This window comes from Pseudomonas sp. SAS7, assembly GCF_052112345.1.
GTDB classification, from domain to species: Bacteria; Pseudomonadota; Gammaproteobacteria; order Pseudomonadales; family Pseudomonadaceae; genus Aquipseudomonas; species Aquipseudomonas putida_Q.
The window spans coordinates 1-113,854 of the sequence record NZ_JBEGGO010000004.1; the positions used below are offsets into that span (position 1 = coordinate 1).

Here is a 113,854-nt window from a genome sequence, read left to right on the forward strand (position 1 = left end):
TTTCCTCATGTGCTGTCAAGCGTTTATTTTGAAGTTTTTTACAACCGCTTTCTTTCGAAAGCTAACAACTTCAAACACTTACCGCTTGCCCCGAAGCGTTTGTCGCTGCGAGGAGGCGAATAATACGCGCTTTGAAATTAGAGTCAACACCTTGATCTAAAAAACTTTCCCAAGGTGTTTCGCTGCCACCTGGCAACTAATGAAAGCGCAGCGGATCTGTAATGAAACACCCACACGGAGCGGAGCGGCCATGAGCGATGCGCAAAGCGAGAAAACCCCGGGCCTGTCTGCAGATGAAGAGCAGGAAGTCAGCCACAACCAGCCGCCGCGGGCGGCAGTGCTGCACGAAATCATTCGCTACCAGGGTGACCAGGAGCTGGAGCGTACGCTCGCCGCGCTGTGGTGGTCGGCACTGGCCGCCGGCTTGTCCATGGGGCTGTCACTGATGGCCATGGGGCTGTTCTACGCCCGCCTGCCGGACGGTGACAGTGCCCAGGTGGTTGCCAGCATCGGCTACAGCGCAGGCTTTCTTGCCGTTATCCTGGCACGCCAGCAACTGTTTACCGAGAACACCCTCACCGCCGTGCTGCCCGTCATGACCTCCCCTACCCTGGCCAACTTCGGCCGCCTGTTGCGCCTGTGGGGCGTGGTGCTGCTCGGCAACCTGGCCGGTACCCTGCTGGTGGCCTGGGTCATGCTGGAGCTGCCGATATTCGACAGCAAGACCGATGTGGCCTTTTTGGAGATCGGCCGCAAGGTCATGAAGAACGACATCAGCCAGATGTTTGCCAAGGGCATCGTCTCGGGCTGGATGATCGCCACCATGGTCTGGATGATTCCGTCCATGGAGCACGCCAAGATCTGGATCATCCTGATGATCACCTACCTGATGGCCCTTGGTGACTTTACCCATATAGTAGTGGGCTCGGTCGAAGTGTCTTATCTGGTCTGGGCCGGCGATGAGACCTGGCGCAGCTTCTGGCTGGAGTTCGCCTTGCCGACCCTGGCGGGCAACATCATTGGCGGCAGCTTTATCTTCGGCCTGATCAGCCATGCCCAGGTACGCAGTGACAGCGGCAAGCCACCCTCGCAACTATTGAAAGACGACCAGGACCGACCCTCACGCAGCAAGGAGCACAAACAATGAAGTTCAGCGTGCCGCCATTGTGCGTTCATTCGCCTGGCCCCGCTGACGCAAGGGCCGCGGTTGCCACCAGTTCTGCCCGGCATGCGGAGAGTCGAGGCTGACACGCTCGCCCATCTGCGGTGTGGTCAAGCGCACCTGAGCCTGGTTGGCCAGCGTGAGGATGCGATCGAAGGGTTCCTGCCAAGTGTGGGTGGACAGGTCGAAGGTGCCGTTGTGAATCGGCAGCATCCAGCGCCCGCGCAAATCCAGGTGGGCCTGCAGGCTCTGCTCTGGCTGCATGTGCACATCGGGCCAGGCGACGTTGTAGGCGCCGGTCTCAATCATGGTCAGGTCGAACGGCCCGAAACGCTCGCCTATCTGGTTGAAACCGTCGAAGTACCCGGTATCGCCACTGAAGAACACCCGCACATCCTCATCCACAATCACCCAGGACGCCCACAACGTCCGATTGCTGTCCAGCAGCCCGCGCCCGGAAAAGTGCTGTGCCGGGGTAGCGACGAAGCGCACGCCTTCCACCACGCTTTCCTGCCACCAATCCAGCTGTCGCACTTTCTCCGGGGCCACGCCCCAGCGCATCAGCAGGTCGCCCACACCCAGTGGCGCCAGAAACACCCCGGTGTGCGGCGCCAGCTGGCGAATCGCCTGCTCGTCGAGGTGGTCGAAGTGATCGTGCGACAGCACCACCGCAGCCAGAGGTGGCAACTGCTCCAGCGTCAGCGGCGGCGCATGGAAGCGCAGCGGGCCGGCCCACCGTACGGGGGAGGCGCGCTCGGCGAACACCGGGTCGGTAATGAAGAAGCGCCCGCGCAGCTTCAGCAATACTGTGGAATGGCCCAGGCGCCACAAGCTGTGGTCCGGAGCATCGAGCACCTGCTGGCGCGTCATGGGCTGAAGGCTGATGGGCGCGGCTGGTCGGGTTTGCGGCGGTTTGCGCAGGAACAGGTACTTGAGCCCGATGCGCAGTTTTTTCAGCACGCCATCCTCTGGCCGCGCGGCCTGGTTGTAAAAACGGCCGTCCCGCTGTGGTGCCGGCTCGCCGGCGTGGTTGGCCAAAGGAACCATCAGCAACACTCCAAGCAACAGGAAAGCCTTCATGTTACCCCACAGTGATCGGATCAACCGTGAATTGGCTTGTAAGGTCATTTTTCGCCGATGAAGCAGTGTTCAACAATATTCACGTGCGTTATGCGATAAACGGTACCCCGGCAGAAGAACGATGACCATGATGGACAACCGCAGCGGCAAAGGCCTTTCATTCGTCAAACGCATCTACCTGCCGCGCGTGATCGGCCTGGGTATCGGCCTGCTCAGCGTCATGGCTGGCATGGCACCGCTGGCGCCGCCTGCCTGGGTATGGGGGCTGCTGCTGTTCAACGGGCTACTGTGGCCGCACGTGGCCTACTTTTGGGCTACCCGTTCGGCCACCCCTTACCAGGCCGAACAGCGCAATTTGCTGCTCGATTCACTGATGGGCGGGTTCTGGACCGCCGCCATGCACTTCAACCCGTTGCCCAGCGTGACCGTGCTGTCGATGATGACCATGAACAACGTGTCTGCCGGCGGCAAGCGGCTGGTTGTTCGCGGGGCACTGGCCCAGCTGGCCGGCATGCTCGTCGCCGCTCTGGCGCTGGGCCCCGGGCTGCAGCTGAACGCCACGCCCCTGCAAGTTTATGCCTGCCTGCCAATGCTGACGCTATACCCGCTGGCCCTGGGCTGGGTGTGCTACCAGCTGGCGATCAAGCTGGCCGACCACAAGCGCCGGCTGAGCGCCCTGAGCCTCACCGACAGCCTGACCGGGCTGCTTAACCATGGCGCCTGGAAAGACCTGCTGCTGTTGAAGTTCCAGGCCTGCGGGCTGCAACAGGGGGACGCGGTCATTGCCCTGATCGACATCGACCATTTCAAGACCATCAACGACACCTTCGGCCACGTGGTCGGCGATTGTGTACTGCGCCAGCTCAGTGCAGAGCTAGGCCGCAACCTGCGCGAAGGCGACCAGGCCGGGCGGTACGGCGGCGACGAGTTTTGCGTGATCCTGCCGGACACCAGCGAGGCCCAGGCCTGCCACGCCATGGAGCGCCTGCGCGAACGGGTCGCCAACTACCGTAACCCGCAGTTGCCGCACCTGCGCATCAGCCTCAGCATCGGCCTGTCAGCATTCGAGGCTGGCCTTGAGTCCCCGGAACACTGGCTGGAACAGGCAGACAAGGCGCTTTACACCGCCAAGCACGCGGGCCGTGACCGAGTCAATTTTGCCCGCAGCGAGGCTGCGACGCTCAAGCTGGCCTATCCTGATTGAACCTCCTGCCTGATTGCCCGGTGGGGGCTGCTTGAAGGAGCCGCTCGCGCATGGCCAGGACCGCCAACCTTCCACCCGCAAGCCCGACGCCGCGCTTTCAGGTACGCTACCTGATTGCCGGTTTCAGCACAGTGTTCGGCCTGGCCTGCCTGGTCATCCTCGGCGCCTTGTTCAATATCGCGACCACGCTCGACCAGCAGGAGCGCCAGCGTAGCGCCTTCCATGCGACCCAGGCGCTGGAACAACGGCTGCTGGCCTCGCGCCAGTTTCTGTCCAGCTATGCCGTATGGGATGCGGCCTTCGAGCACCTGGCGGGCCACGCCGACTGGCAATGGGCCTACGAGGAAAAGAACGTAGGCGAGTCGCTGTACAGCGCCAGCGGCTACGAAGGGGTGTTCGTGGTGGAAAACGACCGCACCACCTACGCCCTGTTCAAAGGCCAGCCCAGCCAGGCAGGCGCCAACACTTATATAGACGCACCGCTCCAGCCGATTATCGACCTGGCCCGTGCGGCAGCCATTCCCCGCGAGCAGATCACCCGTTTCGTGCTGTTCAATGGCTGGCCGGCCATCCTCAGTGCCGCAGCCATACGCCCGGACCGCGATGTCACCGACGGCGAGGTAAGCCAGGCGCCGGTGATGCTGTTCGTCGATCAGCTTACCGAAGAAAAACTGGCGCAGTTGGGCAAGGGTGCTGGCTTGGCTGGCATGCACGTGGAAAAGGAAGACATGCAGCAGCATGACCACCTGCGAATCGACCTGGGTGACACCGGCTATCACCTGTCCTGGAGCAGCCCGCTGCCTGGGCAACAATTGCTGTGGGGGGTAATGCCAGCCCTGTTGAGCGCACTGCTTATACTTGGCCTGATCATGCTGTACCTGTTCCGCCTCACCCTGCGCAGCTCGCGGGCAATCGGCCTCACGCTTTCGCACTTGCATCAGAGCAACAAGGCCCTGGAGGCCAGCGAACAGCGCTTTCGCGCAGTGGCCGAGTCAGCATCAGACTGGATCTGGGAAACTGACCGACAACAACGCCTGACGTACCTGTCGCAGCGCTTTGCCAATGTCACCGGCTACCCGGTGGACGACTGGCTGGGCCACCCGCTCAACCAGTTGCTCGCCTGCGATACCACGCCGCTCTCACCTTGGCTGGACGCCCTCGCCAACGCAGACCCGCAACAGTTGGCCAACCTGCGCTGTACTTACCGCGACCAGAATGGCCAGAACCGCTACTGCAGGATTTCGGCCCGCGCCATCTGGCATGACGACAAACCCATCGGTTTTCGTGGCACCGCCAGTGACATCACCGACGAAGTCGACGCCCATGCCCGCATCCAGCACCTGTCGCTACACGACCCACTCACCGGCCTGGCGAACCGCAACAAGCTCGCCAGGCACCTGGAACAAGCCCTGCTGCGCGGCAATGAATCGCCGCCACTGACCTTGTTGCTGCTGGATCTGGACAACTTCAAACCGATCAACGACTCACTCGGCCATGCCGCCGGGGATGCGGTGCTGCAGGAAGTGGCGACGCGCCTGCGCGACACTACCCGCGATGGCGACCTGGTCGCACGCCTGGGCGGCGATGAGTTCATTGTGGTGCTCAGCGGCATGGACAACCGCAGCGAAGTGGACCGCTTCTGCGCACGGCTGATCGGCCTGCTGCAGCAACCCATCAGCTTTGACAGCCAACCGCTGCACGTCGGGGTCAGTATCGGCGTGGCACAGACCCGCACACAAGGCTTCGATGCCGGCGAACTGATCCGTTGCGCCGACATTGCCCTCTACCAGGCCAAGGCCGATGGCAAGAATACCTGGCGCTACTTTGCCGCTGAAATGAACCAGCAGATCCAGTACCGCCGCCAGTTGGAAAACGACTTGCGCCGGGCCCTGCGCAACCAGGAGTTCGTGCTGCACTACCAGCCACGCTACCGCCTCAGCGACCTGCGCATCGTCGCGGTCGAAGCCTTGCTGCGCTGGCAGCACCCACAGGAAGGGTTGCTGGGGCCGGACACTTTCATCCCGCTGGCCGAGCAGAGCGACATCATCGTCGCCTTGGGGCGCTGGGTGCTTCGCGAAGCCTGCCGCACTGCCCACGACTGGCCCGCCGACATTCTGGTTTCGGTGAACCTGTCGCCTGCGCAGTTCCTGCGTAGCGATGTGGTCGCCGACGTGCGCGAGATCCTGCTGGACACCAGCTTCCCGGCCCAGCGCCTCGAGCTGGAGATTACTGAAAACGTGATGCTCAACGACATCGAGGGCGCGCTGGGCACCATGCTGTCACTCAAGGAACTGGGCGTGCGCCTGAACATGGATGATTTCGGCACCGGCTACTCATCGCTGGGCTACCTGCGTACCTACCCGTTCGACAGCATCAAGATCGACAAGCGCTTCATCAGTGGCCTGAACAGCAACGGCGGCAGCGACCGCGCCGTGGTCCAGGCCATCATCAACCTGGGTGAGGCGATGGGGTTGACGGTGACGGCCGAAGGCGTGGAGAGCGAACAGCAGCTCAAGGCACTGGAGAAAGACCGCTGCCATGAGGTGCAGGGCTTTTACATGAGCCGGCCGCTGGACAGCGCCGGGGTGGCGGCGCTGCTGCTGCACCCCTCTCAAAGCACTGCACAGCCCTTGTAGGAGCAGTCTTGTACTGCGAAGAGGCCGGTAAAAGCTGCACAGTAGATGGTGGCTTCACCGGCCTCTTCGCAGCACAAGGCTGCCCCTACAAGGGCCGTTTTTATTGCTGCATGCTCCGTTCGGCCACGATCTCTGGCAGATCCCGGCGGCGCAGGTAGGCGCGCAGTGGCTCAGCAATGTTCAGCCGGTCATCCACATGCTGCTCCAGCAGCAGCCCCAGCCGCTCACGGCAAAGCGCCATACGCTGCCCTTGCTCGGCACGCCAGACAAACTCGCTGCAGGGGGTAATGCTGTCGTCGGCCACGTCCATGCCGAACGAGTCCTCGGAAAAACGCACGATATGAACGTCGCGCTTACCATGAAAACCGACAAAGCCCTTGAGCTGGTCGGCGGCGTTGCAGATGTCCTGGGAAGTGATGGCCATGACGTAACCTCGCAATGAAATCGGAAGATACGCACGCCTGGCGGGGATCGGTTGCCTCTACCGGGCAACTCGCAAACTGGAGCCTAACGCAAGTGGCAGGCCGTTCGCCACGGGTTTTGGTGCTTGCCCCGCACGTCTGCACCTGCGCCCGGCACCCTGTTCAGCGTTCACTTGGCGCTGGGTCGACCTGCGATGCCAGCACCGCCGCCAGCCACTGCATGAACGCCTGAACCCGGCGCGGCACGTGCCGTTGCCGGGCATACAGCAGTGACACCGGCATGGCCGGGGGCTGCCAGTCTTCCAACAGCGAAACCAGCTCGCCTCGCTGCAGATGCTCGGCCACACCCACCGCCGGTACCTGGATCAACCCCAGCCCGGCCAGGCAGGCCGCCGAGTAGGCCTCGGCGTTGTTGACCGTGACCACACCGGCCATGGCCTGGTAATGCAGCTCACCACCTTGCAGGTATTCGAACCCGGCGCTGCGCCCACCCAGGGTACGCACGTAGTGCACCAGCTGGTGCCCGGCCAGCTCCTGCGGCGTCTGCGGTACCCCGTAGCGGGCCAGGTAGGCGGGGCTGGCACAGTTGCGCATGCTCAGTTGCCCGACCGGCCGCGCCACCACATCCAGGTCATGCAGGGCACCTATGCGCATCACGCAGTCAAACCCTTCGCGCAGCAGATCCACCTGGCGGTCTGTACAACTGAGCTCCACCTCCAGCCGCGGAAAGCGCTGCAGAAACTGCGGCAACGCCGGGATGATGACCCGACGGGCCATCATGGTCGGCAGGTCGATGCGCAGGCGCCCGGCCAGCTCGGCACCGTCGGCGCTGAACAGGCTCTCGATCTCGTCCATGCCTGACAGCAGGTCTTTGCTGCGCTCGTACAGCAAGGCGCCATCCTGGGTCGCCTGTACCCGGCGGGTAGTACGGTTGAACAACTGCGTGCCCAACAATTTTTCCAGCGCCCTGACCTGCTCTGACACAGTCGAGCGGGGCAGCCTCAGGCTCTCGGCAGCCAAGGTGAAACTGCGGACCTCACTGACCCGCACGAAGGTGCGCAACAACTCAAGCTTGTTCATTCGGGCCTCGACTCTCCGGATTTACCGAACAGTATTTCCATTTCCGCAGGATTTAACAGCGTCACGCCGACCAATAACCTGCGCTCATCTACCCACATTGAGGTTTCCACCATGACCCGCAAAATTGCCCTGATCACTGGCGCCAGCCGCGGCCTTGGCCGCAATGCTGCCGAACACCTGGCCGCACGCGGTATGGATGTCATCGGCACTTACCACAGCAAGGCCGACGAAGCCCAAGCCGTAGTTGCCCGACTGGAACAGGCCGGGGCCAAGGCGGCCATGCTGCAACTGGACGTGGGGGACAGCAGCAGTTTTGCCAGCTTCGCCGAGCGCCTGGGCACCACACTGCAGCAGCACTTTGGCCGCGAGCGTTTTGACTTTCTGGTGAACAATGCCGGGATCGGACTGAACGTGCCGTACATAGAAACCAGCGAGGCGCAGTTTGACCAGTTACTGAATATTCAGCTCAAAGGGCCGTTCTTCCTTACTCAGCGCCTGCTGCCGCTGTTGGTCGACAATGGCCGAATCGTCAACATTTCCACCGGCCTGGCGCGCTTTGCGCTGCCGGGGTATGCCGCCTATGCCGCGATGAAGGGCGCAATGGAGGTGCTGACCCGCTACCAGGCCAAGGAACTAGGCGCGCATGGCATTCGCGTGAACATTCTGGCGCCGGGGGCGATCGAGACCGATTTTGGCGGCGGTGTGGTGCGGGATAACCAGCAGGTGAATGAGTACATTGCGGGCAATACGGCGCTGGGCCGCGTGGGCTTGCCGGATGATATCGGGGCCGCGATTGCGCTGTTGCTGGAAGACGGCAATGGCTGGATTACCGGGCAACGGCTGGAAGTGTCGGGCGGCATGTTCCTCTGAGGCTCACGGCACGCCAGGCGATGCGCCGTACGTGTAGGAGCAGCCTTGCGCTGCGAAGAGGCCGGCATGACCAACACAACTACATTGCCTGTACTGGCCTCTTCGCAGCACAAGGCTGCTCCTACAAGTTAACAAGGCAGCACCATCAGTGCTCGCCCCGGTCCTCATGCACCTGCACGCTCGCGGTCATGCCTGCACTCAGGGTCACCCCTTCCGGCACCTGGTCCAGGCGAATCCTTACCGGTATGCGCTGGGCCAGCCGCACCCAGTTGAAGGTAGGCTCCACCTCCGGCAGCAACTGGCTGTCAGGGTTACTGTTGCGGTCGGTGATGCCGCGGCTGATGCTTTCCACATGCCCTTGCATCGGTTCGCCGGCGCCCATCAGCCAGACTTTCACCGTGTCCCCCACACGAATACGCGGCAGCTTGGTTTCCTCGAAATAGGCCTGGATATAAAAGGTTGAATCATCCACCAGGGCCATTACCGATTGCCCGGTGTTCACATAGTTGCCCTCGGCCAGACGCAGGTTGGTGATATGCCCGCTGCGCGGCGCCCGCACTTCACTGCGCGCCAGGTTGATCTTGGCCACCTGCAACTGCGCTTCAGCTTCATGCAGTTCGCCGCGGGCGATAGCGGCATTGATCTGGGCGTTTTCACGCAGCTCGGCACTGATCGCCTCTGGCCCCAAGGCGGTACGCCGGGCTGCCTCGCGCTCGCGCAAGCGCAGTTGCTGGGCGCGGGTCTCTGTTACCGCACTGGCCTGGTCGAAGGCCGCCTGGAAGCGCTCGCGGTCGATGCTCATCAACAGGTCGCCAGCCTTGACCTGCTGGTTATCGCGGGCCTTGAGCTCACGTACCCAGCCGGACACGTCAGGGGCGATCACCACCACATCGGCGCGCACACGGGCGTCGCGGGTCCAGGGCGTAAGCATGTAGTACTGCCACAGCTGGTAGCCGGCCCACACGGCCAGAGCCACCACACACAGCGTCACCAGGGTACGTACGGCCGCACGCATTGAAACACTCCTTTATAAAGCTCCCAGCAGCCTCACCACCAGGAACAACACACAAACGAACAGCGCTGCATCGAACAACGCTTCATGCCAGATCCAGCGCCCCAACGGCGTCGCCTGCACCACCAGGCGCAACACGCCTGTGATCACCAGCGCCAGCAACACATAAAGCAGAAACGGGCTGAGCAGCACGCCGCCCACTTCCCATTCACGCAACCCCATGGGCTTCCTCCTGCCAACGGCACCATTTGCCCCAGCTTTTCTGCAATTGCAGCACCGCACCTTCGGCCAGCCGCAGCGGATCACTCGCAGGCAGCCGACGCAAAGCGGCAATAAACTGTTCACTGGCGGCGTCCAGGCGCTGCCCACGCCCGGCGGCCGGCCCCTTGGCGAGTACCGCCTCAACCTGCTGCAAGTACTCGCGCTCGGCCCGCCCCAGGGGGGCTTGGGCGACGGCCAGGCACATGCGCAGGTGCACCAGTTCATCGCCAATATCCAGCCCATGCAGGCCGTCATCCCAGCGCTTGCGCTCGCTTTCGGGCAGCTCGCCAGCATGCCGCGCCAGTTGCATCAGGCGGTCGGCCATGCGCCCGCCAAACCAGCTGTCGGCGCCGCGCAGGTCGCGCCGGGTCAGGCGCACCAGGTCGCTCTGGGTGGCTGCCCGCAGGCGCCGCCCCAGCCAGGCCGGATGGCGAAACACCAGTAAACGGAAGGCCATTACCGCTGCCGACACCCCCACCAGCATGGCCAGTGCACTGTTGAGCATTGTCGCCACACCAAACTGCATGGCGTTGAGCGGGGACACCAGCACGATGAAGTGCAGGCAATAGGAAGTGGCGGTGGCCCCGGTGCGTGGGTGGGCCATGCCCAATGCGCCGAAAAACAACGGCACCCCCATGCCCAGGCAAAGCATGGCGAAGCTGCTCCATTGTGGCAGCAGGATCTGCCCGACCAGAAACGCCGCAGGTATCGCCAGGAAGATCCCGCGCAGGAAGCTCAGGCCAATCTGCGCGCCGTTCTCGCGGCTGGCGAACAGGCTGCAGACTACGCAAGTCAACACCAGGCCACCCGGCGCCGAAGGCCACGCTGTCGCCAGCCAGAAGCCGCTCATCACCAGAAAAGCCAGTGCGCTGCGTGAGCCGAACAGCAAGGCCAGCGACCAGTCGCGGTGCACGGCCAGGCCTTGCGACACATCCTTGGGCGCCCTGCCCGCCTCCACATCCTCCAGCGCCACGCTGGCGGCCATGGCGTAATCCAGTAACAAGGCCATGCGCGCCAGGCAGTAGTGCTCCGTCGAACTGATCTGCTCATCATGGGCGGCATCCCAGATGCGCTGACGCAGCAGCAACAGGCTGGGCTGGTCGGGTTTGGCCAGAAGCGCGCGAACCTCTGCCAGCCAGTGTGCCAAGTGTGCTGCCTCACGCTCATCGAGTTGCCGCCACTGCCGGCGCACCGAGCGCGAGATGCGCAACAGCACCATCAGCTTCTGGCTGAGACCACGAATGGCGCGGGCACGCTGGCGCCCGCGGTTGCCCTCGAACCAGGCATGTTCACGCTGGCTGTCGATGGCAACGATACGCCCCAGGCTCTCCAGCAAGCCTTTGCGCGCCTCATCCTCGCCGCCCAGCATGGCACTGGCAGCCTGCAGGCCGTTCTGCCAGGCCAGCCGGGCCTGCCCGCCCAATTGCTGTTCCACCCGCATTGGCCAGAGCAAGGCACTGGTGGCGGTGGCGCAAAAAATGCCCAGGCAGATCTCGGTACAGCGCGCCACGGCCTGGTCGAACACCTGCAACGGGTGGTCGATGGCCGGCAAGGCAATAATCGCCGCGGTGTAGCCAGCCAATACAAAGGCATAGGCCCAGGCGCTGCGCAGTTGGGTCGAGGCAGCAGTGCACAGCGCCAGCCATAGCGCCAAGGTAATGAGGAACAAGCCCGGGGTCTGGGCAAACAGGCCGATGAACACCACTGACATGACCGTGCCGACCAAGGTACCGGCCAGCCGTGCCAGGCCTTTCTGCACCACCATCCCTGACAGTGGCTGGGCGACGATGAAGGCCGTCATCAGTGCCCAGGACGGCTGCTCCAGGCCCCAGCGCATCGCCAGCCACAACGCCAGGCCGCCACCGAGCAGGGTCTTGATGGCGAACTTGAAGGCGAGGCTGGTGGGGGCGAACAGGGCCTGAAGGGTGATGGGCACTAGGCGGACCTTGCGGGGAATGGTCGTACTGAAAAGATAGACAACGGAGAGAAGGATAATGCGGAAACGATTAATTAGCTAGCTAATCATCTTTATTGGAACATCGGTAAGCCTGTGCTGGCCCTTTCGCAGCACAAGGCTGCTCCTACACAGATCCCATGGACTCAGGCACCGCGCTCAACCTGTAGGAGCAGCCTTGTGCTGCGAAAGAGCCGGCACAGGCCACTTGAATCCCAGGCAAAAAAAATGGGCGACCGAAGTCGCCCTAAATGCCTTGCGTGCTCGTATACCCGAAAGGTCAGCGCGGCTTGCGCTTGTTCGAGTCCTTCCAGATGAAAATGCCCAGACCGGCAAAGAAAGCGACCATCAACCCGACCGTTACCACACCAGCGATAACCACGTTGTCGAAGAACATGCTGGCCTCCCATTCGTCTGCCGTTGTCCGATGGGTGAACGTTAACCAATCTGAGGGGGGAGAAAATTGATCAGGGTCAATGGTGCCCGGGGCCGGGCACGCGAGGCGGGTGCAGGGTTGACCTGCGTCAAGATTCAGCGCTTCTTCGGTTTGCCCTTGGGCTTCTTTTTCTTGCTGGTACTCAACGGCAGGGCCTGCTCGAACGCGTTGCGCATTTCGTTCAGGCGCTTTTCCTTGAGGTCGTGAACACGCTTGGCGCGTTCGGCATCAAAATCGATGAGGTTGTCTTGGCTCATGAGTGGCTCGACGATCAACTGAGGCTTGCATGATGAAGCCCGGCGCAGGCGCTGACCAGCCCCGCGTCAGACTTCGATGTCCACCAGTAGCCCCTGGCGTACGTGCTCGTCCATCAACGGCACCACCGGTACGGTATTGTCGGCGTTGACCTCATCACCTGGCACGGCACTGTAGCGGTCCTGGCCACCCTGCTTGCGACGTTGCTGCTGGCGACGCTGCTCATCACGCAGCAACAATGCCTGCTCCTGTGGGTCGCGCTGCTGCTTGAGGTCGATGGCACTTTCGCCGGACGCAGGCTGCGTCGGCACCACCGGCTTGATGTCGGGGGTCGGCTTGACCGGGTCCTGTTGCGAGGTCACCGGGGCGGCGCTGAGCGGGATGATTGGCGGCAGCATGGACGTTCTCCTATGCCCCCTGTATCGGCAGGCGCGGGTTTACCTTGATGTCATGGACAACAATTACTCGGCTTCGTCGTCAGGGTCGTCGTCGCTTGGCGGGCTGGCTTCGCTCCAGGGCCGCTTGTAAACCTGCTGCCAGACCGCATCCATGTGGTCGCGCAGCACCTGCGGCGCGGCTTTGAGCGAGGCACTGTCATCCCGGTCACCGCCGATCGGCTCCTCACCCGCTGGGCTGATCAGCGACTGGCCGGTGATGGTGTAGCTGGCCTGCCCTTCACGCATTTCAATGGCTATATCGTGGGGGTCGATGCCGCCGCCGCAGAAGGCATGGCTGGCCACCGTAACCTCGGCGACGCCGTCCTTGTTCAGGTCGCTGACATCACTGACGTCGGTATAGAAGTCCACGTCCAGGTCCAGCCCCGGGCAGGTGGTTTCCTGCTCGATCTGCCAGCGTGCCTTGAATGCATCGCTTTCGGCAGTGCGCCCGTACAGGGTGGCCTTGAGCACCACCTTGTCCACTTCCTGTTCGCTTTCCGGGTCGCTGGCCTGGCCATCGCTGCGGCTCAATACCAACAGGCCTTCACCGTCGCGGTCACGAAAGTGCACGCTCTTGATCGGCGTCTGCACGCCCAGTACCTCAAGCTGCTCCATCGGGATGGCGGGCAAGGCCTCGAAGTTTTTCTGCTCGCAGGCAGTCAGCAGCAACAGGCTGCCCACGGCCATGGAAGCGCTGATCCAGCGGTGCTTGGCAGACATGTTGATCCGGGGCCCTCGTCAGCTGCGCGGTGCGAGGCGATGAAACGGCTAGACTGACTAACTTCCTGTTGTCGATCGGCACCTTTCGGTGCGTTCGCACTTTGGTCTGACCGGCCGATCCGTTAACATAATCGGCTTTTTCATCGCGGGAGTTCAGGCAGTATGGCGCAGCAGTATCAACCGGGGCAACGCTGGATCAGCGACAGCGAAGCAGAGCTCGGCCTGGGTACCATCCTGGCGCAGGATGGCCGCCTGTTGACCGTGCTCTACCCGGCCACTGGCGACACCCGCCAGTATTCCCTGCGCAACGCGCCGCTGACCCGCGTGCGCTTCTCGCCAGGTGACCAGATCACCCACTTCGAGGGCTGGAAGCTGACCGTGCGCGAAGTCGATGACATCGACGGGCTGATGGTCTACCACGGCCTGGACGGGCAGAACCAGCCGCGTACCCTGCCAGAAACCCAGCTGTCGAACTTCATCCAGTTCCGCCTGGCCAGCGACCGGCTGTTCGCCGGGCAGATCGACCCGCTGTCGTGGTTCAGCCTGCGCTACAACACCCTGCAGCACACCAGCAAGCAGATGCAGTCTGCGCTGTGGGGCCTGGGTGGCTGCCGTGCGCAACCGATCGCCCACCAGTTGCACATCGCTCGCGAAGTCGCCGACCGCAGCGCCCCGCGGGTACTGCTGGCCGACGAAGTAGGCCTGGGTAAAACCATCGAGGCCGGCCTGGTGATTCATCGCCAGCTGCTGTCGGGGCGCGCCAGCCGCGTGCTGATCCTGGTGCCGGAAAACCTCCAGCACCAGTGGCTGGTGGAAATGCGCCGCCGCTTCAACCTGCAGGTAGCCCTGTTCGATGCCGAGCGCTTTATCGAAAGCGACGCCAGCAACCCGTTCGAGGATGCCCAACTGGCGCTGGTTGCGCTGGAATGGCTGGTCGACGACGAAAAGGCCCAGGACGCCCTGTTTGCCGCTGGCTGGGACCTGATGGTCGTCGACGAGGCCCACCATCTGGTCTGGCACGAAGACCAGGTCAGCGCCGAATACGGCCTGGTCGAGCAGCTGGCCCAGGTGATCCCGGGCGTGCTGCTGCTCACCGCCACCCCTGAGCAGCTTGGCCAGGACAGCCACTTCGCCCGCCTGCGCCTGCTCGACCCCAACCGCTTCCATGACCTGGCGGCCTTCCGCGCCGAGAGCGAGCACTATCGCCCGGTGGCTGAAGCCGTGCAGGAACTGCTCGACGAAGGCCGCCTGTCGCCCAAGGCCCACGCCACCATCCAGGGTTTCCTGGGTGCCGAAGGCGAAGCCCTGCTGGCTGCAGTCAGCGACGGCGACAGCCAGGCCAGCGCACGCCTGATCCGCGAGCTGCTGGACCGCCACGGCACCGGCCGCGTCCTGTTCCGTAACACCCGTGCGGCGATCCAGGGCTTCCCCGAGCGCCAGCTGCACCATTACCCGCTGGCCACACCCGAGCAATACCGCGACCTGCCAGCCGGCGAGCACGCCGAGCTGTACCCGGAAGTCGCCTTCCAGGCCCAGGGTGATGTGGCTGACGACGAGCGCTGGTGGCGGTTCGACCCACGCGTCGACTGGCTGATCGACACCCTGAAGATGCTCAAGCGCACCAAGGTGCTGGTGATCTGCGCGCACGCCGAAACCGCCATGGACCTGGAAGACGCCCTGCGCGTGCGCTCCGGCATCCCGGCCTCGGTGTTCCATGAAGGCATGAACATTCTCGAGCGCGACCGCGCCGCCGCCTACTTCGCCGACGAAGAATTCGGTGCGCAAGTGCTGATCTGCTCCGAGATCGGCAGCGAAGGCCGCAACTTCCAGTTCGCCCACCACCTGGTGATGTTCGACCTGCCAGCACACCCGGACCTGCTCGAACAGCGCATCGGCCGCCTTGACCGGATCGGCCAGAAGCACACCATCCAGTTGCACATCCCGTACCTGCTGGGCAGCCCGCAAGAGCGCCTGTTCCAATGGTACCACGAGGGCCTTAACGCCTTCCTCAACACCTGCCCCACCGGCAACGCCCTTCAGCACCGGTTCGGCCCACGCCTGCTGCCGTTGCTTGAAGGTGGCGAGAGCAAGGCCTGGGATACCCTGGTGGCCGACGCCCGCAGCGAGCGCGAGCGCCTGGAAGCCGAACTGCACACTGGCCGCGACCGCCTGCTGGAGCTCAACTCCGGCGGTGCCGGCGAAGGCCAGGCGCTGGTCGAGGCCATTCTCGAACAGGACGACCAGTTTGCCCTGCCGATCTACATGGAAACCCTGTTCGACGCCTTCGGCATCGACAGCGAAGACCATTCCGAGAACGCCCTGATCCTCAAGCCGAGCGAAAAGATGCTCGATGCCAGCTTCCCGCTGGGCGACGACGAAGGCGTGACCATCACCTACGACCGTGCCCAGGCGCTGTCGCGTGAGGACATGCAGTTCCTCACCTGGGAGCACCCGATGGTGCAGGGCGGCATGGACCTGGTGCTGTCCGGCTCTATGGGCAACACCGCCGTGGCACTGATCAAGAACAAGGCACTCAAGCCGGGCACCGTCCTGCTCGAATTGCTGTTCGTCAGCGAGGTGGTGGCACCACGCAGCCTGCAGCTGGGCCGCTACCTGCCGCCGGCGGCACTGCGCTGCCTGCTCGACGCCAACGGCAACGACCTGGCCTCCCGCGTGGCTTTCGAAACCCTCAACGAGCAGCTTGAAAGCGTGCCGCGTGCCAGCGCCAACAAGTTTGTCCAGGCCCAGCGGGACGTGCTCGCCAAGCGCATCAGTGGCGGTGAAGAGAAGATCATGCCGACGCACGTCGAGCGCGTAGCCGAAGCCCAGCGCCGTCTGGCAGCCGAGGCCGACGAAGAGCTCGCCCGCCTGGTGGCACTGCAAGCGGTCAACCCGAGCGTGCGCGACAGCGAAATCGACGCCCTGCGCAAGCAGCGTGAAGAGGGCCTGGCGATGCTGGACAAGGCGGCCCTGCGCCTGGAAGCCATTCGCGTTCTGGTGGCTGGCTGATCTGACACGCCTCTGGTGGCCTGACCACCATCTGTAGGAGCAGCCTTGTGCTGCGAAGAGGCCGTATGCCCCACAAGAATATTGTGAGGCATGCGGCCTCTTCGCAGCACAAGGCTGCTCCTACACCTATATGCCCCTCTTTATGCATGCTGGCGATTGGGTTGATAACCAAATCGTAGAAATCAATATGCCATTATTCAGGAAGGCTTAAACACCTCTTCCTATACTGCCTCTGGACAGTCTGCACAGGGTTGTAGCGCAGACGAGTGAAAACTCGATCATGGGGCACTCAATGGAATGGCTGGGGCTGCAACTGTTCGCCGACCTTCCGGCAACCGGGCGCATCGTTATCGATTGCCGCCATGAGCCGTTCCTGGTTCTGCTCGCCTACTTCGTTGCCAGCGCGGCTTGCTTCGCGACCCTGGACATGGCTGAGCGCCAGTCCCACAGCGAAGACCCCACTGCCCATCGACAATGGCACATGCTGGGCGCCTGCTGCCTGGCCGGTGGTATCTGGGCCATGCACTTCATCAGCATGCTGGCCTTCCAGGCGCCGGTGGAGGTGCACTACGACGTTTCCCTGACCATTCTTTCGCTGCTCATCGCCCTGGCTGTCGCCTGGGTGACCATGCGCAGCCTCGACCGCAGCCAGATGCGCGCGCAGCATTTTCTGCTGAGTGCGGTACTGATCGGCCTGGGCATTGTCCTGATGCACTTTGTCGGCATGGCTGCGCTGGAAACCGGCGCCCGTCAGTATTACCAGACGGGCCTGTTGCTGGCCTCTGCCGCCATTGCCCTGCTGACCAGCCTGGCTGCGTTAGGCCTGGCCCGATACTTCAGCAATGGCAGCGGCACCCTGCACATGGCCATGAAGTACGGCGCCAGCCTGCTGATGGCCGGTGGTATCGTCGCCACCCATTTCACTGCAATGTCGGCCATGACCCTGGTGATCCCGGCCGACACCGCACTGCGCCTGCCGTCTGCCGACAACAGCCTGCAACTGGCACTGGGCATCGGCTTCATCACCCTGCTGATCAGTGGCGCCAGCATCAGCGCCGCACTGGCCGACAAGAAGCTGCAGAGCAAGGAGCATGACCTGCGCCGGGTCAGCATACTGCTCAGCCAACTGGACCAGGCCCGCGCCTCGCTGCAGCAGGCCGCGCACTACGATGCACTGACCAACCTGGTCAACCGCCGTGGCTTCAACCAGGTGTTCGCGGAGCGCCTGGCCGAACACCACGCCACTGAAAACCGCCTGGCAGTGATGATCCTCGACATCGACCACTTCAAGCGCATCAACGATAGCCTTGGCCACGACGCCGGAGACGAACTGCTCAAGGTGATTGCCAACCACATCAAGGCCGCCACCCGCCATCAAGACCTGGTCGCACGCCTGGGCGGCGACGAGTTCTGCGTGGTCACCAGCCTTGACAACTGCGACGAAGCCCGCCACCTGGCACAACGCATCATGCAACGAATGAAAGAGCCCATCGACCTGGGTGGACGGCGCATGGTCATGACCACCAGCATTGGTATCAGCATCTTCCCCGACGACGGCACCAGCGCCGAAGAACTGCTCAAGCATGCCGACCTGGCCCTTTACCAGTGCAAGGATAGTGGGCGCAACAGCCTGCACTTTTTCAACGAGAGCCTGAAAACCCAGGCCTCCCTCGCCTTGCAACTGGAAGAAGAACTGCGCCTGGCCCTGCTCGAAGAGCATGGGCTATGCGTGCATTACCAACCCATCTTCGACATGCGCAGCGGGCATGTGGCCAAGCTCGAAGCCCTGGTGCGCTGGCATCACCCGCAGCACGGCCTGCTGGGGCCCGACCGCTTCATCGGTATTGCCGAAGCCAATGGCCTGATCATCGACCTGGACCTATGGGTAATGCGCCACGCCTGCACAGACCTGGCGCACCTGCAACGCCATGGTCATGGCGACATCAAGGTGACGGTCAACTGCTCGGCAGTAACCCTCAGCCACGACGAACTGCCCAACGAAGTGGAGAAAGCGCTATTCCGCGCAGGGCTCGCGCCACGGCAGCTGGAGCTGGAAGTGACCGAGAACGCCCTGATGGGCGATATTCAGCGTACCGTCAACCTGCTCAAGCGCATTCGTGCGCTGGGCGTGGCGCTTTCGATCGACGACTTCGGCACTGGCTACTCGTCACTGGCCTACCTCAAGCGCCTGCCGCTGGACGTATTAAAGATCGACCGCACCTTCCTGCAGGATGTGCCCGGCAGTCAGAAAGACCGCGAGATCGTCCAGGCGATAATCGTCATGGCGCATACCCTGCACCTGCAGGTCGTTAGCGAAGGCGTGGAAACCGTCGAACAGCAGGCATTTCTTCAGACCCATGGCTGCGACTATCTGCAGGGCTACCTGCTGGGCCGACCGATACCGCTGGCCGAGCTACGGCCGCTACTGGAGCGGCTGCAGCGCCAAAGCGAGGAACTCAGCCCTTGTTGCGGTACAGCTCTACAAGGGTCGCCGGATCTTTTTGCAAGTAACCCTGGCTACCATGCAGGCGCATCAATTGCGCGGCGAGGCCACTGAGCGGCGTCGCCGCCCCCTGCTCACGGGAAAACTTCACTGCGCCATCGAGGTCCTTGAGCAGCGTGCGCACGTGCCACTTGATCGGTTCGAAGCGGCTTTCGGCCATTTGCGGCGCAAGAATCTGCAGTGGCTTGGAATCGGCAAAACCACCGGCCAGCGCTTCGGCGATCAGCGTCGCGTCCACCCCGGACTGCTCGGCCAGCGCCACCACTTCGGCAATCACCAGGGCATTGCAGGCCACGATCATCTGGTTGCAGGCTTTGGTCACCTGCCCCGCCCCTACCGCGCCCATGTGCGTCACCCGCTGACCAAGCACCTCCAGCAATGGCCTTGCACGCTCCAGGTCGGCCGCTTCACCGCCTACCATGATCGCCAAGGTACCGGCCTCGGCACCGGGTGTGCCGCCGGACACCGGGGCATCCAGCCAGGCCATGCCGCACAGTACCGCGAGTTCGGCGGCCATTTCACGGGTGGCGGTGGGTTCCAGGCTGGAGAAATCGATCAGCAACTGGCCACTGCGCCCACCCTGGGCAATGCCGTGCTCGCCGAACACCACCTCGCGGACCACGGCCGTGTCGGCCAGGCACAGCATTACCATGTCGCTGCCCTTGCACAATTCGGCGGGGCTGCTGGCCAGGCGCGCGCCGGCAGCGACCAGCGCAGCACACTTGTCCGGGCTGCGGTTCCACACGGTCAGCGGGTACCCCGCCGCCAGCAGGCGTCGGCACATGGGCAGGCCCATCAGGCCAATGCCGGCGAATCCAAGCGAAGGTAGTGCAGTGCTCATCAATGACTCCTGGCTATTCGAATTGTTTTCCAGGCTGGCCGGAACGGTGGACACATTACGCATCCCGTAAACTGTTACCGCCACGCCGAATTGTTACTTACCTCTACCCGCCCTGAACGCCTTCAAGCACCAAAACGGGGCTGCTGCGCATTTTTGCGCACCAAAAAAGATCATGCCTCAGTCGGGCGCTTCGCCTGAATCACGATGAACGGCGAAACCACCACGGCCCAGATCTCTGGATCGCGGCTTTGCAGGTCCAGTGCCTGCTCGGCCGACACGGGCCCAACAGTGCCATCACTACGCCACTTGGCGAAGATCTCGCTGCGATTCTCGGCCATCGCCTCGGCAACGGTGATCAGGTCGAGGCTGGGGTCGACCCAAATCAGGTCACCCTTGGCCCAGAAACGCTCCAGGGCTTTCCACTCGATGATTGCCGTCTCGCCAAGCAATTTGGCATAGAGGGTGCTTGTTTGATCAGTCATGGGTGGTATCCGCAAAAAATCGGCCAATAAAAATGGTCGGCATTTTTGCAGAAAAACCCGGGTACAAATATGTAATTTGGTCGATTGACCCCGATCTTGTGGGGCGGGGTCGCAGATACAGGCCATTTGATGGCGCCTTTTTGTATCTTTCTGTCGAGCAAGCGACAACCCAAGAAACAGGCACTTTTTGACCGCTTTTCAAGCGCTCAAACAGCGCTCTACACTGTACCGGTACAGTTCCGGGACATGTTCCGGGGGAAGGTGGGCTTGCGCGTTGGCATGGCCACGCCGCAAATCCCGCCCGGTCTGTAGCCCTGGCCGCCAGGACTATAAGAATTACAACAGAATGAGTGGAGCACTATGATCAAGATTTCCAAGCTGTTCGCCGCAATGGTACTGGCCGGGGTAGCCAGCCATTCGTTTGCCGCCGATACCATCAAGATCGGCATCGCCGGTCCGAAGACGGGTCCTGTGACCCAGTACGGCGACATGCAGTTCATCGGCGCCAAACAGGCCATCAAAGACATCAACGCCAAGGGCGGCGTCGATGGCAAAATGCTTGAAGCCAAGGAATACGACGACGCGTGCGACCCTAAACAGGCCGTGGCAGTCGCCAACAAAGTGGTCAACGACGGTGTCAAGTTCGTCATTGGCCACCTGTGCTCCAGCTCTACCCAGCCTGCGTCCGACATTTACGAAGACGAAGGCGTGATCATGATCACCCCCGCCGCTACCAGCCCGGAAATTACCGCGCGTGGCTACAAAATGATCTTCCGTACCATCGGCCTGGACAGCGCCCAGGGCCCGGCGGCCGGCAACTACATCGCCGACCACGTCAAGCCGAAGGTCGTTGCGGTGCTGCACGACAAGCAGCAGTACGGTGAAGGCATCGCTACCGCGGTCAAGCAGACCCTGGAGCAGAAAGGCACCAAGGTCGCCGTCTTCGAAGGCCTGAACGCCGGTGACAAAGACTTCTCCTCGATCATCCAGAAGCTCAAGCAGAACAATGTCGACTTCGTCTACTACGGCGGCTACCACCCGGAGCTGGGCCTGATCCTGCGCCAGGCTCAGGAAAAAGGCCTGAAAGCCAAGTTCATGGGCCCAGAGGGCGTGGGTAACGACTCGATCTCGCAAATCGCCCAGAACGCCTCCGAAGGCCTACTGGTCACCCTGCCGAAGTCGTTCGACGCCGATCCTGAAAACAAGGCCATCGTCGACGCCATCAAGGCAGACGGCAAAGACCCGAGCGGCCCGTTCGTGTTCCCTGCCTACTCGGCTGTCCAACTGATCGCCGAAGGCATCAAAGCGGCCAAGTCCGAAGACGCCGAGAAGGTGGCAGCGGCCATCCACGCCGGTACCTTCAAGACCCCGACCGGCGACCTGTCGTACGACGCCAAAGGCGACCTGAAAGACTTCAAGTTCGTAGTCTACGAATGGCACTTCGGCAAGCCGAAGACCGAAGTCTCCCCTCAGTAACTGCGTGACTAAATAGCTGACCGTAGAAGCCCACTGTGCGAGCAGTGGGCTTTGTTTTACGAGGTTCATGGGCCCGATCCCCGCGATCCGGGGGCAGGCCCACCTGAAAATCTTAAAACCGTCACCCGCGGTTTCCTGGCATACCCCCGCCAGCGAAATGCAAATCAGGTTTTTAGGAGCGCTGTAATGCCTGAGATCTACCATTTCTTCCAACAACTGGTTAATGGATTGACCATCGGCAGCACCTATGCCTTGATCGCCATCGGCTACACGATGGTGTACGGCATCATTGGCATGATCAACTTCGCCCACGGCGAGGTGTACATGATCGGTTCCTACGTGGCCTTCATCGCCCTGGCGGGCCTGGCCATGATGGGCATCCATTCGCTGCCGATCCTGATGACCGTTGCCTTCGTCGCGACGATCTTCGTTACCAGTGCCTATGGCTACAGTATCGAACGGGTTGCCTACCGCCCCTTGCGCAACAGCAACCGTCTGATCCCGCTGATTTCCGCCATCGGCATGTCGATCTTCCTGCAGAACACCGTCTTGCTGTCGCAAGACTCCAAGGACAAGTCCATCCCCAACCTGATCCCCGGAAGCTTCTCGTTCGGGCCGGGCGGTGCGGAGGAAGTTCTGATCAGCTACATGCAAATCCTGGTGTTCGTGGTCACCCTGGTGGCCATGACCTTGCTCACCCTGTTCATCTCTCGTTCCCGCCTGGGCCGCGCCTGCCGTGCCTGCGCAGAGGACATCAAGATGGCCAACCTGCTGGGCATCAACACCAACAACATCATCGCCCTCACCTTCGTCATCGGTGCCGCCCTGGCAGCCGTGGCGGCCGTGCTGCTGAGCATGCAGTACGGGGTGATCAACCCCAACGCCGGTTTCCTGGTGGGCCTGAAGGCCTTCACCGCGGCGGTGCTGGGTGGCATCGGCAGCATCCCGGGCGCCATGCTCGGCGGGCTGGTGCTGGGCGTGGCCGAAGCGTTTGGCGCCGACATCTTCGGCGACCAGTACAAGGACGTGGTGGCATTCGGCTTGTTGGTTCTTGTCCTGCTATTCCGGCCGACCGGCATCCTGGGCCGCCCGGAGGTTGAAAAAGTATGAGCAAAAATCTCAAACAGGCGTTCTTCAGCGCCTTGCTGGTGTGGGCCGTGGCCTTCCCGGTGCTGGGCCTGAAACTGAGCATCGACGGCATCAGCCTGGTCGTGCACAGCCAGGGTTCGTTCACCATCAGCATCATCGCCGTGTGCTCGGCATTGATGTTCCTGCGCGTGCTGTTCGACAAGCAGTGGAGTTCGATGATGGGCAGCCGTTCGGATCGCAAGCTGATCCCGCCGGCCGTCAGCAACTACCTGACCCTGCCCAAGACCCAGCGCTATGTGATCATTGGCCTGATCGTTGCGGCACTGGTGTGGCCGTTCTTCGGCTCGCGCGGTGCGGTCGACATCGCCACGCTCATCCTGATCTACGTGTTGCTGGGCCTGGGCCTGAACATCGTGGTCGGCCTGGCGGGCCTGCTCGACCTCGGTTACGTCGGCTTCTATGCCGTCGGCGCCTACAGCTACGCCATGCTCTCGCACTACCTGGGCTGGAGCTTCTGGGTGTGCCTGCCGATTGCCGGCCTGATGGCCGCCACCTTCGGCTTCCTGCTTGGCTTCCCGGTGCTGCGCCTGCGCGGTGACTACCTGGCGATCGTGACCCTTGGCTTCGGCGAGATCATCCGCCTGTTCCTGCGCAACCTCACCGACTGGACCGGCGGCCCCAACGGCATCAGCAACATCCCCAAGCCAGAGTTCTTCGGCCTGACCTTCGAACGCCGTGCCGCCGAGGGCATGCAGACCTTCCATGAGTTCTTCGGGCTGGAATACAACTCGATCAACAAGGTCATTTTCCTCTACCTGGTGGCCCTGCTGCTGGCCCTGCTGGCGCTGTTCGTCATCAACCGCCTGCTACGCATGCCCATCGGCCGTGCCTGGGAAGCCCTGCGTGAAGACGAGATCGCCTGCCGCGCACTGGGCCTCAACCCGACCGTGATCAAGCTCTCGGCATTTACCCTGGGTGCCTGCTTCGCCGGTTTCGCCGGCAGCTTCTTCGCTGCGCGCCAAGGCCTGGTGACGCCGGAGTCCTTCACCTTCATCGAGTCGGCGATCATCCTCGCCATCGTCGTGCTGGGCGGCATGGGCTCACAACTGGGCGTGATCCTCGCGGCCATCGTGATGATCCTGCTGCCCGAGCTGATGCGTGAGTTCAGCGAATACCGGATGCTGATGTTCGGTGCGCTGATGGTGTTGATGATGATCTGGCGTCCGCAAGGCTTGCTGCCTATGCAACGTCCACACATGGAGCTGCGTCGATGAGCCGCGAAATTCTGCAAGTCAGCGGCCTGAGCATGCGCTTCGGCGGCTTGTTGGCGGTCAACGGCGTGGCCCTGACCGTCAAGGAAAAACAGGTGGTGGCGCTGATCGGCCCGAATGGCGCCGGCAAGACCACCGTGTTCAACTGCCTGACCGGTTTCTACAAACCCAGCGGCGGCACCATCCTGCTCGATGGCCAGCCGATCCAGGGCCTGGCCGGCCACCAGATCGCCCGCAAGGGCGTGGTGCGGACCTTCCAGAACGTGCGCCTGTTCAAGGAAATGACCGCGCTGGAAAACCTGCTGATCGCCCAGCACCGTCACCTGAACACCAACTTCTTCGCCGGTCTGTTCAAGACCCCGAGCTTCCGCCGTAGCGAGAAGGAGGCCATGGAGCGCGCGCAGTACTGGCTGGAGAAGGTCAACCTGACCGAATTCGCCAACCGTACCGCCGGCACCCTCGCCTACGGCCAGCAACGCCGCCTGGAAATCGCCCGCTGCATGATGACCCAGCCGCGCATCATCATGCTCGACGAACCGGCGGCGGGCCTGAACCCGAAGGAAACCGAAGACCTCAAGGCACTGATCGCCTACCTGCGTGAGTCGCACAACGTCACCGTGCTGCTGATCGAGCACGACATGAAGCTGGTGATGAGCATTTCCGACCATATCGTGGTGATCAACCAGGGCACCCCCCTGGCACACGGCACGCCGGAAGAGATCCGCGACAACCCTGATGTGATCAAAGCCTACCTGGGGGAAGCGTAAATGCTGAAGTTCGAAAACGTTTCCACCTTCTACGGCAAGATCCAGGCGCTTCACAGCGTCAACGTGGAGATCAACCAGGGCGAGATCGTCACCCTGATCGGTGCCAACGGCGCCGGCAAGTCGACCTTGCTGATGACCCTGTGCGGCTCGCCGCAGGCGCACAGTGGCAGCATCAAGTACCTGGGTGAAGAACTGGTTGGCCAGCCGTCCTCGCACATCATGCGCAAGAGCATCGCCGTGGTGCCGGAAGGCCGCCGCGTGTTCGCCCGCCTGACCGTCGAGGAAAACCTGGCCATGGGTGGTTTTTTCACCGACAAGGGCGACTACCAGGAGCAGCTGGACAAGGTGCTGCAGCTGTTCCCGCGCCTGAAGGAACGTTACATCCAGCGCGGCGGCACCATGTCTGGTGGCGAGCAGCAAATGCTTGCCATTGGCCGGGCGCTGATGAGCAAGCCCAAGCTGCTGCTGCTAGACGAGCCTTCGCTGGGCCTGGCACCGATCATCATCCAGCAGATCTTCGACATCATCGAACAGCTGCGCCGCGATGGCGTGACGGTGTTCCTGGTGGAACAGAATGCCAACCAGGCGCTGAAGGTCGCTGACCGCGCCTATGTGCTGGAGAACGGCCGGGTGGTGATGCAAGGGACGGGTGAAGCACTGCTGACCGACCCGAAGGTGCGCGACGCGTACCTCGGCGGTTAAACGGAAGGGCCTTCGGGCCCTTTCTTCTGCCTGCCAGAAAAGCATGGCCGGTGCCGGCCCCTTCGCGGGCTTGCCCGCGAAGAGGCCAGCACAGGCAACCATTAACTTGTGATCCGCCGCCAGCCTGCGTAACGTGGCCAGCTCTTTGGAAAAGATCCCCGGAGTTCGCCCCATGCGCCTCACCCCCACCCTGCTGCTCACCGCCCTGCTGCCCCTGTTCGCCGGCTGCCAGCTCATGGCTGACGCGCCAAGCGACCCGAACATCGGCACCACGCGCATGCAGGGCGAACTGCGTGCCGCGGGTGGCCAGCTGCTGTTCAAGCCGTGCAGCGAAAACCGCACGTTCGTGATCAACGACGTCGGCGCCACCGGCATCCTGCAGGAGGCCGCCAACCTCGCCAAAGACGCCAACGACAAACTGTTCGCCGACGTCCGTGGCCGCCTCACCGGCAGCAAGCAGGCCAACAACGACGGCCAGCTGGAAGTGCGCCGCCTGTACCGCCTGGAACCCTCCACGCGCGCCTGCGAAGACCCCAACTTCAAGCAGCTGACCCTGCGCGCCAATGGTCATGAACCCGACTGGGACATCAAGGCCAGCGGCAAGGGCATGGTGCTCAGTCGCGTGGGCCAGCAGCCTCTGCCCCTGCCGTTTCTGGAAGAAGAAGTACCCGGCGGCGGCCTGACCCTTACCAGCGAAGCCAACGGCCAGCACGTGGAACTGTGGGTCGCGCCGCAGCGCTGCGTAGACAGCGCCACTGGCGCCATCCACCACCTGCGTGCCGAGCTGCGCATCGACGGCAAGACCTTGCAAGGCTGCGGCTACTACGGCGGCGCGCGCGACAACTGATCGCCGGGCGCTTTTATCCTGCCAGTCGGGGCGGCTAACAGCTTATACTTGGCGGTTTGTGTAAAGCCGCCGGCCGCCCATGGCCGGGATACTGGACCCTGCCATGCTACGAATCACCGAACTCAAGCTGCCCCTGGACCATCCCGACGAAGCGCTGCGTGAAGCCATCGTCCAGCGCCTGGGCATCCGCGACGAGCAACTGCTCAGCTTCAACCTGTTCAAGCGCAGCTACGATGCGCGCAAGAAGAACAGCGAGTTGCTGTTCATCTACACCATCGACCTCGAAGCCAGCAACGAAGCCGAGCTGCTCAGCAAGTTCGCCGACGATCACAACATCGGCCCGGCACCGGACGTGACCTACAAGTATGTCGGCCACGCCCCGGCCGACGTGCAGGAACGCCCGATCGTGGTCGGCTTCGGCCCGTGCGGCATCTTCGCCGGCCTGCTGCTGGCGCAGATGGGCTTCAAGCCGATCATCCTCGAACGAGGCAAGGAAGTGCGCCAGCGCACCAAGGACACCTGGGGCCTGTGGCGCAAAAGCGTGCTCAACCCAGAGTCCAATGTACAGTTTGGCGAAGGCGGCGCCGGTACCTTCTCTGACGGCAAGCTGTACAGCCAGATCAAGGACCCGCAGCACCACGGCCGCAAAGTGCTGGAAGAGTTCGTCAAGGCCGGTGCGCCGGAAGAGATCCTGTACATCAACAAACCGCACATCGGCACCTTCCGCCTCACCGGCATGGTCGAGCAGATGCGCCAGGACATGATCGCCCTGGGGGCAGAGGTACGCTTTCAGGAGAAGGTCACCGACCTGCTGGTCGAAGACGGCCAGCTGACCGGCGTGGTGCTGGAGAGTGGCGAACAGCTGCACTCGCGCCATGTGGTCCTGGCCCTTGGCCACAGTGCCCGCGATACCTTCCGTATGCTGCACGCCAAAGGCGTCTACATGGAAGCCAAGCCGTTCTCGGTCGGTTTCCGTATCGAGCACCCGCAAACGCTGATCGACAAGGCGCGCCTGGGCAAGTACGCCGGCCACCCGAAACTCGGCGCCGCCGACTACAAGCTGGTGTACCACGCCAAGAACGGCCGCTCGGTATACAGCTTCTGCATGTGCCCGGGTGGCACCGTGGTCGCCGCCACCAGCGAACCAGGCCGGGTGGTCACCAACGGCATGAGCCAGTACTCGCGTAACGAGCGCAACGCCAACTCTGGCATCGTCGTCGGCATTGACCCCGAGCGCGACTACCCGGGCGGCCCGCTGGCCGGTATTGAACTGCAAGAGCGTCTGGAAGCCCACGCCTACGTGATGGGCGGCAGCAACTACCAGGCCCCGGCGCAGCTGGTGGGTGACTTTGTCGCCGGCCGGCCATCGACCGCACTGGGCAGTGTCGAACCGTCCTACAAACCAGGCGTGACCCTGGGTGACCTGGCGCCGAGCCTGCCCGACTTCGCCATCGAAGCCATCCGTGAGGCACTGCCGGCGTTCGACCGGCAGATCAAGGGCTACAACCTGCATGATGCAGTGTTGACCGGGATCGAGACACGCACCTCGTCGCCACTGCGCATTACCCGCGGTGAGGACTACCAGAGCCTGAACCTGAAAGGCCTGTTCCCGGCAGGTGAAGGCGCCGGCTACGCGGGCGGGATTCTGTCGGCGGGTGTGGACGGGATCCGTATTGCCGAGGCGGTAGCGCGGGACATGCTCGGCCTGTGATTTTGTATCGCCTGCAAGGGCCCTTTCGCGGCGGTTCGACGCCTCGATGAACCCGCTCCCTCAGGTACTGCACAGTATTTGAAAACTGTGCAGTACCGGTGGGAGCGGGCGAGCCCGCGAAGAGGCCCTGACAGGGATCAGAAATATCCGACCCAAACACCAGACTTTCCCTCCCCCCTTTCCTCCCATCTGCATCTAGGCTTCACTCGGCCTAGCCGGCAACAACATATAACAAAAACGAATATAGTTTTTGTTTTAAAGCATATCGTCACAGGCTAGGGTGTACGCCCGTTCCATTCGTAAACTGCTCATGGAGAGCCTATAGCCCGTGCGTAGCCTGTTTACCCGTTTCTTCCAGCTTGAAGCCGCCAGCGGCCTGCTGCTGATCGCCGCCGCCGTCATGGCACTGATCATCAACAACTCGCCACTGTCCTACCTGTACAGCGGGCTGCTCGATGTGCCCGTCGCCGTCCAGGTCGGCGCGCTGAATATCGCCAAGCCTTTGTTGCTATGGATCAATGACGGCCTCATGGCCCTGTTCTTCCTGCTCATCGGCCTTGAGGTCAAGCGCGAGGTGGTCGACGGCCACCTGTCCAAACCTGCCCAGGTGATCTTGCCTGCCACTGCTGCCGTGGGCGGCATGGTGGTGCCAGCACTGATCTACTGGTTCATCAACCGCGACAACCCGGCGGCCGTGGCCGGCTGGGCGATCCCCACTGCCACCGACATCGCCTTCGCCCTTGGCGTGCTGGCCCTGCTGGGCAAACGCGTACCGGTATCGCTGAAGCTGTTCCTGATGACTTTGGCGATCATCGACGACCTGGGCGCGATCATCGTCATCGCCCTGTTCTACTCCGGGACTCTGTCGAGCGTGTCGCTGCTACTGGCTGCGGCCTGCCTGGTGGCGCTGGTAGCGATGAACCGGCTTGGCGTGGTCAAGCTTGGGCCGTACATGGTCGTCGGCCTGATCCTGTGGGTCTGCGTACTCAAGAGCGGCGTACATGCCACGCTGGCGGGCGTCGCCCTGGCCTTGTGCATCCCGCTGCGTACCCGCAACGCCGAGACTTCGCCGCTGCTGTCCCTTGAGCATGCCCTGCATCCTTGGGTCGCTTATGCCATTTTGCCAATTTTTGCCTTCGCCAATGCCGGCGTCTCGCTGGCGGGCATGACCGTAGACAGCTTCACCCACCCGGTGCCGATGGGCATCGCGGTTGGCCTGCTGCTGGGCAAGACCGTGGGCGTTTTCGGCCTGACCTGGCTGGCGGTCAAGCTGCGCCTGGCCGCGCTGCCTGAGGGTGCCGGCTGGGGGCAAATACTGGGGGTGGCGATACTCTGCGGCATCGGCTTCACCATGAGCCTGTTCGTTGGTTCGCTCGCCTTCGCCCCGGGTAGCAGCGATTACGCCGGCATGGACCGCATGGGTATTCTTACCGGCTCGTTCTTCGCCGCAGTGATCGGCTACGCCGTCATCGCCATGGCCAGCCGGAAAACCAGTGTTGGTTAACGTGGCTGAAGCATGAAAAAACCCCGACTGGCAGCAGCCATGTCGGGGTTTTGTTTTACTGCGCGACGGTCAGTGCGAAACGCGGCTGGTGCCATCAACAGTCATGATGCGCACGCGGTCGCCAACGCGGAAGATTTCGTTCTCCTGCACGGCCTGCACGTAGGCACGCATGCTGCCATCGTCCTCACGCACGGTGATTTCGACGCCTTGGGTGCGGGTCAGGCCTTCTTCTGCAGCGGAACCGGCCAGGCCACCGGCCACGGCACCGATCACGGCTGCAACAATGCTGCCACGGCCACCGCCTACAGCACTGCCGGCTACGCCACCAACGATGGCGCCAGCGCCACCGCCGATCGGGGTCTTGGTACCTTCGATCTTGACCGGGCGCAGGGATTCGATGGTGCCCATGCGCACGGTTTGCACGCGGCGGGCTTCATCACGGGAGTAGCTGTCACCGGTCAGGCTCGAGGCACAGCCCCCCAGCAGCAGCGACATGGTGGTAAAGGTCGCCACCAGCAAAGCGGATTTACGCATGGGTAAAGTCTCCATAAGTCAGGTGTTCATTAGACGCTGCACGTTGACGGCTGTCACGGTACAAACGTAATAAAATTGTTTTCATTCAGCCGGGGTACAGCCTGTGCGGTTGTGCCATAGGCTCTTCAATTGAGACCAAGGATAGCCATGGATTACTTCATCGTCGTGGTCACCACCGTCGCAGGGCTGTATTTCCATGGGTGGTTGTATGTACGCATGCGCCGCTGAATGGACCGTGACCTGGCGTTGTCGCTGGCGGGGGCAGACCCTGAAAAGCGTGAGTACATGCTGGAAAGGTTGGCGCAGGCGCGGCAGGAGAAGGTGGGGCGCAAGCAACTGGCGCGCTGGTTGGAGCGCGAGGCGGCGGGGTATCCGGGGTAGTCTGATCGATCACTGGGGCCGCTTTGCGGCCCCAAGTTGTCAGGGTGCCAGCCGCTCCCGCAGCCATTGCCCATCCACCAGCCGGTAGTTCAACCGGTCATGCAGGCGGCTCGCCCGCCCCTGCCAGAACTCGATGCGCTCGGGCAACAGGCGATAACCACCCCAGTGCTCAGGGCAGTGTGGCTGGGTGTCCAAGAAGCGCGCTTCGGTGGCCTTGACCAGGCCCTCCAGCTCTTCACGACCGGCAATCACCCGGCTCTGCGGCGAAGCCCAGGCGCCCAGGCGGCTGCCCAGCGGGCGCACCTGGTAGTAGTCGTCCGACTCCTTGGCCGTGACCTTTTCCACCCGCCCTTCGATGCGCACCTGGCGCTCCAGCGCCGGCCAGAAGAAGGTGATGGCCGCAAAAGGGTTGGCCTGCAGTTGCTGGCCCTTGGCGCTTTCGTAGTTGGTGAAGAAGGTAAAGCCCTGCTCATCGAGCCCCTTCAACAACAGTACGCGACAATGTGGGCGGCCTTCGCCGTCCACAGTGGCCAGGGTCATGGCGTTGGCTTCCACCGGTACCTGCTCGGTTTTCACCGCATCGGCAAACCACTGGTGGAACAAAGCGAACGGCTCCCCCGGGGCCTGGGCTTCGGCCAGGCCATCACGGGTGTAGTCGCGGCGCATATCGGCCAGGGATTGAGTCATTGCTGCGTTCCTTGACGATCAGTTGGTCTTCGCAGGGCTGTTGGCAGCTACTTTCTTGTCAGCGGTAGCTTTCTTGGCGGCAGGCTTGGCGGCTGCCTTGGTCGGCGCGGCTGTTTTCTTGGCCGTGGTCTTGGCAGGGGCCTTGGCTTTGGCAACAGGTTTTTTCGCCGCAGGCTTCTTGGCTGCTGGCTTGCTGTCGACGGCCTTGGCGGCAGGTGCCTTTGCATCCTGCACCGCTACCATAGCGGCAGGTGCAGGTGCCGGAGCGGCCTGCTGGTACTTGGCCAACAGTGCGACCATGGTGTTCTGCGGGGTCAGCAGCATTTCCACGCGGCGGTTCAGGGCACGGCCCTCGGCGCTGTCGTTGGCGGCGCGCGGCATGACCGAGCCCATGCCCTTGAGGGTCAGGCGGTCACGCTGCAAGCCGCTGAGGCGGAAGATGGCCGACACCGAGGCGGCGCGCTCCAGGCTGAGTTTCTGGTTGGCAGCGGCAGCACCGCTGGTATCGGCATGGCCGAGTACCAGCACGGCAGTCTTGGGGTCACCTTCGACGGTCTTGGCCACGCGGGTGATCGGGCCAAGGGTCATTGGCAGCAGCATGTTGGGGCGATCAGGGTTGTACGAGCTGTCCACCGGCAGGGTTACCGCCAGCACATTGTCGCGGCGCTCCAGTTCCAGCTTGCTGTCCTTGATGGCTTCGCGCAGCTTGGGCTCGTACTCGTCCAGCCAGGCCTGGGTGGCCTTCTGGTCGATCTTCGGCACCACCGGCCCTTTGGCTTGCTTGTCCTCACCGCCGAACGGCCACCACCAGCGGCTGGCGCTTTCCGACTTGGCATCGGCCTTGGCCACATTTTCAGTGACAGCTGCCTTCACTTCCTGCTCGGCCACCTTGTCCGAACCGAAAGGCCACCAGTTGAAGCCACCTTCCTTGGAGCCGTCCGGAGAATGACTGGCACAGCCGGTAACGGCGGCCAGGCACAAGGCGAGTGCTAAGGTTTTATGTGAAGACATCAGCGATACACCATGAAATAGAAAGAAATTTTGCCCACACACTTCAGGCGTTGGCATTGAGGATAGTCAAAGGGGTGGGGCAATACCCGCATTACCCGATCAAAGGCAATCGGCAAGAACACGTACCAGTTTCTGGGCTCGTGGATCCATGAGCACGTAGGGGCCGAGGGTATTGACCACGAAACCGAAGGCCACGTCGTGCTCCGGGTCGGCAAAACCGACCGAGCCACCAGCACCTGGGTGGCCGAAGGCACGGGCGCCGAGGCCAAAGGTGGCGTTGGCCACATCGGGCTGGTCGAGCATGCAACCCAGACCAAAGCGGGTCTGCGTGAGCAACGTGCGGTCCTGGCCGAGGCTGTGCTCGCGGGTCAGCTCATCAAGCAGTTCGGATTCGAGCAGGCTGCCGTCCAGCAACCCGGCATAGAACCCCGCCAGGCTGCGTGCATTGCCATGGCCGTTGGCCGCTGGCTGTTGCATGCGCCGCCATTCCGGCTTGTTGGTGCTGGTCAGGATCGCCGGCGGGTTGGTAAAAGCACGGGTCGACAACGCCTCGGGTTCGCGCATGGTCACCTGCAGCAAGCGCTGCGCCGCGGCATCCCCGGGGTTGCCTTTGCCACGGGCGATATGCGCCACGCGGTAGAACTCCTCGTCTGCCAGGCCGACATGGAAGTCCAACCCCAACGGGCGGGCGGTACGGGCCACGATCGAGTCGCCAGGGCCACGGCCATCGGCGCGGCGAATCAGCTCGCCAATCAGCCAGCCGTAGGTGATGGCAGCATAACCGTGTTCGCTACCGGGTGCCCACCATGGTGTTTCAGCCGCCAGGGCATTGACCATGGCCTGCCAGTCGTACAGGGCTTCAGCTGGCAGCAACTCACGGATGGCCGGCAATCCGGCACGGTGGCTGAGCAGCTGGCGCAAGGTGATCGCCTGCTTACCGGCCTGGGCAAACTCGGGCCAGTAGTTGGCCACAGGGGCATCGAGGGCTAATTTGCCCTCGCCCACCAGTTGCAGGGCGGTGACGGCGGTGAAGGTCTTGGTGCAGGAGAACAGGTTGGCGATGGTGTCGCTGTGCCAGGCCTGCTGGCCATCCTTGTCGGCACTGCCGGCCCACAGGTCGACGACGGTTTCGCCACCGACCTGAATGCACAGCGCAGCGCCACGCTCCTGGGAATCTTCGAACAGCGCGGCAAAGGCTTCGCGCACGGCTTCGAACTTCAGCTCATAGTGACCTTGGATCTGCACCCGCTGTACTCCGTACGACCATGTCCAAAAAAGGTGTGCATTGTTTCAGTAGTTGGGTGTTTTGCAAACTGGCTTGGGCCAAATGGTCGCGACGAACGGTAGCTTGTGCTCAGGGAGCCGGTTTTTCCAACTGTGCGCGCAATTGGTTCATCACCTGCAGGTTGCTCTTGCGCACGGCGTCGACAAACCCCGGGTATGGCACATCGGTGATCGCCACCAGTCCGAGGTGGCCGTTTTCGCCGTCAAGCAGGCGACCGCTGGCTGGCTGGTCAAGGTACTGGAACCAGTGCGCGCCGACGATCATCGGTTGCGCCAGGGCCGCCTTGAGGAAGTTGCCGTAAGCCGGGCCGCGGTCTTCCTCCCGCGCCAACTCCAGCGGCCCCGGCCAGAACGGGCCGCGATCACGCGAACCGAACTGGAACTCGGACACCAGCACCGGCTTGTCCAGCTCGGCCAGGCGGGCGAAGTCGTAGCCGTCCTGCGGCTTGAGGGTATAGAAGTTGAAGCTGAGCACATCGCAGAACTCGGCACAGGCCTTGACCGCCTCCGGCGTGCTCACAGCGTAGCGGCCACCGAGCAGCAGGTGATTGGGGGCATGCCACTTCAATGAATCGGCAATGGTCTTGAAGTAAGTCTCGGCGAACACCTGCTGGAAGTGCTGGTAGTCGCGCTCGATTTCCGGGTGTTGCGGGTCGGGCAATGGCGCCTCGAAGCCCGGATCTTCCATGAGCTCCCAGGCGGTCAGTTCGATGCCCCAGGCCGTGGACAGCCCCTGCTGGTTACGGTACTTGTCGCGCAGCTGTTTGAGGAAGGCGCGCTTGGCCGGTACATCGGTGGTCAGGCGCAAAGTGCCATAGGCCAGGCCATACCGTGCTTTAGGGTCGCTGCCTGGGGCCGCCCAAGCCAGCTCGTTGTCGGCGAAGTAGCCGATCAGCCAAGGATCGTCACGGTGATCGCGGGCGGCAATTGCCACTGCGCGCTCGGTGGCCATGGCAAAGCGCGGGTCGAACGGGTCGGGCATGCTGCCCCACCAGTCCATGCCGGTGCTGATGCTGGCGTAATCACCCACGATCGACAGCGGCAAGATGTAGGGCATACGTTTGGCCTGGCCCAGGGCTGGCTCGCTCCAGTTGCCGACCGTGTTGAAACCCCAGGCCTGCAGACGGTCGAGCGCATGCGTTTGCCAGCGGGCAGCGTCCAGGACCAGCGGTGGGCAGTTGGCGGCCTGCCCTGCTGCGGCAGGCGGGCAGGGTTTGCCGTAGGTACGCTGAACGTTGGCGGCATAAAAATCGAACCAGCGCCCTTGCTTGAAGTTGCGCCCTTGCGACGAGGCATTGCCATCGTCGTTGTTGCCTTCGCCGTAGAATGCGGCCAGTGCATCACCCTCGCCCGGCAACGCCTTGAACATGCCTTCACGGCCGGCGACGTACGTACGCCCGCCATCTGCGGCCACGGCATTCACCCCCAGGGAATAGAACGGGTGCCCTTCCGGCGTTACCAGATACCAGCGGCCATCACGCTTTTCGGTGCGAAAAAAGCCCTTGGCCTCGAAGGCCGGCCCTGCCAGCAGCCCGCCGTAGCCGTCTAGTTGCTGCTTGCCCCGCTCAGCCAGCCAGCCCTTGAGCTGCTGCTGTTCACGCATATCGGCCGCCTTGAGCTGCTCGTCATTGGCCACCTTCTCGGGCCAGTTGCCGCGCGTGGACTGGCCATAGGCATCGATCAGATCCTGGTAGGCCGCCTTGTAGGCCTGGTCGTCATCTTGGATGCCCACCCGCTCGATCAGCAGGTTCTGCGCCACCTTGGGGTTGGGGATGCTCAGGCTGACCGAGGCCACCTGCTTGAGGTCTACCGCGCCCGCGCTGCTGGTCAGCAGCAAGCGCTGGCCACCATGGGTCCACGGCATGGGCGGGCCGGCGCGCATGCCCTGGCTCAGCGGTGAGCTGGCGGTGAGCGGTACCATCACGGTTTGCGCGGGGCCGGCCGGCAGGTCAATGCGGCTGGTCAACATGCGGCCATCGCTACCTTGCACCGTGACATCCACCGTCAGCGCCCAGTCCATGGCACTCTGCAGCCGCAAGGTGAGGAACTGCCCGGCGGACCAGTCCCAGGTACCGCCTTGCGGGCTCAGGCGCAGGGTCGGCCGCTCGGCCGGGTTGAACACCACTCGCCGCAATACCTCGCCCTCGGCCGTCTGCTCCGCGTTGTACTGCGGCATGCCGGCATTCTCGGTCGCCACATTGACTACCGAGGCCGGGCGCACAAAGCTGAACAGCGTCTGCTGCCCAGCCAGCAAGGGCGAGCTGAACAACAGGGCGAAAACGGCGGGCAGGGTGAGGCGGACCATAAGGCTGAGGCTCTCCTTCAGGCCACTCACGGGCCCAGACTGAGTAATGGACAACGCGCCGGTGCAAGTGCTCCGGCGGTCAGGAAATCTCCCGCCGGAACGGCGGCAGCGCATTGAGAATAGCCTTGCCGTAGCGCTGGGTGACCAGGCGCCGGTCAAGCAAGGTAATGACACCGCGATCCTGCTCGGTACGCAGCAGGCGACCGCAGGCCTGGATCAGTTTCAGCGAGGCGTCGGGTACGGCAATTTCCATGAACGGGTTACCGCCGCGGGCTTCGATCCACTCCGCCAGTGCGGCTTCAACCGGGTCATCGGGCACGGCAAATGGAATCTTGGCAATCACCACATGCTCGCAATAGGCGCCAGGCAGGTCGACACCCTCGGCAAAACTTGCCAGGCCGAACAGCACGCTGTGCTGGCCATCGTCGACCCGTGCCTTGTGCTTGTTCAGGGTTTCCTGCTTGGACAGGTTGCCCTGGATAAGTACCAGCTTGCGCCAGTCACGGTCCAGGCCATCGAACACGTCCTGCATCTGCTTGCGCGAGGAGAACAGCACCAGTGCGCCACGGGCATCTTCGACGATGTTCGGCAGCTCGCGGATGATTGCCGCGGTGTGTGCCGCGGCGTCGCGTGGGTCGGCCTTGAGGTCGGGCACCCGCAACAGGCCGGCGTCGCCGTGCACGAACGGGCTGGGCACCACACAGGTCATCGCATCACGCGGTAAACCCGAGCGCATGCGGAAGCGGTCGAACTTGCCTAGCGCGGTCAACGTCGCCGACGTCACCAGCGCACCGTGGGCAACGCTCCACAGGCTGCGGCGAAGCATCTCGGCGGCGAGGATGGGGCTGGCGTTGACTTCGATGTCGAACATCGCACCGCTCTCGGCCAGCGTCAGCCAGCGAGCCATGGGCGGGCTGTCTTCCGGGTCTTCGGCGGTAAAGGCCGTCCACAGTTCCCAGTTGCCCTGGGCACGGGTGACCAGGCTGCCGAACAGCGGGTACCACTCCTCGGCCTGGTGGCTGCCAATGCCGATGTTGACCTCGCCGTCCATGCCTTCCTTGAGCAGGTCGGCCAGGCGAGTAAACAGGTCGTTGAGGCGGGCAAAGCCCTTCTTCAGCTCGATGCCCACTTCGCGCATCTGTTCCGGCACGACGCCGCCTTCGAAACGATAGCGCGGGCGCTCACGGCCCTCGGTGTCTTCACTGGGGCGGAAGTCGGCAACCTGCTCGCAGAGGGTGAACATGAACTGCTGCTGGGTGCGCACTTCGCGCGCCAACTCTGGCACCTGCTCGATGTACTTGCCCAGGTCGCCGGGCAGCGGGTGCTGGGCCAGCAGCTTGGTCAGGTTCTTGGCGGTCTGTTCCAGCCAGTCTGCGGTGGAGCGCAGGCGCGAATAATGAGCGAAGTGGCCGATGGCCTTGTCTGGCAGGTGGTGGCCTTCGTCGAACACGTACATGGTGTCGCGCGGGTCGGGCAACACTGCACCGCCGCCAAGGGCCAGGTCGGCCAGCACCATGTCGTGGTTGGTGACAATCACGTCTACCTTGCCCATGCCTTCACGGGCCTTGTAGAACACGCACTGCTGGAAATTGGGGCAGTGGCGCCCGGTGCACTGGCTATGGTCGGTGGTCAGGCGGGCCCAGTCCTGGTCTTCAAGGGCTTCTGACCAGCTGTCACGGTCACCGTCCCAGCGGTTGCCGGCAAGCTTCTCGATCATGCTGTTGAACAGCTTCTGGCTGCGCTCGTCGACCTCGATGCGAAAGCCCTCTTCCTCGAACAACTGGGCAGTGGCCGACTGGGCGTGGCCCTCCTGCAGGAGGATGTCGAGCTTGGACAGGCACAGGTAGCGGCCACGGCCTTTGGCCAGGGCGAAGCTGAAGTTGAGCCCGCTGTTGCGCATCAGGTCGGGCAGGTCCTTGAAGACGATCTGCTCCTGCAGGGCCACGGTGGCTGTGGCGATCACCAGGCGCTTGCCAGCGGCCTTGGCGGCCGGGATGGCGGCCAGGCTGTAGGCCACCGTCTTGCCGGTACCGGTGCCCGCTTCCACGGCCACAACGGCAGGCTCGCCGGCGCGGCGGCCTTCATCGTCGCAGGCAATGTCGCCAAGCACCTTGGCCACTTCGGCGATCATCAGGCGCTGGCCATAGCGAGGCTTGAGGCTCTTGGCTTCGAGAAAACGCGAGTAGGCGCCCTGGATGGTGGCTTTGAGTTCGTTGCTGATCATGGTCTGCAGGCGCCCGTAGGGCTGGATATATTTTCAGTGTTTCGCATGGGCGGCTATCATACCCCGCTATTGCCCTTTATGCCGCATGGAGATCCGGATGCTCGCCTTTGCCCTGCCCTACACACTGCATGTTCTGGCTGCCCTGGTATGGGTCGGCGGCATGTTCTTCGCCTGGCTGGTGCTGCGCCCGGCCACGGTTGCGGCCCTTGAAGGGCCTGCACGGCTGCGGCTGTGGGTGGAAGTTTTCCGACGCTTCTTCGGCTGGGTCTGGGTGGCGGTGGCGATTTTGGCGATAAGTGGTATCGGCATGTTGCACATGCGTTTCAGCGGCTTCGAGACTGCACCGAAGTACGTGCAGGTAATGATCGGTGGGGGCATCGCCATGTTTGCCTTGTTCATGCGCATTCAGGCGTTGCTGCTGCCGGAGTTGAAGATGGCGGTGCAGGCCGAGGACTGGCCGGCGGGTGCGGCGGTGCTGGGGCGGATTCGGCGGATGGTGGGGATCAACCTGCTGCTGGGCCTGGCGGTGGTCGCTGTGGCCAGTTCGCGCCTGATGATCTGACAGGCTGTACGCGATCCCTGTAGGAGCGGCCTTGTGTCGCGATGGGCTGCACAGCAGCCCCAGCAATATAGGCAAACATGCTGAAATCCGGGGCTGCTGCGCAGCCCATCGCGACACAAGGCCGCTCCTACAGGGGGGGCGCGGTGTGGCTTAGAGGTGTTGCAAGATCAACTCGCCTGCGGCCCCTGCCAGGCCCGGCTGCCCCGGCTGCCCTGGCCGGCCATTGGCGCCAGCATCGGTGCTGTACACCAGGCAACCCTTGCTAGCCCCCCCTTTACCCGCCTTGCCCGCCGCTCCGGGCTTGCCTGGGGCGCCGCCATCCAGGCGCACGACAACGCGCTCTTGCGGGAAGCCCTGTGGCACGCTCAGGCGAATGCGCCCACCTGGCGCGCCATCGTGCCCGTTGCCGCCGTCATCGCCATTGGCTCCACGGCTGGCCTGGCCCCAGGTGCAGCCACCCGCCTGGCCGTTGCCACCATCAAGCCCCACATAACCGGGCGCCCCCGCGCCACCACGGGCATCGATCGCCACCCGCTCGGCATCCACTTCAGCCAGTTTCAGGTCCAGGCTGCGGCCCGGGCGAGCTGCCCGTTGATAACTACCCGCCGCCCCGGGGGCACTGAATTCACTGCCCTCACCCAACTTCGCGCTACGCGCCTCGATCACCAAGGGGCTATCGGAGGGTGCGATGGCGATGCGCGCATCACGCCCCAGTTCCAGCTGGTCGACCGTCAATTGCGCAAGCGAGGCAGGCAGCAGCAGGGTTGCCGCATCGGCGACACGCAGGTGCGTGAAGTGCACGCTGGCCGACTTGTCGGGCAGGCGCAGCATGGAATTGGCGGCAACCTCCAGGCTTTCAGCCTGGGCCAGGGGAGCGGCCAACATGGCCAGCAACATCAGATTACGCATTTCGGGGCGCCTCCTGCGCACGGGGAATGGACATGACATGGAAGATACCTGTCAGCAGGATCTGCAAACGGTCGAACCAGCGGTGGCTGCGCCCACGCAGGCTGCCATTGAAGAACAGCACCTCGAGCAGGTGCAAGCCGAACAGGAAGATGCCAGCGGCATTGATCAACAGATTGAAAGGCACAGGTTGTGGCATCAGCTGATTGAACAACACCACACCCCAGAAAGCGACCGTCAGGACCTTGCCCAGGCCCAGGATGAACTTCATACCCCACCCCTGTAGATTGTTGTTATGTCGAGACGGCCCGTTCGAGCGAGCCGTGCGACCAACATTACCTGCAATGCCAAGGCAGGCGCCAGCACCGCTCAGTTGAGGTGCAGCTCCACCCGTCGGTTGCGCGCGCGGCCCTCCTCGCTTTCGTTATCAGTGATCGGCTCGCTTTCTCCGCGGCCCTGGCTGGTGACCTTGCCAGGCTCCAGGCCCTGACTGATCAGGTACTCGGCAACGCTGCTGGCACGGCGCTCGGAAAGCGCCTGGTTATAGCTATCGGAACCCACGTTGTCGGTGTGCCCGATCACACTCACCTTGGCTATCGTCGGCGAGTCGAGTTTTGCCACCAGGCCTTGCAGGCGTTGCTGCGCCGCCGGGGTCAGGTCGGCGGAATCGAAGGCAAACATCACCGCGCCGTTGTCATCGAGGATGATCACCTCTGGCGCAGGCTCAGGTGCAGTGGCAGGCGCCGCTGCCGGGTACTCCTTCAGCGGGCAACCCATGTGGTCGACTGCGGTGTTGGCAGGGGTATCGGGGCAATGATCGCGGCGGTCGAAAATACCGTCGCCATCTTCATCACCATCCTGGGCGTAACAGATCAGCCCCCCGGCGATGGCGCCCAGAGCGCCGCCACCTGCGGCCCAGGTAGAACTTTCGATAGCGCCCAGGCCGCCACCGACCAGGCCGCCCAGCAGGCTGCAGATGGGCCAGGTCCTTTGGTTGAGCGGTGCGCTACCATCGCTGTGGGTAGCGCAGCCCGCGAGCAGGCTGACAGCCACCAACAGCGGCAGCGCCGCCTTCGACGTCCCACTCATGCTGAATGCTCCTGTGTCGTTGGCCACAAACGGCTGACCGGCATGAAGCCGCGCCCGTGCCACTGCTCAAGGCACGGGCGCATGCCGCCTTAGCGCTGGATCTTGATTTCGGTACGGCGGTTCATGGCACGTCCGTCGGCCGTGGCGTTGTCAGCTACCGGTTGGGTTTCACCGGCACCGACCACCGAAACGAAGCTGCTGCGCGGCACACCGCTCTCGACCAGGTAATCGGTCACCGAGTGGGCGCGGCGCTCGGACAGTTTCTGGTTGTAACTGTCGGAGCCGACGCTGTCGGTATGGCCGCTGACGCTCAGGCGGGCGGATGGGGCTTCCTGTTTCAGGCGCGTGGCAATGGTATTGAGGCGCTCTTTGTCACTGGCGGTCAGGCGTGCAGAATCGAATTCGAAGTGTACGTCGCGGATGACGATGACCTCTTCCTTCTGCACCACCACTTCTTCCACCACCGCTACCGGCTCAGGCGGGCACCCGTTGGCATCGACCTGCACACCACGCGGTGTGCCCGGGCACTTGTCACGGCTGTCCGGTACGCCGTCGCCATCCTCGTCGCCATCGCCATGGGCCCAGCAGTAGCCCGCCGCCAGGCCACCGCCCAGCAACGCACCCCAGCCAGCCCAGCTGGAACTTTCAATAGCGCCCAAAGCGGCGCCGCCGACACCCCCGACGGCGGCACACTTCGGCCAGTCGGTTTTTTGCAAACCTGCACAACCAGTCAACACACTGGTGAGCAGTACCAGGGGTAACGCTGTGCGTACTATGCTCATTTCATTGCTTCTCCTAGGGGGAATCGGCATAAGGCCGATCTCTGGGATTAAAGACCGCGCATTCCAACCCTGCCAGCAATAAGCCACGACGTGGTCACAAGCCTCTTTGCCCACACGCCGCGGCCCGCTAGTCTTGGTCGACTTGAACGAGGATTGGCAATGACCGACGGTTTTTCCCAACGCACCCCGCAGCAGGCCCTCGCGGCCCTGCTCGAGCGCTTCACCCCGCAACGCCTGCTGCTGGTCGGCACACGCTTTCCGGCGCTGGACGCCTTCGCCCAGGCGCACCCCCATGTGACGATCGCCATCACTGCCCCGGGCCCGCTGCCGGCCGAACTGGCGGCCCAACGCTTTGACCTGGCGGTGCTGGTGGACTGCCTGGAGCACCTGCCCAAGCGCACCGGCCTGGAACTGCTCGGCGGCATCCGCAACCTCAACGCCAGCCGGGTTGCGGTGCTGGCCGACCTGGCCGCCTGCGGCTGGCTAGACACCGACTTTTTTGCCCTGGCCCTGTCGGCCAGCGAGAAATTCCGCCGTGACCAGCAGGTTTTGAGCTTGTTCACCTATGATCTACATGACTACAAGCAAGTCCCGGACTGGCTCAACGCCAGGTTCTGGGCCAACCCTGAAAACTTCGGCAAGTACTGGTGGTGATGATGAGTGTCTCGGTCTGCCCTTGCGGCAGTGGCAACCTGCTCGACGCCTGCTGCGGGCATTACCATGCCGGTACTCCGGCCCCCGATGCCCAGGCGCTGATGCGCTCACGCTACAGTGCCTACGTGCTCGGCCTGGTCGACTACCTGGTGGCAACCACCCTGCCGGCCCAGCAAAACGACCTGGACCAGGCCGCCATGGCTGCCTGGAGCGCCCAGAGCACCTGGCTGGGCCTGGAGGTGGAAGGCGCCGAAGTGCTGGGCGGTCAGCCGGAGCACGGGTTTGTCACCTTCACCGCGCGCTGGCACGACCAGGATGGCGATCACCAGCACCGTGAACGTTCGGCGTTCGTCCAGCATGCCGGGCGCTGGTACTTTATCGACCCTACGGTTGGGCTGAAGGCCGGGCGCAACGACCCCTGCCCCTGCGCCAGCGGGCAGAAATTCAAGAAATGCTGCGCCAGTTACGTGGGTAGCTGAGCATGATGGCCCGCGCCCGTCTGCTGCTGCCCTGCACACTGATGGCATGCCTGGCGTTGCTGGCGGGTTGTGCCAGTTGGGGGGGGGACGACTGGCGGGAGCCCGAAGTGCACCTGGTCGAGGTCGAAACGGTCAAGGCCAGGTTGCTGGAGCAGGAGTTCGTGCTGCACCTGCGGGTCGACAATCCCAATGACAGCCGGCTGTTCATCCGCAACCTGTCGTATGCAATACGCCTCAACGACCTGCTGCTGGTGCAGGACGAAGCCAGTGTCTGGCGCAGCGTGGGCGGGCACGCCCGGCGCACTTTCAAGATCACCGCGCGCACCAACCTGTGGCAGCACCTCAAGCCACTGGCCAAGCTGCTCAAAAGCAGGCAGCCGCTGCATTACACCCTGCAGGGCGAACTGGCGACCGGGTTGCTCATCCATCGGGACCTGCACTTATCGCGCAGTGGTGAGATAATCCCCGGCGATCACATCCCGGAGTAACCCTGCAATGTCCCAACAACCCCACGTTCATGGCCCTGACTGCAACCACGACCATGATCATGACCACCACCACGATCATGGCCATGTACACGGCCCGCACTGCAACCACGGCCACCAGGAGCCGGTACGCAACGCCCTGAAGGACGTTGGCCGTAACGACCCTTGCCCTTGCGGTAGCGAGAAAAAGTTCAAGAAGTGCCACGGCGCCTGATCGACTGGCTCGGTTAAAAACCTGCTACGCGGCCTTTCGCCGGGTCGCCCCCAGCAAGTCCTGGTACCAGAGCCCCGCGTCATAGGCGATGGTGACCAGGGTGGTCGCGGCATACCGCGGGTGCTGTGCCATGCGCTGGGCAACAGCGAGGCAGGCTGCGGCGGTATTCCCCACGAAAATGCCACTTTGCATATAGAACCAGCGCTGTGCAGCCAGCATTTCGGCGTGCTGCACCTGGGCCCGTTCGTCCACCAGCGACCAGTCCATGAAGGGTGGGCAAACGCCCACTGCCATGCCTTCAAAGCGATGGTCCGTGAACACGCCCGCCCTTGAATCACAACCGCTGGGGTCGACCAACACGGTCGAAACGTCAAAACCATGGTCCTTCAGCCCCAGGGTAATGCCTGTGAAGCTTGCGCCAGTGCCAGCGCAGCCGACAAACAGGATTTCCCGCCCGGCCCCGACATTGGTCAATTGCACGGCAAGCTCACTGGCCGTCTGGTAACGATGGGCTTCAATGCCCACCGGGTTGTTGAATTGATCGGTGTAGAAATAGGACTTGCCCAGTGCGGCCTGGTTCTCCAGGTGATGCATGACGACATCCTTGGGCGTGGCGCCGGCCACCAGCATCTCTTTGCCGATCAGCCTGGCACCAAAACACTCCAGCAAATCCCGTTTGGTCTGGCTGAAGCCAAGCCCTACTGCCAGCTCCACGGCAACCTGGTACTTGTGGCAGGCCGCCAGCAAGCCGAAACCGAAACTGCCGCCGGTTTTTTCAATGACCGTGGTCACACCCGGGATGATGTCGCCGTTACGCAGGGCATGCTCGACAATGTGCCGGGCTGCCCGGTATTTGTGGCTGCCGCCTGGGTTGTTCATTTCCAGTTTGGTGTAGATGCGTTCGCTGACGCTGATGAGCTCGCTCATTTGCGGCTACCTTCCATTGAAGTGTGCAGACAGGCCTTGTTCTGCAGCAGGCCTACAGTGGCGAAGAGCAAACCGATGCAAAGGGCCATGCAGATGGCATTGGTGCCATCCCAGCCAACCGTACTCAGCAACAGCGAAGGGCTGAACGCACCGACGGTGGCCAAAATGGCAATGGCGAGGTCGTTCTTGCCCTGCATCTGCATCGCTGCCGGGCTGTTTTGCAGCGACTGGGCCAGCAATGCGCCGCCGCCGACATACGTCAGGTTCCAGCCCAGCCCGAGGGCAATCAGCGCCAGGGTCATCATGGCGTAGCTGTGCGACCAGATATTGAGCGCCGAGCAACCGATCAACAGTGCCAGCCCGGCACAGATGGTGGTCTTGATGCCCAGCTTCTGGATGATTGCGCCGGTGAAGAATGACGGTGCAAACATGGCAACCACATGCCACTGGATGGCCAGGCGGACATCAGAGAAGTCCTCATGCATGTGTTTCATGTGCATCGATGCCTGAATCATGAGCAGGTTCATGATCCCGTAGCTCAGCGCCGCAACCGCCATGGCAACTTTCACCGACGGGCTGAACGGTTCGCGGGCAGTGGCCGATTTTTCCGCGTGCTGACTGGCTTTGGCGATGCCGGCATCGTCTGGCAGGCAAACGGCAATCAACAGCGACATCAGCGCAAGGCCAACGAACGAGGCATAGCACAGCGAAAATAGCGGGTACCCACCCACGTCCCTGAGCCACTCGGTCAGAGTCGGCCCCACCACGGCTGCAATCACGCCCCCCGCCACCACCAGTGAAAGGGCTTTGGGCTTGAGGCTCTGGGCCAGGTTGTCAGTGGCCGCGAAGCGGTTGAAGTTGGCGAAGGCGATATAAACGCCCAACGCTGAATGGCTCAGTACCAGCAGCTGGAAGTGCTGGTATTCCACGGCCAGATAACCGCTGACACCAGAAGCTGCCAAGGGGATCGACCCCAGCATGAAGGCTTTCTTGCGACCGATACGGCTCATCAACCTGGAAACCGGGTACGTTGCCAGCATCAGGCAGAGAAACTGGAACCCGTAGGGCACGGTGGACCACGCAGCAGCCGGCGCCAATGCGGCCCCGACGATGGCAGCCATGGTCACGGACATGACAGCGGTCGTCAGGTTGATCGACTGTGCGGTGAAGTACAGGTAGGTACGCCGCGGGAGTGTGCTGTTCATAGCGCAGGCTCGTGATAGGTGGACACATCGATTTCGGCATCGGGGAACACGCAGATCAGCCGCTCTTTGCCTTTGCCCAGGCGTTTGCGGCGCACGGAAACGCGCCCGATCCGCCGAGGCGACTCAAGGTGTGTGCCGCCACACGGGATTTCGATGCCGTTGTAGGTCCACAGGCGCGCGTCTTCCAGGCCCTGCACGGCGTGGTGTTCGATGGGCGCATCGCAGGCGATCAGCTCATTGGCACGGCGCTCTATCTCAACCACGTCTTCGGCAGTGAATGCGTCTTCGACCAGAAAGTCGAAACGCGCCGAGTCTTCCTTGATATGGCAGCCGATAGTCCATTGCTTCAACTCGTCACGCAGCCCGATGGCAGCGGCATACAGGAAGTGGCTGGCACTGTGAGACAGCGTCAGCCGTTCGCGCCGCTCAATATCGATAGTGACGCGGGCCGGCATGCCTGCGGTGACTTCATCCAGCAGGTGCAGGTCATCAGGGTGCAGGCTGTGAATAATGATGCCGCCCAGTTTTCCACCTTTGAAACCTTCGAGGCGAATGGGGCTGCCGTAAAGTTTTTTAACCCAGACAAAGCGCACGGTACCGATCGGTAGTTCAATGGTGCCGAAGTCTGCCTCCTGGCCGCCACCTTCCGGATAGGCCACGGTACTTTGCAACTCGATACCGTCACTGTGCACCCGCGTTACTTGGGTATTCGCGCCCGCCAGATACTGATCTTTGTAATACAGCTTCTCGGTGTTACGCAAAACTTCATAGTTCAGAGCGTTCATGATTCCAGTACCACCTGCAATGATGTCTTTACCTGTACCCGGGCCGCGGCAGGGACGTCTTTTGTAACAATGCAGCCCGGCCCGATAAATGCGCCGTCACCGACATGGATAGCGCCGAGCACGCTGGCGAAAGCGCCGATCTGTACCCGGTTGCCGAGTGTCGGGTGCCGAGGGCTCGAAGGGTTGTCGCTGATACCACGGGCGCCCAGGGTGACGCCGCCGAGCACGTAGCAATCGTCACCAATGGTCGAGGTCTCGCCAATGACGGTGCCCATACCGTGATCGATGATGAAGCGGGCACCGATGCGGCTGCGGAAATGGATTTCGGCACCCGAGAGCATCTTCCCGCGCCTGGAGACCATGGCGGCCAGGCATTGGCCGCCAGCGCCGTATGCAGACGCAGTATTGCTGTAGATCCAATGGGCAAGCCGATAATGCAGAACCGCAGAATAAGAGGTATAGGTTCTTGCAATGAATATCAGGTCGCGGCCAGCAGCCGGGTCTTTCTGGGCAAATGCCTGCAAGTCGGCATGGGCCTGCTCTGAAACAATTTCAATAACCTTTGTTTGTTTCAGTGCTTCAAATTCGTCGATTGAACAGCACTCCAACAATGCCGAGGTCACAAGATTTCTTACAACTTTGAATGACGCCGGTTCGTCAGGCACAGGGAGCCTGGCAATGACGGCTGATTGCATGTCCATAGTATGCATGGGCTTTATATCCAGTTGTCTGGTCTGCACAGACGCTAAAAGTGCCGCCTTTGCTGGCAGCCGAAAGTTCCGACAAGGGGATAGTGGCATGTACTGGCCATTTGCAAACGAACAGTCGACAAGCATTTCCGTTAACTGTTAGGCTTTTTTTTCTAACGGTTTCGGACCTGCCATGAACCCCAGCAGCCTTCATCACCTGTTGAAACAACGCCTGGATGCGGGCGAATGGTTGCCAGGGCAACGCATGCCCTCCATTCGCAAGCTGACGGCGGCGGTCGACTTCAGTTACCACGACGTCGTCTCGGCCTATGCCCAGCTGGTCAGCGAAGGCGTATTGACGGCCTCCCCCGGCCGCGGCTACTTCGTCGCAAACCGCACCCGGCAAACCAGCGTGATACACGAACCCGAGTGCATGGCGGGCGATCCGCTGTTCCGGCTGCTGCAGGGTGGCCAGCACTACACCAAGCTGGGCAGCGGCTGGCTGCCCCCTGCGTGGCGCGACACCGAACTGTTGGCCAAGGCGATTCGCCGCACGGCGCGGCTGGAGCAAAGTTCCCTGGCCGAATATGGCGATATCCAGGGCTACCTGCCCATGCGCAAACAGCTGTGCGTGCACATGAAGCGGCTGACCCGTGTGGAAGCTCGCCCCAACCAGTTGCTGACCACCCTGGGTGCCACGCAAGGCCTGGACCTGGTTGCCCGCTTACTGATCAAGCCAGGCGACCACGTCTTCGTCGATGAACCGGGCAATGGCAACCTGATCAAGCTGATCCAGCTGGCTGGCGGGCACGTCGTCGGCATTCGACGGACCCAGGACGGGCCGGACGTGGAAGAAATGAGAAGCCACCTGGCCAGGCACAAGGTCAAGGCGTTCTTCTGCAACAGCACCTTCCACAACCCGACCGGTAGCAACATCAGCCCGCACAACGCCTTCAGCGTGCTGCGCCTGGCAGTGGAACACGAGTTCTACGTGGTCGAGGATGATGTGTACGGCGACTTCAGCCCTGCCGTGCGCCAGACATTCGCCGAGCTGGACAACCTTGACCGGGTCATCTACATCGGCAGTTTTTCCAAATGCCTGTCCGCCTCGTTGCGCGTGGGCTTCATCGCCTGCTCGCAAGACCTGATAGAACCGCTCACCCGCCTGAAACTGCTGACCTGCGTGGCCGTGCCTGCGTTTTGCGAGCGCTTCGTCAACACCATATTGTCGGACGGCACCTATGCCCGGCATATGAAGGATGTGCAGCAGCGCCTGATCAGGCAGCAGGTTCAGACCCAACGCTTGTTGCTCGAGCGCGGCTGGCAGTTCGAGATCGCGCCGCAAGGGGGCATGTTCCTCTGGGTCTACCACCCGGACCTGCCCGACCTGCTACCCCTGGTGCGCAAACTGGAGCAGCACAAGATTCTGCTGATGCCCGGTTCTGCATTCGCGGTCACCCGTGACTACCGACGCTATGCGCGTATCAATTGCACGCATTTTTCCGACACGTTGGCAGACCACTTCAACGTTTGAGCCCGCGCAGGCAAATAAACCGACACAGGACCTTGCACGGCGCCTGCGCGCTTACTACCTTAGCGCCTTTCGAAACCCGCCTCGCCTTGCAGGAGCCCTTGTCATGGCCGCCCCCGCCTTTCCTCCCTTCCGCCTGCGGTTTGCAACCGCCGCCACGCTGCTCGGCATGCTCGGGCTGGCCGGCTGCCAGACGGGCGGCCACCAGGACAGCGTGCCACCGACCAGCGGCGTGCAGCCGCTCAAAGGCCTGGCGCAGAACGTCTCGATCCGCCGCAACGCCATGGGCGCGCCATTGATCGAAAGCAGCAGCTTCCATGATGCGCTGTTCAGCCTGGGCTACGTGCACGCGGGCGACCGTATCGAACAGATGGTCGCCATGCGCCTGCTCGCCCAGGGCCGCCTGGCCGAACTGGCCGGCAGCGACGCGCTGGACATCGACCGCCTGATGCGCGCTGCCAACCTCAAGCAGAACGCCGCCCAGCAATACGCTGACGCATCGCCACGGCTCAAGCGCTTCTTCGAAGTGTATGCACGCGGGGTCAACGCCTACCTGTTCCGCTACCGCGACAAGCTGCCGGCCGAGCTTGCCAACAGCGGCTATCGCCCCGAGTACTGGAAGCCTGAAGACTCGGCGCTGATCTTCTGCCTGTACGCGTTCAGCCAGTCGGTGAACCTGCAGGAAGAACTGAGCGCCCTGACCCTGGCGCAGAAAGCCGGCAGCGACAAGCTGGCCTGGTTGCTGCCCGGTGCCCCGGATGAGCCGTTGGCCGAAACGGAAGTGGACAAGCTCAAGGGCCTGAACCTGGCCAGCCAGTTGCCGGGCCTGCCAGCACTGGCGGCCGCCAGCCAGAAACTGGCCGACCTTGACCTGCTCGGCAGCCCGGGCTCGGCCAACCTGGCGCTGGGCCCGCAGCGCAGCCGCAGTGGCAAGAGCCTGCTGGCCAGCGACAGCCGCGCCGCCTGGGCCCTGAGCCCGGTACAAATCCACACGGGCAAGTACCAGGTTGCCGGCCTGTCGTTGCCCGGCCTGCCGATCGTGCTGGCTGGCTACAACGGCAAGCTGGCCTGGAGCAGCAGCGCCGTGATGGCCGACAATCAGGACCTGTACCTGGAGCAACTGCGTCGCCAGGGCAGCCAGCTGACCTACCTCGCCGATGGCAAATGGCTGCCGGCCCGCGCCCGTAGCGAAACTTTCTTCGTCCGTGGCCAGCGCCCGCTGCGTGAGGTGATGTACGACACCCGCCACGGCACCTTGCTGTCCCAACCTGATAACGCCAGCCTGGGCCTGGCGCTGAACTTGCCGCAGTTCAAGGCCGACCGCAGCCTGGATGCACTGTTTGACCTGACACGTGCCAAGAATGTGGAGCGCGCCTTCGACAGCACCCGTGAAGTGACCGCCGCCGCCCTCAACTTCGTCTTCGCCGAGCCCGACCATATCGGCTGGCAGGTCAGCGGCCGTTACCCTAACCGCCGCGAAGGCCAGGGGCTGCTGCCCTCGCCGGGCTGGGACGGGCGCTATGACTGGGACGGCTATGCCGACCCGATGCTGCACCCCTACGACCAGGACCCACCCGCCGGCTGGATCGGCCACGCCAACCAGCGCAGCCTGCCACGTGGCTATGGCATGCAGCTGTCCAGCACCTGGTACTACCCGGAACGCGCTGAACGCCTGGCCCAGCTGGCAGGCAATGGCCGCCACGACAGCCGCAGCCTGATTGCCCTGCAGAACGACCAGGTGACCCTGCTGGCCGCCAAGCTCAAGCAGATGTTCGATGCCCCTGGCATGGCCCAGCCACTGAAACAGGCGATCGATGCCCTGCCCGCCGCACAGCGCGACAAGGCCAACGACGCGCTGGCCCGGCTCAAGGCTTTCGACGGCCGTCTGAGCCCGGTGTCGGCTGATGCAGCGCTGTACGAGCTGTTCCTCCAGGAAGTTGCACGGCAAACGTTCCTCGACGACCTTGGCCCGGAGTCCGGCCCGGCGTGGCAGGCGTTCGTCAGCAATGCCCGGTTGTCGTTCTCGGCGCAGGCCGATCACCTGCTGGGCCGCGACGACAGCCCGTTCTGGGATGACCGCAGCACCCCGCAGAAAGAAGATAAACCCACCATCCTCGCCCGCAGCCTGGCTGGCGCGGTAGATGCCGGCACCGCGCAACTGGGTGCCGACCGCCGCGCCTGGCAGTGGGGCAAGCTGCACCAGTACCGCTGGCCGGCACCGGCTTATCATGGCCTGGGCGATGCCACCAGCCGTTCGCCGCTGGCCGCTGGCGGCGATTTCACGACCCTGGCCCTCACGCCGTACGCCTGGGGCAGCGACTTCGACACCCGTCTGCCGGCCTCGGCGCGGATGATCGTCGACTTCGGCCAGGCCGAGCCTTTGCAGGTGCTGACCAGCAGCGGGCAGTCCGGCAACCCGGCCAGCGTGCATTACAGTGACGGGCTGGATGCCTGGTTCAAGGGGCGCTTCATGAGCCTGCCGCTACAGCCGCAGAACTTCGGGCGGGCGTTTGGCAACCAGCGGCTGACACTGGTACCAGCCCGCTAGGGGTCAAGCTTCCAACTCCTTATCCCCGATCCAGGTCTTTAACCTCCTCTATACCGCGTGCGCTGTATCAGCACACGCGGCTTCACTTCATTTAGAGGATGTTCGTAATGACCGCTGAAACCCTGAAGATCGAAGTATCCTGGCCAGCAACGCAAGAAATTCCAGATGGCAGCACCATTGAATTGCAGCTGTGGGCCGGCAATGAGCATGCAAGCTACGGCATGATCGACGTTGAAATTTCCGAAGCGGCGGTCAACTCGCCGGTCACCTTTGAAGTGCCCGTCGATATGCAGGAACTGCAAAGTGAAGATGGCACCACCCGCTGGGACTACTTCCATACATCCCCCAGGCTGGTGCACGGCGGGTTCATCAAGAATATTGCCTACGCAGAAAAGATCAGCGTTGACGAGGCCATGGCATCCGGCTGGAAAATGTCTCTGCGCTGAACAGTGACTGACTAAATGCGGCCATCGCCCCCTTGGTGCGGTGGCTGCTGCGTGTCACTCGAACTTTACCTGCCCGATGAGGCTCAGAACTGGCAAGCCCTCAGATTCCGGGATTGCCATGGACCTCGTCATCGCCCGCCCAGAAGGCCTCTACTGCCCGCCCGGTGATTTCTACATAGACCCTTGGCGGCCCGTGGACCGCGCCGTGATCACCCATGGCCACGGTGACCATGCACGCACCGGCAATGGCCATTATCTGACCGCCAGCCCCGGCGCCGGCATCCTGCGTAGCCGTCTGGGCCAAGACATCAACTTGCAAACCCTGCCCTACGGCGAGCGCCTGGTACACCATGGCGTGACCCTGAGCCTGCACCCGGCCGGGCATGTGCTGGGCTCGGCGCAGGTGCGCCTGGAGCATCGAGGCCAAGTCTGGGTCGCCTCTGGTGACTACAAAGTTGAGCCCGATGGCACCTGTACCCCCTTCGAACCGGTGCCGTGCCACACCTTCATCACCGAATCGACCTTCGGCCTGCCGATCTACCGCTGGCCCAGCCAGGGCGAGATATTCGCCAGCATCAATGCGTGGTGGCGGGCCAACAGCGAACAGGGCAAGGCCAGCGTGCTGTTCTGCTATGCCTTCGGCAAGGCCCAGCGCATTCTGCATGGGCTGGACCCCAGCATCGGCCCGATCCTGGTGCATGGCGCCGTCGAGCCTCTCAACCGGGTGTACCGGGACGCCGGCATACACTTGCCAGAGACGCGCTATGCCGGCGATATCCCGCGCAACGACCCTTTGTTGCGCCAAGCGCTGGTCCTGGCACCACCCTCGGCCGGTGGCAGCAGCTGGATGCGCCGCTTCGGCGAGTACAGCGACGCCTTCGCCAGTGGCTGGATGCTGTTGCGCGGCACCCGCCGGCGGCGCGGCGTGGACCGGGGCTTCGTGCTCTCGGACCATGCCGACTGGCCTGGCCTGCTGTGGGCAATCGGCCAGACCGGCGCCGAACGGGTGATGGTCACCCACGGCTCGGTCAACGTGCTGGTGCGCTACCTCAACGAACAAGGCCTTGATGCCCGCGCCTTCGCCACCGAGTACGGCGACGAGGACGACGTTGCCACTACCGAACCTACCCCATGAAAGCCTTCGCCACGTTGTACCTGCGCCTGGACGCGACCACTTCCAGCAACGCCAAGCTTGAGGCCCTGCGCGACTATTTCGCCAGTGCCCCCGCCGAAGATGCGGCCTGGGCCGTGTACTTTCTGGCCGGAGGGCGCCCGCGCCAGTTGGTGCCCACGCGCGTGTTGCGCGAGCAGGCAACAGCACGGGCAGGGTTGCCGGACTGGCTCTTCGAAGAAAGCTATCAGGCAGTGGGTGACCTGGCCGAAACCATTTCGCTGTTGTTGCCCATACACGCCGATGGCAGCGATGAGGGCCTTGCCACTTGGGTGGAGCAGTATCTGCTGCCCCTGCGCGGGCTACCGCCGGAGCAGGTTCAGCAGCGCCTGCAGCCGCTGTGGGCGCAGCTGGACCGCCCCAGCCTGATGCTGTGCCTGAAGCTGATCACGGGCAGTTTTCGCGTGGGCGTGTCCAAGCTGCTGGTCACCCGCGCCCTGGCGCAACTGGCCGGCCTGGACGCCAAACGCGTAGCCCAGCGGATGGTCGGCTACACCGATATCAGCCATCGCCCCACGGCGGCCAGCTACCAGATGCTGATCGCCGCCGAGTCGGCCGATGAACACAGCCAGCGCGGCGGCCAGCCCTACCCGTTCTTCCTTGCGCACCCGCTGCAAGCGCCAACCGAACAGTTCGACACACTGCTCGGGCCGCCAAGTGCCTGGCAGATCGAGTGGAAATGGGACGGTATTCGCGCCCAGGTGGTCAAGCGCGAGGGCCAACTGTGGGTCTGGTCGCGTGGTGAGGAGCTGGTTACCGAACGCTTCCCCGAACTGCACAGCCTGGCGCAGACGTTACCCGACGGCGTAGTCCTGGATGGTGAAATCCTGGTATGGAAGCCAGGCGATACACCCGCTGAACTGGCGGTCCAGCCTTTTGCCCTGTTACAGCAGCGCATCGGGCGCAAGACGCTGGGCAAAAAATTGCTGAGCGATGCCCCGGTGGTACTGCAAGCTTACGACCTGCTGGAGTGGCAAGGCGAGGACTGGCGCAGCCGGCCCCAGCACGAACGCCGCCGGCAGCTGGAACGCTTGGTGCAAGACCACCCACTGGCTCCGGTGCTGCTTTCGCCGCTGCTCGAAGGCCCGGACTGGGCCGACCTCGCCCGCCAGCGCGAGCAATCACGCAGCCTGGGTGTCGAGGGCCTGATGCTCAAGCAGCGTGAAGCCCTGTACGGCGTGGGGCGCACCAAGGACATGGGCACCTGGTGGAAGTGGAAGATCGACCCCTTCAGCGTCGATGCCGTGTTGATCTACGCCCAGCGCGGCCACGGCCGACGGGCCAGCCTGTACAGCGACTATACCTTTGCCGTGTGGGACGCACCGGCCGGCACCCCGGGGCGCGCACTGGTGCCCTTTGCCAAGGCCTACTCCGGGCTCAGTGACGAAGAAATGCGCAAGGTCGACGCCATCATCCGCAAGACCACAGTGGAAACCTTCGGCCCGGTGCGCAGCGTGACGCCGACGCTGGTGTTCGAACTGGGCTTTGAAGGCATCGCATTATCCAAACGCCACAAAAGCGGCATTGCCGTGCGCTTTCCGCGCATGCTTCGCTGGCGGCTGGACAAGCCGGTGGAAGAGGCGGATGACCTGGCGACCCTGCAGGCATTGCTGGCCTGAAGCGATTCCGGCCCCCGGCCTCTTCGCGGTGACAGGGAGGCGCAACGCTAAAAATTATGCTTCTATCTTTGAGCCGACCCGTGTCGCAGACCGTATTCGCCACGCATCCAGGACCACCATGCACCATTCAACCCACGACCTGCTCTCACCCGTTCCGGGCATCACTCGCCAACTGCACAGCTTTCACTTCGGCCCCCGCGGTGGCGGCAAGGTCTATATCCAGGCCTCGCTGCACGCCGACGAGCTGCCGGGCATGCTGGTGGCCTGGCACCTCAAGCGCCGCTTGATGGCACTTGAACAGCAAGGCCGCCTGCAGCGGGAAATCATCCTGGTACCGGTGGCCAACCCGGTCGGCCTGGAGCAAGTGCTGCTGGATGCGCCACTGGGGCGTTTCGAACTGCAAAGCGGCGAGAACTTCAACCGCAACTTCGTCGACCTGTCGGACAGCATTGGCGACCAGATCGAAGAACACCTGGCCCAGGACCCTGCGCACAACATCGCGCTGATTCGCGAATACCTGCGCCGTGGGCTGGACGCACACCCGGCCCGCACGCCCCTGCAGGCCCAGCGCCTGATCCTGCAGCGCCTGGCCTGCGACGCCGACCTGGTGCTGGACCTGCACTGCGATTTCGAGGCGGTCGAGCACCTGTACACCACGCCAGACGCCTGGCCGCAAATCGAGCCGCTGGCCCGCTACCTGGGCGCCCAGGCCAGCCTGCTGGCCACCGACTCGGGCGGGCAGTCGTTCGACGAATGCTTCAGCCTGGTCTGGTGGCAGTTGCAGCAACGCTTCGGCAAGCGCTTCCCCATCCCGCTGGGCTGCTGCTCGGTGACTGTCGAGCTGCGCGGCCAGGCGGATGTCAGCCATGACCTGGCCAGCAAGGATTGCCAGGCGATAATCGACTTCCTGACCCACGCGGGAGTCATCGAAGGCACCAGCCCCGCCTTGCCGGCCTTGCTCAACCCCGCCACTGCGCTGGCCGCTGTCGAGCCGGTATCGACGCCACTGGGCGGTTTGCTGGTGTATCACGCCAAACCAGGGCAGCACCTGGAAGCCGGCCAGTTGATCGCAGAAATCATCGACCCGCTCAGCGACCGGGTGACCGCCGTACGCAACAGCCAGCCGGGCCTGTTGTACGCCCGCAGCGTGCGGCGCATGGCAACGGCGGGCATGGTCATCGCCCATGTGGCCGGCGAACAGGTATGCCGCAGCGGCTACCTGCTGGGCAACTGATTCGGTAAAACCATTGCCCCTGATGGTTGGTCTGTAGAAGCACAACCTTCGACGGACCACTGCCTCATGCCCACCGCTACCGACCTTGCCAATGCCTGGTTTGCCAAACGCGGCTGGAAGCCGTTCGCTTTCCAGCGACGCGTCTGGGCAGCCGTCGAACGGGGTGAGTCTGGTTTGCTGCATGCCAGCACCGGCGCAGGCAAGACCTACGCGGTATGGCTGGCCGCGATACGTGCATTCAAGGCCCTGCCACAGGGCCGCCAACCTGTGGCATTGCAGGTGGTGTGGGTCACGCCCATGCGTGCCCTGGCCGCGGACACTGCACGTGCCTTGCAAGCGCCGCTTGATGAGCTCGGGCTGCCCTGGAGCGTGGGGGTGCGCAGCGGCGACACCGGCAGCGCCGAACGTGCCCGCCAAGCTCGGCGCCTACCCAGCGTGCTGGTTACCACCCCCGAAAGCCTGACGTTGCTGCTGACCCGGGCACAGGCCCGCGAGGATTTCGCCACGCTGCGCCTGGTGGTGGTGGACGAATGGCACGAACTGCTAGGCAACAAGCGCGGGGTACAACTGCAACTGGCCCTGGCCCACCTGCGCCAGTGGCACCCCGAGCTGCCCACCTGGGGCCTCTCTGCCACGCTCGGCAACCTGCAACACGCGCTGGACGTATTGCTGCCGCAGGGCGGCCTGCTGGTACAGGGCCGCCAGGACAAGATGCTGCAGGTCGATACCCTGCTGCCGGCGGCGATCGAACGCTTCCCCTGGGCCGGGCACATGGGCCTGAAGATGCTCGAACAGGTCAGCCATGAAATAGACACCAGCGCCAGTTGCCTGGTGTTTACCAATACCCGTGCCCAGGCCGAACTGTGGTACCAGGCCCTGCTTGAAGCCCGCCCTGACTGGGCCGGGCTGATTGCCCTGCACCATGCCTCGCTCGCCCGGGATACCCGTGACTGGGTCGAGCGCAGCCTCAAGCAAGGCAGCCTGAAGGCCGTGATCTGTACGTCCAGCCTGGACCTGGGCGTGGACTTCCTGCCCGTGGAGAGGGTGCTGCAAATCGGTTCGGCCAAGGGTATCGCCCGCCTGATGCAGCGGGCCGGTCGCTCCGGCCATGCACCGGGGCGGCGCTCGCGCATAACCCTGGTGCCTACTCACAGCCTGGAACTGGTGGAAGCAGCCGCGGCGCGCCAGGCACTGGCAGCCGGGCATATCGAAGCGCGCGTCTCGCCACGGCTTTGTATGGACGTTCTGGTGCAGCACCTGGTCAGCATGGCCCTGGGCAGTGGCTTTCGCGCCGAGGCGTTGCTGGCCGAAGTGCGCAGCACCTGGGCATTCGCCGAGTTGCGCGACAGCCAGTGGCAGTGGGCACTGGACTTCGTCTGCCACGGCGGCGGTTCACTCAGCGCCTATCCGGACTACCAGCGCGTCGAACGCCAGGCCGATGGGTTATACCGCGTGTCCAGCGAACGCTTGGCGCGGCGCCATCGCATGGGCATCGGCACCATCGTCAGTGATGCCCACCTGCAGTTGAAATACTGGAGCAAGGGCGGCGGGGGCAAGACGCTTGGCAGTGTCGAAGAAGCGTTTATCGCCCGCCTGCGCCCCGGTGATACGCTGGTTTTCGGCGGGCGAGTGCTCGAGCTGGTGCGCGTGGAAAACATGACGGCCTATGTGCGCCGTAGCACAGCGCGCAAGGCAGCGGTGGCACGCTGGAACGGCGGGCGCATGCCACTGTCCAGCGAACTGGCCGACGCGTTGGTGGAACAGCTCGATGCCGCAGCCCACGAGCGCTTCGACGGCCCGGAGATGCGTGCGGTGCGCCCGCTGCTGGCGCTACAGGCGCAATGGTCGGCGTTGCCCACCACAGCCACGCTGCTGGCCGAAACGTTCAAATCCCGCCAGGGCTGGCACCTGTTCATGTACCCGTTTGCCGGGCGCATGGCCAACCTGGGCCTGGCCAACCTGATTGCGTGGCGGGTCAGCCGCGTGCAACCACTGTCGGTGTCGATTGCCGTCAACGATTACGGGTTCGAACTGCTCAGCCCTGGCAACGTGGACTGGGCAGCTTACTTGCCACAGGCGCTTGCTACCGAGCACCTGCTGGAGGACGTACTGGCCAGCCTGAATGCGGGAGAAATGGCGTTGCGGCGCTTTCGTGAGATCGCCCAGATAGCCGGACTGGTGTTTGGCGGGTACCCGGCGGCGCAGAAAAGCACCCGGCAAATCCAGGCATCCAGTGGGCTGTTCTACGAGGTATTCCGCAAGCATGACGCTGACAATCTGCTACTTGGCCAAGCGCGAGACGAGGTGCTGAGAGAGGAGCTGGAAATCGAACGGCTGCATCAGCAATTGCTGAAGATGGGCAGCCTGCGGTTGGACCTGCGTATGTTGAAGCGGCCGGGGCCGTTGGCATTTGCGTTGCTGGTGGAAGGCATGCGCGAGACGCTGAGCACCGAAAAGCTGGCGGACAGGATTGCGCGGATGGTAGCTGAGCTGGAGAGCGCCGCGTCGATGGGCTCGGCTGAACAATGAATCATCAACTCATCATGCACTGTGGCCAGGCGCTCTGGCTGCTGCCCGACAAGGCCATCTACTGGCCCGCCCGCCGCGCCCTGCTAGTGGCAGACGTGCACATCGGCAAGGCGGCCAGCTACCGCGCCCTCCACCAACCGGTGCCTCGCGGCACCACGCAGGCTACACTCGCCCGGCTTGATACCTTGCTGGCGGCTCATGACTGTGAGCTACTGATCATTCTGGGCGATTTTCTTCACGCCCGCACGGCACGTGCCCCGGCAACGCTGGCCAAAGTGCAACAATGGCGAGAACGGCATGAAAACCTGCACATCGTCCTGATTCGCGGCAATCATGATCGCAACGCTGGCGATCCACCCGCTGCCCTGGGCATTGAAGTGCAGGACGAACCCTGGATGCTGGAGCCATTTGCGCTACAGCACGAACCCCGGGCCCACCCCACACACCCGGTGCTGGCGGGCCATGTGCACCCGGTTTTCGTTCTGCGCGGCAAGGCCCGTCAGCGCCTGCGGCTGCCATGCTTCGTGATCGACGAGGCCGTCAGCCTGCTGCCAGCATTCGGAGAATTCACAGGCGGCTGGACAATCGCGCCTGACGGCGCAAGCCGGGTATATCTGGCTGGCGCAGGGCGGGTCTGGCCGCTGTAGCAGCGCTCAGGCTACGGGCGCTGGAGGCGGCTCGTCCGGCAAGGTCGGCTCACCCGGCTCCATGGGTTGCGTTTCGCCCGGTTCCGCTGGCTGTGGCGTATCGGGGCCAGGTTGGTGGGGCACGCCCCCCGCCTGCATCGGCAGCGGGTGCGCCAGCAATGACCAGGGCAACAACCCGACGTGATTGGGCTGCAGGCCTGCCAACTTGGCACTGATTGCGGGATGGAGTTTCATTGGCTGCTCCTGACGTAAGCCGATGCACATCATGCGCACCGGCATTACTGCGTTGGAGTGCCAAAGGCACGGGGAATTCCCCGCGTTTGTCGGCTCAGGTACGCGGCAGGGTAACGCCGCGCTGACCCTGGTATTTGCCGCCACGGTCCTTGTAGGACACTTCGCACTCTTCGTCCGATTGCAGGAACAGCATCTGTGCCACGCCTTCGTTGGCGTAGATCTTCGCTGGCAGCGTGGTGGTGTTGGAAAACTCCAGCGTCACATGGCCTTCCCACTCAGGCTCGAGCGGGGTGACGTTAACGATGATGCCGCAACGGGCGTAGGTGCTCTTGCCCAGGCAGATGGTCAGCACGTCACGCGGAATGCGGAAGTACTCGACGGTGCGGGCCAGGGCGAAGGAGTTCGGCGGGATGATGCACACGTCGCTCTTGATATCGACGAAGCTGCCGGCATCGAAGTTCTTGGGGTCGACGGTGGCCGAGTTGATGTTGGTGAAAACCTTGAATTCGTCGGCGCAGCGCACGTCGTAGCCGTAGCTGGAGACACCGAAGGAAATGACCCGGCTGTCCTGTTCGCCGCGCACCTGGCGCTCGACGAACGGTTCGATCATGCCGTGTTCCTGCGCCATGCGGCGAATCCACTTGTCCGATTTGATGCTCATGGCGGGGGTGTCCTGAAGAGTTGCGTGGTAAAAATCGTGATCCGCATCTTACCGGTCCCGGCGCCCAGGTTAAAGTTCTATGCCGCATCCCGCGCCAAGCGGAGGCTGCAGCCACCGTCGATCCGAATTTGCCTAAAGCACCTTCAGACCATTGGCAGGTTGCGGAAAGTGGGGTAAGGTGACGCCACTGTGCTGCACGTGACACCGAGAATCTCTAGTTTGATGCACGATCCTGATCGGCCCATCGCTGAATTTTCTGCTCTCTTTGCGCTCAGTCCCGGGCAGGGTTTTTCCTGACCGTTCTTAAATTGTCCAAGGAGACAGAAAAATGTCCAACCGTCAAAACGGTACCGTTAAGTGGTTCAACGATGAAAAAGGCTACGGCTTCATCACCCCTCAGTCGGGCGACGACCTGTTCGTGCACTTCAAAGCCATCCAAGCTGACGGCTTCAAAACCCTGAAAGAAGGCCAAGCTGTTACTTTCGTCGCTACCCGCGGCCAGAAAGGCATGCAGGCTGAAGAAGTTCAGATCGCCTAAGTCGATCTCGCTTCCTAGCTTTCAAAAAAACCCGCCTTCTGGCGGGTTTTTTTATGCCTGACTGAAAGACCGAGTCGCCTTCTTCGCGGGTAAACCCGCTCCCACAGGACCGCGCGGCATTTGAAGGCTGCGCCGTACCTGTGGGAGCGGGTTCACCCGCGAAGAAGGCGACTCGGTCTGACAGATCAATCTTCGCTGATGGTAATGCTCGGCATCGCCGGTGCGGCTGCTTCCTGCAGCACGATCCGTGCACCCACCTGGCGGGCCAGTTCCTGATAGACCATGGCAATCTGGCTTTCCGGCTCGGCAATCGCCGTGGGCTTACCGCTGTCGGCCTGCTCACGAATCAGCATCGACAGTGGCAACGAGGCCAGCAGGTCCACGCCATACTGGCTCGCCAGCTTCTCACCACCGCCTTCGCCGAACAGGTGCTCGGCATGGCCACAGTTCGAACAGATATGCACGGCCATGTTCTCGACCACGCCGAGCACCGGGATGTTGACCTTGCGGAACATCTCCACGCCCTTCTTGGCATCCAGCAACGCCAGGTCCTGCGGGGTGGTGACGATCACAGAGCCGGCCACTGGCACTTTCTGCGCCAGGGTCAGCTGGATATCGCCGGTGCCCGGCGGCATGTCGATCACCAGGTAATCCAGATCGTCCCAGGCGGTTTGGGTCACCAGTTGCAGCAGCGCACCGGAAACCATCGGGCCACGCCAGACCATCGGCGTGTTGTCGTCGGTGAGGAACGCCATGGACATGACTTCCACACCATGAGCCTTGATCGGCACAAACCACTTCTGGTCACGGATCTGTGGGCGGGTGCCTTCAGCAATACCGAACATCACGCCCTGGCTTGGGCCGTAGATGTCGGCATCGAGAATACCCACGCGCGCGCCTTCGCGGGCCAGGGCCAAGGCCAGGTTGGCCGCGGTGGTCGACTTGCCCACCCCACCCTTGCCAGAGGCCACGGCGATGATGTTCTTGACGTTGGCCATGGCCGGTACCTGGGCCTGGGCCTTGTGCGCGGCCACCTGGCAATCGATCGACACCTGGGCGCTGCTGACACCCTCAAGGTTGCCGATGGCGGTCTGCAGCACTTGGGCCCAGCCGTTCTTGAACAGCCCTGCGGCATACCCCAACTGCAACTGCACGCTGACCTGCCCGCCCTGGATATCGATGGCGCGCACGCAACCGGCGCTGACCGGGTCCTGGTTCAGGTAGGGGTCGGTGTACTGGCGAAGCACGCCTTCGACGGTGGCACGGGTGACGGCACTCATGGAGACTCCCATTGGCAAACTTGATGTAGAACAGGCGCCTATCCTAACCCGTCAAACGTCAGCAGATGCGCATGCGGGGTGAAATATCTTCGCCAGCCCTTTATAGTGGCCGATCATCCTCATTTTTACCCGTAGCCAGATAAGTAGCCGAGCCACCATGTCCGAGCCACGTCAGATTCTCGTCACCAGCGCCCTGCCCTATGCCAATGGATCCATCCATCTTGGCCATATGCTCGAGTACATCCAGACAGACATGTGGGTCCGCTTCCAGAAAATGCGCGGCAACCAGTGCATCTACGTCTGCGCCGACGACGCGCACGGCTCGGCCATCATGCTGCGTGCCGAAAAGGAAGGCATCACCCCGGAACAGCTGATCGCCAACGTCCAGGCCGAGCACAGCGGCGACTTCGCCGACTTCCTGGTGGAGTTCGACAACTTCCACTCCACCCACAGCGAAGAAAACCGCGAACTGTCGAGCATGATCTACACGCGCCTGCGTGAAGCCGGGCACATCGCCACCCGTTCGGTGACCCAGTATTTCGACCCGGAAAAGGGCATGTTCCTGGCCGACCGCTTCATCAAGGGTACCTGCCCCAAGTGCGCGGCCGAAGACCAGTACGGCGACAACTGCGAAAAATGCGGCGCCACCTACGCGCCTACCGAGCTGAAGAACCCCAAGTCGGCGATTTCCGGTGCCACCCCGGTACTGCGTGATTCGCAGCACTTCTTCTTCAAACTGCCAGACTTCCAGGCCATGCTGCAGCAGTGGACCCGCAGCGGCACCCTGCAGGACGCGGTAGCCAACAAGCTGGCCGAGTGGCTGGATTCCGGGCTGCAGGAGTGGGATATCTCCCGTGACGCTCCGTATTTCGGCTTCGAGATCCCGGGCGAACCGGGCAAGTACTTCTACGTGTGGCTGGACGCGCCAATCGGCTACATGGCCAGCTTCAAGAACCTGTGCGCACGCCGCCCAGAGCTGGACTTCGACGCCTTCTGGAAGGAAGACTCCAAGGCCGAGCTGTACCACTTCATCGGCAAGGACATCGTCAACTTCCACGCCCTGTTCTGGCCCGCCATGCTCGAAGGCGCCGGCTTCCGCAAGCCGACCGCGGTCAACGTGCACGGCTACCTGACCGTCAACGGCGCCAAGATGTCGAAGTCGCGCGGCACGTTTATCAAGGCCCGCACCTACCTTGACCACCTGCAGCCGGAATACCTGCGTTACTACTATGCGGCCAAGCTGGGCCGTGGCGTCGACGACCTGGACCTGAACCTGGAAGACTTCGTGCAGAAGGTGAACTCCGACCTGGTGGGCAAGGTAGTCAACATCGCCAGCCGCTGCGCCGGGTTCATCCACAAAGGCAATGAAGGCGTGATGGTGGCCGGCGATGCCGCACCGGAGCTGACCGAGGCCTTCCTGGCCGCTGCCCCGTCGATTGCCGAAGCCTACGAAGGCCGCGACTTCGGCCGCGCCATGCGCGAGATCATGGCGCTGGCCGACCGCGCCAACGCCTGGATCGCCGACAAGGCACCGTGGTCGCTGGCCAAGCAGGAAGGCAAGCAGGATGAAGTGCAGGCCATCTGCGCCCAGGGCATCAACCTGTTCCGTCAGCTGGTGATCTTCCTCAAGCCCGTGCTGCCCGTGCTGGCCGCCGACGCCGAAGCCTTCCTCAACGTTGCCCCGCTGGCCTGGAACGACCACCAGTCGCGCCTGGAAAACCACCAGCTGAACCCGTTCAAGGCACTGATGAGCCGCATCGAACCGGCCAAGGTCGAAGCCATGGTCGCAGCCAGCAAGGAAGACCTGCTGGCCGCCGAAGCCAAGGCCCCGGCCGGCAACGGCGAGCTGACCAAGGACCCGCTTTCGGCAGAAATCGAGTTCGACACCTTTGCTGCCGTTGACCTGCGCGTGGCACTGATCGTCAAGGCCGAAGCCGTCGCGGGCGCCGACAAGCTGCTGCAACTGACCCTGGATATCGGTGACGAGCGCCGCAACGTGTTCTCCGGCATCAAGTCGGCGTACCCCGATCCGTCCAAGCTGGAAGGCCGCCTGACCATGATGGTTGCCAACCTCAAGCCACGGAAGATGCGCTTTGGCGTGTCCGAGGGCATGGTCATGGCCGCCGGCCCTGGCGGTGAAGAAATCTACCTGCTGAGCCCGGACAGCGGCGCCAAGCCAGGCCAGCGCATCAAGTAACGCCCCTGCCCCGGCCTTCGTGCCGGGGCAGTTCCCTCTGCGCCTTGATTGCCGGACAATCACCATGATTCCCGGCTATCGTCATCTCATGAGCGACTACATCCTGGTCCTGATCAGCGCCGCGTTGGTCAATCACCTGTGCCTGCTAGAACCGTCAGCCCCCAGGCTGCACTTGCATGTGCACGGCCTGGCCTGCGCGCTGTGCATTGCGCTGGGCGTTATCGGTGCCCAGTTGCTGATGCGAGGGGTGCTTGCCCCGTTGCACATCCACGACCTTGCCCTGTTCGTGCTATTGCCCTGGCTGGCATTGCTTGCCTGGGGTGTGCCGTGGCTGCTGGCCAAATGGCGCCCGACCTGGCCCGTGACGGGGTTGCCAGCCTTGCTCTTGAGCAATGCCGTAGCGCTTGGGCTGGCGCTACAGCAGGCCAGCGACGACAGCACGTGGCCCGCCACTCTGCTGCAAGGCTTGCTGGCCAGTGGTGGCTTCTGGCTGGCGCTGGTCTTGTTCACTGACCTGCGCCAGCGCAGTGCCCATGCCGATATCCCCGGCGTGCTGAGCGGCCTGCCTATCGAACTGATCGGTGCCGGGGTAATGGCCATGGCATTTTCCGGTTTCAATGGGTTGTTTGCACAATGAACACCAGCCCCGACCCGCGACTGCGCACCAGCATGGGTCTGGTCTTGCTGGCCTGCATACCTGGCCTGCTGACACTACTGTGGCTGCACGGCTGGAGCTTGCTGGTGAACCTGTTGCTCTGCGCCAGTGCCGCCATACTGTGCGAAACACTGCTGCTGGCAATGCGCGGGCAACCGCCGAAGCCGGCGCTGAGCGATGGCAGCGCACTGGTGACAGCCGTCTTGCTGGCGTGCGCCCTGCCCACCCTGGCCCCGTGGTGGTTGCCGGTGGTGGCCACAAGCGTTGCCATCGGCATCGGCAAGCAGGCCTTTGGCGGTGTCGGGCGCAACCTGTTCAACCCGGCCATGGTCGGTTATGCCTTCGTATTGCTGAGCTTCCCATTGCAGATGAACCACTGGCCCGGGCCTGCACCTGGCCTGCTGGAAACCCTGCAGCAGATGTTTGCGGGCGACGAACACATCGATGCCTGGGCCCGCCCTACGCTGCTCGACGGCCTGCGCCACAATCGCAGCCTGACCATTGACGAGCTGTTCGCTCGTCATCCGGGCTTCGGCAGTATTGGCGGCAGGGGCAGCGAATGGGCCAACCTGGCGTTCCTGCTCGGCGGCCTGTTCCTGCTGCAGCGCAAGGTGATCAGCTGGCATGCGCCTGCGGGCTTGCTGGCAGGCCTGTTCGTGTTCAGCCTGTTGGCCTGGAACGGTTCGGGGTCGGATTCCAACGGCTCACCCTTGCTGCACCTGTTCTCTGGGTCGACCATGCTGGCGGCGTTCTTCATTGCCACCGAGCCCGTCTCCGGCCCCAAGAATGAGTGGGCCAGGCTGTGCTTCGGCCTGGGAGCCGGGCTGCTGATCTACCTGATTCGCACGTGGGGCAGCTACCCGGATGGCACGGCATTCGCCATCTTGCTGATGAACCTCATGGCACCGAGCCTTGAGCGCCTGGCCCTGCAGCGCCAGCAGGCCAGCCGATGAACCGCCTGGCGCGTGACGCAGCCCTGCTACTGCTGACCGGGGCACTGGCTGTGTCTGCCACGCTGACATGGCGACATTGGACCAGTACTGCCATCGCCAGCGCCGAACAGCAACTGCAAATCCGCCAGCGGCTGGCAGTGCTGCCTGAAGGCAGTTACGACAACCAGCCACTGGACACGCCCCTTCCAAGGCCCGCCGCACAGCGGCCAAACAGCCGTATCCTGGCAGCTTATCGGGCCACGGGGGCAGGCGAGCCAACCGCAATCATCCTGATCTCGCAGGCCCAAGGCTATGCCGGGCCGATCGTGCTGAGCATTGCCATCGCCACAGACGGCCGACTGATCGGAAGCCAAGTGGTCGAGCAACAGGAAAGCCCTGGGTTGGGCGCCCGCCTGGCAGACCCGCAGGTGGACTGGTTGGGGCAGTTTGCCAACCGTCAGTTGGGCAACCGCTGGGCGTTGAAGCGGGACCAGGGTGACTTCGACCAACTGGCTGGCGCCACCGTGACCTCGCGGGCAGTGATCACAGCATTACAGGAAGCCCTGACCTATTTCGACGAGCAGCGCAGCATGCTGCTGGAGGGCACCGCGCATGAATAGTTTCTATTGGCTAGCCGCAAGCCTTGTGCCCGTACTTGGCGCCACCAGAACGCTGCGCGAGGGCGCCGCCATCGGCGTGTGCGCGATAGTGATCAGCAGCTTGCACCAGTTGCTGCTGGCCCCTTTGCGCCAGCGGCTGGCCACCGGGGCATACGTGCTGGCAAGCCTGCTGCTGTTGGCAGCCCTGGCAAGCTGCCTGCAACTGGCCCTACGGGCGTGGCTGCTGCCACTGGCCATTGCCCTGGGCCACTATCCCGCGCTGCTTTGCCTGCCATGCCTGGCCTACGACCACCTGTTGCCCAGCCAGGGCCGCTGGCGCCTGCTGGCCAGGCAGCTTGGCGCCGTGTTTGCTGTCTGCCTGCTGCTCGGCGCCAGCCGCCAAGGGTTGGCTGAGCTGACCGGCCTGCACCTGGCCAGCCTGGCCCCCGGCGCGCTGCTACTGCTCGGACTGCTGCTGGCCTTGTACAATCGCCTGCGTCCGGGCCCCGCCCACCCACGTCGTCAAGGAAAGCTCTGATTTCATGAATGCCGCCAAACGCCTGGAGATCTTTCGCAGGCTGCACGAAGACAACCCCGACCCCAAGACAGAACTGGCCTACACCACCCCGTTCGAACTGCTGGTCGCCGTGACGTTGTCTGCGCAATCCACTGACGTCGGCGTCAACAAGGCCACCGCCCGACTGTTCCCCGTCGCCAACACCCCCGAGGCCATACATGCCCTGGGCGTTGAAGGCCTGAGCGAATACATCAAGACCATCGGGCTTTACAACAGCAAGGCCAAAAACGTCATCGAAGCCTGCCGGATGCTGATAGAGCAGCACGGCAGCGAGGTGCCGCAAACCCGCGAAGCGTTGGAGGCACTGCCCGGCGTGGGCCGCAAGACCGCCAACGTGGTGCTTAACACTGCATTTCGCCAACCGACCATGGCGGTGGATACCCATATCTTCCGAGTCAGCAACCGCACGGGCATTGCGCCAGGCAAGACGGTGCTGGAGGTGGAGAAGAAACTGGTCAAGTTCGTGCCAAAGGATTACCTGCTCGACGCCCATCACTGGCTGATCCTGCATGGGCGCTATGTCTGCCAGGCCCGCAAGCCAAGGTGTGGCAGTTGCCGGATCGAAGACTTGTGCGAATACAAGCACAAGACCAGCGACGATTGAGCCGATAGCTCAAAACCACTCGCGGCGATTGAAAAAATCTTTTTTACCAGCGTCTGCTTTCTGGTTATAAGGACGGCCAATGGCCCCTTGGCTTGGAGCGACTCATGAGCACCGATAAAGACGACCTGTCGATCGAAGATGATTTTGTTGCCACAGAGGATGAAGCGGAACCCCAGGTGGAAAGCGCAAAGACCAACCTGAGCAAACGCCGCACCATCGACAACATGCTGGAAGAACGTCGGCTGCAAAAGCAACTGGCCGATTTCGACTACGACCTGTAGCGCTGCTCGGGAGCCTTGGCAAAGCCTCCTGACGGGAGGCTTTGCGGCCTGGCAGTCAGTTAAGACCTTGCCGCTGCGCCAGTTCGATCAGGTCAACCAGCGACCGCGCATTGAGCTTGAGCAATAGCCGGGACTTGTAGGTACTGACCGTCTTGTTGCTGAGGAACATGCTGTCGGCGATTTCCTTGTTCGAGCGCCCCCGCGCCAGCTGCTGCAACACGGTCATCTCGCGCGCCGAAAGACGGTTGACCATGTCCGTCTCGCTCCCCCCTCCCCTGCCACGCGACGCATGCAGGGCCTGGTTGGGGAAGTAACTGTAACCCGACAACACGGCCTTGATGGCGCTGAGCAACTCGGTGAGCTCCTGCTGCTTGCACACGTAACCCGATGCCCCCGCCTGCATGCAGCGCATCGAGAAGTTGCCGGGGGCCTGCGACGTCAGTACCAGGACTTTGCTGCCCGGGCTGAACGCTGCCATGCGCGCGATCACCTCCAGGCCATCCAGCCTGGGGATGCCAATATCCAGCACCACGATATCCGGCAGGTGTTGCCGTGTGAGTTGCAGTGCAGCCACCCCATTGTCGGTCTCCGCCACCACGTCATACCCATGCCGCTCCATCAGCATGCGCACGGCCAGGCGTATGACCGGATGATCATCCACGATAAGCACTTTATTCATGCGATATCCATTGATTCATTGTTTTTGCTTTGGCACGCCACGATAACCGACAGGGCGTGCGATGGCGCGGCGAATTCCCAGCGAAACTGATGAGCAGATGAAACCTACAGCACTTACAGAAATTTCCTACAAATAACTACTGCAGTTGTAACAACTAAATTCTTTATTACCAAACTTACGGTATCACCCGCCCGTAAGTTCGCACCAGTTGAAAAACTGACGCCCAGTTGAAGAAAGATCCAATTCAAACACGGTGAAAAATCAATGCGACCAGGCTTTCCGGCGATTAGTTCGCACCCGGAAACCAGTCCAGTCTTTAGCTGAGCTCAACGGTCAGGTATAGATGGGCAAAACCGCTGGAGACGGCCCAAATGACCCAAGCACAACCTGTCGCCCCGCTGACGATCATTGCCATCTTCGCGGGGATCATCGAAGCCTCCGCGCTCGCGACCCTGCCGTTTCTCAGCGAGTCCAGCCAAATGCTCTACACCTGGTTTCTGGTCGGCTTCCCGTTCTTTCTGACTGCGCTGTTCTTCCTGACGCTCAATTTCAACTACAAGTCGTTCTACGGCCCGTCACCCGGCAGAACGACGGATGACGACATGCCGATCCCGAACAACGTGGCCACTCCTGCCATGACCAACGATCCCCACGAAGCGGCCAAAGGCGAGCCAGTCACGTTCATGTTTTCCGGCCCCGACGCCAACCGCATGATGGAACAGCAACTCCTGTCTGCACTTGCCCACCCCCCCGTACCCGCGCGCACCTGGCGCTTTTGCAATCTGGACAAACGTCAATGTGCGCAGCTGTCGATCAGCGCACTCGAGGGCAACGTCGTGAACGACGAGCGCTAAACCCCCGGACTTTTCTGCAGTCATAAAAAAACCCCGGCCTGAGCCGGGGTTTCTGCGACACGTGCCAGCAATCAGAGCAGCGAACGGCCCTTGTTGGCAGCAATGCGCATCCGCAGTGCGTTCAGCTTGATGAAGCCGGCCGCGTCTGCCTGGTTGTACGCGCCGCCATCTTCCTCGAAGGTCGCGATGTTGGCATCGAACAGCGAGTCGTCCGACTGACGGCCGACCACGGTCACGTTGCCCTTGTACAGCTTCAGGCGTACCACGCCATTCACGTTGACCTGCGAAGCGTCGATCATCTGTTGCAGCATCAGACGCTCCGGGCTCCACCAGTAGCCGGTGTAGATCAGGCTGGCGTACTTCGGCATCAGCTCATCTTTCAGGTGAGCGACTTCGCGGTCCAGGGTGATCGACTCGATGGCACGGTGGGCCTTGAGCATGATGGTGCCGCCTGGGGTCTCGTAGCAGCCACGCGACTTCATGCCGACGTAACGGTTCTCGACGATGTCCAGGCGGCCGATGCCGTTGGCACCGCCGATACGGTTCAGGTCGGCCAGGACGGTAGCCGGGGTCTTCTCGACGCCATCGATCGCAACGATGTCACCGTTACGGTAGGTGAGCTCGATGTAGGTCGCCTGGTCCGGGGCGTTCTCAGGCGAGACGCTCCAGCGCCACATGTCTTCTTCGTGCTCGGTCCAGGTATCTTCCAGGACACCGCCTTCGTAGGAGATGTGCAGCAGGTTGGCGTCCATCGAGTACGGCGACTTCTTCTTGCCGTGGCGCTCGATCGGGATGCCGTGCTTTTCGGCGTAGTCCATCAGTTTTTCGCGGGACAGCAGGTCCCACTCACGCCACGGGGCGATGACTTTGACGCCCGGTTTCAGGGCGTAGGCACCCAGCTCGAAACGCACCTGGTCGTTGCCTTTGCCAGTGGCGCCATGGGAAATGGCGTCAGCGCCGGTTTCGTTGGCGATTTCGATCAGACGCTTGGCGATCAGCGGGCGGGCGATGGAAGTACCCAGCAGGTACTCGCCTTCGTAGACGGTGTTGGCGCGGAACATCGGGAACACGAAATCACGCACGAATTCTTCGCGCAGGTCGTCGATGTAGATCTCTTTAACACCCATTGCCTGGGCCTTGGCACGGGCCGGCTCGACCTCTTCGCCCTGACCCAGGTCAGCGGTGAAGGTCACCACTTCGCAGTTGTAGGTATCCTGCAGCCACTTGAGAATCACCGAAGTATCAAGGCCGCCGGAATACGCCAGTACGACCTTTTTTACGTCCGCCATGCCATCACTCCACGGGGTTGTACGGAAAGGGATCGATTCTAACGGCCTTACGGATAAATTTACAGTGGGGCGACAGCTTCTGACGACAAAGCGACAGGAACTGTCGGAAGGGCGACGGGTGTATGCTTCACCATCTCTAGCGCCTATGAGATCGAGCGCCGCCCGCGCGGCGCTTCGCAGCACAAGGCTGCTCCTACATTTGTTTCGGGCCAGTTATTCCTGAAGTTGCAGCGCTGCGCCTTGGCGTCGACGTCGATATAGTACCAGGCGAACAAGGCGTTCGCGTGCTCAGGCACAGGCGTGACTGGCCCGAAACAAATGTAGGAGCAGCCTTGTGCTGCGAAGCGCCGCGCGGGCGGCGCTCGATTTCACAGGCGCTGGAAATCTCGTGGCAAACATCTGGAGCCACACCGATTTCAGGGCGCCTTCGCCTCCGGGGCGGCAGGCGCCACTCGTTCAGCCGGTTTTTCCACAGGTTTCTCAACCACTGCCACCCGATCCAGCTCGATATTCACCCGGCGATTGCGCGCCCGGTTGGCAGCGCTGTTGTTCTTCACCAACGGGTACTGCTCGCCATGGAAGCGCACCGTGATCTGTTCTTCAGTCAAGCCATGGGCCTTGAAGTAATCAGCCACCGCCAGCGCGCGACGGCGCGAGAGGTCACGATTGGTCAGGCGGTTGCCACTGTTGTCGGAGTGGCCGTTCAGCTCGATGTGGTTTACCGTCGGGTCGGCTTTCATGTAATCCAGGATCACATCCAGCCGTGCACGCGCCGACGCGTCCAGATCGGTGCCGCCCCCCGGGAAGCCCACCTGGGTCTGGCGCACCTGATCGTAATTCATCGGCAGCAGCTTGCCGGCACAAGCCTGGTAGTCGCTGTAGGCCTTGGCGAAGCTGACCGGCAGCACGCGCACTTCCATCGGCCTGCCGGCCTCACCGCTGTAGCTGCGTACCACGGTGCTGCGCCCGTCGAGCAGGCCGTTTATCAGGCGGCTGGCCTGGCCTTGGGAAGAACTGAACAGCACACCGGTACGGGCCATGCGCACGTTGCCCAGGCTGATATCACCCCGCCCAGGCTGCCACGGCGCCGCCGCCGCCAGCAGGCTGGCTGTACCTGCACCCAGTACGTTGCTGTCCGAACGCAGCTGGAACACCGGCTGTTCACCTGCCCGGCGCACGAACTCGCCGCTGCCAAAACCTTCTACTGGCTGGATCAGACGGCACTCGAACTGGTCACCCTCGACCTTCCAGGCAATGTTCTCCATGCGCGTCTGGAAAGTCAGTGCGCCTGCCGGCAGGCTGGCGAACAGGGTCAACAGGGTTAGGTAACGCTGGCGCACGGGCGGCTCCACAAATTCTGACGGCTTACCTGCAGGCTATCGGACGCCTGCCGGAAAACTTGATAGCCGTGCTCGCCCCAGGGTTTTCCGGTAGCATTGGGGCTTGAGTTCGACCCGCCTGGAATCCCCAATGTCCGATCGCCTGACCCTCCTGCGCCCCGACGACTGGCACATCCATCTGCGCGATGGTGCCGTCCTGCCCCACACCGTTGGCGACGTGGCGCGCACTTTTGCCCGTGCCATCATCATGCCTAACCTGGTTCCTCCGGTGCGTAATGCCGACGAGGCCGGTGCCTATCGTGAGCGCATCCTGGCCGCCCGGCCTGACGGCAGCCGCTTCGAGCCGCTGATGGTGCTGTACCTCACCGACCGCACCAGCCCCGAAGATATTCGCGCGGCCAAGGCCAGCGGCATCGTGTACGCCGCCAAACTGTACCCGGCTGGCGCCACCACCAACTCCGATTCGGGCGTGACCAGCATCGACAACATCTTCCCGGCCATCGAGGCGCTGGCGGAAGTTGGCATGCCGCTGCTGGTGCATGGCGAAGTGACCCGTAGCGAGATCGACGTGTTCGACCGCGAGAAGCGCTTCATCGACGAGCACATGCGTCGCCTGGTCGAGCGCTTCCCGACGCTGAAAGTGGTGTTCGAACACATCACCACCGGCGATGCCGCGCAGTTCGTCACCGAGGCCCCGGCCAACGTCGGCGCGACCATCACCGCGCAGCACCTGCTGTACAACCGCAACCACATGCTGGTTGGCGGTATTCGCCCGCACTTCTACTGCCTGCCGATCCTCAAGCGCAATACTCACCAGGTGGCGCTGCTGGACGCGGCCACCAGCGGTAACCCGAAGTTCTTCCTGGGCACCGATTCGGCACCGCACGCTCGTCACGCCAAGGAAGCCGCCTGCGGTTGCGCCGGTTGCTATACCGCCTACGCGGCCATCGAGATGTACGCCGAAGCGTTCGAGCAGCGTAACGCGCTAGACAAGCTGGAAGGTTTTGCCAGCCTGCACGGCCCGGCCTTCTACGGCCTGCCGGCGAACACCGACACTATTACCCTGGTGCGTGAAGAATGGACCGCCCCGGACAGCCTGCCGTTTGGCGAGCAGACCATAATCCCGCTGCGCGCCGGTGAAAAACTGCGCTGGCGCCTGCTGGAGGAAAACGCGTGAGCGAAGAACTCTACGAAGACGACATGGACACCCAAGGCAGCAGCGGTTCGCGCCACCCGATGGCCGAGCGCTTCCGCGGCTACCTGCCGGTAGTGGTGGATGTGGAGACAGGTGGTTTCAACAGCGCCACCGATGCCCTGCTGGAAATTGCCGCCGTTACTATCGGCATGGACGAGAAAGGCTTCCTGTTCCCCGAGCACACCTACTTCCACCGGGTGGAGCCGTTCGAGGGCGCCAACATCGAAGCCGCCGCGCTGGAGTTCACCGGCATCAAGCTGGACCACCCGCTGCGCATGGCCGTCAGCGAGGAAAGCGCGCTAACCGACATCTTCCGCGGCGTACGCAAGGCACTCAAGGCCAATGGCTGCAAGCGGGCGATTCTGGTCGGCCACAACAGCAGCTTCGACCTGGGCTTCCTCAATGCGGCGGTGGCGCGTAATGACCTGAAGCGCAACCCGTTCCACCCGTTTTCGAGCTTCGACACCGCTACCCTCGCGGGCCTGGCGTATGGCCAAACCGTGCTGGCGCGTGCCTGCCAGAGCGCGGACATCGACTTCGACGGGCGTGAAGCGCACTCGGCCCGTTATGACACCGAGAAGACGGCCGAGCTGTTCTGCGGCATCGTCAACCGTTGGAAAGAGATGGGCGGCTGGCGCGATTTCAACGATTGAGTTGAATCCAGGGGCCGCGTTGCGGCCCTTTCGCGGCACAAGGCCGCTCCTACAGGGGTATGCGTACTGCTGTAGGAGCGGCCTTTTGCCGCGAAAGGGCCAGCACAGGCACTGGAAGCCTTGAAGTCCAGGCACAAAAAAACCGGCCACGAAGGCCGGTTTTTTTATACGAGCGGCAATTACAGCTTGCCGGCGTTCTCGCTCAGGTAGGCAGCAACGCCTTCTGGCGAAGCGTTCATGCCTTTGTCGCCTTTTTTCCAGTTGGCAGGGCAGACTTCGCCGTGCTCTTCGTGGAACTGCAGGGCGTCAACCAGGCGCAGCAGCTCGTCCATGTTGCGGCCCAGTGGCAGGTCGTTGATGATCTGCGAGCGGACAACACCGTTGGTGTCGATCAGGAAGGCGCCACGGAAGGCCACGCCGCCTTCGGACTCTACGTCGTAGGCTTTGCAGATTTCGTGGGTCATGTCGGCAGCCAGGGTGTACTTCACCTGACCGATGCCGCCGTTGTTGACCGGGGTGTTACGCCAGGCGTTGTGGGTGAAGTGCGAGTCGATCGACACGCCGATCACTTCGACGTTGCGCGCCTGGAAGTCCGGGATGCGGTTGTCCAGGGCGATCAGCTCGGACGGGCAGACGAAGGTGAAGTCCAGCGGGTAGAAGAACACCAGGCCGTACTTGCCCTTGATGGCCGAAGCCAGGTTGAAGCTGTCGACGATCTCGCCATTGCCCAGCACGGCTGGAACGGTGAAATCGGGGGCTTTCTTACCAACGAGTACGCTCATTGTAATCTCCTGATGAGGGTGAAAAACCGTTTGCCGGGCCAGACGGGCTTGCCCGACATCCAACAAAGGCCGACCATCATACACGGCTTCTGATGACAGGCCGAATCCATCAGGCAGGCAACCACCGGTCGCTCAAGCACAGCCTTTTCAGAAAGCACTTTGACAAGCATTCTCATTCACATTAAGCTCCAATCCATCGACTCAACCCGCGATGGTCAGCCCTTATGTATGTGTGTCTTTGTGTCGGCGTCACCGACGGACAGATCCGCGATGCGATCTATGAAGGATGCTGCAGTTACAAGGAAGTGCGAGCCGCGACCAATGTCGCAAGCCAGTGTGGTAAATGTGCCTGCCTGGCCAAGGAAGTGGTCCGTGAGACCCTGACCGAGCTTCAGGTCAGCCAGGCCGCCCTGCCCTATCCCGTGGAATTTACCGCGGCCTGAAAACCCAGAATTCAAAGAACCGGACCCTGTGTCCGGTTTTTTTATGCCTTAAATTCAATAAGTTAGCGCTCCAACGCGGTTCACAAACATTCTTATTCCTATTAATTTTCACTTATTATTCAACAACTTAGGTTTGACACTACTAAGTATCGGGCTCAAACTTCACTGTATTGGCACACTTCTACAGGGCAGGAACCCGTAATGAAAGGCGACGTAAGCGTCATCCAGCATCTCAACAAGATCCTCGGAAACGAGCTGGTCGCGATCAACCAGTACTTCCTGCACGCACGCATGTACGAAGATTGGGGCCTGAACAAGCTCGGCAAGCACGAGTACAAGGAATCCATCGACGAGATGAAGCACGCTGACAAACTGATCAAGCGTATTCTCTTCCTCGAAGGCATCCCTAACGTTCAGGACCTGGGCAAGCTGCTGATCGGCGAGCACACCAAGGAAATGCTCGAGTGCGACCTGAAGCTTGAAAAGAAAGGCCTGGCCGACCTGAAGGCAGCCATCGCCCATTGCGAAACCGCTGGCGACTTCGGCTCGCGTGACATGCTCGAAGAGATCCTCGAATCCGAGGAAGAGCACATCGACTGGCTGGAAACCCAGCTGGGGCTGATCGACAAGATCACTATCGAAAACTACCTGCAGTCGCAGATGGGCGAAGAATAATTATTCGCCGCATAAAAAAACCCGCGATCAGCGGGTTTTTTTATGCTTGCCGGAAGCTCAGGCTTCGGAAGCCTTGGCTTTGGCAGCAGCGTCCTTGATCAGGGTCTGCAGCTCGCCGTTCTGGAACATTTCCAGCATGATATCGCTACCGCCAACCAGCTCGCCGGCTACCCACAGCTGCGGGAAGGTCGGCCAGTTGGCATATTTTGGCAGGTTGGCACGGATTTCCGGGTTCTGCAGGATGTCGACGTAGGCGAACTTCTCGCCACAACCCATCACTGCTTGCGATGCCTTGGCCGAGAACCCGCATTGCGGGGCATTCGGCGAGCCTTTCATGTAAAGCAGAATGGTGTTGTTGGCAATCTGCTCTTTGATCGTTTCGATGATATCCATGTAGCACCTCGGCTTAACTTTGCGACGCTGTTGTCGGCACGGTGGCGCATTGTAACGGAAAGCCGAGCAGCGTGCTCGGCCTTGCTGTTCCTTATGCGGCCTCCACCTGCACGGGTACGCCATTGAGCGCAGCGTTGCCGGAAACCTGGTCTCGCAAGCGCTCGTCGGTCAGGTCGTTGGCGCTCACCCCGGGCTGCGCCTGGGCGATCTGCATGTGCACGCCCTGACGACCGTGACCGAAGCCATGGGGCAGGCTGACCACTCCGGGCATCATGTCCTCGCAGGCCTGCACCTCGACTTCGAGATCACCCGTGCGCGAGCGGATGCGCACCCGCTGGCCGTCCTGCAACTGTCGCTGTTGCAGGTCTTGCGGGTGCATCAACAGCTGATGGCGAGGCTTGCCTTTCACCAGGCGGTGGAAATTGTGCATCCATGAGTTGTTGCTGCGCACGTGGCGGCGGCCGATCAGCAGCAGCTCACCCGGCACGGGGGGTGCCAGTTGCGTCAGGCGGTGAAGGTCGTCCAGCAACACCTGGGGTGCCGCTTCGACAGCCTTGCTGGTAGTCGCCAGGCGCGCAGCGAGGTTGCTGCGTAATGGCCCGAGGTCAAGGCCGTGTGGGTGCTCGTCCAGCGTTGCCAGTGAAAGCCGCCAAGGCGTTGCTTCACCATAGCGCCCCTTGCGTAAGGCCAGATCGATCATCTGCGCAGGTGCCCAGGTCGGTTTCAACTCAAGCTCGGTACGCCTGGCAAACGCCTGGGCCAGGCCGACGAAGATTTCCCAGTCGTGCAGCGCGCCGTCAGGCTTGGCCAGGATCGCCCGGTTGAAGCGGGTGACGTTGCGCACGGCCAGCAAGTTGAAGGTGCTGTCGTAGTGGTCGTTTTCCAGCGAGGAGGTGGAAGGCAGGATCAGGTCGGCATGCCGAGTGGTTTCGTTGATGTAGAGGTCGATGCTGAGCATGAACTCCAGGCCTTCCAGGGCCGCATCCAGCTGGCGACCGTTAGGCGTGGACAGCACCGGGTTGCCGGCCACTGTCACCAAGGCGCGTACCTGCCCTTCGCCAGGTGTAAGCATCTCTTCGGCCAGGGCCGCCACTGGCAGCTCGCCACCGTACTCGGGCAAACCCGACACCCGGCTCTGCCAGGCGTTGAAATGGCCGCCCGAGGTGGTGGCCACCAGGTCGACGGCAGGCTCGGTGCACAACGCGCCGCCTTCACGGTCGAGGTTGCCGGTCACCAGGTTGATCAGTTGCACCAGCCAATGACAGAGGGTGCCGAAGGTTTGGGTGGAAACGCCCATGCGGCCATAGCACACGGCCTTTTCTGCCGCAGCGAAGTCCCGTGCCAACTGGCGGATCTGCGTGGCGGCAATGCCGCAATGCGTGCTCATGGCTTCGGCGCTGAGGGGTGCAAGCGCCTCACGCACCTGCTGCAGGCCGTTGATGGGCAAGTGCGAACCTTGCGCCAGGCCCTCCTCGAACAGGGTGTTGAGCACGCCGCACAGCAAGGCCGCATCCCCACCCGGCCGGATAAACAGGTGGGTATCGGCCATGGCCGCCGTTTCGCTGCGCCGAGGGTCCACCACCACCAGGCGCCCGCCCCGGGCAAGCAGGGCCTTGAGGCGCTTTTCCACATCGGGCACGGTCATGATGCTGCCGTTGGAGGCCAGCGGGTTGCCGCCAAGAATCAGCATGAAGTCGGCGTGGTCGATATCCGGAATCGGCAGCAGCAGGCCATGGCCATACATCAGGTGGCTGACCAGGTGCTGTGGCAGCTGGTCCACCGAGGTGGCCGAGAAACGGTTGCGTGTCTTGAGCAGGCCGAGGAAGTAGTTGCTGTGGGTCATCAAACCGTAGTTGTGCACGCTCGGGTTGCCCTGGTAGACCGCCACGGCATTGCGCCCGTGTGCCTGCTGGACCGCCCACAACTTTTCGGCGGCCAGGGCAAAGGCCTCGTCCCAGCCGATGGCCTGCCAATGCTCCCCTACCCGCTTGTGGGGCTGGCGCAGGCGGTCAGGGTCGTTCTGGATGTCCTGCAAGGCCACGGCCTTGGGGCAGACGTGGCCACGGCTGAACGGGTCCTGGGGGTCGCCCTTGATCGAGCTGATTAGCGACCGCCCGTCGTCCTCATGGCTGACTTCGATGTTCAGCCCGCAAATTGCTTCGCACAGGTGACAGGCACGGTGATGCAGGGTCTTGGTCATGGCCGCCTCTGCCTTGTTGTTGTCGAACAGTGACTATGCGCCCGGCCCCAGCCCCCGGCCAGCGCCCTTCGCCGCGTGAATCCACCGACATCAGGCGCACGATTTGCGACAGCCATTTGCCAAATTGCCAGCAAGCCCTGTACAACCTCGTGTAGCAAATAAAAAACAGCACAGGCCGACGGGTGAAGACACCCTTTGCAACACCCTTTGCAATCAGGCCGCTGTTTCCCCCTTGGCTTCAGGCGACATTTACTTATAGTATTGCGCCTTTCCCTATTTTCGTCCGCCCCGTGCGGCTTACGCCGCAGGTCACTCCCGTTGTCAAAAAAAACCATACGGTCGACCTGCATACCGTTGCAGATAAGGTAGTCAATCATGAGCGCTAGACACTTTCTCTCCCTGCTGGACTTCACCACCGACGAATTGCTCGGGGTGATCCGCCGCGGCATCGAGCTGAAGGACCTGCGCAAACGAGGTGTGCTGTTCGAGCCCCTGAAGAACCGCGTGCTGGGCATGATCTTCGAGAAATCCTCGACCCGTACCCGCGTGTCGTTCGAGGCTGGCATGATCCAGCTGGGCGGCCAGGCCATCTTCCTGTCGCCACGCGACACCCAGCTGGGCCGTGGCGAGCCGATCGGTGACAGCGCCATCGTGCTGTCGAGCATGGTCGATGTGGTGATGATTCGTACCCACGCCCACAGCACCCTGACCGAATTCGCCGCCAAATCGCGCGTGCCGGTGATCAATGGCCTGTCCGACGAGTCGCACCCGTGCCAATTGCTGGCCGACATGCAGACCTTCCTCGAGCACCGCGGCTCGATCCAGGGCAAGACCGTGACCTGGATCGGCGACGGTTTCAACATGTGCAACTCTTATATCGAGGCCGCCAGGCAGTTCGATTTCCAGCTGCGCATCGCCTGCCCCGAAGGCTACGAGCCGGATCAGCGCTTCATGGCGCTGGGCGGTGACCGCGTGCAGATCATCCGCGATGCCAAGGAAGCCGTGCGTGATGCACACCTGGTGGTCACCGATGTCTGGACTTCCATGGGTCAGGAGGAGGAAACTGCACGGCGCCTGGCGCATTTCGCGCCTTACCAGGTCACCCGCGAACTGCTCGACCTGGCGGCACCCGATGTCCTCTTCATGCACTGCCTGCCCGCCCACCGTGGCGAGGAAATCAGCCAGGACCTGCTCGACGACCCACGTTCGGTCGCCTGGGACGAGGCTGAAAACCGCCTGCATGCACAGAAGGCGCTTCTCGAATTCCTTGTAGAACCGGCTTACCACCACGCATGAGTCAACCCCTACTGCTCAACCTGCGCAACCTCGCCTGCGGCTACGGCGACCAGCGCATCGTCCAGAACCTCAACCTGCACCTGAACGCAGGCGACATCGGTTGCCTGCTGGGTTCATCCGGTTGCGGGAAAACCACCACGCTGCGCGCCATTGCCGGTTTCGAACCGGTGCACGAAGGCGAGATCCAGCTGGCCGGCGAGGTCATTTCCCGCGCCGGCTTCACCCTGGCCCCGGAAAAGCGCCGCATCGGCATGGTGTTCCAGGACTACGCGCTGTTCCCGCACCTGACCGTGGCGCAGAACATTGCCTTTGGCATCGCCAAGCATCCACGCCAGGCCGCCGTCATCGAAGAGATGCTCGAACTGGTCAAGCTCGGCGGCCTGGGCGGGCGTTACCCGCATGAATTGTCGGGCGGCCAGCAACAACGGGTCGCCCTGGCCCGCGCGCTGGCGCCTGAACCGCAGTTGCTGCTGCTCGACGAGCCATTCTCCAACCTTGACGTGGAGTTGCGCCGGCGCCTGAGCCATGAGGTTCGCGATATTCTCAAGAGCCGTGGCACCAGCGCCATCCTGGTTACCCATGACCAGGAAGAAGCCTTTGCCGTCAGCGATCAGGTCGGTGTGTTCAAGGAAGGCCGCCTGGAGCAGTGGGACACGCCCTACAACCTTTACCACGAACCGCAGACGCCGTTCGTGGCCAGCTTCATTGGCCAGGGGTACTTCATCCGTGGGCAGATGAGCAGCCACGAGGCCGTTAATACCGAACTGGGTGAACTGCGCGGCAACCGTGCCTACATCATGGCGCCGGGCAGCTCGGTGGACGTGCTGCTGCGGCCCGACGATATCGTGCATGCACCGGGCAGCGCGCTCCAGGCGAACATCGTCGGCAAGAGCTTCCTGGGGGCATCGACCCTGTACCGCCTGCAACTGCCGACCGGCAGCCAGCTGGAAGCAATCTTCCCTAGCCATAACGACCATCAGGTCGGTGAGAGCGTGGGGATTGCGGTGAAAGCCGATCACCTGGTGCTGTTCCCGGTGCCGGGTAGCGTTGCGGCGCAGTTGCCGCGCCAGGAGAATGGCGTGCGTCGGTACAGTTCCGCGACCTGAAACCGGATCCTTGGGGCCGCTTTGCGGCCCTTCGCGGGCTTGCCCGCTCCCACAGGTTTCGCGTCAAGTATCCCTGTGGGAGCGGGCAAGCCCGCGAAGGGCTGCAAAGCAGCCCCGGATCTCAGCCTCTGCCGATCCCGGCAAACTTGCCCTGGGTATGCTCGGCCAGCACCGCCGCCGCCAACTCCACTTCCAGCCCACGCCGTCCAGCGCTGACATGGATGGTTGCAAAATTCTGCGCTGATTCGTCAATGAACGTACGCAGGCGCTTCTTCTGCCCCAAAGGGCTGATCCCACCTACCAGATAACCCGTAGCCCGCTGCGCGGCCGCCGGGTCTGCCATCTCGCATTTCTTTACCCCGGCAGCATGGGCCAGGGCCTTGAGGTCCAGGGTGCCCACCACCGGCACCACCGCCACCAGCAACTCCCCCTTCTCGCTGCTGGCCAGCAAGGTCTTGAACACCTGCTGCGGGTCGAGCCCGAGCTTTTCCGCCGCCTCCAGACCGTAAGACGCCGACTTGGGGTCATGCTCATAACTGTGCACACGGTGGTCGGCGCGATGCTTCTTCAACAGGTCTAGGGCGGGGGTCATGCAAAGGCTCCGGTCTGGGACGGCTCGGCGGCTACTTTAGGACAAATCCCACAACCCAGCCAGCGCACCGCAATCGCGCACCTCTAGTACGCGGATTCGCAGCCAATTTTAGCGACCATTTCGTGACTGGTCGTTCACTTTCGACCTTTGACATCAGCGTTTCTTGTCTATATTTTTTCGCTTCTGAACAAATGGCGCACTTTTAAGGTGCGTTTCCTGTATCTGCCCGGGGTCAATGGGGATCGACACCGGGCTTTGCTGTCGAGCGCCACGCGCCTCACAACAAAAAAAACGAGGTCATACATGACGACTGCTCTACGCCAACCCACGCTGTCCAGCCAATGCCTGGCCGAGTTTCTCGGCACAGCCCTGCTCATTTTCTTCGGTACCGGCTGTGTTGCCGCGCTCAAGGTCGCCGGCGCCAGCTTCGGCCTGTGGGAAATCAGCATCATCTGGGGCGTCGGCGTGAGCATGGCGATCTACCTCACCGCCGGCATTTCCGGCGCGCACCTGAACCCGGCAGTGAGCATCGCCCTCACCCTGTTCGCCGGTTTCGACAAGCGCAAGCTGCCCTTCTACATGCTGGCCCAGGTATGCGGCGCGTTCTGCGGCGCGGCGCTGGTCTACACCCTGTACAGCAACCTATTCTTCGATTTCGAACAGGCCCACGCCATGTTGCGCGGTAGCGAAGCCAGCCTGGAGCTGGCGTCGGTGTTCTCCACCTACCCACACCCCTCGCTGTCCACCGGCCAGGCGTTCCTGGTTGAAGTCGTCATCACGGCTATCCTGATGGCCGTGATCATGGCCCTGACCGACGACAACAACGGCCTGCCACGCGGCGCCATGGCCCCGCTGCTGATCGGCCTGCTGATCGCGGTGATCGGCAGCGCCATGGGCCCGCTGACCGGCTTCGCCATGAACCCTGCTCGCGATTTCGGGCCAAAACTCATGACTTTCCTGGCCGGTTGGGGCGAAATCGCCTTCACTGGCGGACGGGACATACCGTATTTCCTGGTTCCGGTGTTTGCACCGATCCTTGGCGCTTGCCTGGGTGCCGCAACCTATCGCGGCCTGATTGCCCGCAACCTGCCAATGGCGGCTGCCACGAACCCTGAGACAAATGACAATCGCCAGGGCGATACTCAAGCCAATTGATGCCGGCCACACGCCCAGCCCTGACCTCCTATTCTTGCAAGGCCTACGACCATGACAGACACCCAGGACAAGAACTACATCATCGCCCTGGACCAGGGCACCACCAGTTCGCGTGCCATCATTTTCGACCGCGACGCCAATGTGGTGGGCACCTCCCAGCGCGAGTTCGCCCAGCACTATCCGCAGGCGGGCTGGGTCGAGCACGACCCGATGGAAATCTTCGCCACGCAGAGCGCGACCATGGTCGAGGCCTTGGCACAGGCAGGCATCAGCCATGCCCAGGTAGCCGCAATCGGCATCACCAACCAACGCGAAACCACCGTGGTGTGGGACAAGGAAACCGGCCGCCCGGTTTACAATGCCATCGTCTGGCAGTGCCGCCGCAGCACCGAGATCTGCGCCCAGCTCAAGCGCGACGGCCATGAAGACTACATTCGCGACACCACCGGCCTGGTCACCGACCCGTACTTCTCCGGCACCAAGCTGAAGTGGATCCTCGACAACGTCGACGGCGCCCGCGAACGTGCCGAACGTGGCGAACTGTTGTTCGGCACCATCGATACCTGGCTGATCTGGAAGTTCTCGGGCGGCAAGGTGCACGTCACCGACTACACCAATGCCTCGCGCACGCTGATGTTCAACATCCATAGCCTGGAGTGGGACGACAAGCTGCTGGAAATCCTCGGCATTCCGCGGCAGATGCTGCCTCAGGTTCGTCCTTCTTCTGAAGTGTACGGCCACACCAAGAGCGGCATTGCCATCGCCGGTATCGCGGGTGACCAGCAGTCGGCATTGTTCGGCCAGATGTGCGTAGAGCCCGGCCAGGCCAAGAACACCTACGGCACCGGCTGCTTCCTGCTGATGAACACCGGCGAGCAGGCGGTAAAGTCGTCCCACGGCCTGCTCACCACCATCGCCTGCGGCCCGCGCGGCGAGGTGGCTTATGCGCTGGAAGGCGCGGTGTTCAACGGTGGATCGACCGTGCAGTGGCTGCGTGACGAACTGAAGATCGTCAACGACGCCCTGGATACTGAATACTTCGCCAGCAAGGTCAAGGACAGCAACGGCGTCTATCTGGTGCCGGCCTTCACCGGCCTGGGTGCCCCGTACTGGGACCCGTATGCCCGTGGCGCGCTGTTCGGCCTGACCCGTGGCGTAAAGGTGGACCACATCATCCGCGCCGCGCTGGAGTCGATCGCCTACCAGACCCGCGACGTGCTCGATGCCATGCAGCAGGACTGCGGCCAGCGCCTGTCGGAGCTGCGTGTGGACGGCGGTGCAGTGGCCAACAACTTCCTCATGCAGTTCCAGGCCGACATCCTCGGTACGTGCGTGGAGCGCCCGCAAATGCGCGAAACCACAGCCTTGGGCGCCGCCTACCTGGCCGGCCTGGCCTGCGGCTTCTGGAGCGGCCTGGACGAACTGCGCGACAAGGCAATCATCGAGCGCGAGTTCAGCCCGCAGCTGGATGAAACGCAAAAAGAGAAGCTGTATGCCGGCTGGAAGAAAGCCGTCGAACGTACCCGTGACTGGGAAGATCACGAGGCGTAAAACACATTGGGGCCGCCACGCGGCCCCAATCGTCCACTGGCCGTCATCCCCTTCCTACGGCATCATTGCAGAATTTGTCCGGCTGCCCCAAAGGACCGCCCATGAATCTGCCCCCCCGCCAACAACAAATCCTCGAACTGGTGCGCGAGCGCGGTTACGTCAGTATCGAAGAAATGGCGCAGCTGTTCGTCGTGACGCCGCAGACCATCCGTCGAGATATCAACCAGCTTGCCGAGCTCAACCTGCTGCGCCGTTACCACGGTGGCGCGGCGTATGACTCGAGCGTCGAGAACACTGCCTACGCCATGCGTGCCGACCAGATGCGCGATGAAAAGCAGCGTATCGCCGAAGCCGTGGCCCGGCAGATTCCCGACCATGCCTCGGTGTTCATCAACATCGGCACCACCACCGAATCCATCGCCCGCGCACTGCTCAACCACAACCACCTGAAGGTCATCACCAACAATTTGCACGTGGCGGCGATCCTGGCTGCCAAGGACGATTTCGAAGTGCTGGTGGCCGGTGGCACGGTGCGCCGGGATGGTGGAGTGGTCGGCCAGGCCAGTGTCGACTTCATCAACCAGTTCAAGGTTGATTTCGCCCTGGTGGGTATCAGCGGCATCGACGAGGACGGCAGCCTGCTCGACTTCGACTACCAGGAAGTGCGGGTATCCCAGGCGATCATCGCCAATGCCCGGCAAGTCATCCTGGCCGCCGACTCCAGCAAGTTCGGGCGCAACGCCATGGTGCGCCTGGGCTCGATCAGCCTGGTCGACTGCCTGGTGACCGATCAGGCGCCTACCCCCACCCTCACTCAGCTGCTGAACCAGTACAAAATCCGCCTCGACGTGGTTTAAAGGCTGGCGGGTGCTTGCCGCAACATTTTTGGCGCCCATTCCTTGTAGGAGCAGCCTTGTGCTGCGAAGAGGCCGGCAAGGCAAAGATCATCTTCGCCAGCTATGGCCTCTTCGCAGCACAAGGCTGCTCCTACAGGTACTGTGCATGGCTTGAAACCAGTGCCTCCTTGGCCCGGTTCAGCGGCTGGATCAGGTAATCGAGGATGGTCTGCTCACCGGTGCGGATATCCACCATGGCAATTCTGCCGGCAATGGCTCAATCGCTCAGGCTTGCCATTTCCTTGTAGGAGCAGCCTTGTGCTGCGAAGAGGCCGGCAAGGCAAAGATCATCTTCGCCAGCTATGGCCTCTTCGCAGCACTAGGCTGCTCCTACAGGTACTGTGCATGGCTTGAAACCAGTGCCTCCTTGGCCTGGTTCGGCGGCTAGATCAGGTAATCGAAGATGGTCTGCTCACCGGTGCGGATATCCACCATGGCAATTTTGCCGGCAATGGCTCAATCGCTCAGGCTTGCCATTTCCTTGTAGGAGCAGCCTTGTGCTGCGAAGAGGCCGGCAAGGCAAAAGATCATCTTCGACAGCCATGGCCTCTTCGCAGCTCAAGGCTGCTCCTACAGGTACTTTGCATGGCTTGAAACCAGTGCCTCCTTGGCCCGGTTCGGCGGCTAGATCAGGTAATCGAGGATGGTCTGCTCACCGGTGCGGATATCCACCATGGCAATTTTGCCGGCAATGGCTCAATCGCTCAGGCTTGCCATTTCCTTGAGCGAGCTTCGCTCGCGATGCGCCGCGTGGGCGGCGCTCGATCTCACAGGCGCCACAACTATTCCGGCATGCACCCGCAAACCTCAGACCGCACAGCCGAAATTTTCGAAAATGTTCACTTTATTGTCATCTGATCAGTTTTTTCTATAAAGACTGGCTGGCGACGGGCGTTCTGTTGCGCTAGTATTTTCGCAAACGAACATTAATGTTCACTTTCGATGTGAACAGCTCCCAGGAGGCCTTGCCCGTGTCCCAGCCCGTTTCGTCCCAGCCACCACTCGCCGACTGCTATGACCTCGCCGTGATCGGCGGTGGCATCAATGGCGTGGGCATCGCTGCCGACGCCGCCGGGCGCGGCCTGAAGGTGTTCCTTTGCGAAAAGGACGACCTGGCCCAGCACACTTCATCGGCCAGTAGCAAGCTGATCCACGGTGGCCTGCGCTACCTGGAACACTACGAGTTCCGCCTGGTACGCGAAGCCTTGGCCGAACGCGAAGTGCTGTTGGCCAAGGCGCCGCACATCGTCAGACCGATGCGTTTCGTCCTGCCACATCGCCCACACCTGCGCCCGGCCTGGATGATCCGCGCCGGCCTGTTCCTGTATGACCACCTGGGCAAACGCAAGCGCCTGGGTGCCTCGCGCAGCCTGCGCTTTGGCCCGGGTTACCCGCTCAAGCCGGCGATCACGCGCGGTTTCGAATACGCCGACTGCGCGGTGGACGATGCGCGGCTGGTGGTGCTCAATGCCATGGCCGCCCGTGAGCACGGCGCGCACATCCATACCCGCACCCGCTGCCTGCGCGCAGAGCGCGTGGACGGCCTGTGGCAGGTCGAGTTGCAGCATGCCGATGGCAGCCTGCAGAGCATTCGCGCCCGGGCACTGGTCAACGCCGCTGGCCCATGGGTTGCCAGTTTCATCAAGGACGACCTCAAGCTCGATGCACCGTACGGCATCCGCCTGATCCAGGGCAGCCACATCATCGTGCCGCGCCTGTACGAAGGGGAACATGCCTTCATCCTGCAGAACGAAGACCAGCGCATCGTCTTCTGCATCCCTTACCTGGACCGCTTCACCCTGATAGGCACCACTGACCGCGAGTACAGTGGCGACCCTGCCAAGGTCGCGATTACCGAACAGGAAACCGACTACCTGTTGAAGGTGGTCAACGCGCACTTCAATCATCAGCTGAGCCACGGCGATATCCTGCACACCTATTCCGGCGTGCGCCCGCTGTGCAACGACGAGTCGGACAACCCGTCTGCCGTCACCCGTGACTATACCCTCGCGCTTAGTGCAGCGTCTGGCGAGGCGCCATTGCTGTCGGTGTTTGGCGGCAAGCTTACCACCTACCGCAAGCTGGCAGAGTCGGCCATGAGCGAACTCAAGCCGTTCTTCAACCAGATGGGCAAAAGCTGGACTGCCGATGCCCCCTTGCCCGGCGGTGAAGACATGAGCACGCCGCAGGCATTGGTCGAAGCGCTGCTGGCACGGCATCAATGGCTGGCAGTGGACATCGCCAAACGCTGGGCGGTGAGCTATGGCAGCCGCACCTGGCAACTGCTGGACGGCGTGCACGGCCCGCAAGACCTGGGCCAGGTAATCGGCGGCGGCTTGTTCACCCGTGAAGTCGACTACCTGCGTGATTGCGAATGGGCTGTCAACGCCCAGGACATCCTGTGGCGGCGCAGCAAGCTCGGCCTATTCACCAGCGCCAGCGAGCAGCAGGCCCTGGCTGATTACCTGGCGCAAAGCGAGGCGCGCAGCAACGCCGCCTGATCCGGCTGGGGCGACCGCTGTGCGGTTGCCCCCTTAGGCTTCCCGCCCGTACGCCTCCCTCGCCAGTTCCAGGTACAACGCCTGCTCCTGGGCATTGAGCGCCTCCATCAAGGCTGCAGCACGCTCCAGGTAGTGCTGCTCCCCCGCCTCACCAACCTCACCCTCGGCTTGCTCCAACTGCTCATGAAACGGTTCGGCCAGGGCTTCGAAACGCTCGGCATAACGATTACGCACATACCCTTGCCAGAACTCGCGCTGCGCCAGCGCCTGGCTCAGCACCTCGCGGTTTTCCCCAGCGAGCACCTGAGCACCCGCGCGCCTTGCGTCAGTGGCGGTTACACGGCTGTGCTCGGGGTAATTCATGGACCGCGGTTGCGCTGGCAGGTCGAGCCGGTCAGCCAAATTGACGCGGTAGGCGAGGTAGACCTCGATATCATCCACGGCAGCATAAGGATCCATGCGCAGTTCCTGAATATGCCGGGCGGCAATGCTGTCTACCTGATCCAGGCGATACAGCGAACGCCCCAAACGCAATAAAGTCTGTTCGGCCTGCATGGGAGCACCCTCACCAGGCGAATGCAGGGCAATGTGGGCCCTGACTTCCAGTTGGCTGAGGATCAGCAGCAGCCGGTCCTCACAGGTGCGCCGCCCTTGCGCCTGCCAGAACATGGCTTCGCGCACGTCGGTGTTGTCCGTGCACAGCTCCAGAATCCGCCATACCCTTGCCCGGTAGTAGCTCGGGTGGTCGAGGAAATCGTCGGAACTGGCGAAATCTGCCAGAAAACGAAACAGGTCTACCGACTGCGGCTCCTCGGCCAGCTGGTTCCAGATCTGCACGCGCCGCGCCCTGACAGGCTCGGTGGCGCTACCCAGCCATTGGTCCTGCAAGCCGGCATCGGCAATAGCGTGATGGTAGGAGTGGCTACGATTGACAGGCGAATCCCCGAGGCTATCGGCCAGCGACGCCTCGCTCGCTTCGTCCAGCGGGTTGTCATGCAGCGACAGGCGTCGCAGTCGCGCGCCCAGCGCGCGCAAGTGCCCGTTCACCTGGCGAATCTGGTTATCACGCATGTCCACCAGGCCCCGCCATGGCATCACATCGTCGCCTGGCAAAGTTTGCAGCTCGGTTGCGCGCAGCGAAACCTCACGCAAGTGGCGCAGCCCCGAAAGATCAGGCACCTGGCCCAAAGGGTTGTAGTTGAGATCGAGCACCTGGAGCATCGAGAGGCTGGCCAGCCTTTGGCTGCCTTGGGCATCGACACTGATCTGGTTACCCGCCAGATGCAGGCTGCGCAGTTCGGTAAAACGCTCCAGGCCAGCGGGCAAGCTGGTCAATTGGTTATTGCGCAGGTCAAGTTCGCGAAGGTGGGTGAACCTGCGCAGGAAATCCTCATCGACCTGATCAAGGCTCATGTTGCGCAGAGCCAGGCGCCGAACATGGCCGAACTCTATGCCCTCCGGCAACCTCGGCAGGCTGCCCACCTGTTCGCCATCTATGTGCAGCACAAAGTCGTCACCGGCCAGACCAGCCGTCTTGCGCCGCCAGGCGCGACGAATCTGGTTGGCCACGCGTTGCCGGCGCAGCCCGTCCATGAAACTGACGCGCTGTCGCTGCCAGCTGTCAAGCGCGTCACGCAGGCTTTGCATCTGCCATTGAAGCTGGCTGAGGTGTGCCCACAGGCCGACCCTGCGGTCCGCCAGGTCGCGAAGGTAGGCGTCCAGCTGTGCATCGGTCAACGTCGGGAATATGTCATGTATGCCGCGACGCAGTGCCCGTCGGCTGCTTTCGCCCCCTCCACTCAAGGCGTAACCGATCCGGCCCTCGGCGATTCGCAGCGGCGGGCGATAGCGTTCTGCGACAGGCGCCAGCCCTATCAACTTCGCTGTGCTTGCTCGATCCGAGCTAGCCAGGCGCGCAAGCTGCTCACCGAGTTCGCGGGCGGTGAGCTGACTTCCTCCAAAACTGGCCTTCTGGCCCTCGTCAAGGGTGTGGATCAGGCATGGCAACAGGCCTTGGCCAAGCACTGGCGGCTGGCCATCGGCCAATTGGTACCCCTGCTCGGTGTGGATGATGGTTTTGATCTCGGTAGCACTGGCGGCCCCCTTGGCTGCCAACACGCGGCCGCCTGGCTCCCCGAGGCGCAGTTCGATCCGCACCGAATCTGGCCAAGGTGCCTGGTGAGCGATCCATTCCAGCACCAGTCGCTGGGTATCGGCATTGACTGCACCTTCGTGCTCGAACCCCATCAGGGCACGGTCCACACGGCTCTCGCGCAAGAACCAGCGGGCCCGCTCAGCCATGGCCAGCGGCACCCGACCGGTGTCCAGCAGGGCCTTGATCTGCGCACCACTGGCCGACGCGAGGATTTCTTCGGCGCCACGCACCGACAGGCCTGGGAATACCTTGATCAGCAAGGCACCAGCAACCGAAGGCGCCCCATGCCCAGCGGCCAGTTCACGTTCGAACGCGCGCCCCCATAATTGGGGCTCTAACGTATGGAGTTCGTAGCGTTCATGGGCATCACGCAGCCGAGCAGGGCTCTTTCCCCCGTCAAGATGAATATTGCGCACGTGGGCCTCTTCAAACCCGGTGATGCGAAGCAGTGTTTCAGCGCTTTGGTCAGAGGTTTCGGCAAAGACACCGTCAAACCTGCGTAAAAGCGGCCCGCCGCCATCAAGGTGATGAGCAGAAGGCGGCCAGTGCGCCAGCCTGGCCCGGCCCTCACCCTCGTGCACTGGCGTCAGCGCATCGACAAACGACACCCGTTCGAGTGCACGGCTTATGCCCACGTGTACGGCACCGACCACGGCGCCGGCTGCCAGGTTCTGCGCTACGCCCATGAGGTGATCCAGCGCCCCCTGGCGGTCGCCTATGCGCCAATCCGCATAACCCTTGTAGACCTCGCTGACCACGTCTACGGCCGCCACGGCGAACATCACCTCCCCCAATATCGGAATGAATAGTGCTGCCAGGTTCAACGTATCGAGGCCTGCACTCTTGAGCACCTCCAGCCGCTGATGGCGCTCGATAGCGGTCTCGTCGGCGGTGGGGACCGCGAGGACTCTTGCATCATCCAGCATCTTGTCAACCTGCAAGCCACGCAGGTAGGCAAACAGCGGTGCATCGATGGCGAAATTGCGCCCATCCAGCACAGCAGGTACTCGCACACTGCTGGCTTCGATCAGGCGCTCCAGGGATGCCGTGAACGTCGGCCGGTCGCGTTCACTGATGAAGCGGCTGAAAAACGAACGGTAGTGGGGCGCACGCATGCGCCTGGCCAACCATTGGTACAAAGCCTCCCAGGAAACGTGCTTGGTCACCGGCCGCTGGGGGTCCTGTGGTATCCAGCTGATGATCCCCTCCAGCGGCCCGTCGGCGTGCTCGCGCACCTCAAGCGTGACCATCCCATGGACACGCTTGCCCAGCAGATAAAGCTGACGCGGTGTGACAACGCCACTGATAGCAGGCACGACAGGTTTGGCAGCGAACACAGGCAACAAGCGCAGGTAGTCGACTTCGTCCAGCTCGGACTTGATGCGGGCCATGCGCACCGCCACTTCCATCTTGGCTCGCAGCGACTCTTCGAGCATGCGCTTTACCGCTATTTCAGCGAAATCCGGCGACGCAGGCGGGCGGCTTTTCGGAAACAGTTGTGCACGTAACAACTCTTGGTACTGCCCGCCGATATCCAGGTCCCTGCAGCACCGGGCGAACGCCTCAAACTTGATGGGCAGCTTGACCCCCTCGGCATCCAGCAGGTGCCCACGGCGGTGCAGCGATGGCACCGTCTCGGCCTCATGAAAATTGTGCAGTGCAGCTGTCAGCAACAGCTGTTTGCTAATCAGTGGGCGCATCGGCGTATGCAGGCGCGGCGCGGCACTAGGCATCGGTACTTCCTCCTTGAGGTACACCTGCATACCACGCACGTCAGCATTGGGTAGCCCCAATGGCTTCAAGGCGTCCTTGAGCAACGGCTCGGCAAAGGCCTCCAAACTGGGAATACCGCCCAGCTTGTTCCTGACTTTTTCGGCCACAGCCTGCTGATTGCGCAGCGCGCGGTGAAAGGTCAACAGTTGATCGACATCGGCCGTTTTCAACCAATTCGCCATCTGGCGGGCAATGAAGGCGTCGACGGAATCGGAAGGAATCGGGATCACGGACACGGCAGGAGCTCCAGAAGATGAAGCCGCCAGCTCAACAGTTCGCCTTGCGCGCTTGGTGTTACTTAATGCTGGGCACCCCATCAGAGCACCCACACTCGTTCGGATAGCCGAACGAAAAACCACCCCTCGTTCGGTGATCCGACAGCTGAAGAATGTTCAAAAACCTTCATACAGGGTTCATGCCCAGGCGTTGCGCGGGGTTATGATCATTGGCAGGGCTTGGCACGACTCATGCTCTACACTTGGTAGCCGAATGCACTCGCTTCTTGTTGTATTCGTTGAACGAAAGAGTCCGCCAACGGCTCCATAAAAAAAACAAACACGTCGAGGAAAATTTGATGCGTATCGTTCGTCAATTGCTGGGCGCCGCCATCGCGGCCGCTGTGATCGCTTCGCCGGCCATGGCCGAAGAACTGACTGGCACCCTGAAGAAGATCAAGGAATCGGGCACCATCACCCTGGGCCACCGCGACTCCTCCATCCCGTTTTCCTACCTGGCCGGCAAACCCGAGCCCGTGGGCTACTCGCATGACATCCAGCTGGCTGTCGTCGACGCCCTGAAGAAGCAACTGGGTACGGACATCAAGGTCCGGTACAACCTGGTCACCTCCCAGACCCGCATCCCGCTGGTGCAGAACGGCACCGTCGACCTTGAATGCGGCTCCACCACCAACAACGTCGAGCGCCAGCAGCAAGTCGGCTTCTCGGTCGGCATCTTCGAAGTCGGCACCCGCCTGTTGACCAAGGTCAAGGACGGTGCGCCTGCATACAAAGACTTCCCGGACCTGGCCGGCAAGAACGTGGTGACCACCGCCGGTACCACTTCCGAGCGCATCCTCAAGGCGATGAACGCCGACAAGCAGATGAAGATGAACGTGATTTCTGCCAAGGACCACGGTGAAGCCTTCAACATGCTCGAAAGCGGCCGCGCCGTGGCCTTCATGATGGACGACGCGCTACTGGCCGGTGAAATGGCCAAGGCGCGCAAGCCATCCGACTGGGTCATCACCGGTACCCCGCAATCGTACGAAATCTACGGCTGCATGGTGCGCAAGGAAGACGCTGCGTTCAAGAAAGCGGTCGACGACGCCATCGTGGGCTACTTCAAGTCGGGCGAAGTCAACAAGAGCTACGACAAGTGGTTCATGCAGCCGATCCCGCCTAAAGGCCTGAACCTGCAGTTCCAGATGAGCGACGAGCTGAAAAAGCTGATCGCCGAGCCGACCGACAAGGCTGCGGACGAGAAGAAGTCCTGATCCTCAGATAGTGGCCTGGTGCTCAACAGCACGAATCAATTCTGCAGGCCACTCATTAGTGTCTAACCTTTCATCCGAGGGCGCCAAGCGCCCCCGGATGCTCGAAGGTGCCCGTGAAACAACCGTCTGAGGGGAAATCCCGATGAATTACAACTGGGACTGGGGCGTGTTCTTCAAGTCCACCGGCGTGGGCAGCGAAACCTATCTGGACTGGTACATCACCGGCCTGGGCTGGACCATCGCCATCGCCATCACCGCCTGGATCATTGCGCTGCTGCTGGGGTCACTCCTCGGTGTCATGCGTACCGTGCCGAACCGCCTGGTATCGGGCATCGCTACCGCCTATGTGGAACTGTTCCGCAACGTGCCACTGCTGGTGCAGCTGTTCATCTGGTACTTCCTGGTACCGGACCTGCTGCCGGAAGGCTTGCAGGAATGGTTCAAGCAGGACCTCAACCCGACCACCTCGGCGCTGATCAGCGTGATCGTCTGCCTGGGCCTGTTCACCGCCGCCCGCGTCTGCGAACAGGTGCGTACCGGTATCCAGGCGCTGCCCAAGGGCCAGGAAGCCGCCGCCCGCGCCATGGGTTTCAGCCTCCCGCAAATCTATAACAACGTGCTGCTGCCGCAGGCTTACCGGATCATCATTCCGCCGCTCACCTCCGAGTTCCTCAACGTCTTCAAGAACTCCTCGGTGGCGTCGCTGATCGGCCTGATGGAGCTGCTGGCGCAGACCAAGCAGACCGCCGAGTTCTCCGCCAACCTGTTCGAAGCATTCACCCTGGCCACGCTGATCTACTTCACCCTGAACATGGGCCTGATGCTGCTGATGCGCATGGTCGAGAAGAAAGTCGCCGTGCCTGGCCTGATTTCCGTGGGGGGCAAGTAAATGGACATGGATTTCAGCGAAATCATCCCGGCCCTGCCTGCCCTGTGGGAAGGCATGGTCATGACCCTGCAGCTGATGGTCATGGGCGTTGTCGGCGGTATTGCACTGGGCACCATCCTGGCCCTGATGCGCCTGTCGTCGAGCAAGCTGCTGTCGCGGGTAGCCGGCGCTTACGTCAACTATTTCCGCTCGATCCCGCTGCTGCTGGTGATCACCTGGTTCTACCTGGCGGTACCGTTCGTGCTGCGCTGGATAACCGGCGAAGACACGCCAGTGGGTGCGTTCACCTCTTGCGTGGTGGCCTTCATGATGTTCGAGGCCGCGTACTTCTGCGAAATCGTGCGTGCCGGCGTGCAGTCGATTTCCAAAGGCCAGATGGGCGCCGCGCAGGCGCTGGGCATGAACTACGCGCAAACCATGCGCCTGATCATCCTGCCCCAGGCCTTCCGCAAGATGACCCCGCTGCTGTTGCAGCAGAGCATCATCCTGTTCCAGGACACCTCGCTGGTGTATACCGTGGGCCTGGTGGACTTCCTCAACTCGGCACGTTCCAACGGCGATATCATCGGGCGCTCCCATGAGTTCCTGATCTTCGCCGGCGTCGTCTACTTCATCATCAGCTTCTCCGCTTCGTGGCTGGTCAAGCGCCTGCAAAAAAGGATCACCGTATGATTTCCATCAAGAACGTCAACAAGTGGTACGGCGACTTCCAGGTACTGACCGATTGCAGCACCGAGGTCAAGAAAGGTGAGGTAGTGGTGGTGTGCGGCCCCTCGGGCTCGGGCAAGTCCACCCTGATCAAATGCGTCAACGCGCTGGAGCCGTTCCAGAAAGGCGACATCGTGGTCGATGGCACGTCGATCTCCGACTCGAAGACCAACCTGCCCAAGCTGCGTTCGCGGGTGGGCATGGTGTTCCAGCACTTCGAGCTGTTCCCGCACCTGACCATCACCGAAAACCTGACCATCGCGCAGCGCAAGGTACTGGGCCGTAGTGAGGCAGAAGCGACCGAGAAGGGTCTGGCCCTGCTTGAGCGCGTAGGCCTCAGCGCCCATGCCAAGAAGCACCCCGGCCAACTCTCGGGTGGGCAGCAGCAACGTGTGGCGATCGCCCGCGCCCTGGCCATGGACCCGATCGTCATGCTGTTCGACGAACCCACCTCGGCACTGGACCCGGAAATGGTCAGCGAGGTGCTGGACGTGATGGTGCAACTGGCCCACGAAGGCATGACCATGATGTGCGTGACCCACGAGATGGGCTTTGCCCGCAAGGTTGCCAACCGGGTCATCTTCATGGACAAGGGCAGCATCATCGAAGACTGCACCAAAGAAGAGTTCTTCGGCGATCAAAGCGCCCGCGACCAGCGCACCCAGCACTTCCTCAGCAAGATCCTGCAGCACTAAGCCAGCCACTGCATCCGCTGCCACGGGACCCACCGGGCAGCGGATGCTGGTCGTGACAAGGCCACTGTGATGAAATGCGACCCCTCGCTACTTCGCCCTGCCAAGCCTGCCGTGAAATCCCGTCTGATCCGCCAACTGCTATTACCGCCACTGATCATCCTGCTGATGGTCGGCTTAGGGCTGGCTGGCTACCTGATCAGCGAGAGCAACGGTATTCGCACCCTCAGCGAAAACGGCGAACGCCAGCTGGAGCTGCACGCGCGCACGGTCGAAAGCGAAATCAGCAAGTACACCTACCTGCCGAGCCTGCTGGAGCTGGAAGACAGCGTCTCGCACCTGCTCACCGACCCGGATGGCGGCTCCCGCCAGGCGGTCAACGAATACCTTGAGGGCCTGAACAGGCGCAGCCGCAGCCGCGCCATTTTCGTCCTCGATACCAATGGCCGGGTACAGGCCACCAGCAACTGGCGCGACGCCGACTCGTTCCTCGGTGAAGACCTGTCGTTCCGTGCCTACTTCCAGACCGCCGTGCGCGGCGAGCCCGGGCGGTTCTACGGCATCGGCAGCACCACTGGGGAGGCCGGCTATTACCTGGCCCATGGGCTTGAAGAGCACGGCAAGATCATTGGCGTGGCAGTGATCAAGGTGCGTCTGGACACCCTCGAAGAGCGCTGGCAGCGTGCCCGCCTGGAGGCGTTCGTCAGCGACGAAAACGGCATCATCATCCTTTCCAGTGACCCGGCCCGGCGCCTGAAATCGGTGCGCCCGCTGACCCCGCAAATCAAGGAGCGCCTGGCGCGCAGCCTGCAATACTACTGGTGGCCGCTCAACGAACTGCAGCCACTGGCCCGGGAAACCCTGGCCGATGGCGTAGAAAAACTGACCTTCCCGGCCAACAGCGAAACTGCCCAGGGCAAGCCGCACGAAGTCGCCTACCTGGCCCAGACCCGGCGCCTGGCCGACACGCCTTGGCACTTCACCCTGCTGACCCCGCTGCAGGACCTGCGCCGCGAATCCATGGTGCAGGGCATCCTGGTGGGCGTGGCATTTGCCTTGCTGGCAATCCTCGGCATTGCCTGGAACGAGCGACGCAAGGTCATCGCCACCCGCTTGGCGGCCCGCGAGGCCCTTGAGGAAGCCAACAGCCAGCTGGAACGGCGCATTGCCGAGCGCACGGCAGACCTGCGCGCCAGCAACGAACGCCTGAAAGGCCAGATTCGCGAGCGCCGACATGCCGAGCAGACCTTGCGCCACGCCCAGGATGAGCTGGTGCAGGCTGGCAAGCTGGCCGCCATCGGGCAGATGTCCACCAGCATTGCCCATGAGCTGAACCAGCCGCTGGCCGCGCTGCGCACGTTGTCTGGCAACACTGTGCGCTTCCTCGAGCGCGGGGCACTGGAAACCGCCAGCACCAACCTGCGCACCATGAACGACCTGATCGACCGCATGGGGCGCATCACCGCCAGCCTGCGCTCGTTCGCCCGGCGTGGTGACGACAGCGGCCAGGCCTCGCTGGCCAAGGCGGTGGAAGCCACCTTGCAGGTGCTGGCCAACCGCATCAGCGCCTGCCATTTGCAGTTGCACCACCATTTCGAGGACCAGCAACTGGCCATCGACCAGACCCGCCTGGAACAGATCCTGGTCAACCTGATTGGCAACGCCCTCGATGCCATGGCCGCGCAACCGTTGCCCGAGCTGTGGCTGGAAGGCGAGCTGCAAGGCGACAAGTACCGCCTGCAGGTGCGCGACAATGGCCACGGCATCGACGCCGAGGCGCGCAAGCACCTGTTCGAACCGTTCTTCACCACCAAACCGGGCGAACATGGCCTGGGCTTGGGCCTGACCCTGTCGGCGAGCCTTGCCGCCGCCGCCAAGGGCAGCCTCAACGTCGAGCACCCCGCCACCGGCGGCACGGCCTTCGTCCTGGCCCTGCCTCTGGTTTCACCCCCTAGCGAATCGGCAGAGCACCCATGAACCAAGCGCCTCTTACCGTCCTGATCGTCGAAGACGACCCGCATGTGCTGCTCGGCTGCCAGCAGGCACTTGCCCTGGAAGACATCGCCTGCGAGGGCGTGGGCAGCGCCGAACTAGCGCTGGAACGCATCGGCGACGATTTCGCCGGCATCGTCGTCAGCGATATCCGCCTGCCGGGCATCGATGGCCTTGAGCTGCTCAACCGCCTCAAGGCCCGTGACCGCAGCCTGCCGGTGGTGTTGATCACCGGCCACGGTGATATCGACATGGCGGTCGGCGCCATGCGCAATGGCGCCTACGACTTCATGGAAAAACCGTTCTCCCCCGAACGCCTGGTCGACGTGGTGCGCCGCGCCCTCGAACATCGCGGGCTGTCACGCGAGGTGGTGGCCCTGCGCCGCCAACTGGCCGAGCAGAGCAGCCTGGAGGGGCGCATCATCGGTCGTTCGCCGGCCATGGAACACTTGCGCGAGCTGATTGCCAACGTCGCCGATACTTCGGCCAACGTGCTGATCGAAGGCGAGACCGGCACCGGCAAGGAACTGGTCGCCCGCTGCTTGCACGATTTCAGCCGGCGCCAGGGCCAGCCCTTTGTGGCGCTGAACTGTGGCGGCCTGCCAGAGAACCTGTTCGAGAGCGAGATTTTCGGCCACGAGGCCAACGCCTTCACTGGCGCTGGCAAACGCCGTATCGGCAAGATCGAACACGCCAACGGGGGCACGCTGTTCCTCGATGAAGTGGAAAGCATGCCGATCAACCTGCAGATAAAGCTGCTGCGCGTACTGCAGGAACGCACGCTGGAGCGGCTAGGTTCGAACCAGAGCATCCCGGTGGACTGCCGGGTAATCGCCGCGACCAAGGCCGACCTCGACAGCATGGGCCAGAGCGGCCAGTTCCGCAGCGACCTGTACTACCGCCTGAACGTGGTGACCCTGGAGCTGCCACCCCTGCGCGAGCGCCGTGAAGACATCACACAGCTGTTCGAGCACTTCCTCCAGCAGTCCGCACTGCGCTTCGACCGTGAAGCACCGGCGCTGGACAGCCAGATCCTGTCACGCCTGATGGCCCACGACTGGCCGGGCAATGTGCGCGAGTTGCGCAACGTGGCTGAACGCCATGCCCTTGGCCTGCCAGCGTTCAAGAAAGGCCCCAGCGGCGGCACCAGCCAGGGCCTGGGCTTTGCCGAAGCGGTGGAGGCGTTCGAGCGCAACCTGCTCAGCGATGCCCTGCAGCGCACGGGTGGCAACCTGAGCCAGGCCAGCCATGAGTTGGGCATGGCCAAGACCACGCTGTTCGACAAAGTGAAAAAGTACGGCCTCGGCTGACCTCAACCTGAACTGGAAAGACAACGTGGATCTGGTATTCAAAGCTGCCTTGGGCGCTGGCGTGGTGCTGCTGCTAGCGGTGCTGTCGAAGACGCGCAACTACTACATCGCCGGGCTGGTGCCGCTGTTTCCAACCTTTGCCCTGATTGCCCACTACATCGTTGGCAAGGGGCGCAGCATTGCCGACCTGAAGACCACCATCCTGTTCGGTATGTGGTCGATCATTCCGTATTTCGTGTACCTGGCGACCGTATGTGCTGGTCGATCGCCTGCGCCTGGAGGCGTCGATGGCGCTGGCCACGGTAGCGTGGCTGATAGCCGCGACCGTGCTGGTGACCTTGTGGGTGCGGATGCACTGATCAAAATCCGCGCTGGCTTCTTCGCGGGCTTGCCCGCTCCCACAGGTTCTCCACAATGCCTGAGATTGGTGCGGGACCTGTGGGAGCGGGCAAGCCCGCGAAGAAGCCAGCGCGGCGTCAGAGCCCTGCGATGTGCGTGACCTCTTGCCTGTGCGCCTGCAAATAAGGCAACACGGCCCCCAGTAGCGGCGCCTTGAACGGCTCCTGAAAGCGGTGCGCCAGCCCCGGTATCAGCCGCAGCTGGCTGCCTTGAATATGCGCCGCCAGGTGCACGCCGTGCATAACCGGCAACAACGGGTCGGCCGTGCCATGCACCACCAGCGTCGGCACGCGGAGCTGGTTCAAAAGCTCGACACGGCTCGGCTCGGCCAGTATCGCCATGATCTGGCGCTTGGCCCCGTCGGGGTTGAACGCCCGGTCGTAGGCGACTGCCGCCTGCTGCAGCAACACACTGCGGTCGTCCCGCACCTCGGGGCTGCCCAGTGCCGCCAGCAAGTCGGCCTGCTGCTCGATGGCCACTTCGCGGTTTGGCGCGCTGCGCCGGGCCAGCAACTGCACCAATGCCGGGTCCGGCGCCGGCAGCCCAGCCGCCCCTGAACTGGACATGACCAAGGTCAGGCTGCGCACGCGCTCGGGTGCCATGGCCGCCAGGTGCTGGGCGATCATGCCGCCCATGCTCACGCCCAGTACATGAAACTGGCGCACGCCCAGCGCGTCCATCAGACGCAAGCCATCATCGGCCATGTCCGTCAGCGTATAGGGCGCTGCCACCGGCAGGCCCAGTTTGTAGCGTAACAGCTCGACCGTCAGGTTGGCCGACGGTGGCATCTGGTTCCAGCGCGACAGGCCAACGTCGCGATTGTCATAACGGATCACCCGAAAGCCCTGTCGGCACAAGGCCTCGACCACATCGTCCGGCCAATGGATCAGTTGCCCGCCCAGGCCCATGACCAGCAGCAAGGCCGGGTCCCCAGGCGCCCCGACGCTCTGGTACACCAGGCTGACCGCACCCAGTTCGGCACGCTGCACCGGCACCTGGGCGTCGCAACGCTGTTCGGCGAAACTCGCAGGTACGCTGAATATCAAGAAAACAAAAAGCCAAAAAGCCCGCATGGAAGAAACACCAGAATGCAGATCCCCAGTAGAGCGCGAGTCTGATGAATTTTGTTCGAGCGCGCTGCCACAGTTCGGTGACAGTTTCATGACTCCCGCCAGGCGGTGCGGCCGAACGCCCAGTCGACAGCCGCGCCATCATGAGAGAAACTCAACTCATTCCCTGTTTCTTCAAACCTATACCCCGGAGTCAGCAGTGCTGGAGATCCGTCACCTGAAAACCCTTCATGCCCTGCGCGAAGCCGACAGCCTGGTGGAGGCCGCCGAGCGCCTGCACCTGACCCAGTCGGCGCTGTCGCACCAGTTCAAGGAGCTGGAAGAGCGCTTGGGCCTGCCCATTTTCGTGCGCAAGACCAAACCGATCCGCTTCACCAGCGCCGGGCTGCGCCTGCTGCAACTGGCCGATGCCACCCTGCCACTGCTGCGCGGCGCCGAGCGCGACATCGCGCGCCTGGCCGGTGGCACTGCCGGGCGCCTGCACATGGCCATCGAATGCCACAGCTGCTTCCAGTGGCTGATGCCGACCATCGACCAGTTCCGCGATGCCTGGCCGGAAGTGGAGCTGGACCTGGCCTCCGGCTTTGCCTTCGCCCCCCTGCCGGCCCTGGCCCGCGGTGACCTGGACCTGGTGGTGACCTCCGACCCGGTGGACCTGGCAGGCATCACGTACGTGCCGCTGTTCACCTACGAGGCAATGCTGGCGGTGGCCAACCAGCACCCGCTGGCCAGCAAGCCTTACATGGTGCCGCAAGACCTGCTCGACCAGACCCTGATCACCTACCCGGTGGAGCGCGACCGCCTGGACATCTTTACCCGCTTCCTGGAGCCGGCCGACATCGAGCCGGCCGCCGTACGCACCTCGGAGCTGACGGTAATGATGATGCAGCTGGTAGCCAGCGGCCGTGGGGTATGCGGCATGCCGCACTGGGCACTGCACGAGTACAGCTCGCGCGGCTATGTGAAGGGCAAACGCCTGGGTGAGAAAGGCCTGTTCGCCACCCTTTATGCCGCCGTGCGCACCGACATGCTCGATGCACCCTACATGCGCGATTTTTTGCTCACGGCCAAAGACACCTCCTTCGCCACCCTCGATGGTGTCAGCGCGGTGCGTTGAGCGCCTGGCGGTACAGCGGCAGGATCAGGTCGCGGGTCAGCGGCGCCAGTTGCATGACGGGCGCCTGGTCAGCGGCCAGCCAGACCACCTCTTCGATCTCCGCAGCCGGGACTACGGCTGCGGCGCTGTCGACACGGAACAGCTCAGCCTGCACTTCGAAGCCTGGCTCGTTGGCGGCTGGGGCACTGAACTGGCCCAGGTGCACGGCCTGGCCCGGGTCGATGTGCAAGCCCAGCTCTTCGTGCAACTCGCGCACCAGTGCCTGCACCGGCGTTTCACCAGCATCGATCTTGCCGCCTGGCTGCATGAAAGCCCCGGTGCCGCGCTTGCGCACCAGCAGGGTGCGGCCTTGGGGGTCGATCAGCAGGGCGGCGGCGATGCGGATTATGTTCGGCATGGATCAGCTCACTCAAGAAATCAAAGAAGATATCGCCTGCGCCGGCCCTAACGCCGGCGCAGGCGACATAGCATCCGCGACGAACGGCCCCTTGCCAACCCGCCGCATACCCTCCATAACCAACACATGAACCTGCCCGCCAAACACCACCCGGTGCTCGAGCTGTTCCACCCTGCCGTGCGCACCTGGTTCCGTCGCCATTTCGCCACGGTCACTGAAGCCCAGGCACAAGCCTGGCCGCTGATCCACGCCGGCCAGTCGATGCTGCTCGCCGCGCCGACCGGCTCGGGCAAAACCCTCAGCGCTTTCCTGGCGGTGCTCGACGAACTGTTTCGTGAAGGCCTGGAGCACCAAGGTGAGCTGCCCGCGCAAACCCAGGTGATCTACGTTTCACCGCTGAAAGCGTTGTCCAATGACATCCGCCTCAACCTGCAAGCCCCGCTCGAAGGCATCAGTCAGGCCCTCGCAGACCAGGGCCTGAAAGCCCCACGCATCACCACGGCGGTACGCACGGGCGACACGCCACAAAAGGAACGTGCCGCCATGCGTAAGCTGGCCCCGCACATTCTGGTGACAACCCCAGAATCGCTGTACGTGTTGATGGGCTCTGCTTCAGGCCGTGAAGGCCTGGGCAACGTACACACGGTAATCGTCGACGAAATCCACGCCCTGGCCGGCAACAAGCGTGGCGCGCACCTGGCGCTGACCCTGGAACGCCTGCAAGCCTTGAGCAAACGGCCACTGCGGCGTATCGGGCTGTCCGCCACACAACGCCCGGTCGAGCGGGTGGCAGAGTTTCTGGCCGGTAGCGGACGCCCCTGCGCCATCGTCGATGTAGGCCATGCGCGCCAACGCGATCTGGCCATCGAAGTGCCGCCGGTGCCACTGGGCGCGGTGATGGCCAACGATGTCTGGGGCCTGGTCTACGACCGCTTGGCCACCCTGGCCCGCGAACACCGCACCACACTGGTCTTCGTCAACACCCGGCGCCTTGCCGAGCGCATCACCCGTCACCTCAGCGACCGGCTGGGCAAGGAGGCGGTAGCCGCGCACCATGGCAGCCTGTCCAAGGAGCTGCGCCTGGATGCAGAGCAGCGGCTCAAGAGGGGCCATTTGCAGGTGCTGGTAGCCACCGCTTCGCTGGAGCTGGGCATTGATATCGGCGATATCGACCTCGTGTGCCAGATCGCCTCGCCCGGTTCAATTGCCGCCTTCCTGCAACGGGTTGGCCGCGCCGGCCACCAGGTTGACGGCGTGCCCAAGGGGCGCCTGTTCCCCACCTCCCGCGATGACCTGATCGAATGCGTGGCCCTGCTGGACTGCGTGCGCCAAGGCGAACTGGACGAGCTGCACATACCCCGGGCACCGCTGGACGTACTGGCCCAGCAGATTGTCGCCGAAGCCAGCAACCAGGACTGGCACGAACAAGCCCTGTTCGACTGCCTGCGCCAGGCCACCCCCTACGCCGAGCTCGACCAGCGCCACTACCAGGCGCTGCTCACCATGCTCGCCGAGGGCTACAACGGCCGCCAGGGCATCCGCAGCGCCTATTTGCACCGCGATGCGGTCAGCGGCACATTGCGCGGCCGTCGCGGCAGCCAACTGACGGCGCTGACCAGCGGCGGCACCATCCCTGACAACGCCGACTACACCGTGCTGCTGGAACCGCAGGCGCTGAACATCGGCAGCGTCAATGAAGACTTTGCCGTGGAGAGCATTGCCGGCGATATCTTCCAGCTGGGCAACGCCTCTTACCGCATCCTGCGCGTCGAGCCAGGTCGCGTACGGGTGGAAGATGCCCATGGCCTGCCGCCGACCATTCCGTTCTGGCTGGGTGAAGCGCCGGGGCGCAGTGATGAGCTGTCTGCCGCCGTGGCCAGGCTGCATGCACGAATCGACCAGCAACTGGCAAAGGCTGACGGCGACACAGTCGAGGTACTGGCATGGTTGCAGGCTACCTTCGAACTGGGCGAAGACAGCGCCAGCCAGTTGCTCGACTATCTGGCCCGCACCCGCGAGGTGCTTGGCGCCCTGCCCTCGCAGGACACGCTGGTAATGGAGCGCTTTTTCGATGAGTCGGGCGGAACCCAGCTGATCATCCATTCACCCTACGGCAGCCGCATCAACCGCGCATGGGGCCTGGCCTTGCGCAAGCGCTTCTGCCGCACCTTCAACTTCGAGCTGCAGGCTGCCGCCAGCGAAGATGCCATCGTACTTTCACTGTCAACCAGCCACAGCTTCGAGCTGGACGAGGTGTGGCGTTACCTGAACAGCCGTAGCGCCGAGCCGATCCTCGTCCAGGCCCTGCTGGATGCACCGCTGTTTGGCGTGCGCTGGCGCTGGAACGCTGGCGTGGCCATGGCGCTGCCGCGCTTCGTGGGCGGGCGCAAGGTAGCGCCGCAGATCCAGCGCATGAAAAGCGAGGACCTGGTGGCCGCCGTGTTCCCAGACCAGATCGCCTGCCTGGAGAATATCGCCGGCGAGCGGCAGATACCCGATCACCCGTTGGTCGAACAAACCCTCGACGACTGCCTGCACGAGGCGATGGACAGCGAAGGTTGGCTGGCCCTGTTGCGACGCATGGAAAGCGGGGCGGTACGCCTGCTGTGCCGCGACCTGCCCGCCCCTTCGCCACTGGCGTCGGCCATTCTCAATGCCAGGCCGTACGCTTTTCTGGACGATGCCCCGCTGGAAGAACGGCGCACCCAGGCGGTACTCAACCGACGCTGGAGCGAAGTGCGCAGTGGCGACGACCTGGGCGCGCTGGACGCTGATGCCATCGCCGCCGTCGCGGCCGAAGCCTGGCCGCAGCCGGGCAATGCCGACGAAATGCACGAAGCGCTGATGGGCCTGGGCGCCATCAGCCAAGCGGAAGTGCAAGGCAATGCCAGCTGGGACCTGTTGCTCAGGCAACTGGCCAAAAACGGTCGGGCCTTGCGCCTGGCGGGCGAAAAGCTGTGGTTGGCGCGTGAGCGGTTGGGCCTGTTGCAGAGGCTGTATCCGGAGGCTGTGCTGGAGCCTGCCTTGCAGGTGCTGCCAGGCTTTGATCAGGTCATCGACCCGGACCTTGCCCTGAGTGAACTGTTACGTGCCCGCCTGAGTGGCCATGGCCCCAAGACCGCGGCACAGATAGCGGCACCGCTGGGCAAGCCGTTGCCAGCCATCGAGCAGGCGCTGGCCCGCCTGGAAGCCGAAGGCTATGTGCTGCGCGGGTATTTCAGCCCTGGTGCAACCGACCTGCAATGGTGCGAACGCCATTTGCTGGCGCGCATTCACCGCTACACGGTCAAACGCCTGCGCCGCGAGATCGAACCGGTCAGCCTGCAGGACTTCATGCGCTTTCTGTTCGACTGGCAGCGCCTGGCGCCCGACGAGCGCCTGCGTGGCCCGCAGGCGGTGGCCGAAGTATTGGGCCAGTTGCAGGGGTTCCCCAGCGCCGCCGGGGCGTGGGAGGCGGAGTTGCTGCCTTCGCGCATCCTGGACTACAGCCCGCACTGGCTGGACGATGCCTGCCGCAGCGGGCAGTTTGCCTGGAGCCGGCTGGCGGCAACGGTGGCGAGCAATACCCTGGCGAGTACCCCATTGGTGCTGCTGCCGCGCGACCAGCTGAACACATGGCGCAGCCTGGCGCCCGCCCCAACGGTAGATGCCCTTGGCCTGCGTGCGCAACGTGTACACGAGGCGCTGAAAACCCAGGGGGCGCTGTTTTTCGATGAACTGGCGCATGAGGCACATCTGCTGCCCAGCGAACTGGAAACTGCGCTTCAGGAGCTGGTGGGTTCGGGCCTGGTGGGCGCGGACAGTTTCACCGGCTTGCGCAGCCTGATCACACCTGCAGCCAAACGCAGCTCGCGCAACAGCCGTCGTGGCCACCCGCCGCTTTCCAGCAGCATGGCGCATGCCGGGCGCTGGGCACTGCTGCGCCGCAGCGATACGCCACCGGATCACGACCAGCGCCTGGAGGACATTGCCCGCACCCTGCTGCGCCGCTATGGGGTGATCTGCTGGCGGCTGTTGGACCGCGAGAGTGAAGTACTGCCGCCCTGGCGTGATCTGCTGCGCTGCTATCACCGGCTGGAGGCGCGTGGCGAGATCCGTGGCGGGCGCTTCATTGCCGGGCTGGCGGGTGAACAGTTCGCCTTGCCGGAGGCGGTGGGATTGCTGCGGCAGGTGCGCCGGCGCGAGCCGGATGGGACGCTACTGGTGATGAGTGCCAGTGACCCGCTGAACCTGATCGGCTCGTTGCTGCCCGGGGCGAAAGTGCCAGCGGTGAGTGGTAACCGCTTGTTGTATCGCGACGGGGTACCGGTGGCGGTGCGGGTGGCCGGGCGTTACTCGTATCTGGTCGAGGCGCCCGCACAAGAGCAGGAAATCTGGCGGCAGAAACTGCTGCGTAACGCGCTCTGAAAAGCAGCACCATTACTCAGGCTACCGCATAAACCTGTAGGAGCAGCCTTGTGCTGCGAAGAGGCCGGTAAGGCGGAAGATTGTCTTTGGCTGCAATGGCCTCTTCGCAGCACAAGGCTGCTCCTACAGGATAAGTGCCACGGCGCAGGTCTTGCCCGATTCGAGAATGATTTTCGCTACCCCGATTTTAATTTGCAGGGCCCTGCAACTTGGCTATGGTCGGGGTTTGCCCCCAGGCCCTGAGCCTGACCGCGCCATCGCAAGGACCCTGTATGAGCCTGTCACTTCTCAGCCGCTATGCCTTCTTCGCAGCCTGTGTGCTGTTCACTTTGGCGAGCCTGCCCTTCATCCACCACGAATGGTTGTGGCCGTTCACCCTGACCACGGGCATCCTCAGCCTGATCGGCCTGTTCGACCTGCTGCAGCAACGCCATGCCGTACGCCGCAACTACCCGATCCTGGGCAACATCCGCTATCTGGTCGAGGCCATTCGCCCGGAAATCCGCCAGTACCTGCTGGAGTCCGACAGCGACGCCCTGCCGTTCTCCCGCGCCCAGCGTTCGCTGGTGTATGCCCGGGCGAAAAACGAAGCCTCGGACAAACCGTTCGGCACGCTGATCGACGTGTACGAGTCCGGCTTCGAGTTCATCGGCCATTCCATGCGCCCGGCGCCGCTGGCCGACCCGGCCAGCTTCCGCGTCATGGTCGGCGGGCCGCAGTGTAGCCAGCCGTACTCGGCCTCGATCTTCAACATTTCGGCGATGAGCTTCGGCTCGCTCAGCGCCAATGCCATCCGCGCCCTCAACCAGGGCGCCAAGCTGGGCAACTTCCACCATGACACCGGCGAAGGCAGTATCAGCCCCTATCACCGCGAGCATGGCGGCGACCTGGTCTGGGAACTGGGCAGCGGCTACTTCGGTTGCCGCACACCGGACGGGCGCTTCGACCCTGAACGCTTCGCCGCCCAGGCGCGCAGCCCGCAAGTGCGCATGATCGAAATCAAGATGAGCCAGGGCGCCAAGCCTGGCCACGGCGGCATCCTGCCCAAACACAAGGTCACCCAGGAAATCGCCGAAACCCGCGGCGTGCTGATGGGCGAAGACTGCATTTCACCGTCGCGCCACAGTGCTTTCTCCACGCCAATCGAGATGATGCAGTTCATCGCTCAGCTGCGTGAGCTGTCCGGCGGCAAACCGGTCGGCTTCAAATTCTGCCTGGGCCACCCGTGGGAGTTCATGGGCATCGCCAAGGCCATGCTGGAAACCGGCATCCTGCCCGACTTCATCGTCGTCGATGGCAAGGAAGGCGGTACCGGCGCGGCACCGGTGGAGTTCACCGACCATATCGGTGTACCGCTGCGCGAAGGCCTGCTGTTCGTGCACAACACGCTGGTGGGCCTGAACCTGCGGGACAAGATCAAGCTCGGGGCCAGCGGCAAGATCGTCAGCGCCTTCGACATCGCCAGCGTGCTGGCCATCGGTGCTGACTGGGCAAACTCGGCGCGCGGCTTCATGTTCGCCATTGGCTGCATTCAGTCGCAGAGCTGCCACACCAACAAGTGCCCGACCGGCGTGGCCACGCAAGACCCGCTACGCCAACGCGCCCTGGTAGTGCCGGACAAGGCCCAACGGGTGCTGAACTTCCACCACAACACCTTGCGTGCCCTGGCCGAAATGCTCGCCGCGGCGGGCCTGGCGCACCCGGCACAGCTGGAAGCCAAGCACCTGGTGCGGCGCGTCTCGGCCACCGAGATCAAGCTGTTCTCGCAGATGCATGTGTTTCTGAAGCCGGGTGAGTTGCTGACCGGCGAGGTGAATGGGCAGTTCTATTCGCGGATGTGGCAACTGGCCCGGGCCGACAGCTTCGAGCCGCACAGCGAAGTGGCGGCCTGATAGAGCCCTGGGGCTGCTGCGTAGTCCGATTGCGACACAAGGCCGCGCCTACAGAAATACGCGATCTCCTGTAGGAGCGGCCTTGCGTCGCGATGGGCCGCAAAGCGGCCCCGGCTATTTCAGATCAGGAAGCAGTACTGGCCACACCTTGCAGGTCTTTCGGCGCCAGGCGCAACGCGTAGTACAGCACCGTCAGCAGCACCAGGAACGCCGGGCCAATGTACAGGGCCACACGGGTATCCTCGAAGTATGCCATCAAGCCAACCACCAGCACCAGGAAGCCCAACGCCAGGTAGGAACTCAGCGGCCACAGCCACATGCGGTACTTCAGCGCCTTGCGCTCGGCGGTAGTCAGGCCGGCACGGAACTTGAGCTGCGCCAGCAGGATCATCACCCAGGTCCAGATCGCACCGAAGGTGGCAATCGAGGTTACCCAGACAAATACCTTTTCCGGCACCAGGTAGTTGGCCAGCACGCCCAGCAGCAGCGCGCCAATCGACAGCAGCAGCGCATTGCGCGGTACGCCGTTTTTCGAGGTGCGGGCGAAGGCCGCCGGGGCCTGGCCGTTCTGCGCCAGGCTGTAGAGCATGCGCCCGGTGCTGAAGATGCCGCCGTTGCACGACGACAGCGCCGCGGTGATGACCACGAAGTTGATGATGCCGGCGGCGGTCTTGATGCCAAGGCGCTCGAAGGTCATGACGAACGGGCTGCCCTGGCTGCCGATTTCGTTCCACGGGTAGATCGACAGGATCACGAACAACGCACCAACGTAGAACAGCAGGATGCGCCAGAACACCGAGCCGATAGCCTGGGGGATGGTCTTTTGCGGGTTGCGTGCTTCGCCGGCGGTGAGGCCGATCATTTCCACACCCAGGTAGGCGAACATCACCATCTGCAGCGACATCAGCACGCCGGTCACGCCATTGGGCATGAAACCGCCGTTGCTCCACAGGTTGGAGATACCCAACGCCACACCGTCATTGCCGAAGCCAAAGGCAATGACGCCGATGCCGCCAAGGACCATGGCGATGATGGTGACGATCTTGATCAGGGCGAACCAGAACTCGAATTCGCCAAAGGCCTTCACCGCCACCAGGTTGACCGCGCCCATGCTGCCCAAGGCCGCCAGGGCCCAGATCCAGCGCGGTACATCGGGGAACCAGATGCCCATGTAGATGGCCACCGCGGTGATTTCGGCAACGCAGGTCACCAGCCACAGGAACCAGTAGTTCCAGCCGGTGAGAAAGCCCGCCAGCGGGCCGAGGTAGTCCTGGGCATAGCGGCTGAACGAACCGGCGACCGGGTTATGCACGGCCATTTCGCCAAGGGCGCGCATGATCACCAGAATGGCCAGGCCACCGATGATGTAGGAGAGCATGATGGCAGGGCCGGCCATTTCGATGGCTTTGGCCGAACCCAGGAAGAGACCGACGCCGATACAGGCGCCCAGCGCCATCAGGCGGATGTGCCGTTCGCCCAGTTCACGCTTGAGCGGGCCGCCTTCGTTGGCCTGGCCATGGGCAGAGTGGTTGCCGACTGGCATAGCAATACAACCTCATTTTGTTATTGGATTTGACCTTCGTGCAGCACCGGTCATGCCGATAGGCGTGACGTTGGCTTGCCAGGCTGGCCTCGTGGGCCGGCCCGTGTGCCGGGGTAGAGCGCCCGGCAGGGCGAAGGGGCCGAGCAGTATAGGAACACCGTTGCAGGGATTTTCGCTGTATATACAGGAATAATCAGCAAGTTTTCTGGCGGGCGCAGCGGCCCTGAAAGCTGCCCCCGGCACCATAGCAACATCTCCGTATCAAGAAACCCACACCAAAGCCGCATAGCCCTACCCCGCTTTTCTCCACCTCCTACAAAATTTTCACCTCACCCGCTCAACGTCTAAGCTTCAGACAAGCAAGACGAAAACACCTGGCCGGATTGAAGACTATGGGCGCACTGTGGCAATCGGAACCAAGCAGAACGGAAGCACCCGAGATACCTCCGGCCGAGACGCCACAACCGAAGTCCCCCCGTCAGCGTCGGCTATGGTGGCGGCTGATCATCCTCATCCTGCTGGTGGCGCTGGTGGCCATCGGTTTCGCGGCGTATGACGAATTCCGCACCTCCGAACTGCAATCGCGCGAGTTCAGCAAACTGGCCGGCACCCTGACCTACTCGCTGGAGCCCGGCCCTAGTGATGCAATCATCTACCCCGGTGACGGGCCGTTTGACAGGCGCCTGGGCTACAGCGCACTGGGCGAATTTCTGCCACGCCTGCTCAAGCGCGACTACCTGATCACTGAGCAGGTAAAGTTCTCACCGGCGCTGATGAACTACGTCGAACATGGGCTGTTCGCACCCTATATCGAGAAGATTCAGGCTGGCCTGTCGATCACCGACTGCCGCGGCGATACGTTGTACCAGTACAACTACCCGCAGCACTTGTACCCGGACTTTGCCGCGATCCCCCCGGTGATGGTCAACAGCCTGCTGTTCATCGAGAACCGCGACCTGCTCGATACCCAGGACCCGCGCAACAACCCGGCCGTGGACTGGCCACGCTTCGCCAAGGCCGCCTACAGCCAGGTGGCCAAGTACCTGGCCTTGCCCGGCCAGTCCGCGGGCGGCAGTACCTTGGCCACGCAGCTGGAAAAGTACCGCCACTCACCGGACGGCCTGACCGTGTCGGGTGCCGAGAAAATCCGCCAGATGATTTCTGCCAGCGTGCGTGCCTACCAGGGCGGCCCGGATACCACCGAGGCACGCCAGCGCATCGTGCGCGACTACCTCAACAGTGTGCCGCTGTCGGCCGTGCCCGGGCACGGCGAAGTGCATGGCATGGCCGAAGGCCTGCGAGTGTGGTACGGCGCCGACTTCGACCAGGTCAACCAGGCTCTGACTTCCACCGCCACCGACGCCGAAAGCATGGCTGCACGCGGCCTTGCCCTGCGCCAGGTGCTGTCGCTGATGATTGCCCAGCGCCGCCCGTCCCACTACTTGTCCAAGGGCCGAGTGGAGTTGGCCGAACTCACCGATTCGCACATCCGCGTGCTTGCCGCCAACAAGGTGATCGAGCAGCCACTGGCCGATGCCGCGCTGGCCAGCAAGGCGGTCTACCGTGACTGGGTAGCGCAGCCGACCATCGTGCCGATCGTCACCAACAAGGGCATCAGCCTGGCGCGCAACCGCCTTGCAGCCATGCTCAACCGCCCGCTGTACGACCTCGACCGCCTCGATGTGTCGGCCACCAGTACCCTGCAGGCCGACCTGCAGCTGCAGGTCAGCCAGTACCTGAAAAACCTTGCCGACCCGGAGTTTGCCGCGCAGATGGGGCTGATCGGCGAACGCCTGCTCACCACCAAGACCACCGACCAGGTCAGCTACAGCTTCACCCTGTTCGAGCGCACCGCCGACGGCTCGCGGGTACGGGTACAGACCGACAGCACCAACCAGCCCTTCGACATCAACGAAGGCAGCAAGCTGGAGCTGGGCTCCACCGCCAAGTTGCGGGTGCTGACCACCTACCTGGAGATCATTGCCGAACTGCACGACAAATACGCCGGCAAGCCCGCTGCCGAGCTGAAGAAGGTCGATGTCGCCGAACTGGACCGCATCACCCAGTGGTCGCTGGAATGGCTGGCGCAGAACAGCAAGAACCAGAGCCTGGACGCCATGCTCGACGCCGCGCTGGAGCGCAAATACTCCGCCAATACCGGTGAAGCCTTCTTCACAGGCGGCGGCATGCACGTGTTCAACAACTTCCGCAAGGAAGACAACAGCCGCAACCCGACGCTCAAGGATGCGCTGCGCGAATCGATCAACCTGCCGTTCATTCGCCTGATGCGCGACCTGGTGCGCTACGTGACCTACCAACAGCCGTACAACCGCGTGCCGCTGCTCAAGGACGACGCCGACCCTCGCCGCCAGGAATACCTGGCCCGCTTCGCCGACAAGGAAGGCACCAACTACCTGATGCGCTTCTGGAAGAAATACCAGCGCAAGACCTCGCAACAGCGCCTGGACACCTTCCTGGACAGCATGCGCGTGACCCCGCAGCGGCTGGCGGCGGTGCATCGCTACCTGTTCCCCGAAGCCGGGCAGGAAACCTTCAATGCCTTCGTACGTGCCCACCTCAAGGGCGACAAGATTACCTTGGGCAAGCTCACCGACGGCCGTCTGTCAGAGATGTACGATGCCTATGGCCCGGGTAAATACGACCTGCCCGACCAGGGCTACATTGCCAAGGTCCACCCGCTGGACCTTTGGCTGCTTGGCTACCTGCTGAAAAACCCAAGCTCGACCTTGACCGAAATGGTCAACGCCAGCCGTTTCGAGCGCCAAGAGGTGTACAGCTGGCTGTTCAAAAGCCGCCACCAGGGCGCCCGCGACAGCCGCATCCGCACCATGGTCGAGATCGAAGCCTTCCTCGACATTCACCAGCGCTGGAAACGCGTGGGCTATCCATTCGACCACCTGGTGCCCTCGCTGGCCACCGCCATCGGCAGCTCGGGCGACCGCCCTGCCGCCCTCTCCGAACTGGTCGGCATCATCCAGAACGACGGCATCCGCCTGCCCACCCTGCGCATCGACACCCTGCACTTTGCAGCCAACACCCCTTATGAAACCAAGTTGATCACCGACCCGGACCGGGGCGTGCGGATTCTGCCGGTGGAAGTGGCGCGCGCGCTTAAAGGCGCCATGTCGCAGGTGGTAGATGCAGGGACTGCGCGGCGTATTTCCGGCAGTTTCAAGCTGCAGGACGGCACGCCACTGGTGATGGGGGGCAAGACCGGTACCGGTGACAACCGCATCGAAAGCTTCGGCGCCGGCGGTCGGCTGATTGGCTCGCGCTCGCTTAACCGTACCGCCACCTTCGTATTCTTCCTGGGCGACAACCACTTCGGCACCCTCACCGCCTTCGTCCCGGGGCGCTCGGCAGAGGCATTCAAATTCACCTCGGCGCTGCCGGTGCAGGTGCTCAAGGGCATGGCCCCCATCCTCATGCCGTACCTGCAGCCGGGCAACCCGAATGAATGCAAAGCACCGCAGCTTGCCGTGCACACACCACCGTCGGCAGGGAACGTATCGAACGACTAGATGATAATCATCTGCATTAAAGGGCTTGTCTTTAGATATATCTTGAGTAATATCTTACGATATATCGCAAACGACGGAGCCCTGTCCCCATGCGCGAACACACCCCCCATGATCCCTTCGAGCGGCGCCCCGGCCGCGGCGAGCGCGGCCCACGCGTCTTCGCCCCCGGTGACCTCAAGTTGCTGATGCTGGACCTGCTGGCCGAGCAACCCGGCCACGGGTATGACCTGATCCGCCAGATCGAAAACCTGTTCGACGGCAGCTACAGCCCAAGCCCTGGGGTGATCTACCCCACGCTGAATTTTCTTGAAGAGGCCGAGCTGATCAGCGGCCAGGTGCAGGGCAGCAAACGCCTCTATGCCATCACCGATGCCGGGCGCAGCGCCCTGGCCGAGCAGGCTGTGGCCCTGGACGGCGTGCGCATGCGCATCGAAGTCAGCAAACGCGCCCTGCGCGGCCACGACCGCCCGCCAGAGATCCATGAAGCGGTCGGCAACCTGCGCCACGCACTGCACATGCACAGCGGCCGCTGGACACCCGAAGAGATCCAACGGGTCCGCGACTTGCTCAACCATACCGCCAAGGCCATCGCCTCCGGGCCGGCCGAACCTGTCGGGGAGACTTCCCATGAGTGACACCATCCACCGCGTCAACCACGAGATCCGCCAACGCCGTCTGCAGGTACTGCGGGTCACCGAGCTGACCCCACGCATGCGCCGCATCACCCTCGGCGGTGCCGAACTGCAAGGTTTCACCAGCGTCGGCAGCGACGACCATATCAAGCTGCTGTTCGCCGAAACGCCGGAGCAACAACAGGCCATCGAGGCCCGTAATATGGGCCGGGACGGTGGCGCACGGCCCACCATGCGCGAGTACACGCCACGACGCATCGACCTGGTGGCCAATGAACTAGACATCGACTTCGTGCTGCACGGTGACGGCCCTGCCTCCACCTGGGCCGCCCAGGCCACCCCGGGGCAAACCCTGGACATCGCCGGGCCACGGGCATCGATGGTGGTACCGGATATTTTCGACAGCTACCTGCTGATCGGTGACGAAACCGCCATTCCGGCGATTGGTCGCCGGCTGGACGAACTGCAGGCTGGCCGCCAGGTGCTGGCGGTGATCCAGATCGAAGACGAGCAGGAGCGCCAGCCGTTGCCGAGCAAGGCACAGGTCGAAGTCATCTGGGTGCGCCGCCAGCAAGAGGATTTGCTGGAACTGGTGAAAAACCTGACCTTGCCGCAAGGCCGGTTGTATGGCTGGGTGGCACTGGAAAAAGCCCTGACCCGCCAGGCCAAGACGCTATTGCTGGAAAAAGGGGTGCCTGAGGATGCGCTGAAGGCTGCGGCCTACTGGCGTGCCGACGGGACTGCGGACGACGAGTGATCTTGGTTGCCTATACCGGCCCTGTCCCGGCAAGCCAGCTCCCACAGCTACTCCACTGCCCTAAAGGTTTGTGAAGTACCTGTGGGAGCGGGTTTACCCGCGAAGAGGCCAGCACAGGCTAAGCAAATTTCCGCACCCCGCGCCACCGATCCAGCCCTAGCAGCACCAACCCGATCCCCCAGAACCCCGCCAGCACCCCCAAGGCATTGAGCATCACCTGCCCATACCCCAGGCTAGCCACATCGATGAACGGGTAGGCATACATGCCAA

Annotated in this window: 99 protein-coding genes and 2 pseudogenes (1 of these 101 cut by a window edge); 60 read left to right on the forward strand and 41 right to left on the reverse strand. The window is 62.8% G+C overall.

What is annotated here, in order from left to right; translation table 11 throughout:
- Nucleotides 1-250 precede the first annotated feature (250 nt).
- Nucleotides 251-1,147 carry a formate/nitrite transporter family protein gene (locus tag ABI582_RS08050; protein WP_338744971.1) on the forward strand — a complete coding sequence of 299 codons (897 nt, stop codon included), beginning with the start codon at nt 251-253 and terminating at the stop codon, nt 1,145-1,147.
- A 3-nt stretch (nt 1,148-1,150) separates the two neighbouring features.
- Here the strand turns inward: ABI582_RS08050 and ABI582_RS08055 are convergent, their stop codons facing one another.
- On the reverse strand, nt 1,151-2,242 hold the full coding sequence (locus ABI582_RS08055; protein ID WP_442118918.1) for an MBL fold metallo-hydrolase: 1,092 nt from the start codon (nt 2,240-2,242) through the stop codon (nt 1,151-1,153).
- Between the two features lie 130 nt (nt 2,243-2,372).
- Between ABI582_RS08055 and ABI582_RS08060 the strand changes: the two genes are divergently transcribed.
- Together ABI582_RS08060 and ABI582_RS08065 are read left to right on the forward strand one after the other, a co-directional pair.
- Nucleotides 2,373-3,446, forward strand: coding sequence for a diguanylate cyclase (locus ABI582_RS08060; RefSeq protein WP_442119060.1), 1,074 nt, complete (start codon nt 2,373-2,375; stop codon nt 3,444-3,446).
- Nucleotides 3,447-3,496: 50 nt separating this feature from the next.
- A complete protein-coding gene (locus ABI582_RS08065; protein ID WP_442118919.1) occupies nt 3,497-6,082 on the forward strand; it encodes a bifunctional diguanylate cyclase/phosphodiesterase in 2,586 nt (861 codons plus the stop codon).
- Between the two features lie 100 nt (nt 6,083-6,182).
- Here the strand turns inward: ABI582_RS08065 and ABI582_RS08070 are convergent, their stop codons facing one another.
- A complete protein-coding gene (locus tag ABI582_RS08070) occupies nt 6,183-6,506 on the reverse strand; it encodes a DUF2025 family protein (protein ID WP_442118920.1) in 324 nt (107 codons plus the stop codon).
- Between the two features lie 160 nt (nt 6,507-6,666).
- Entirely contained in the window at nt 6,667-7,584 is a 918-nt protein-coding gene (locus ABI582_RS08075) for a LysR family transcriptional regulator (protein WP_338744975.1), read from the reverse strand.
- A gap of 111 nt (nt 7,585-7,695) precedes the next feature.
- Between ABI582_RS08075 and ABI582_RS08080 the strand changes: the two genes are divergently transcribed.
- Nucleotides 7,696-8,454 (forward strand): SDR family NAD(P)-dependent oxidoreductase, encoded by a 759-nt coding sequence (locus ABI582_RS08080; protein ID WP_442118921.1) that lies wholly within the window; start codon nt 7,696-7,698, stop codon nt 8,452-8,454.
- 145 nt (nt 8,455-8,599) lie between these two features.
- Here ABI582_RS08080 and ABI582_RS08085 read toward each other — a convergent pair whose 3' ends face one another.
- The 7 genes from ABI582_RS08085 to ABI582_RS08115 all read right to left on the reverse strand — a co-directional run bounded on the left by ABI582_RS08085 (nt 8,600) and on the right by ABI582_RS08115 (nt 13,529).
- Nucleotides 8,600-9,469, reverse strand: a complete 870-nt coding sequence (locus ABI582_RS08085; protein ID WP_442118922.1) for an efflux RND transporter periplasmic adaptor subunit — start codon at nt 9,467-9,469, stop codon at nt 8,600-8,602.
- A 12-nt stretch (nt 9,470-9,481) separates the two neighbouring features.
- The gene (locus tag ABI582_RS08090) at nt 9,482-9,688 is read right to left on the reverse strand and encodes a DUF1656 domain-containing protein (protein WP_016498267.1); all 207 of its coding nucleotides are present in this window, start codon (nt 9,686-9,688) and stop codon (nt 9,482-9,484) included.
- Nucleotides 9,675-11,663 carry an FUSC family protein gene (locus ABI582_RS08095; RefSeq protein ID WP_442118923.1) on the reverse strand — a complete coding sequence of 663 codons (1,989 nt, stop codon included), beginning with the start codon at nt 11,661-11,663 and terminating at the stop codon, nt 9,675-9,677. Before ABI582_RS08095 ends, ABI582_RS08090 begins: the two co-directional genes overlap by 14 nt.
- Nucleotides 11,664-11,961: 298 nt before the next feature.
- Nucleotides 11,962-12,078 (reverse strand): cytochrome c oxidase subunit CcoM, encoded by a 117-nt coding sequence (ccoM, locus tag ABI582_RS08100; protein ID WP_003254862.1) that lies wholly within the window; start codon nt 12,076-12,078, stop codon nt 11,962-11,964.
- Between the two features lie 134 nt (nt 12,079-12,212).
- Nucleotides 12,213-12,374, reverse strand: coding sequence for a hypothetical protein (locus ABI582_RS08105; RefSeq protein WP_003254864.1), 162 nt, complete (start codon nt 12,372-12,374; stop codon nt 12,213-12,215).
- A gap of 66 nt (nt 12,375-12,440) precedes the next feature.
- The gene (locus ABI582_RS08110; protein WP_442118924.1) at nt 12,441-12,770 is read right to left on the reverse strand and encodes an aspartate-semialdehyde dehydrogenase; all 330 of its coding nucleotides are present in this window, start codon (nt 12,768-12,770) and stop codon (nt 12,441-12,443) included.
- Between the two features lie 63 nt (nt 12,771-12,833).
- A complete protein-coding gene (locus tag ABI582_RS08115; RefSeq protein ID WP_138737650.1) occupies nt 12,834-13,529 on the reverse strand; it encodes a M949_RS01915 family surface polysaccharide biosynthesis protein in 696 nt (231 codons plus the stop codon).
- Nucleotides 13,530-13,691: 162 nt separating this feature from the next.
- Between ABI582_RS08115 and rapA the strand changes: the two genes are divergently transcribed.
- The gene (rapA, locus tag ABI582_RS08120) at nt 13,692-16,538 is read left to right on the forward strand and encodes an RNA polymerase-associated protein RapA (protein ID WP_442118925.1); all 2,847 of its coding nucleotides are present in this window, start codon (nt 13,692-13,694) and stop codon (nt 16,536-16,538) included.
- Between the two features lie 292 nt (nt 16,539-16,830).
- Nucleotides 16,831-19,095 (forward strand): putative bifunctional diguanylate cyclase/phosphodiesterase, encoded by a 2,265-nt coding sequence (locus ABI582_RS08125; protein ID WP_442119061.1) that lies wholly within the window; start codon nt 16,831-16,833, stop codon nt 19,093-19,095.
- Here the strand turns inward: ABI582_RS08125 and ABI582_RS08130 are convergent.
- Both ABI582_RS08130 and ABI582_RS08135 read right to left on the reverse strand, forming a co-directional pair.
- On the reverse strand, nt 18,995-19,882 hold the full coding sequence (locus ABI582_RS08130) for an NAD(P)-dependent oxidoreductase (protein WP_442118926.1): 888 nt from the start codon (nt 19,880-19,882) through the stop codon (nt 18,995-18,997). The two genes, ABI582_RS08125 and ABI582_RS08130, sit on opposite strands and share 101 nt — an antisense overlap.
- A 170-nt stretch (nt 19,883-20,052) precedes the next feature.
- Complete coding sequence (locus ABI582_RS08135) at nt 20,053-20,364, reverse strand: DUF2288 domain-containing protein (RefSeq protein WP_063422167.1); 312 nt, start codon at nt 20,362-20,364, stop codon at nt 20,053-20,055.
- Nucleotides 20,365-20,724: 360 nt separating this feature from the next.
- Here ABI582_RS08135 and ABI582_RS08140 point away from each other — a divergent pair, with 360 nt between their 5' ends.
- The 8 genes from ABI582_RS08140 to nhaA all read left to right on the forward strand — a co-directional run bounded on the left by ABI582_RS08140 (nt 20,725) and on the right by nhaA (nt 29,731).
- Nucleotides 20,725-21,840: a branched-chain amino acid ABC transporter substrate-binding protein gene (locus tag ABI582_RS08140; RefSeq protein WP_019473324.1), complete on the forward strand. Its 1,116-nt coding sequence runs from the start codon at nt 20,725-20,727 to the stop codon at nt 21,838-21,840.
- 186 nt (nt 21,841-22,026) lie between these two features.
- Nucleotides 22,027-22,950, forward strand: a complete 924-nt coding sequence (livH, locus tag ABI582_RS08145; RefSeq protein WP_008097482.1) for a high-affinity branched-chain amino acid ABC transporter permease LivH — start codon at nt 22,027-22,029, stop codon at nt 22,948-22,950.
- A complete protein-coding gene (locus ABI582_RS08150; RefSeq protein WP_442118927.1) occupies nt 22,947-24,203 on the forward strand; it encodes a high-affinity branched-chain amino acid ABC transporter permease LivM in 1,257 nt (418 codons plus the stop codon). Before livH ends, ABI582_RS08150 begins: the two co-directional genes overlap by 4 nt.
- Nucleotides 24,200-24,967 carry a high-affinity branched-chain amino acid ABC transporter ATP-binding protein LivG gene (livG, locus tag ABI582_RS08155; RefSeq protein ID WP_003254878.1) on the forward strand — a complete coding sequence of 256 codons (768 nt, stop codon included), beginning with the start codon at nt 24,200-24,202 and terminating at the stop codon, nt 24,965-24,967. The genes ABI582_RS08150 and livG overlap by 4 nt, the downstream gene beginning before the upstream one ends.
- Complete coding sequence (locus ABI582_RS08160; RefSeq protein ID WP_043203913.1) at nt 24,968-25,669, forward strand: ABC transporter ATP-binding protein; 702 nt, start codon at nt 24,968-24,970, stop codon at nt 25,667-25,669. It abuts the gene before it with no gap.
- A 172-nt stretch (nt 25,670-25,841) separates the two neighbouring features.
- On the forward strand, nt 25,842-26,516 hold the full coding sequence (locus tag ABI582_RS08165; RefSeq protein WP_442118928.1) for a COG3650 family protein: 675 nt from the start codon (nt 25,842-25,844) through the stop codon (nt 26,514-26,516).
- 103 nt (nt 26,517-26,619) lie between these two features.
- A complete protein-coding gene (locus ABI582_RS08170) occupies nt 26,620-28,227 on the forward strand; it encodes an NAD(P)/FAD-dependent oxidoreductase (RefSeq protein WP_442118929.1) in 1,608 nt (535 codons plus the stop codon).
- A gap of 328 nt (nt 28,228-28,555) precedes the next feature.
- Nucleotides 28,556-29,731 carry a Na+/H+ antiporter NhaA gene (gene nhaA, locus ABI582_RS08175; protein WP_338744984.1) on the forward strand — a complete coding sequence of 392 codons (1,176 nt, stop codon included), beginning with the start codon at nt 28,556-28,558 and terminating at the stop codon, nt 29,729-29,731.
- A gap of 69 nt (nt 29,732-29,800) precedes the next feature.
- Here the strand turns inward: nhaA and ABI582_RS08180 are convergent, their stop codons facing one another.
- Entirely contained in the window at nt 29,801-30,265 is a 465-nt protein-coding gene (locus ABI582_RS08180; protein ID WP_009684613.1) for a glycine zipper 2TM domain-containing protein, read from the reverse strand.
- A gap of 147 nt (nt 30,266-30,412) precedes the next feature.
- Here ABI582_RS08180 and ABI582_RS08185 point away from each other — a divergent pair.
- Nucleotides 30,413-30,646 (forward strand): annotated as a pseudogene (locus tag ABI582_RS08185) (hypothetical protein).
- Between the two features lie 39 nt (nt 30,647-30,685).
- Here ABI582_RS08185 and pdxH read toward each other — a convergent pair.
- From pdxH to dinG, 5 genes are all read right to left on the reverse strand, one after another.
- Nucleotides 30,686-31,333 (reverse strand): pyridoxamine 5'-phosphate oxidase, encoded by a 648-nt coding sequence (pdxH, locus tag ABI582_RS08190; protein ID WP_442118930.1) that lies wholly within the window; start codon nt 31,331-31,333, stop codon nt 30,686-30,688.
- Nucleotides 31,334-31,351: 18 nt separating this feature from the next.
- Nucleotides 31,352-32,344, reverse strand: coding sequence for an OmpA family protein (locus tag ABI582_RS08195; protein ID WP_338744986.1), 993 nt, complete (start codon nt 32,342-32,344; stop codon nt 31,352-31,354).
- Nucleotides 32,345-32,443: 99 nt separating this feature from the next.
- The gene (locus ABI582_RS08200) at nt 32,444-33,589 is read right to left on the reverse strand and encodes a serine hydrolase domain-containing protein (protein ID WP_442118931.1); all 1,146 of its coding nucleotides are present in this window, start codon (nt 33,587-33,589) and stop codon (nt 32,444-32,446) included.
- Nucleotides 33,590-33,698: 109 nt separating this feature from the next.
- Nucleotides 33,699-35,933, reverse strand: a complete 2,235-nt coding sequence (locus ABI582_RS08205; protein ID WP_442118932.1) for a beta-galactosidase — start codon at nt 35,931-35,933, stop codon at nt 33,699-33,701.
- A gap of 79 nt (nt 35,934-36,012) precedes the next feature.
- A complete protein-coding gene (dinG, locus tag ABI582_RS08210) occupies nt 36,013-38,157 on the reverse strand; it encodes an ATP-dependent DNA helicase DinG (protein WP_442118933.1) in 2,145 nt (714 codons plus the stop codon).
- 97 nt (nt 38,158-38,254) lie between these two features.
- Between dinG and ABI582_RS08215 the strand changes: the two genes are divergently transcribed.
- Complete coding sequence (locus tag ABI582_RS08215; protein WP_442118934.1) at nt 38,255-38,719, forward strand: CopD family protein; 465 nt, start codon at nt 38,255-38,257, stop codon at nt 38,717-38,719.
- Between the two features lie 150 nt (nt 38,720-38,869).
- On the opposite strand, the gene ABI582_RS08220 is transcribed toward ABI582_RS08215, so the two are convergent.
- The 4 genes from ABI582_RS08220 to ABI582_RS08235 all read right to left on the reverse strand — a co-directional run bounded on the left by ABI582_RS08220 (nt 38,870) and on the right by ABI582_RS08235 (nt 41,496).
- Complete coding sequence (locus ABI582_RS08220) at nt 38,870-39,628, reverse strand: collagen-like protein (RefSeq protein ID WP_338744990.1); 759 nt, start codon at nt 39,626-39,628, stop codon at nt 38,870-38,872.
- On the reverse strand, nt 39,621-39,896 hold the full coding sequence (locus tag ABI582_RS08225; protein ID WP_442118935.1) for a DUF1145 domain-containing protein: 276 nt from the start codon (nt 39,894-39,896) through the stop codon (nt 39,621-39,623). Before ABI582_RS08225 ends, ABI582_RS08220 begins: the two co-directional genes overlap by 8 nt.
- A 98-nt stretch (nt 39,897-39,994) precedes the next feature.
- The gene (locus ABI582_RS08230; protein ID WP_442118936.1) at nt 39,995-40,714 is read right to left on the reverse strand and encodes an OmpA family protein; all 720 of its coding nucleotides are present in this window, start codon (nt 40,712-40,714) and stop codon (nt 39,995-39,997) included.
- 89 nt (nt 40,715-40,803) lie between these two features.
- Nucleotides 40,804-41,496 carry an OmpA family protein gene (locus tag ABI582_RS08235; RefSeq protein ID WP_338744993.1) on the reverse strand — a complete coding sequence of 231 codons (693 nt, stop codon included), beginning with the start codon at nt 41,494-41,496 and terminating at the stop codon, nt 40,804-40,806.
- A 159-nt stretch (nt 41,497-41,655) separates the two neighbouring features.
- On the opposite strand from ABI582_RS08235, the gene ABI582_RS08240 reads away from it, so the two are divergent.
- From ABI582_RS08240 to ABI582_RS08255, 4 genes are read left to right on the forward strand one after another with little or no spacing between them, the layout of a single operon-like run.
- Complete coding sequence (locus ABI582_RS08240; protein ID WP_338744994.1) at nt 41,656-42,150, forward strand: DUF6231 family protein; 495 nt, start codon at nt 41,656-41,658, stop codon at nt 42,148-42,150.
- A 2-nt stretch (nt 42,151-42,152) separates the two neighbouring features.
- A complete protein-coding gene (locus tag ABI582_RS08245; RefSeq protein ID WP_338744995.1) occupies nt 42,153-42,629 on the forward strand; it encodes a YchJ family protein in 477 nt (158 codons plus the stop codon).
- A 2-nt stretch (nt 42,630-42,631) separates the two neighbouring features.
- The gene (locus ABI582_RS08250; RefSeq protein WP_338744996.1) at nt 42,632-43,117 is read left to right on the forward strand and encodes an LEA type 2 family protein; all 486 of its coding nucleotides are present in this window, start codon (nt 42,632-42,634) and stop codon (nt 43,115-43,117) included.
- 7 nt (nt 43,118-43,124) lie between these two features.
- A complete protein-coding gene (locus tag ABI582_RS08255) occupies nt 43,125-43,328 on the forward strand; it encodes an SEC-C metal-binding domain-containing protein (RefSeq protein WP_019471879.1) in 204 nt (67 codons plus the stop codon).
- Nucleotides 43,329-43,352: 24 nt separating this feature from the next.
- Here the strand turns inward: ABI582_RS08255 and ABI582_RS08260 are convergent, their stop codons facing one another.
- The 4 genes from ABI582_RS08260 to ABI582_RS08275 are packed head-to-tail and all read right to left on the reverse strand — an operon-like array spanning nt 43,353 to nt 46,955.
- Nucleotides 43,353-44,255, reverse strand: a complete 903-nt coding sequence (locus tag ABI582_RS08260) for a pyridoxal-phosphate dependent enzyme (RefSeq protein ID WP_063422190.1) — start codon at nt 44,253-44,255, stop codon at nt 43,353-43,355.
- Nucleotides 44,252-45,460, reverse strand: coding sequence for an MFS transporter (locus ABI582_RS08265; protein ID WP_353456279.1), 1,209 nt, complete (start codon nt 45,458-45,460; stop codon nt 44,252-44,254). Before ABI582_RS08265 ends, ABI582_RS08260 begins: the two co-directional genes overlap by 4 nt.
- Nucleotides 45,457-46,245 carry an alanyl-tRNA editing protein gene (locus ABI582_RS08270; protein ID WP_442118937.1) on the reverse strand — a complete coding sequence of 263 codons (789 nt, stop codon included), beginning with the start codon at nt 46,243-46,245 and terminating at the stop codon, nt 45,457-45,459. The genes ABI582_RS08265 and ABI582_RS08270 overlap by 4 nt, the downstream gene beginning before the upstream one ends.
- On the reverse strand, nt 46,242-46,955 hold the full coding sequence (locus ABI582_RS08275; RefSeq protein ID WP_442118938.1) for a serine O-acetyltransferase: 714 nt from the start codon (nt 46,953-46,955) through the stop codon (nt 46,242-46,244). Before ABI582_RS08275 ends, ABI582_RS08270 begins: the two co-directional genes overlap by 4 nt.
- Nucleotides 46,956-47,127: 172 nt before the next feature.
- Here ABI582_RS08275 and ABI582_RS08280 point away from each other — a divergent pair, with 172 nt between their 5' ends.
- The 8 genes from ABI582_RS08280 to pdeM all read left to right on the forward strand — a co-directional run bounded on the left by ABI582_RS08280 (nt 47,128) and on the right by pdeM (nt 58,659).
- Nucleotides 47,128-48,468, forward strand: coding sequence for an aminotransferase-like domain-containing protein (locus tag ABI582_RS08280; RefSeq protein ID WP_338745000.1), 1,341 nt, complete (start codon nt 47,128-47,130; stop codon nt 48,466-48,468).
- Nucleotides 48,469-48,571: 103 nt separating this feature from the next.
- Entirely contained in the window at nt 48,572-51,013 is a 2,442-nt protein-coding gene (locus ABI582_RS08285; protein ID WP_338745001.1) for a penicillin acylase family protein, read from the forward strand.
- Between the two features lie 107 nt (nt 51,014-51,120).
- Nucleotides 51,121-51,459: a hypothetical protein gene (locus ABI582_RS08290; RefSeq protein ID WP_338745002.1), complete on the forward strand. Its 339-nt coding sequence runs from the start codon at nt 51,121-51,123 to the stop codon at nt 51,457-51,459.
- Between the two features lie 118 nt (nt 51,460-51,577).
- Nucleotides 51,578-52,594, forward strand: a complete 1,017-nt coding sequence (locus ABI582_RS08295; RefSeq protein WP_442118939.1) for a ligase-associated DNA damage response exonuclease — start codon at nt 51,578-51,580, stop codon at nt 52,592-52,594.
- On the forward strand, nt 52,591-54,249 hold the full coding sequence (locus tag ABI582_RS08300) for an ATP-dependent DNA ligase (RefSeq protein WP_442118940.1): 1,659 nt from the start codon (nt 52,591-52,593) through the stop codon (nt 54,247-54,249). The genes ABI582_RS08295 and ABI582_RS08300 overlap by 4 nt, the downstream gene beginning before the upstream one ends.
- A gap of 118 nt (nt 54,250-54,367) precedes the next feature.
- Nucleotides 54,368-55,483 (forward strand): succinylglutamate desuccinylase/aspartoacylase family protein, encoded by a 1,116-nt coding sequence (locus ABI582_RS08305; protein WP_338745005.1) that lies wholly within the window; start codon nt 54,368-54,370, stop codon nt 55,481-55,483.
- A gap of 66 nt (nt 55,484-55,549) precedes the next feature.
- Nucleotides 55,550-58,012, forward strand: a complete 2,463-nt coding sequence (locus ABI582_RS08310; RefSeq protein WP_338745006.1) for a ligase-associated DNA damage response DEXH box helicase — start codon at nt 55,550-55,552, stop codon at nt 58,010-58,012.
- Nucleotides 58,009-58,659, forward strand: coding sequence for a ligase-associated DNA damage response endonuclease PdeM (gene pdeM, locus ABI582_RS08315; protein ID WP_338745007.1), 651 nt, complete (start codon nt 58,009-58,011; stop codon nt 58,657-58,659). The genes ABI582_RS08310 and pdeM overlap by 4 nt, the downstream gene beginning before the upstream one ends.
- Nucleotides 58,660-58,665: 6 nt before the next feature.
- Here pdeM and ABI582_RS08320 read toward each other — a convergent pair whose 3' ends face one another.
- Together ABI582_RS08320 and dcd are read right to left on the reverse strand one after the other, a co-directional pair.
- The gene (locus tag ABI582_RS08320) at nt 58,666-58,893 is read right to left on the reverse strand and encodes a hypothetical protein (protein WP_338745008.1); all 228 of its coding nucleotides are present in this window, start codon (nt 58,891-58,893) and stop codon (nt 58,666-58,668) included.
- A gap of 94 nt (nt 58,894-58,987) precedes the next feature.
- A complete protein-coding gene (gene dcd / locus ABI582_RS08325) occupies nt 58,988-59,554 on the reverse strand; it encodes a dCTP deaminase (RefSeq protein ID WP_003258001.1) in 567 nt (188 codons plus the stop codon).
- A gap of 328 nt (nt 59,555-59,882) precedes the next feature.
- On the opposite strand from dcd, the gene ABI582_RS08330 reads away from it, so the two are divergent.
- Complete coding sequence (locus tag ABI582_RS08330) at nt 59,883-60,092, forward strand: cold-shock protein (protein WP_012273869.1); 210 nt, start codon at nt 59,883-59,885, stop codon at nt 60,090-60,092.
- 185 nt (nt 60,093-60,277) lie between these two features.
- On the opposite strand, the gene apbC is transcribed toward ABI582_RS08330, so the two are convergent.
- Nucleotides 60,278-61,372: an iron-sulfur cluster carrier protein ApbC gene (gene apbC, locus ABI582_RS08335; RefSeq protein ID WP_442118941.1), complete on the reverse strand. Its 1,095-nt coding sequence runs from the start codon at nt 61,370-61,372 to the stop codon at nt 60,278-60,280.
- A 157-nt stretch (nt 61,373-61,529) separates the two neighbouring features.
- Here apbC and metG point away from each other — a divergent pair, with 157 nt between their 5' ends.
- The 7 genes from metG (at nt 61,530) to ABI582_RS08370 (ending at nt 67,217) form a co-directional block, all read left to right on the forward strand.
- A complete protein-coding gene (gene metG, locus ABI582_RS08340; protein WP_197899069.1) occupies nt 61,530-63,569 on the forward strand; it encodes a methionine--tRNA ligase in 2,040 nt (679 codons plus the stop codon).
- A gap of 88 nt (nt 63,570-63,657) precedes the next feature.
- A complete protein-coding gene (locus tag ABI582_RS08345; RefSeq protein ID WP_442118942.1) occupies nt 63,658-64,206 on the forward strand; it encodes an Rnf-Nqr domain containing protein in 549 nt (182 codons plus the stop codon).
- Nucleotides 64,203-65,177, forward strand: coding sequence for an RnfABCDGE type electron transport complex subunit D (locus tag ABI582_RS08350; protein ID WP_338745010.1), 975 nt, complete (start codon nt 64,203-64,205; stop codon nt 65,175-65,177). The genes ABI582_RS08345 and ABI582_RS08350 overlap by 4 nt, the downstream gene beginning before the upstream one ends.
- On the forward strand, nt 65,174-65,776 hold the full coding sequence (locus ABI582_RS08355; RefSeq protein ID WP_338745011.1) for an RnfABCDGE type electron transport complex subunit G: 603 nt from the start codon (nt 65,174-65,176) through the stop codon (nt 65,774-65,776). Before ABI582_RS08350 ends, ABI582_RS08355 begins: the two co-directional genes overlap by 4 nt.
- On the forward strand, nt 65,769-66,293 hold the full coding sequence (locus tag ABI582_RS08360; protein WP_338745012.1) for an NADH:quinone oxidoreductase: 525 nt from the start codon (nt 65,769-65,771) through the stop codon (nt 66,291-66,293). Before ABI582_RS08355 ends, ABI582_RS08360 begins: the two co-directional genes overlap by 8 nt.
- Before the next feature lie 4 nt (nt 66,294-66,297).
- Nucleotides 66,298-66,936: an endonuclease III gene (gene nth / locus ABI582_RS08365; protein ID WP_016498219.1), complete on the forward strand. Its 639-nt coding sequence runs from the start codon at nt 66,298-66,300 to the stop codon at nt 66,934-66,936.
- A 104-nt stretch (nt 66,937-67,040) separates the two neighbouring features.
- Complete coding sequence (locus ABI582_RS08370; RefSeq protein ID WP_016498218.1) at nt 67,041-67,217, forward strand: PA3496 family putative envelope integrity protein; 177 nt, start codon at nt 67,041-67,043, stop codon at nt 67,215-67,217.
- Between the two features lie 55 nt (nt 67,218-67,272).
- Here the strand turns inward: ABI582_RS08370 and ABI582_RS08375 are convergent, their stop codons facing one another.
- On the reverse strand, nt 67,273-67,896 hold the full coding sequence (locus tag ABI582_RS08375) for a response regulator transcription factor (RefSeq protein ID WP_086977904.1): 624 nt from the start codon (nt 67,894-67,896) through the stop codon (nt 67,273-67,275).
- Between the two features lie 371 nt (nt 67,897-68,267).
- Here ABI582_RS08375 and ABI582_RS08380 point away from each other — a divergent pair, with 371 nt between their 5' ends.
- Nucleotides 68,268-68,750, forward strand: a complete 483-nt coding sequence (locus ABI582_RS08380; protein ID WP_338745013.1) for a hypothetical protein — start codon at nt 68,268-68,270, stop codon at nt 68,748-68,750.
- A gap of 71 nt (nt 68,751-68,821) precedes the next feature.
- On the opposite strand, the gene ABI582_RS08385 is transcribed toward ABI582_RS08380, so the two are convergent.
- Both ABI582_RS08385 and ABI582_RS08390 read right to left on the reverse strand, forming a co-directional pair.
- Complete coding sequence (locus ABI582_RS08385) at nt 68,822-70,039, reverse strand: argininosuccinate synthase (RefSeq protein ID WP_016498216.1); 1,218 nt, start codon at nt 70,037-70,039, stop codon at nt 68,822-68,824.
- Nucleotides 70,040-70,455: 416 nt separating this feature from the next.
- Nucleotides 70,456-71,379 (reverse strand): flagellar protein MotY, encoded by a 924-nt coding sequence (locus tag ABI582_RS08390; RefSeq protein WP_442118943.1) that lies wholly within the window; start codon nt 71,377-71,379, stop codon nt 70,456-70,458.
- Nucleotides 71,380-71,509: 130 nt separating this feature from the next.
- On the opposite strand from ABI582_RS08390, the gene pyrC reads away from it, so the two are divergent.
- The gene (gene pyrC, locus ABI582_RS08395; RefSeq protein ID WP_442118944.1) at nt 71,510-72,556 is read left to right on the forward strand and encodes a dihydroorotase; all 1,047 of its coding nucleotides are present in this window, start codon (nt 71,510-71,512) and stop codon (nt 72,554-72,556) included.
- Between the two features lie 23 nt (nt 72,557-72,579).
- On the forward strand, nt 72,580-73,227 hold the full coding sequence (gene rnt / locus ABI582_RS08400) for a ribonuclease T (RefSeq protein WP_217435874.1): 648 nt from the start codon (nt 72,580-72,582) through the stop codon (nt 73,225-73,227).
- Between the two features lie 179 nt (nt 73,228-73,406).
- On the opposite strand, the gene ABI582_RS08405 is transcribed toward rnt, so the two are convergent.
- Nucleotides 73,407-74,009, reverse strand: a complete 603-nt coding sequence (locus ABI582_RS08405) for a peroxiredoxin (protein ID WP_012273884.1) — start codon at nt 74,007-74,009, stop codon at nt 73,407-73,409.
- 224 nt (nt 74,010-74,233) lie between these two features.
- Between ABI582_RS08405 and ABI582_RS08410 the strand changes: the two genes are divergently transcribed.
- Both ABI582_RS08410 and bfr read left to right on the forward strand, forming a co-directional pair.
- On the forward strand, nt 74,234-74,452 hold the full coding sequence (locus tag ABI582_RS08410) for a bacterioferritin-associated ferredoxin (RefSeq protein WP_016488781.1): 219 nt from the start codon (nt 74,234-74,236) through the stop codon (nt 74,450-74,452).
- A gap of 201 nt (nt 74,453-74,653) precedes the next feature.
- Nucleotides 74,654-75,127 carry a bacterioferritin gene (gene bfr, locus ABI582_RS08415; RefSeq protein WP_016498212.1) on the forward strand — a complete coding sequence of 158 codons (474 nt, stop codon included), beginning with the start codon at nt 74,654-74,656 and terminating at the stop codon, nt 75,125-75,127.
- 57 nt (nt 75,128-75,184) lie between these two features.
- On the opposite strand, the gene grxD is transcribed toward bfr, so the two are convergent.
- Both grxD and ABI582_RS08425 read right to left on the reverse strand, forming a co-directional pair.
- Entirely contained in the window at nt 75,185-75,520 is a 336-nt protein-coding gene (gene grxD / locus ABI582_RS08420) for a Grx4 family monothiol glutaredoxin (protein ID WP_016488783.1), read from the reverse strand.
- A gap of 91 nt (nt 75,521-75,611) precedes the next feature.
- Nucleotides 75,612-77,720: a molybdopterin-dependent oxidoreductase gene (locus ABI582_RS08425; RefSeq protein ID WP_442118945.1), complete on the reverse strand. Its 2,109-nt coding sequence runs from the start codon at nt 77,718-77,720 to the stop codon at nt 75,612-75,614.
- Nucleotides 77,721-78,095: 375 nt separating this feature from the next.
- Here ABI582_RS08425 and argF point away from each other — a divergent pair, with 375 nt between their 5' ends.
- Together argF and ABI582_RS08435 are read left to right on the forward strand one after the other, a co-directional pair.
- Nucleotides 78,096-79,016 (forward strand): ornithine carbamoyltransferase, encoded by a 921-nt coding sequence (argF, locus tag ABI582_RS08430; protein WP_016498209.1) that lies wholly within the window; start codon nt 78,096-78,098, stop codon nt 79,014-79,016.
- The gene (locus ABI582_RS08435; RefSeq protein ID WP_258910965.1) at nt 79,013-80,122 is read left to right on the forward strand and encodes an ABC transporter ATP-binding protein; all 1,110 of its coding nucleotides are present in this window, start codon (nt 79,013-79,015) and stop codon (nt 80,120-80,122) included. The genes argF and ABI582_RS08435 overlap by 4 nt, the downstream gene beginning before the upstream one ends.
- Nucleotides 80,123-80,243: 121 nt before the next feature.
- Here ABI582_RS08435 and ybaK read toward each other — a convergent pair whose 3' ends face one another.
- The gene (ybaK, locus tag ABI582_RS08440; RefSeq protein ID WP_019472059.1) at nt 80,244-80,714 is read right to left on the reverse strand and encodes a Cys-tRNA(Pro) deacylase; all 471 of its coding nucleotides are present in this window, start codon (nt 80,712-80,714) and stop codon (nt 80,244-80,246) included.
- A gap of 303 nt (nt 80,715-81,017) precedes the next feature.
- Between ybaK and ABI582_RS08445 the strand changes: the two genes are divergently transcribed.
- The 4 genes from ABI582_RS08445 to glpD all read left to right on the forward strand — a co-directional run bounded on the left by ABI582_RS08445 (nt 81,018) and on the right by glpD (nt 86,817).
- Nucleotides 81,018-81,869 carry an MIP/aquaporin family protein gene (locus tag ABI582_RS08445; RefSeq protein WP_442118946.1) on the forward strand — a complete coding sequence of 284 codons (852 nt, stop codon included), beginning with the start codon at nt 81,018-81,020 and terminating at the stop codon, nt 81,867-81,869.
- A 51-nt stretch (nt 81,870-81,920) separates the two neighbouring features.
- Nucleotides 81,921-83,420, forward strand: a complete 1,500-nt coding sequence (gene glpK, locus ABI582_RS08450) for a glycerol kinase GlpK (RefSeq protein ID WP_338745018.1) — start codon at nt 81,921-81,923, stop codon at nt 83,418-83,420.
- Between the two features lie 101 nt (nt 83,421-83,521).
- The gene (gene glpR, locus ABI582_RS08455; protein ID WP_338745019.1) at nt 83,522-84,277 is read left to right on the forward strand and encodes a DNA-binding transcriptional repressor GlpR; all 756 of its coding nucleotides are present in this window, start codon (nt 83,522-83,524) and stop codon (nt 84,275-84,277) included.
- A gap of 1,010 nt (nt 84,278-85,287) precedes the next feature.
- Entirely contained in the window at nt 85,288-86,817 is a 1,530-nt protein-coding gene (gene glpD / locus ABI582_RS08460; RefSeq protein WP_442118947.1) for a glycerol-3-phosphate dehydrogenase, read from the forward strand.
- A gap of 33 nt (nt 86,818-86,850) precedes the next feature.
- Here glpD and ABI582_RS08465 read toward each other — a convergent pair whose 3' ends face one another.
- Entirely contained in the window at nt 86,851-90,981 is a 4,131-nt protein-coding gene (locus tag ABI582_RS08465; RefSeq protein ID WP_442118948.1) for an NEL-type E3 ubiquitin ligase domain-containing protein, read from the reverse strand.
- Between the two features lie 338 nt (nt 90,982-91,319).
- On the opposite strand from ABI582_RS08465, the gene ABI582_RS08470 reads away from it, so the two are divergent.
- The 7 genes and pseudogenes from ABI582_RS08470 (at nt 91,320) to ABI582_RS08500 (ending at nt 98,187) form a co-directional block, all read left to right on the forward strand.
- A complete protein-coding gene (locus tag ABI582_RS08470) occupies nt 91,320-92,237 on the forward strand; it encodes a glutamate/aspartate ABC transporter substrate-binding protein (protein ID WP_338745022.1) in 918 nt (305 codons plus the stop codon).
- A 142-nt stretch (nt 92,238-92,379) separates the two neighbouring features.
- Nucleotides 92,380-93,126, forward strand: a complete 747-nt coding sequence (locus ABI582_RS08475; RefSeq protein WP_442118949.1) for an amino acid ABC transporter permease — start codon at nt 92,380-92,382, stop codon at nt 93,124-93,126.
- A complete protein-coding gene (locus ABI582_RS08480; RefSeq protein ID WP_016488795.1) occupies nt 93,127-93,798 on the forward strand; it encodes an amino acid ABC transporter permease in 672 nt (223 codons plus the stop codon).
- Nucleotides 93,795-94,529 (forward strand): amino acid ABC transporter ATP-binding protein, encoded by a 735-nt coding sequence (locus ABI582_RS08485; protein WP_442118950.1) that lies wholly within the window; start codon nt 93,795-93,797, stop codon nt 94,527-94,529. Before ABI582_RS08480 ends, ABI582_RS08485 begins: the two co-directional genes overlap by 4 nt.
- Nucleotides 94,530-94,598: 69 nt before the next feature.
- Nucleotides 94,599-96,503, forward strand: a complete 1,905-nt coding sequence (locus ABI582_RS08490; protein ID WP_442118951.1) for a sensor histidine kinase — start codon at nt 94,599-94,601, stop codon at nt 96,501-96,503.
- Entirely contained in the window at nt 96,500-97,828 is a 1,329-nt protein-coding gene (locus tag ABI582_RS08495) for a sigma-54-dependent transcriptional regulator (RefSeq protein ID WP_338745024.1), read from the forward strand. The genes ABI582_RS08490 and ABI582_RS08495 overlap by 4 nt, the downstream gene beginning before the upstream one ends.
- Before the next feature lie 25 nt (nt 97,829-97,853).
- Nucleotides 97,854-98,187: pseudogene (locus ABI582_RS08500) on the forward strand (GlpM family protein).
- A gap of 117 nt (nt 98,188-98,304) precedes the next feature.
- Here the strand turns inward: ABI582_RS08500 and ABI582_RS08505 are convergent.
- A complete protein-coding gene (locus ABI582_RS08505; protein ID WP_442118952.1) occupies nt 98,305-99,300 on the reverse strand; it encodes an alpha/beta fold hydrolase in 996 nt (331 codons plus the stop codon).
- A 196-nt stretch (nt 99,301-99,496) separates the two neighbouring features.
- On the opposite strand from ABI582_RS08505, the gene metR reads away from it, so the two are divergent.
- The gene (gene metR / locus ABI582_RS08510) at nt 99,497-100,414 is read left to right on the forward strand and encodes a transcriptional regulator MetR (RefSeq protein ID WP_012273904.1); all 918 of its coding nucleotides are present in this window, start codon (nt 99,497-99,499) and stop codon (nt 100,412-100,414) included.
- On the opposite strand, the gene ABI582_RS08515 is transcribed toward metR, so the two are convergent.
- Nucleotides 100,398-100,811, reverse strand: a complete 414-nt coding sequence (locus ABI582_RS08515) for an NUDIX hydrolase (RefSeq protein WP_442118953.1) — start codon at nt 100,809-100,811, stop codon at nt 100,398-100,400. The two genes, metR and ABI582_RS08515, sit on opposite strands and share 17 nt — an antisense overlap.
- A 126-nt stretch (nt 100,812-100,937) precedes the next feature.
- Between ABI582_RS08515 and ABI582_RS08520 the strand changes: the two genes are divergently transcribed.
- Nucleotides 100,938-105,218, forward strand: coding sequence for a DEAD/DEAH box helicase (locus ABI582_RS08520; RefSeq protein ID WP_442118954.1), 4,281 nt, complete (start codon nt 100,938-100,940; stop codon nt 105,216-105,218).
- Nucleotides 105,219-105,490: 272 nt separating this feature from the next.
- The gene (locus tag ABI582_RS08525; RefSeq protein ID WP_442118955.1) at nt 105,491-107,110 is read left to right on the forward strand and encodes an FMN-binding glutamate synthase family protein; all 1,620 of its coding nucleotides are present in this window, start codon (nt 105,491-105,493) and stop codon (nt 107,108-107,110) included.
- Between the two features lie 124 nt (nt 107,111-107,234).
- Here ABI582_RS08525 and ABI582_RS08530 read toward each other — a convergent pair whose 3' ends face one another.
- On the reverse strand, nt 107,235-108,653 hold the full coding sequence (locus ABI582_RS08530; protein WP_338745029.1) for an amino acid permease: 1,419 nt from the start codon (nt 108,651-108,653) through the stop codon (nt 107,235-107,237).
- 392 nt (nt 108,654-109,045) lie between these two features.
- On the opposite strand from ABI582_RS08530, the gene ABI582_RS08535 reads away from it, so the two are divergent.
- The 3 genes from ABI582_RS08535 (at nt 109,046) to ABI582_RS08545 (ending at nt 113,584) form a co-directional block, all read left to right on the forward strand.
- Nucleotides 109,046-112,195: a transglycosylase domain-containing protein gene (locus tag ABI582_RS08535; RefSeq protein ID WP_442118956.1), complete on the forward strand. Its 3,150-nt coding sequence runs from the start codon at nt 109,046-109,048 to the stop codon at nt 112,193-112,195.
- A gap of 89 nt (nt 112,196-112,284) precedes the next feature.
- Nucleotides 112,285-112,830, forward strand: a complete 546-nt coding sequence (locus tag ABI582_RS08540) for a PadR family transcriptional regulator (RefSeq protein ID WP_338745031.1) — start codon at nt 112,285-112,287, stop codon at nt 112,828-112,830.
- Complete coding sequence (locus ABI582_RS08545; protein WP_442118957.1) at nt 112,823-113,584, forward strand: siderophore-interacting protein; 762 nt, start codon at nt 112,823-112,825, stop codon at nt 113,582-113,584. The genes ABI582_RS08540 and ABI582_RS08545 overlap by 8 nt, the downstream gene beginning before the upstream one ends.
- Before the next feature lie 118 nt (nt 113,585-113,702).
- Here ABI582_RS08545 and ABI582_RS08550 read toward each other — a convergent pair whose 3' ends face one another.
- On the reverse strand, nt 113,703-113,854 hold the 3' end of the coding sequence (locus ABI582_RS08550) for a Pr6Pr family membrane protein (RefSeq protein ID WP_442118958.1). The gene runs 484 nt beyond the window's last position; the window shows 152 of its 636 coding nt (coding positions 485-636); its start codon lies beyond the right edge, outside the window; it ends in the stop codon at nt 113,703-113,705.

Excerpts from the sequence above, each read along its gene's own strand:
- ABI582_RS08050 (WP_338744971.1), top strand. The coding sequence starts at position 251 with ATGAGCGATGCGCAAAGCGAGAAAACCCCGGGCCTGTCTGCAGATGAA.
- ABI582_RS08055 (WP_442118918.1), bottom strand. The coding sequence starts at position 2,242 with ATGAAGGCTTTCCTGTTGCTTGGAGTGTTGCTGATGGTTCCTTTGGCC.
- ABI582_RS08060 (WP_442119060.1), top strand. The coding sequence starts at position 2,373 with ATGGACAACCGCAGCGGCAAAGGCCTTTCATTCGTCAAACGCATCTAC.
- ABI582_RS08065 (WP_442118919.1), top strand. The coding sequence starts at position 3,497 with ATGGCCAGGACCGCCAACCTTCCACCCGCAAGCCCGACGCCGCGCTTT.
- ABI582_RS08070 (WP_442118920.1), bottom strand. The coding sequence starts at position 6,506 with ATGGCCATCACTTCCCAGGACATCTGCAACGCCGCCGACCAGCTCAAG.
- ABI582_RS08075 (WP_338744975.1), bottom strand. The coding sequence starts at position 7,584 with ATGAACAAGCTTGAGTTGTTGCGCACCTTCGTGCGGGTCAGTGAGGTC.
- ABI582_RS08080 (WP_442118921.1), top strand. The coding sequence starts at position 7,696 with ATGACCCGCAAAATTGCCCTGATCACTGGCGCCAGCCGCGGCCTTGGC.
- ABI582_RS08085 (WP_442118922.1), bottom strand. The coding sequence starts at position 9,469 with ATGCGTGCGGCCGTACGTACCCTGGTGACGCTGTGTGTGGTGGCTCTG.
- ABI582_RS08090 (WP_016498267.1), bottom strand. The coding sequence starts at position 9,688 with ATGGGGTTGCGTGAATGGGAAGTGGGCGGCGTGCTGCTCAGCCCGTTT.
- ccoM (WP_003254862.1), bottom strand. The coding sequence starts at position 12,078 with ATGTTCTTCGACAACGTGGTTATCGCTGGTGTGGTAACGGTCGGGTTG.
- ABI582_RS08105 (WP_003254864.1), bottom strand. The coding sequence starts at position 12,374 with ATGAGCCAAGACAACCTCATCGATTTTGATGCCGAACGCGCCAAGCGT.
- ABI582_RS08110 (WP_442118924.1), bottom strand. The coding sequence starts at position 12,770 with ATGCTGCCGCCAATCATCCCGCTCAGCGCCGCCCCGGTGACCTCGCAA.
- ABI582_RS08115 (WP_138737650.1), bottom strand. The coding sequence starts at position 13,529 with ATGTCTGCCAAGCACCGCTGGATCAGCGCTTCCATGGCCGTGGGCAGC.
- rapA (WP_442118925.1), top strand. The coding sequence starts at position 13,692 with ATGGCGCAGCAGTATCAACCGGGGCAACGCTGGATCAGCGACAGCGAA.
- ABI582_RS08125 (WP_442119061.1), top strand. The coding sequence starts at position 16,831 with ATGGAATGGCTGGGGCTGCAACTGTTCGCCGACCTTCCGGCAACCGGG.
- ABI582_RS08130 (WP_442118926.1), bottom strand. The coding sequence starts at position 19,882 with ATGAGCACTGCACTACCTTCGCTTGGATTCGCCGGCATTGGCCTGATG.
- ABI582_RS08135 (WP_063422167.1), bottom strand. The coding sequence starts at position 20,364 with ATGACTGATCAAACAAGCACCCTCTATGCCAAATTGCTTGGCGAGACG.
- ABI582_RS08140 (WP_019473324.1), top strand. The coding sequence starts at position 20,725 with ATGATCAAGATTTCCAAGCTGTTCGCCGCAATGGTACTGGCCGGGGTA.
- livH (WP_008097482.1), top strand. The coding sequence starts at position 22,027 with ATGCCTGAGATCTACCATTTCTTCCAACAACTGGTTAATGGATTGACC.
- ABI582_RS08150 (WP_442118927.1), top strand. The coding sequence starts at position 22,947 with ATGAGCAAAAATCTCAAACAGGCGTTCTTCAGCGCCTTGCTGGTGTGG.
- livG (WP_003254878.1), top strand. The coding sequence starts at position 24,200 with ATGAGCCGCGAAATTCTGCAAGTCAGCGGCCTGAGCATGCGCTTCGGC.
- ABI582_RS08160 (WP_043203913.1), top strand. The coding sequence starts at position 24,968 with ATGCTGAAGTTCGAAAACGTTTCCACCTTCTACGGCAAGATCCAGGCG.
- ABI582_RS08165 (WP_442118928.1), top strand. The coding sequence starts at position 25,842 with ATGCGCCTCACCCCCACCCTGCTGCTCACCGCCCTGCTGCCCCTGTTC.
- ABI582_RS08170 (WP_442118929.1), top strand. The coding sequence starts at position 26,620 with ATGCTACGAATCACCGAACTCAAGCTGCCCCTGGACCATCCCGACGAA.
- ABI582_RS08180 (WP_009684613.1), bottom strand. The coding sequence starts at position 30,265 with ATGCGTAAATCCGCTTTGCTGGTGGCGACCTTTACCACCATGTCGCTG.
- pdxH (WP_442118930.1), bottom strand. The coding sequence starts at position 31,333 with ATGACTCAATCCCTGGCCGATATGCGCCGCGACTACACCCGTGATGGC.
- ABI582_RS08195 (WP_338744986.1), bottom strand. The coding sequence starts at position 32,344 with ATGTCTTCACATAAAACCTTAGCACTCGCCTTGTGCCTGGCCGCCGTT.
- ABI582_RS08205 (WP_442118932.1), bottom strand. The coding sequence starts at position 35,933 with ATGGTCCGCCTCACCCTGCCCGCCGTTTTCGCCCTGTTGTTCAGCTCG.
- dinG (WP_442118933.1), bottom strand. The coding sequence starts at position 38,157 with ATGATCAGCAACGAACTCAAAGCCACCATCCAGGGCGCCTACTCGCGT.
- ABI582_RS08215 (WP_442118934.1), top strand. The coding sequence starts at position 38,255 with ATGCTCGCCTTTGCCCTGCCCTACACACTGCATGTTCTGGCTGCCCTG.
- ABI582_RS08220 (WP_338744990.1), bottom strand. The coding sequence starts at position 39,628 with ATGCGTAATCTGATGTTGCTGGCCATGTTGGCCGCTCCCCTGGCCCAG.
- ABI582_RS08225 (WP_442118935.1), bottom strand. The coding sequence starts at position 39,896 with ATGAAGTTCATCCTGGGCCTGGGCAAGGTCCTGACGGTCGCTTTCTGG.
- ABI582_RS08230 (WP_442118936.1), bottom strand. The coding sequence starts at position 40,714 with ATGAGTGGGACGTCGAAGGCGGCGCTGCCGCTGTTGGTGGCTGTCAGC.
- ABI582_RS08235 (WP_338744993.1), bottom strand. The coding sequence starts at position 41,496 with ATGAGCATAGTACGCACAGCGTTACCCCTGGTACTGCTCACCAGTGTG.
- ABI582_RS08240 (WP_338744994.1), top strand. The coding sequence starts at position 41,656 with ATGACCGACGGTTTTTCCCAACGCACCCCGCAGCAGGCCCTCGCGGCC.
- ABI582_RS08245 (WP_338744995.1), top strand. The coding sequence starts at position 42,153 with ATGAGTGTCTCGGTCTGCCCTTGCGGCAGTGGCAACCTGCTCGACGCC.
- ABI582_RS08250 (WP_338744996.1), top strand. The coding sequence starts at position 42,632 with ATGATGGCCCGCGCCCGTCTGCTGCTGCCCTGCACACTGATGGCATGC.
- ABI582_RS08255 (WP_019471879.1), top strand. The coding sequence starts at position 43,125 with ATGTCCCAACAACCCCACGTTCATGGCCCTGACTGCAACCACGACCAT.
- ABI582_RS08260 (WP_063422190.1), bottom strand. The coding sequence starts at position 44,255 with ATGAGCGAGCTCATCAGCGTCAGCGAACGCATCTACACCAAACTGGAA.
- ABI582_RS08265 (WP_353456279.1), bottom strand. The coding sequence starts at position 45,460 with ATGAACAGCACACTCCCGCGGCGTACCTACCTGTACTTCACCGCACAG.
- ABI582_RS08270 (WP_442118937.1), bottom strand. The coding sequence starts at position 46,245 with ATGAACGCTCTGAACTATGAAGTTTTGCGTAACACCGAGAAGCTGTAT.
- ABI582_RS08275 (WP_442118938.1), bottom strand. The coding sequence starts at position 46,955 with ATGCATACTATGGACATGCAATCAGCCGTCATTGCCAGGCTCCCTGTG.
- ABI582_RS08280 (WP_338745000.1), top strand. The coding sequence starts at position 47,128 with ATGAACCCCAGCAGCCTTCATCACCTGTTGAAACAACGCCTGGATGCG.
- ABI582_RS08285 (WP_338745001.1), top strand. The coding sequence starts at position 48,572 with ATGGCCGCCCCCGCCTTTCCTCCCTTCCGCCTGCGGTTTGCAACCGCC.
- ABI582_RS08290 (WP_338745002.1), top strand. The coding sequence starts at position 51,121 with ATGACCGCTGAAACCCTGAAGATCGAAGTATCCTGGCCAGCAACGCAA.
- ABI582_RS08295 (WP_442118939.1), top strand. The coding sequence starts at position 51,578 with ATGGACCTCGTCATCGCCCGCCCAGAAGGCCTCTACTGCCCGCCCGGT.
- ABI582_RS08300 (WP_442118940.1), top strand. The coding sequence starts at position 52,591 with ATGAAAGCCTTCGCCACGTTGTACCTGCGCCTGGACGCGACCACTTCC.
- ABI582_RS08305 (WP_338745005.1), top strand. The coding sequence starts at position 54,368 with ATGCACCATTCAACCCACGACCTGCTCTCACCCGTTCCGGGCATCACT.
- ABI582_RS08310 (WP_338745006.1), top strand. The coding sequence starts at position 55,550 with ATGCCCACCGCTACCGACCTTGCCAATGCCTGGTTTGCCAAACGCGGC.
- pdeM (WP_338745007.1), top strand. The coding sequence starts at position 58,009 with ATGAATCATCAACTCATCATGCACTGTGGCCAGGCGCTCTGGCTGCTG.
- ABI582_RS08320 (WP_338745008.1), bottom strand. The coding sequence starts at position 58,893 with ATGAAACTCCATCCCGCAATCAGTGCCAAGTTGGCAGGCCTGCAGCCC.
- dcd (WP_003258001.1), bottom strand. The coding sequence starts at position 59,554 with ATGAGCATCAAATCGGACAAGTGGATTCGCCGCATGGCGCAGGAACAC.
- ABI582_RS08330 (WP_012273869.1), top strand. The coding sequence starts at position 59,883 with ATGTCCAACCGTCAAAACGGTACCGTTAAGTGGTTCAACGATGAAAAA.
- apbC (WP_442118941.1), bottom strand. The coding sequence starts at position 61,372 with ATGAGTGCCGTCACCCGTGCCACCGTCGAAGGCGTGCTTCGCCAGTAC.
- metG (WP_197899069.1), top strand. The coding sequence starts at position 61,530 with ATGTCCGAGCCACGTCAGATTCTCGTCACCAGCGCCCTGCCCTATGCC.
- ABI582_RS08345 (WP_442118942.1), top strand. The coding sequence starts at position 63,658 with ATGAGCGACTACATCCTGGTCCTGATCAGCGCCGCGTTGGTCAATCAC.
- ABI582_RS08350 (WP_338745010.1), top strand. The coding sequence starts at position 64,203 with ATGAACACCAGCCCCGACCCGCGACTGCGCACCAGCATGGGTCTGGTC.
- ABI582_RS08355 (WP_338745011.1), top strand. The coding sequence starts at position 65,174 with ATGAACCGCCTGGCGCGTGACGCAGCCCTGCTACTGCTGACCGGGGCA.
- ABI582_RS08360 (WP_338745012.1), top strand. The coding sequence starts at position 65,769 with ATGAATAGTTTCTATTGGCTAGCCGCAAGCCTTGTGCCCGTACTTGGC.
- nth (WP_016498219.1), top strand. The coding sequence starts at position 66,298 with ATGAATGCCGCCAAACGCCTGGAGATCTTTCGCAGGCTGCACGAAGAC.
- ABI582_RS08370 (WP_016498218.1), top strand. The coding sequence starts at position 67,041 with ATGAGCACCGATAAAGACGACCTGTCGATCGAAGATGATTTTGTTGCC.
- ABI582_RS08375 (WP_086977904.1), bottom strand. The coding sequence starts at position 67,896 with ATGAATAAAGTGCTTATCGTGGATGATCATCCGGTCATACGCCTGGCC.
- ABI582_RS08380 (WP_338745013.1), top strand. The coding sequence starts at position 68,268 with ATGACCCAAGCACAACCTGTCGCCCCGCTGACGATCATTGCCATCTTC.
- ABI582_RS08385 (WP_016498216.1), bottom strand. The coding sequence starts at position 70,039 with ATGGCGGACGTAAAAAAGGTCGTACTGGCGTATTCCGGCGGCCTTGAT.
- pyrC (WP_442118944.1), top strand. The coding sequence starts at position 71,510 with ATGTCCGATCGCCTGACCCTCCTGCGCCCCGACGACTGGCACATCCAT.
- rnt (WP_217435874.1), top strand. The coding sequence starts at position 72,580 with ATGGACACCCAAGGCAGCAGCGGTTCGCGCCACCCGATGGCCGAGCGC.
- ABI582_RS08405 (WP_012273884.1), bottom strand. The coding sequence starts at position 74,009 with ATGAGCGTACTCGTTGGTAAGAAAGCCCCCGATTTCACCGTTCCAGCC.
- ABI582_RS08410 (WP_016488781.1), top strand. The coding sequence starts at position 74,234 with ATGTATGTGTGTCTTTGTGTCGGCGTCACCGACGGACAGATCCGCGAT.
- bfr (WP_016498212.1), top strand. The coding sequence starts at position 74,654 with ATGAAAGGCGACGTAAGCGTCATCCAGCATCTCAACAAGATCCTCGGA.
- grxD (WP_016488783.1), bottom strand. The coding sequence starts at position 75,520 with ATGGATATCATCGAAACGATCAAAGAGCAGATTGCCAACAACACCATT.
- ABI582_RS08425 (WP_442118945.1), bottom strand. The coding sequence starts at position 77,720 with ATGACCAAGACCCTGCATCACCGTGCCTGTCACCTGTGCGAAGCAATT.
- argF (WP_016498209.1), top strand. The coding sequence starts at position 78,096 with ATGAGCGCTAGACACTTTCTCTCCCTGCTGGACTTCACCACCGACGAA.
- ABI582_RS08435 (WP_258910965.1), top strand. The coding sequence starts at position 79,013 with ATGAGTCAACCCCTACTGCTCAACCTGCGCAACCTCGCCTGCGGCTAC.
- ybaK (WP_019472059.1), bottom strand. The coding sequence starts at position 80,714 with ATGACCCCCGCCCTAGACCTGTTGAAGAAGCATCGCGCCGACCACCGT.
- ABI582_RS08445 (WP_442118946.1), top strand. The coding sequence starts at position 81,018 with ATGACGACTGCTCTACGCCAACCCACGCTGTCCAGCCAATGCCTGGCC.
- glpK (WP_338745018.1), top strand. The coding sequence starts at position 81,921 with ATGACAGACACCCAGGACAAGAACTACATCATCGCCCTGGACCAGGGC.
- glpR (WP_338745019.1), top strand. The coding sequence starts at position 83,522 with ATGAATCTGCCCCCCCGCCAACAACAAATCCTCGAACTGGTGCGCGAG.
- ABI582_RS08470 (WP_338745022.1), top strand. The coding sequence starts at position 91,320 with ATGCGTATCGTTCGTCAATTGCTGGGCGCCGCCATCGCGGCCGCTGTG.
- ABI582_RS08475 (WP_442118949.1), top strand. The coding sequence starts at position 92,380 with ATGAATTACAACTGGGACTGGGGCGTGTTCTTCAAGTCCACCGGCGTG.
- ABI582_RS08480 (WP_016488795.1), top strand. The coding sequence starts at position 93,127 with ATGGACATGGATTTCAGCGAAATCATCCCGGCCCTGCCTGCCCTGTGG.
- ABI582_RS08485 (WP_442118950.1), top strand. The coding sequence starts at position 93,795 with ATGATTTCCATCAAGAACGTCAACAAGTGGTACGGCGACTTCCAGGTA.
- ABI582_RS08490 (WP_442118951.1), top strand. The coding sequence starts at position 94,599 with ATGAAATGCGACCCCTCGCTACTTCGCCCTGCCAAGCCTGCCGTGAAA.
- ABI582_RS08495 (WP_338745024.1), top strand. The coding sequence starts at position 96,500 with ATGAACCAAGCGCCTCTTACCGTCCTGATCGTCGAAGACGACCCGCAT.
- ABI582_RS08505 (WP_442118952.1), bottom strand. The coding sequence starts at position 99,300 with ATGCGGGCTTTTTGGCTTTTTGTTTTCTTGATATTCAGCGTACCTGCG.
- ABI582_RS08515 (WP_442118953.1), bottom strand. The coding sequence starts at position 100,811 with ATGCCGAACATAATCCGCATCGCCGCCGCCCTGCTGATCGACCCCCAA.
- ABI582_RS08520 (WP_442118954.1), top strand. The coding sequence starts at position 100,938 with ATGAACCTGCCCGCCAAACACCACCCGGTGCTCGAGCTGTTCCACCCT.
- ABI582_RS08525 (WP_442118955.1), top strand. The coding sequence starts at position 105,491 with ATGAGCCTGTCACTTCTCAGCCGCTATGCCTTCTTCGCAGCCTGTGTG.
- ABI582_RS08530 (WP_338745029.1), bottom strand. The coding sequence starts at position 108,653 with ATGCCAGTCGGCAACCACTCTGCCCATGGCCAGGCCAACGAAGGCGGC.
- ABI582_RS08535 (WP_442118956.1), top strand. The coding sequence starts at position 109,046 with ATGGGCGCACTGTGGCAATCGGAACCAAGCAGAACGGAAGCACCCGAG.
- ABI582_RS08540 (WP_338745031.1), top strand. The coding sequence starts at position 112,285 with ATGCGCGAACACACCCCCCATGATCCCTTCGAGCGGCGCCCCGGCCGC.
- ABI582_RS08545 (WP_442118957.1), top strand. The coding sequence starts at position 112,823 with ATGAGTGACACCATCCACCGCGTCAACCACGAGATCCGCCAACGCCGT.